Genomic DNA, 111733 nt, shown 5'->3' with positions numbered 1-111733 from the left:
GGGGTGCGGGCGATCCGAGCATCGCTGCCGATGCTGCGCGCCGCCGAATGGGCCCGCATCGTGACGTTTGCCGCACATTCAATCCAGCGCCAGAGCCCACGCATCGTCGCCTACACGGCATCGAAGGCAGCCCTGAGCAGCGTCACCAAGAACCTCTCGAAAAGCCTGGCCACCGACGGCATCCTGGTGAACTGCATCTGCCCCGGGACCATCGTGACCGCTAGCTTCACCGAAGCGCTCAAGGGCGTACTGGCCGCCGACGGACTCGACGCGGAGAATCCGAACGACGTAATGAAATGGATCGCCACCAATTTCCATCAGCCCTGCGACCTGGGTCGGGCGGGGCTCCCCGAGGAAGTCGCCTCGATCACGGCGTATCTGGCGTCCCGGCGCAACGGGTACGTCACCGGTGCGACGGTCAACGTCGACGGCGGCTCGGACTTCGTCTGATTGACTGTTAATTCTTAAAATAGTAAAAATAGAAGGCAAGAACGGAGAAGTCGTGACACAGACGGTTTCTGAGTCAGACCCCTCGGAGCGGGAATTCGGCCCGAGCGGCATCGGCCTGTCCCCGTACCGGTTCCCGACCGGATGGTTCATCGTCGGTTTTGCGTCGGACCTCAGTGCCGGCAGCGTCAAGCGCGTGCACTACTTCGGTGAGGAACTGGTGCTGTTCCGCACCGCCACCGGAGCCGTCCACGCACTGGACGCCTATTGCCAGCATCTGGGCGCCAACATGGGTGTCGGCGGCACCGTGGACGGCGAGAACATCGTGTGCCCGTGGCACGGTTGGCACTGGCGCGGTGACGGCACCAACGCGCTGATCCCATACAGCAAGATCGGCTGCAAACCCAACGTTCACATCCGCACCTACCCCTGCCTCCAGTGGTACGGCTTCATCCTGGTGTGGCATGAACGCCACGGCCGAGCGCCGTACTGGCAGCCGCCGGTCCTGCCGGAACTGGAGTCCGACGACTACTACCCGCTGCACCCGCACACCCGGATGGTCAACCGGGTCAAGGTGCATGCGCAGATGATCATCGAAAACGCCGCTGACCCCTATCACGTGCAGTACGTGCACAAGGCGGCCAATCCGGCCAACACCGCGTCCTTCGAAGTGGCCGGCTATCACCTGCACGCCACCGTGAGGGCCAACTTCGGTGGCGGACGCGCACAGACCTGGCTGACGCCCAACGGCGAGGTCGACGCCGAGATCATCTACGACAACTACTCGCTGGGGTTGGGGCTGGTGCGCTTCCCCAGCGATCTGGTGAACACCCTGCAGGTCACCGGGCAGACGCCGGTGGACGAGGATTACACCGATTACTTCTATACCCAGGCGTCGATCCGGGAACCCGGCGATGACGGTGACGCCCCGACCGGGCGGGCCGCCCGATTCCTGGCGTTGCAGCAGGAGGTCATCAAGCAGGACTTCTTCACTTGGGAGAACATGAAGTACCTGGAGAAGCCGAACCTGGCGCCGGAGGAGGCCCGCGACTACGCCGCATTGCGGCGGTGGGCGCACCGCTTCTATCCGGGCGAGCAGCCCGCATCCGACGACTTCGGCTACACCCCCGACGGTCAGCCGGATCCGGCGGCCGCGGGCGCCTGATGCTCGCCGGCCCCGCTGAGTTCGGAGTCGAGGATTTCACCGTGCCGGCGGTACTCGACCGCCGCGCCGCGCAATACGGCGACCGGGTGATGATGTCGGTCGCCGGTGAGCAGGTGTCCTTCGAACAAATGCGGCAGCGCTCCTGTGCGGCGGCCAGCGCGTTGCAGGAGCTGGGAATCGGCCGCGGCGACTGTGTGGCGCTGTTCACCGCGACCCGCCCGGAGTGGATCTACTTCTGGCTGGGAGCTGCGCGAATCGGGGCGGTCAGCGCTGCGGTGAACGCCGCCAACAGGGGCGAATTCCTGCAGCGTGCGCTCACCCTGTCCCGGGCCAAGGTCGTCATCACCGACGCGCAACGGTTGCCGCGCGTTCAGGAGATCCGGGACCCAATGGCCGTTGATGTGGTGACCTACGACGCCGCCCTGGCCCGTGGAGCCGGCCGGACGGTCGCCGATGCCCCGGCAGCGGGCGGCGATCTGGGTGCGATCTTCTTCACCTCGGGCACCACCGGGGCCTCGAAAGCCGTTGCCACCAGCTGGCATTATTTGTTTTCGGCGGCGGCGACCGTTGCCGCGGCGTGGGAATTCTCGGCCGGTGAGACGGTGTGGACCGCGATGCCGCTGTTTCACCTCAGCGCCGCACCCAGCGTGCTGGCGCCGATGCTGGTCGGCGGGACCACGGTGCTCGCGGAGGCGTTTCACCCCAGCACCGCCTGGGATGAGATGCGGGCCTGCGGTGCGGTCGGTTTCGCCGGCGCCGGCGCGATGGTGTCGATGCTGGCCAATCTGCCCGCCGCTGCGGGCGACGGTCAGCTCGGGTTGCGGTTCATCTCCGCCGCGCCGATCGCCGCCGGTGACTACCGCGCCATCGAAGAACGCTACCGCTGCCGAGTTGTCACCATGTACGGACTGACCGAGGCCTTTCCGATCACCACCAAACGGGTCTCGGATGCCGGCGTGCCCGGCACCTCGGGAACCCCCACCGACAACTTCGAGGTCCGTATCGTCGATGCGGACGGCAATCCGATGCCGGACGGAATGGTTGGCGAAATCGCCTGTCGTCCCAGGCATCCGCACGTGATGAGCGAAGGCTATCTGAACGCGCACGGCGACGTCGTCGCACATCCCGAGTGGTATCGCACCGGCGACCTCGGGGCCCTGGACGCGGCGCGGAACCTGACCTATCTCGACCGGCTCAAGGATTCGCTGCGACGGCGCGGCGAGAACATCTCCTCGATCGAAGTGGAAACCGCGGTGCTGGCTCATCCCGATGTCACCGAAGCCGCCGTGGTCGGGGTACCCAGCGATCTGGGTGAGGACGACATCCTGGTGGTCGTCACGGCCGCAGCGGACCTGGATCACACTGAACTGCTGGACTTCTGCGCGCAGCGCATGCCGTATTTCTGCGTCCCGCGCTACATCGAGATCGTCGATGAGATCCCGAAGACGATCATCGGACGGATCCGCAAGGATGTGCTGCGGGCCCGCGGCGTCGGCCCGCAAACCTGGGATCGAGAACAGCATGGATATCACCTCAGGCGCGATGGGAGACAGACCGGATGACGCTGACCTACCAGCAGCAGTACTTGCTCGACGCGGCAACGGGACGCGATGCGATCCTGAACCTCACCGCCCGCTACAACCGCTGCTATTCCGACGGCGACCGTGACGGCTGGGTCGGGTGCTTCAAGCACAGCGGTGCCCGCTTCAGCCGTGACGGGGAGGAATTCACCGACCTGAGGGCGGCATTCGACGGCGGTGGGGGACAGCGCCTGGCCACCGTCGACCACGACATCGCCGTCGACGGCGTCAACGCCACCCAGTTGTGCGTTGCGGTGCTCTACGCGGTCGGCGACCGCGGGGCGTCCACGTTGCGTGCCACCGGAACCTACCGTGACGAACTCGTCTACGAGCGGGGCGCATGGTATTTCGCGTCCCGTGAGCTGCGATGGAGTTAGTGTTCGGCAGCTACGACGACGCGCTGCGCATGGTCGGCACCCGCAGTGATCCGCGCACCGCTTCGGCACCGGTCAGCGCCGCGCGTATCCAGCTGTTCGCCGCGCTGGTCCGAGACGAAAACCCCGCGTACTGGGATCCCCGGTTCGCCGACGACACCTGGGGTGGGCTGTTGGCGCCGCCGGGATTGCTGATGGGTTGGCTGATCCCGCCGCCGTGGCTGCCCGGCGGTGCGCCGCGGGTGTCCTCGATCGCGGTGCGGGTACCGCTGCCGGGCACCACGATCGTCAACGTCACCAACGAGGCGGAATTTCCGCTGCCGATCGTGGAGGGGGACCTGCTGACCGTGGTCGAGGAGCTGGTGGCAGTGTCCCCGGAGAAGCACACCCGGCTCGGGGTCGGGCACTTCGTCGAGACCCTGGACACGTTCACCCGCCAGGATGGTGCGGTGGTGGCCCGCAACCGAAACACGTTGTTCCGCTTCACTCCCGAGGCGGGTGCATGAGCGTGGACTGGCAGCGGCTGGAGGTTCCCGTCGAGTTGCCGGAGGTGATCGACGAGATCGACTACCAGCGCGTGGTTCTCAACGGGGCCGCCACGTGGGACTTCTTCGCCGGCCACATCGACCCCGAGTATGTCCAACGCCACGGCCATCCCGGCATTTTCGTCAACACCATGCACCTGGCCGGCTTCGTCGACCGGATCGCGACCGGGTGGGCCGGACCGTTCAGCCGGGTGGTGCGCCGCAAGATGACCCTGGCCGGATCCATCTACGCCGGTGACACCATGGTCGGCCGGGGACAGGTGGTCGCCAAACGGCGTGACGATTCCACAGACGCGCCACGTCATCTGGTGGATGTACAGATTCAGGTGTGCAACCAACGCGGCGAGTTGTGCTGTCCGGCCGAACTCACGTTGGAGATGCCGGGGTAGCGGCGATGGCCCATGCGGACGCGACGTTGCACCTGGCGGTCTGTCGACGATTCAGCCAGACGGTCCGTGCGGCCGAGGGACGGTGGGAGCGTCGCTCGCCATGCGATGCCTGGGACGCGCGGGGCGTCCTTGAACATGTCATCGGGTTCCATGACGTGCTGCTGCTGCGGCCGCTGGACCTCAAACCCGAGCGGCCGCGCGATGACCCGCAAGCCCGGTGGGTGCTGACCTATCAGGGGATCGGGCGAGCCTTCGAGATCGGTGTGCCATCGGATGTGGTCGCCCTGCTCCCCAAGCTGACCCGAGACGTGCTGGTGCACACCTGGGACCTGGCCCGTGCAGTGGACGCCGCTGATCGGCTGGAACCGCAATGGTGCGAACGCTTTTACACCGAGTCGCGCGCGGAGTCCGAAGTGCTCAGCGCATCGGGAATGTTCCGCCCGCCGGTCGCGGTCGCTGCACAGGCCGACGTGCAATCGAAACTGCTTGCGCTGCTTGGTCGCGATCCGCACTGGCGCTAGAAGGGGTTGGTTACGTTCGGCGTTGAGCGCGCTCGGCGTTGACGTGGTGACGACCGTCCCTATTGCAGGAATTCGGCAAGTAGCTTCGCCACGGTCTCGGGTTGGTCGGACAAGATCATGTGGTTGGCGTCGTCGATCAGTTCGATTCGCGCGCCGGGCAGTTTGTTGCGGAATTGGGTCGCTGCCTTCGACCCGTTATGGCATGAGTCGTCCCGGCCCATGATCGCCAGAACTGGAATCCGAGCCGCGGCGAGCCGTCGTAGATCGCATTCGGGCCGCATCGGCCACGGCTTCATCAGCGGCCTGCTGGCAGGTGCCTTGAAACCCACGATGCCATTGACGAACTGCTGCATGATCGGTCGCCAAGGCTCCTGACGCAGCGAGCTTCGGGTCCTCGGCATGACCATGGCATCAAGAAACGACCAGACTCGCTGTTCCGTGGGCCGAACGCTCATCGTGGCCAGTCCGCGCGTCAGAAATCTCAAACGCAGCCCAGTAGTGATCCCAACCGGGCACACAAGCGCCAAGCGCTCCACCCGCGCAGGAAACGCTGTCGCATATTGGGTGGCTATCCAGGCGCCGCGCGAAGCGGCAATCACGGCGGATCTCTGAATTTCGATCGCACGTAACGCCTCATCGAGCCACGCCACTAGATCGGCGCTCTTAGTGGTCGGCTCCGTGGCGATGCTCTTACCCACCTCGTCAACGGCATCGACCATCGTCACCCTGTACCGGGCAGCAAGGAGGGGCAGAAGCGGTAGCCACATCGTTGAACTGATCTCCAGCCCGTGGAGCGCCACAAGGGCAGGCCTGGACGGATCGCCCGCTTGAAGCACATGCGTGCGGCCGAACGATGTCTCTACGTCCGATTCCGTCACCGGAATTGCGCTGGTTGCGAGCGAGGCCTCGTAGAGTTGGACATACGCGGCTCGCGCCTCATCCGATCGAAATGTCGCAACCCGACCCATCCCGACTCCTCGTCCCTAGTACCACATCGATAACACGGTCCGCGCCGTCACGCAGGGTTTTCTCGTCGGCATAAGCATTTGAAGTTGGGTGACAGTTCCGTGTCAGACAACGGTGACGGTTGGTGTGTCAGGACGTGGGTGACGTTTCGTCGGTGTTGGGGGGCGTCCGTTACCGACGTATGTCACCCGGATGCCGGCCGTGTGTGCTCGATGAGGACCTCGCCGTCGATGACGACCAAAACCTGTTCGAGACCGCGCCGGCCGTTGCCATATCGCAGGACATCGATGACATGGCACCCTCGACGCGATCTGACATGAACTGGCCATCTCTCAGGGCATCTGACAATCTCGCCGACAACGACGGCGTGACAGGCGCTAAGACTCGGGCAACGGCGGCATGGCCCCCTTCGCCACCACCGCCTGCAGCTCGACGTACGCGCTCAGGCCCTCGGGCCCGAACTCGCGACCGATACCGGACTGCTTGAACCCGCCGAACGGGGTGCTGATGTCCAGGTTGTACATGTTGACGCCGTACGTGCCGGTCCGCACCGCCGAGGCGACCTCGAGGCCGTGCGCGACGTCGCCGGTCCACACCGACCCGGCCAGCCCGTAGTCGCTGTCGTTGGCGATGCGCACGGCGTCGGCCTCGTCGGTGTAGCGCAGCACGGTCAGCACCGGGCCGAAGATCTCCTCGCGGGCGATGCGCATGTCGTTGTGGGCGTTGGCGAACAGGGTGGGCTGCACGTACCAGCCGCGCTCGACCGGGGCATCGGCGCCACCGACCACCACCCGGGCGCCTTCATCCGCGCCGGAGTGAATGAAGTCCTGGACCCGGTGCTGTTGTCGCTGCGCGACCAGCGGACCGATGTCGGTCGCCTCGTCTTCGGGGTCGCCGACCTGCAAGCCCGACATCATCTCGGCCAGCGCGTCGACCACCTCGTCGTGCCGGCGTTCGCTGACCAGGATGCGGGTTTGTGCGACACAGGCCTGCCCGTTGTTCATCAGGCCGGCATTCTTGAGGCCCGAGACGGTGCGCGGCACGTCGGCATCATCGAGGATGATCGCCGCCGATTTCCCGCCCAGCTCCAGGCTGTAACGCTTGAGCTGCTCGCCGCAGATCGATGCGATCCGGCGTCCCGCCGCCGACGATCCGGTGAACGAGATCTTGTCCACGCCGGGATGACGCACTAGATGCTCGCCGACATCGCGACCCCCGGGCAGCACCGACACCACCCCCTCGGGCAGCTCGATCTCCTCCAGCATCTCGGCCAACCACAAGGCGTCCAACGGTGTTTCGGGTGCCGGCTTGAGGACGATGGTGCAGCCGGAGATCAGGGCGGGGATCAGTTTCGGCATGATCACGAACTGCGGCACGTTCCACGGCACGATTGCACCGACCACACCGACCGGGGCCCGTCGGACCTGCACCTCGCCGAGCACGCCCTGGCGTCGTTCGACCCAGGGGAACTCTCGGGCCACGCCCATCGTCAGGTGCATCATCGCGGCCGCGCCGTTGGCCTGCCCCTGACGCGAAAAACGCCGTGGCGAACCCATCTCGGCGGTGATCAGGTCCGCCATCTGCTCGACGTTGCGGGCGTAGACCGCCGCCAGCTGCTCCACTTTCGCGATGCGCTCGGCCGGGCTCAGCCGGGGCCACGGGCCGTGGTCGAAGGCTTCTCGCGCGGCGGCGACGGCCCGGTCGACATCGGCCTCCACCGCCTCCGGGACCTCGCCGATCCGCTGCTCGGTGTGTGGGGAGATCACCGGAATCCGCCGATCGGACGCCGGGCGTTGCCAGCGTCCGCCGATGAACAGGTCATCGTAGAAACGGTGGTCGAGGAGTTCCGTCATCGGGCACCAACCCTTGTGCACAGGTAACTTCGCTATTGACGCTAACATAGCAAAGAAACCAAGCAGGAAGGCCGGCGTTGAGCGACGAACTTCTGGTGGCCGGAGCCGACGGCGGTGTACGGATCGTGACGATCAATCGTCCGCAGGCCAAAAACGTCATCAACGCATCCCTGCACCACCAGTTGCTCGACGTGTGGCAGGACCTGGATCGCGACCCGGAAGCCCGCTGCGTCATCCTGACCGGCGCCGGTGAAATATTCAGTGGTGGCGGCGATTTCGCTTTCCTCAAAGCCCAGCACCGCTCATTGGACTTGCGTCATTCGGTGTCACAGCAAGCCGGGGCGATCCTGCAGGCGATGATCAACTTCCGGCTGCCGGTGGTGGCCGCCGTCAACGGCCCGGCCGTCGGGCTGGGGGCTTCGTTGGCGCTGTGCTGCGACCTGGTGTTGATGTCGCAGCGCAGTTACCTGTGCGATCCGCACGTCTCGATCGGCCTGACCGCCGGCGACGGCGGCGCGCTGCTGTGGCCGTACATGATGAGCATGATCCGGGCCAAGGAGTACATCTACACCGGCGAGCGGATTCCGGCCGAGCTAGCCGTGGATCTCGGCCTGGCCAATCGGGTGAGCAGTCCGGAGACACTGATGGACGACGCGCGGGCGTTGGCCGCCAAACTCGCTGCGCAACCCGCCCGGGCGTTGCAGACCACCAAGCGGGCGTTCTCCAAACACATCGCGCAGGCGGCCATCGCCATCGTCGACTACGGGTTGGCCGCCGAGACGGTGGAACTCGGTGCCGAGGAACACATCGACAAGGTCCGCGAATTCCTCGGTGCCGACAAGTACGACGCGATCGACGGATGAGGTGACCATGGACTGGCGGCGCTACCCGTTCCGGCTCGTTGCCGGCGACGATGCCCTGGAATTCCCCGCCGCCGAAGGCGATCACCCCGACCAGGAGTCCGACACCTGGTTTCTGGCCGGACAACTCCACTCGGCGAACCGCTCATTCGCCTTCCTGACCATCGTCAACAAGAATCGTCCCGGCAACGCGGTGGTGGCCGACTTCTACACGATGGCGCTTTTCGACCTGGACACCGGCGACTACGGGACCTACACCGACTACGACATGCCGCCGGCCAACCTCGGGGAACAGCCGAAACTATCCACGGCCGCCGGACACCTGGATCTGCGCTACCGCAGCGGCGCCGGCACCGCGTCATGGACCACCTGTCGCGACGGTGACGGAGATCTGCGGCCCTACACCTACCAGGTCGGCCTGGTCGGGCGCGATCACGCCGACCGGCCGATGCAGCTGGACCTCGACGTGTCAGCGACTCGCGCACCGGTGCCGCTGGGCGCCTCGGCCTACAACGGCCGGATCAGCTGTTTCGGACAGGACGACACCTACTCCTACTTCCACACCGGCATGGCGATGACCGGGACACTGCGCTGGGGGGACATCGACGAGCACGTCACCGGAACCGCCGGCCACGTCGACCGGCAGTGGTTCCCCCGCTACGCCGGCGGCGGCGGAACCGGGGGAGACCCGCGGGCCCGGTCGCACGAGTGGCGCACCATCAACCTGGACAACGGCGTCGACCTCAGCATCTGGCGGCAGTTCGATCGCACCCAGCGCAATGCGCTGACCCCGTTTTCCGGGGTGACCGTCAGCTACCCGGACGCCGAACCGGAATGTGTGGAGGACCTCGAGGTGACGGTGTCCAGCCACGTCCGGTGGCCGGAGACGGTACGTCCGCTGGTGCGGCCGTTGGCGGCTGCCCGCTATCTGCCGGACCGACACCGGATCACCTCCGCCGCACTGCAGTTGGATCTGACCGGTGAGCCGCTGGTGGCGGCACCGGCGCACGCCCTGCCGATCGAGTACATGGAAGGCCCGTACCGCTATACCGGGAGTCTGCGCGGTCGACCGGTCAGCGGTTTCGCGTTCTTCGAACGCTCCCTGACGCTGTACCGGGATTGGGAATTGGTCGAGGTGCTGGCGACCGCGGTTGCGGACACCGAGCTGGCCGCGCGGGTCCGAAACCTAGACCGGCTGCTGGACAGTGACCGGGGTCAGGCGCTGCGGGTATTGCAGACCGAGATCCGTGCGGCCGTCGACGCAGGAGCCGCCCAGATGCTCGACGACCTCATCGCGGCCGTCAAGGCGCAGTGAGCCTTACGCCCCGAGATCGACGCTAACGTGCTGCGCTCTCGGCGTTTTCCGCGTTGGTGTCGATCTCGGCGAGACAACGCGCCCATGCGATGTGGCGATGCTGCAGACCCGGCTCATTGCGGCCGAACACCAGCTGATCGCGGGCCCCGGATTCCAGATTGGTCTGCAACGAGGTGACCAGCCGATAGTCCTCGTCGCGCACGGTGGCGTGGGCGTAGTCGAACACGGCCTGGGCGCCGGCGGCCACCGATTCCTCGGAGATGTCCAGCGGTGTGGAGTTTTGGTGCACGGTGATCGAGCGCCCCGGGGCGTCGGACGGGTAGACCCGGAACAATTCGCCGTTGGCGATCGTCACCGACAACACGATGTTGGGGAACAGTGCATAGATCACCACCATGTACTTGAACGGGTCCCAGTCGTCCTCGGGAATGTCGTCGAGTTCCAGGATCCCGTTGAGCGGGAAGATCAACCGGTGATGCGGCCCGAACGAGTCGAACACCGTGCAGTTGCTGCGGGCGATCGTCGCGAACGTGTCGCGGTGCACGGTGGCGAAGTGATAGTTCTCGGCGAAGGTGTCCACCGCCAATTTCCAGTTGACCGCGGTGTCCAGCACCTTCTCGCCCAACGGAGACCAGCGCCCGATGCCCCAGGAATCCAACTCCTCGGCCAGCGGCCCCAGGTGCCCTGCGATATCCAGGTCGGCGGCCGGATCCAATGCCACCCAGAGGAACCCGGCGAACTCGACGGCCGGCAACTCGGTCAGCCCCGCCGATTTCACCTCGACTCCGGGAAAGCCCTCCCGGCCCGGCAGGCTCACCAGGCGCCCGGTGTTGTCGTAGGTCCAGGCGTGATACGGGCAGGTGAACCGTTTGGCGACACCGCATCCGCTGGCCACCGGGGACTGCCGGTGCAGGCAGACGTTGTCGAACGCCTTGACCGTGCCCTCGGCGGTGCGGGTCAGCAGGATCGAGCGGCCCAGCACCGTCTTGGTGCAGTAGGAGCCGGGCTGCGGCAGTTCGGAGACGTAACCGACCAGCTGAGGGCTGCCCATCAGCATGGCCCGGTCCTGCCGGTGCCGCTCGGCGGAGGTGTAAGCGTCGGCGCTGACCCTGTGCTCGGCGGGCGCCAGATCGGTGGTCTTGTCCCGTGCCAGCTTCAGCGCGCGCCGGGTCAGATCGATGAGTTGCTCACGGTCCATCCCTCCAGTACAGACCTTGGACCTGTCGTAAGGTCAAGGCGTGGCTGAACCGCTGCTGATCGGCGATGTCGCCGCCCTCACCGGGATCGCGTCGGGCCGGATCCGCCACTACGAGAAGATCGGGCTGTTGAACGCGACGCACCTGGCCAACGGCTACCGGGTGTTCGACGTCGACCAGGTTCTCGACCTGCTGCGCATCGATCTGTTGCGCAGCCTGGGTGTGGGTATCAAAGACATTCAGCGGTTGTTGGACGGACCGCCCAACACCCTGTCCGGTGTCCTCGATGACCACCGTGCCCTGTTGATCGCCGAACGTGACCGGTTGGATCGGCTGGTGGCTGCCATCGACGCAGCCACCGCCGCAGCCACCGCCACCACCCCCGATGAGCGGATTCTGCAGCGACTCGCCACCTCGCACCGCGACAGCATCGGGGTGATCGGGCGGCTCAGCGCGCCGCTGTCCCCGCCGGTCGCCGCCATGTACGCCAAACTGTTCGAGGCGTGGCAGCTGCCGGTGCCGGCATTGTTCGGGCAGATGGTGTTGCCGGCCGCAGCCAGCACCCTGCTGGCGGAGGTGGCCGAGGCTCCCGGGCGCGACGTGCTGTTCGACCGGTTGCGCGCCCTGGCGCACGATGTCGTCGCGTTGGGCGAAAACAGCTGCGCTGCGCAGGAGCTCGCACGCACCTGGATCGCACAACAGCTGGCGGATCCGCTTCCGGACGATGTGGTGGAGGTGTTGCGGCTGGTGCAGCCACAGTTGGAACGCGATCCGGTCATTGTGCAGGGCTTCCACACCTGGGCCGCCTCGATCACTCCGGCCGCAGCGGATTTCATCGACGCGGTAACAGCGGAGGTCGCCCGGCGGGGTCTGGCCGCGGTCAGCGTCATCGTGCTACCGGCCCAGCGGGCGCCGCGCGGATGACCGATCGGGCGCATCGGCTTCGCCGGATGTCGGGCCGCGACCCGCATCAAGACGATCGGGTGGCCACTCCGCTGGAGCTGCTCTTCGACCTCACCTTCGTCATCGCATTCGGTGTCGCCGCAGGCGAGTTCAGCCACGCGATGGCCGCCCACCACCTCGCCGCCGGCCTGGCCGGGTTCGGATTCGCCACCTTCGCGGTGTGCTGGGCGTGGATCAACTTCAGCTGGTTCGCGTCGGCCTACGACACCGACGACTGGGTGTATCGGCTGATGACGATGCTGCAGATGGTGGGCGTGCTGATCCTGGCCCTGGGCATCCCGCCGGTGTTCACCTCGATCGCCGAGGGACGCCACGTCGACAACCGGGTGCTGGTCGGGGGCTACGTCGTGATGCGGATCGCCCTGGTGGGCCAATGGTTACGCGCCGCCCGGCAGGACCCGGGCCGCCGTCGGGCCTGCCTGACGTACGCCGTGGCCATCACCATCGCCCAGATCGGGTGGATCGGCGTCATCGTCGCCGACACCCCGGTCGGCGTGACGTTCGGACTGTTCGCGGCGATGTTCGTGATCGAACTGACGGGTCCGGTGATTGCCGAGCGGTGGATGGGCGGCACCCCCTGGCATGCCCACCACATCGCCGAACGCTACGGGCTGCTGACCATCATCGCGCTCGGCGAGGGGGTGGTCGGGGCCGTGGCGTCGTTGTCGGCGGTGCTGAGCGAGCAGGGCTGGACACTGGACACGGTGCTGGTGGCCGTCGCCGGCACCGGCCTGACCTTCGGCATGTGGTGGCTGTATTTCGTGGTGCCGTTCGGTGATCTGCTGCACGCCCGCCGTGATCGGTCGTTCTGGTTCGGCTACGCGCACATCGTGGTGTTCGCCGCGATCGTGGCCACCGGCGCCGGGCTGCATGTGGCCGCATACGCCATCGAGGGGCACTCGCAGCTGAGTCCGGCGGCGTCGGTGCTGGCGGTGGCGCTGCCGGTCGGGTGGTACGTCGGGGCCATGTTCGGGGTGTACACCCTGGTCGCGGGTGGCGTCGACGGGTTCTACGCACTGCTGGCGGGGGTGGCCGGCCTGGTGCTGGCCGCGGCGGTGTGGCTGGCCGATGCGGGGGTATCGATGGGACTTTGTCTGGTGATCGTCGCGGGCGCACCGACGGTCATCGTGATCGGCTACGAACTCCACGGGCACTGGCGTACCGCGGCGGTGTTAGCCCGCAGCCTGGAACAGTGACGGTTCGACAACCTCTGTGCGGGCCGCCTTGCGGCCGTTGAGCACCACGCCGACCGCGGCCACCGCCCAGACGGCGTACTGGAGCGTCCACGCGGCCCGGAACGACTCGAACGAGTACACCCCGCCGATGACGATTCCCATGATCTGCATGACCAGCAGAGAGGCGATGAAACCGCCGGTGTTGACCATGCCCTGCGCGGTGCCCAGGCTGGTGTGCGGGTTGTAGGTGCGGGCGAAGTCGAAGGCGACCAGTGAGACCGTCTGGCTGACCGTGAGAACCACCACCAGCACCACCAGCAGCCACCCCGGCGCGCGGAACGGCAGGGCCAGCACCAGTGTCCAGACCAGGGCGCTGGCGATGATCGTCGACAACACCATCGGCGGGCGGGCCTGCGGGCGACGCCCGGAGACGATGCCCACCACCAGGCCGGCCACGGCGAACACCACCACCGACAGTGTCAGCAACCCGCCGGCCGCCTCGCGGGTCAGGCCCTGCGCGGTGGTCAGGTAGGGGACGCCCCACATCAGTGCGAACACCGTCATCGAGAACTGGGTGCCCATGTGGGAGAAGAAACCCAACCGGGTGCCCGGCCGCGACCACACCGCCTTGACGTCGGCCAGGGTGCCGCGCACGGTGCGCGGCTCGGGAATGATCCGGATCCCGTGCGGGGTGTCCCGCACCAGCGCGAGGGTCAGCACGATCGACAACACACCCAGCGCCGCGGCCGATGCGTAGGCCACCGTCCAGCCGTCGCGCAGCAGCAGGGCCAGAAACGGCACCGCCGAGAGCACCTGACCGAACTGGCCGCAGATTCCGGTCAGCTGGGTCAGCAACGGAACCCGCGGTGGCGCGAACCAGTTCGGGACCAGCCGGATCGCCGAGATGAAGATGAACGCATCACCGAGCCCCACCAGCGCGTAGGCGCCGATCGCCGTCGGCAGGGAGTGGGTCAGGCCCAGTGTCAGCTGCCCGGCCGAGATGATCGCGATTCCGGTGGCGATCATCGCCTTGGGGCCGAACCGGTCCAGCAGCACGCCGGCCGGGATCTGGGCGCCGGCGTAGACGATGATCTGCAACACCACGAACGACGACAGCACACTCGAACTCGCCCCGAAGCGTTGCGCGGCGTCGAGCCCGGACACTCCGAAGGTGGTCCGGTCCAGCACCGCCACGATGTAGGCGAGCAGCCCGGTGCACCACACGATCCAGGGACGCAACGCTGAACCGGCCTTTCGTCGAGGGCGCCGATCCAGTGCGCCCGCACCAGGGTATTACGCACAGCCCGACCGAGACCCCTATTGGTGTGTTACAGAAGTGGCTGATGTCGTTAGCGTTGCTGGTGGTGCAGGTGTCGTATGGTGTGACGCATGTCGATTTCGCGGCGCGACATGCTCAAGATCGCCGCTGCGGCGCCTGCCGCGGCGGGGCTGGGTGTTGCGGCGTCGTCGTTGTGGGCGCCGCCGGCCCCGGCGGCACCACTGGGCATCCTGCTGGACTACGCGGCCGGCGTCATTCCCGCCAACGAAATCAGGGCCGCCGGTGCGGCAGGGGCGATCCGCTACGTCTCGGACCCCCGGCCGGGCGGTGAGTGGATGAAGGGCAAGCCCATTCAGCTGGCCGAGGCGCGCGACCTCTACCAGAACGGTTTGAAGATCGTGTCGAACTACCAGTTCGGCAAGCAGGACACCGCGGACTGGCTGGGCGGGCAGAACGCCGGAATCCAGCATGCCAAGCGTGGATGGCAGCTCCACACCGCCGCCGGTGGCCCGGCGAACGCGCCGATCTACGTCTCGATCGACGACGACCCATCCCTCGAGCAGTACAAGCAGCAGGTCGCGCCGTACCTGCGGGCGTGGGAATCGGTGATCGGACATCAGCGGACCGGGGTGTACGCGAACTCCAAGACCATCGACTGGGCCTTGCAGGACGGCATCGGGTCCTACTTCTGGCAGCACAACTGGGGCTCTCCGCACGGCTACACCCATCCGGCCGCCAATCTGCACCAGGTCGAGATCGACAAGCGCAGCGTGGGCGGTGTCGGGGTCGACGTCAACGAGGTCCTCAAGCCCCAGTTCGGGCAGTGGGCCTGAGCGCCGACAAAGCTCGCTGACCTGCCTTTTCGGCAAACGCATTGCCGACCAAACGCTTGGTTGGACGCTCAGCGTCGCTCTTTGCGTTGACGCCGCTCCGCGGGTCCTGATTATTGGATAACGATTTGGTAACAGTACTGCGTTGATCTGCGGTGTTGTTGCTACTCGACCGTAACCACCTACATGCAGGACGTTTGTCCCGGATGCCGTCGGGCGTTGTTCGGCATCGTGTTACCCAGGGCACGGTTACCCATGCGTAGAACTCACCAGTAACCGATTTCTCGACGAATCGGCCCAGATTCTTATGACACGCTTAATGCAGCCGACGACGTCTGATGAGCCGTGGGGAGGCCCGGTCGGACATGGATCGGGCGGCTGATCTGGGAGTCGACGAGGACCCAACAGGACCTGGCAACACGCGACCGCAGGGCGCGGCTGCCGATACAAGCACTACGTAGGAGAAGCGCAACGTGACGATCCACGAGCACGACCGAGTGTCCGCTGACCGCAACGGGGCTGCTTCCGAGTCGACACACACCCATGCCCTGGTTGATCGCCTGAACGCCGGCGAACCCTATGCGGTGGCGTTCGGCGGGCAGGGCAGCACCTGGCTGGAGACCCTCGAGGAGTTGGTGTCCTCGGCGGGTATCGAGGCCGAGTTGGCGACCCTGGCCGGTGAGGCAGAGCTGTTGCTCGAGCCGGTCGCCAAGGAACTCGTCGTGGTTCGGCCCATCGGCTTCGAACCGCTGCAGTGGGTCCGGGCGTTGGCGGCCGAGGACCCGACCCCCTCGGACAAGCAGCTGACGTCGGCCGCCGTTTCGGTGCCCGGTGTGTTGCTCACCCAGATCGCGGCCATGCGGGCGCTGGCTCGCCAAGGCATGGACCTGACCGCCACACCGCCGGTCGCCGTCGCCGGGCACTCGCAGGGCGTGCTGGCGGTCGGGGCACTCAAAGCCGCGGGCACCGCTGACGTGTCGATGCTGGCGCTGGCCCAGTTGATCGGTGCCGCCGGGACTCTGGTGGCCCGCCGGCGTGGCATCGCGGTCCTGGGGGACCGCCCGCCGATGGTTTCGGTCACCAATGCCGACCCCGAACGGATCTACCAGCTGCTGGAGGAGTTCGCGCAGGACGTTCGCACCGTGCTGCCGCCGGTGCTCTCCATCCGCAACGGCCGCCGAGCGGTCGTCATCACCGGCACCCCCGAACAGCTGTCCCGCTTCGAGCTGTACTGCGAGCAGATCGCCGAGAAGGAGGCCGCCGACCGCAAGAACAAGCTGCGCGGTGGCGACGTGTTCGCGCCGGTCTTCGAGCCGGTCGCCGTCGAGGTGGGCTTCCACTCGCCGCGGCTGGCCGACGGCGTCGAACTCGTGGCGGGCTGGGCCGAGAAGGTGGGCCTGGACGCCGAGCTGGCGCGGGAGATGACCGAGGCCATCCTGGTGCGTCAGGTCGACTGGGTCGACGAGGTCACCGCCCTGGACAAGGCGGGCGCGCACTGGATTCTGGACCTGGGCCCCGGAGACATCCTGACCCGGCTGACCGCACCGGTGATCCGCGGCCTGGGCATCGGCATCGTGCCGGTCGCCACCCGCGGCGGCCAGCGCAACCTGTTCACCATCGGGGCGACCCCCGAGGTGGCGCGCCCCTGGACGAGCTACGCCCCGTCGGTGGTGACGCTGCCCGACGGGCGGGTCAAGCTGGCCACCAAGTTCACCAAGCTCACCGGCCGGTCCCCGATCCTGCTGGCCGGCATGACGCCGACCACCGTCGACGCCAAGATCGTCGCCGCAGCGGCCAACGCCGGGCACTGGGCCGAGCTGGCCGGTGGCGGGCAGGTCACCGAGGAGATCTTCGATGCCCGCATCGTCGAGCTGGAGGGCCTGCTCGAACCCGGGCGCACCGTTCAGTTCAACACCCTGTTCCTCGACCCCTACCTGTGGAAGCTGCAGGTGGGCGGCAAGCGGCTGGTGCAGAAGGCCCGCCAGTCCGGTGCCCCCATCGACGGGCTGGTGATCAGCGCCGGCATCCCCGACCTGGAGGAAGCCGTCGAGCTGATCGCGGAGCTCAACGACGTCGGCATCAGCCATGTCGTGTTCAAGCCGGGCACCATCGAACAGATCCGCTCGGTCATCCGGATCGCTGCGGAGGTGCCGACCAAACCGGTCATCATGCACATCGAGGGCGGCCGGGCCGGCGGCCACCACTCCTGGGAGGACCTCGACGACCTGCTGCTGGTCACCTACTCCGAGCTGCGGTCGCGGTCGAACATCACCGTCTGTGTCGGCGGTGGCATCGGTACCCCGGAGCGGGCCGCTGAGTACCTGTCCGGGCGGTGGGCGCAGAGCTACGGCTTCCCGCTGATGCCGGTCGACGGCATCCTGGTCGGCACTGCGGCGATGGCCGCCCTGGAGGCCACCACCTCGCCCTCGGTCAAGCAGATGCTGGTTGAGACGCAGGGCACCGATCAGTGGATCGGCGCCGGAAAAGCCCAGGGCGGCATGGCTTCCAGCCGCAGCCAGCTGGGTGCCGACATCCACGAGATCGACAACACCGCCTCGCGCTGCGGCCGCCTGCTCGACGAGGTCGCCGGTGACGCCGACGCCGTTGCGGAGCGCCGCGACGAGATCATTGCCGCGATGGCCGACACGGCCAAGCCCTACTTCGGTGACGTCGCGGAGATGACCTACGCCCAGTGGTTGAACCGCTACATCGAGCTGGCCATCGGCGACGGTGACTCCACCGCTATGTACCCAGCCACCGCCTCCTCGACTACCCCGTGGCTTGCCGACACCTGGCGCGACCGGTTCGCCGACATGCTGCAGCGCGCCGAATCCCGGCTGAACGCCAAGGATTTCGGCCCGATCGACACACTGTTCGCCGACTCCTCGCTGCTGGACCGCCCGGTTGAGGCGCTGGCCGCGCTGCTGGCCGGCTACCCCGATGCCGCGACGGTGCGACTGCACCCCGCCGACGTGCCGTTCTTCACCCAGCTCTGCAAGACGCCGGGCAAGCCGGTCAACTTCGTCCCGGTGATCGACAAGGATGTCCGCCGGTGGTGGCGCAGCGACTCGCTGTGGCAGGCCCACGACGCGCGCTACACCGCTGACCAGGTCTGCATCATCCCGGGCACCGCGGCCGTCGCCGGAATCACCCGGGTCGACGAACCGGTCGGCGAGTTGCTGGACCGCTTCGAGCAGGCCGCCATCGACGAGGTGCTGGCCACCGACGGTCGGCCGCAGCCGGTTTCGGCCCGTCGCCAGGGCCGCACCGACGTCACCGGCCCGCTGGCCGTCGTGCTGGACGCCCCCGACGTGTTGTGGGCGGGCCGCACCGCGACCAACCCGGTGCACCGCATCGGCGGCGCCGACGAGTGGCAGGTGCACGAAGGCCGCACCGCCACGCACCCGTCCACCGGCTCGCGACTCGAGGTCGACGGGGACGACCAGGTGGTGCTGCGGGTGCCGCTGTCAGGTGTATGGATCGACATCCGGCTGACCCTGCCGGCGATCACCGTCGACGGGGCCACCCCGGTGGTGTCCACCGAGGACGCGACCACCGCGATGCGCGCCGTGCTGGCGATCGCCGCCGGCGTCGACGGACCCGAATTGTTGCCGCCGGTGAACGGCGGCGTGGCCACCGTAACGGTTGACTGGAACCCCGAGCAGGCCGCCGACCACACCGGCGTCACCGCCACCTTCGGTGCGCCACTGGCCCCGGGCCTGTCCATCGTGCCCGACGCTCTGGTCGGCCGCTGCTGGCCAGCGGTGTTCGCCGCGATCGGCTCGGCCGTCACCGACACCGGATTCCCGGTGGTGGAAGGCCTGCTGTCGCTGGTCCACCTGGACCACGCGGCACGGCTGTCGTCGCCGCTGCCTGCCGAGACGGCCGAATTGACCGTTACCGCAACGGCATCGAAGGCTACCGACACCGAGGTGGGACGGGTGGTGCCGATCTCGGTCCGCGTCACCGACGCGGACGGTACCGAGTTGGCCACGCTGGAGGAGCGGTTCGCGATCCGCGGCCGCACCGGTGCCGCCGAACTCAGCGACCCGGTGCGGGCCGGTGGTGCGGTGTCCGACAACGCGACCGACACGCCGCGGCGCCGTCGCCGCGACGTCACCGAGACCGCGCCGGTCGACATGCGGCCGTTCGCCGTGGTCTCCGGTGACCACAACCCGATCCACACCGACCGCACCGCCGCGCTGCTGGCCGGTCTGCAATCCCCGATCGTGCACGGCATGTGGCTGTCGGCGGCCGCTCAGCACGTGGTCACCGCCACCGACGGCCAAGCCCGGCCGCCGGCCAAGCTGATCGGCTGGACGGCCCGCTTCCTGGGCATGGTGCTCCCCGGCGACGAGGTCGACTTCCGCGTCGACCGGGTCGGGATCGACTTGGGTGCTGAGGTTTTGGAGATCAGCGCACGGATCGGGTCGAATCTGGTGATGTCGGCGACGGCGCGGCTGGCCGCGCCCAAGACCGTCTACGCGTTCCCGGGCCAGGGCATCCAGCACAAGGGCATGGGCATGGATGTGCGTGCCCGGTCCAAGGCCGCCCGAAAGGTGTGGGACAAGGCGGACAAGTTCACCCGCCAGACGCTGGGCTTCTCGGTCCTGCACGTGGTGCGGGACAACCCGACCAGCCTGATCGCGTCCGGCGTGCACTACCACCACCCCGACGGTGTGCTGTACCTGACGCAGTTCACCCAGGTCTCGATGGCGACGGTGGCTGCGGCCCAGGTCGCCGAGATGCGTGAGCAGGGCGCCTTCGTGGAGGGCGCCATCACCTGCGGGCACTCCGTCGGCGAGTACACCGCGCTGGCCTGTGTCAGCGGTGTCTTCGAACTGGAGGCGTTGCTGGAAGCGGTGTTCCAGCGCGGCTCGAACATGCACGACATCGTTCCGCGCGACGAGCGGGGCCGCTCGAACTACCGGTTGGCCGCCATCCGGCCGTCGCAGATCGACCTCGACGACGCCGACGTGACCGCGTTCGTCGACGAGGTTGCCGAGCGCACCGGCGAGTTTCTCGAGATCGTCAACTTCAACCTGCGCGGCGCGCAATATGCGATCGCCGGCACGGTGCGCGGTCTGGAGGCGCTGGAGGAAGAGGTGGAGCGCCGCCGCGAGCTGTCCGGTGGCCGTCGTTCGTTCATCTACGTGCCCGGCATCGACGTCCCGTTCCACTCACGGGTGCTGCGGGTCGGCGTCGACGACTTCCGGCGCTCGCTGGACCGGGTCATGCCGCGCGACACCGACCCTGCCCTGATCGTCGGACGCTACATTCCGAACCTGGTGCCGCGGCCCTTCACGCTGGACCGCGACTTCATCCAGGAAGTCCGTGATCTGGTGCCGGCCGAGCCGCTCGACGACATCCTGGCCGACTACGACACCTGGCGTAACGAGAAGCCTCGTGAACTGTGCCGCAAGCTGGTCATCGAGTTGCTGGCCTGGCAGTTCGCCAGCCCGGTGCGCTGGATCGAGACCCAGGACCTGCTGTTCATCGAGGAGGCGGCCGGCGGTTTGGGCGTCGAGCGGTTCGTCGAGATCGGGGTGAAATCCGCTCCGACGGTCGCCGGGCTGGCCACCAACACCCTCAAGCTGCCCGAGTATGCGCACAGCACCGTCGAGGTGCTCAACTCCGAGCGGGATGCGGCGGTGCTGTTTGCCACCGACACCGACCCGGAGCCGGACGAAGAGGACGAGGCCCCGGTCGAGGCTTCGGCCGACGCCGCCCCGGCCGTCGACACCGCTGCGCCCGCCGCGCCGGCCGCCGCACCGGCGGCGCCGTCCGGTGGGCCCCGCCCCGACGACATCGGATTCGATGCCGCCGACGCCACCTGTGCGCTGATCGCGCTGTCGGCCAAGATGCGCATCGACCAGATCGAGGCGCTGGACTCCATCGAGTCGATCACCGACGGTGCGTCGTCACGACGCAACCAGCTGCTGGTCGACCTGGGCTCCGAACTGAACCTGGGCGCCATCGACGGTGCCGCCGAGGCCGACCTGACCGCGCTGCGTGCACAGGTCAGCAAGCTGGCCCGCACTTACAAGCCGTTCGGCCCGGTGCTGTCCGACGCGATCAACGACCAGCTTCGGACCGTGCTCGGGCCGTCCGGAAAGCGGCCCGCCGCGATCGCCGAACGTGTCACCAAGACATGGGAATTGGGCGCCGGCTGGGCGAAGCACGTCACCGTCGAGGTGGCGCTGGGCACCCGCGAGGGCAGCAGCGTCCGCGGCGGATCCCTGGGCGGGTTGCACGAAGGTGCACTGGCTGATGGCGCGGCCGTCGACAAGGTGATCGACGCCGCCGTCGCCGCGGTCGCCGCGCGCCAGGGTGTGGCCGTCGCGTTGCCGTCCGCCGGCGGTGGCGGTGGTGCGACCGTGGATGCCGCCGCACTGGGCGAGTTCACCGAACAGATCACCGGGCGCGACGGGGTGTTGGCCTCGGCGGCACGGCTGGTGCTTGACCAGCTGGGTCTCGACAGTGCGGTCAGCGCACCGGAGAGCGCCACCGACACCGAATTGATCGACCTGATCAGCGCCGAACTCGGTTCGGACTGGCCGCGTTTGGTCGCGCCGGCGTTCGATTCCCGCAAGGCGGTCGTGTTCGACGACCGCTGGGCCAGCGCCCGCGAGGACCTGGTCAAGCTGTGGCTGGCCGACGAGGGTGAGATCGACGCCGACTGGCTGGCGCTGTCCGAGCGCTTCGAGGGCGCTGGACACGTCGTTGCCACCCAGGCGAATTGGTGGCAGGGCAAGGCACTGAGCGCCGGGCGCACCATTCATGCGTCGTTGTTCGGCCGGATCGCGGCCGGCGCGGAGAACCCGGGCAAGGGCCGCTACAGCGACGAGGTCGCCGTGGTGACCGGGGCGTCCAAGGGATCGATCGCGGCATCGGTGGTCGGACAGCTGCTGGCCGGCGGTGCCACCGTCGTCGCCACCACGTCCCGGCTCGACGACGAGCGGCTGGCGTTCTACCGGACGCTGTACCGCGACCACGCCCGCTTCGGTGCCGCGCTGTGGGTGGTGCCCGCCAACATGGCCTCCTACACCGACATCGACGCGGTGGTGGACTGGGTTGGCAGTGATCAGTCCGAAAGCCTTGGGCCGCAGTCTATTCACATCAAGGATGCGCAAACGCCCACGCTGCTGTTCCCGTTCGCCGCACCGCGGGTGGCCGGCGACATGTCCGACGCCGGATCGCGGTCGGAGATGGAGATGAAGGTGCTGCTGTGGGCCGTGCAGCGGCTCATCGGTGGGCTGGCCCGGATCGGCGCCGAACGCGACATCGCATCGCGGTTGCACGTGGTGCTGCCCGGCTCGCCCAACCGCGGCATGTTCGGCGGCGACGGCGCCTACGGGGAGTCCAAGTCCGCGCTGGACGCGGTGGTGACCCGCTGGAAGGCCGAATCGTCGTGGTCGGAGCGGGTCAGCCTGGCGCACGCGCTGATCGGCTGGACCCGTGGCACCGGCCTGATGGGTCACAACGACGCCATCGTGGCGGGCGTCGAAGCGGCCGGGGTGACCACCTACTCCACCGAGCAGATGGCGGCGATGTTGTTGGGCCTGTGCGACATCGAGTCCAAGGTTGCCGCCGCGCGGGCGCCGATCACGGCGGACCTGACCGGGGGACTGGCCGACGTCGAGATCGATATGGCCGAACTGGCCGCCAAGGCGCGTGAGGAGGCGGCGGGGACCGTCGCCGATGACGCCGCCGACGAGCCGGCCGAGGGGATCATCGCGGCACTGCCGAGTCCGCCGCGCGGCTACACCCCGGCGCCGCCGCCGGTCTGGGACCAGCTCAACGTCGACCCCGCCGACCTGGTGGTGATCGTCGGTGGTGCCGAACTTGGGCCGTACGGTTCGTCGCGGACCCGCTTCGAGATGGAGGTCGACAACGAACTGTCGGCCGCCGGCGTACTCGAGCTGGCCTGGACCACCGGACTGATCAAGTGGGAGGACGACCCGCAGCCCGGTTGGTATGACACCGCGAGCGGGGATCTGGTCGACGAGTCCGAGCTGGTCGAGCGTTACCACGACACCGTGGTGGAGCGCACCGGGATTCGCTCGTTCGTCGACGACGGCGCGATCGATGCCGACCACACCTCGCCGCTGCTCGTCAGTGTGTTCCTGGACAAGGACTTCACCTTCGTGGTGTCCAGCGAGGCCGATGCGCGGGCGTTCGCCGAATTCGACCCCGAGCACACCGTCATCCGGCCGGTGCCGGATTCGGCTGACTGGCAGGTCATCCGCAAGGCCGGCACCGAGATCCGAGTACCGCGCAGTTCCAAGTTGTCCCGCACCGTCGGTGGTCAGATCCCGACCGGATTCGACCCGACGGTCTGGGGCATCACCCAGGACATGGCCAACTCGATCGACCGGGTGGCGCTGTGGAACATCGTCGCCACCGTCGACGCGTTCCTGTCCGCCGGGTTCACCCCGTCCGAACTGATGCGCTGGGTGCACCCCAGCCTGGTGGCCAGTACCCAGGGCACCGGGATGGGCGGCATGACCTCGATGCAGACCATGTATCACGGCAACCTGCTGGGGATGAACAAGCCGAACGACATCCTGCAGGAAGTGCTGCCGAATGTTGTTGCTGCGCACGTCATCCAGTCGTACGTCGGCAGCTACGGCGCGATGATCCACCCGGTCGGCGCGTGTGCGACCGCGGCGGTGTCCGTCGAGGAGGGCGTCGACAAGATCCGGCTCGGCAAGGCCGAATTGGTGGTCACCGGCGGATTCGACGACCTGACACTGGAAGCCATCATCGGCTTCGGTGACATGGCGGCGACCGCCGACACCGAGATGATGCGTGCCAAGGGCATCAGCGACCGCCGGCTGTCCCGCGCCAACGACCGGCGCCGGCTGGGCTTCGTGGAATCCCAGGGCGGCGGCACCATCCTGCTGGCCCGCGGCGATCTCGCCGCCAAGATGGGTCTGCCGGTGCTGGCGGTGGTCGCCTATGCACAGAGCTTCGCCGACGGTGTGCACACCTCGATCCCGGCCCCGGGCCTGGGCGCGCTGGGTGCCGGTCGCGGTGGCCGTGACTCGGTGCTGGCACGTTCACTGGCCAAACTGGGTGTCGGGCCCGATGACATCGCGGTCATCTCCAAGCACGACACCTCGACGCTGGCGAACGACCCGAACGAGACCGAGCTGCACGAGCGGCTCGCCGACTCGCTGGGTCGCTCCGAGGGCGCGCCGCTGTTCGTGGTCAGCCAGAAGAGCCTGACCGGCCACGCCAAGGGCGGTGCGGCGGTGTTCCAGATGCTGGGGCTGTGCCAGGTCCTGCGCGACGGGGTGATCCCGCCGAACCGCAGCCTGGACTGCGTCGACGACGAGCTGGCCTCCTCCGGACACTTCGTCTGGGTGCGCGACACGTTGCGGCTCGGGGAGAAGTTCCCGCTCAAGGCCGGGTTGGTGACCAGCCTCGGGTTCGGTCACGTGTCGGGCCTGATCGCCCTGGTGCACCCGGAGGCGTTCCTGGCGTCGCTGCAGCCGGAACAACGCGAGGCCTATGCCAAGCAGGCCGAGGCCAGGCTGTTGGACGGGCAGCGTCGCCTGGCCAGCGCGATCGCCGGCGGCCGGCCGATGTACGAACGGCCCGCCGGACGCCGCTTCGACCAGGAGACGTCGGAGAAGCGTCAGGAAGCGGCCATGTTGCTCGACCCGGCCTCGCGGCTGGGCGACGGCGACGTCTACATCCGCTAGCGTTACCGCGCGAGGAACGAGCGAGCGGGAGCCGATACATGAGCATCGTTGGGGTGGGGATCGATCTGGTGTCGATTCCCGACTTCGCCGACCAGGTCGACCAGCCCGGAACCGTGTTCGCCGAGACGTTCACGCCCGGTGAGCGCCGGGACGCCTCGGACAAGAGTTCGTCGGCGGCCCGGCACCTGGCGGCCCGGTGGGCGGCCAAGGAGGCGGTGATCAAGGCGTGGTCGGGATCGCGATTCGCCCAACGCCCGGTGCTGCCGGAGGGGATCCATCGCGACATCGAGGTCGTCACCGATATGTGGGGTCGGCCGAAGGTGCGGCTCACCGGTGCGATCGCCCAGCATCTGGCCGATGTGACGATCCACGTGTCGCTGACCCACGAGGCCGACACCGCCGCCGCCGTCGCGATACTGGAGACCACTTAGTGCCGAGCAGACACAAAAGTGCCCAAAACAGCGCGTTTGAGGGCACATTTGCGTGTGCTCGGCCTACTGATCTGACGCAGCGCGTGCGTGAGGTGCTGCCGTCGGTGCGGGCCGACCTGGAGAGCCTGGTGCGCATCGAATCGGTGTGGGCCGACCCGGATCGTCGCGCCGAGGTGCACCGCAGCGCGCAGGCGGTCGCGGACCTACTGACGCAGGCGGGTTTTCCGGAGGTGCGGATCGTCGCCGAAGGGGGTGCGCCCGCGGTGATCGCCCGCTACCCGGCGCCGCCCGGGGCTCCGACCGTCTTGCTGTACGCCCACCACGACGTGCAGCCCGAGGGCGACCGCGACCAGTGGGCGTCACCGCCGTTCGAACCGACCGAACGAGACGGCCGGCTCTACGGCCGCGGCAGCGCCGACGACAAGGCCGGTATCGCCACGCATTTGGCGGCGTTCCGGGCACACGGCGGGCAGCCGCCGTGCGGGGTGACGGTGTTCGTCGAGGGCGAGGAGGAGTCCGGCTCCCCGTCGCTGGGTGCGCTGCTGGCCGCGCATCGTGACGCGCTGGCCGCCGATGTGATCGTTATCGCCGACTCCGACAACTGGAGCGTCGACGTGCCGGCGCTGACGGTGTCGCTGCGCGGCCTGGTCGACTGCGTCGTCGAAGTCGCCACGCTGGATCACGGGCTGCACTCCGGGCTGTGGGGTGGGGTGGTGCCCGACGCGCTCAGTGCGCTGGTCCGGCTGCTGGCGAGCCTGCACGACGACGACGGCAACGTCGCGGTGCCCGGGCTGCACGTAGGTGAAGCGGCTGTTGTCGACTACCCGCCCGAGCGGGTGCGCGCCGATTCCGGCCTGCTCGACGGCGTGGCTGAGATCGGCTCGGGTTCGGTGCCGCAGCGGATGTGGGCCAAGCCGGCGATCACCGTGATCGGCATCGACACCACCTCGGTCGCGGCGTCGTCGAACACACTGATCCCGCGGGCCCGGGCCAAGATCAGCATGCGGGTCGCTCCCGGCGGGGACGCCGCAGCGCATCTGGAGGCGTTGACCCGGCACCTCGAGCACCACGCGCCGTGGGGCGCGCGGGTGACCGTCAGCCCGGGCGACATCGGGCAGCCGTATCGCATCGATGCCGGCGGCCCGGTGTACGACGCCGCGCGTGCCGCGTTCCGGGCGGCCTGGGGTGTGGAGCCGGTGGAGATGGGGATGGGCGGGTCGATCCCGTTCATCGCCGAGTTCGCGGACGCCTACCCGGCAGCGACGATCCTGGTCACCGGGGTCGAAGACCCCGCCACCCAGGCGCACAGCGTCAACGAGAGCCTGGACCTGGGTGTGCTGGAGCGGGCTGCCACCGCCGAGGCGCTGCTGCTGGGCAGCCTGGGCGCGCCTTAGGCGGAGAGGTCCCGGCGCAGCTTGGCGACATGCCCGGTGGCGCGGACGTTGTACTGCGCGACCGCGATCTTGCCCAACGCGTCGACGACGAACGTCGAGCGGATCACGCCCTGCACGGTCTTGCCGTACATCTTCTTCTCGCCGTAGGCGCCCCACGCACTCAAAACCACCCGTTCGGGATCCGAGAGCAGCGGAAACGTCAGCTTCTCGGTGTCGCGGAACTTGGCCAGCTTGGCCGGCTTGTCGGGGGAGATGCCGAGAACGTCCAGGCCGGCCTCGTTGAGCTCGGCCAGGCTGTCGCGGAAATCGCAGGCTTGTTTGGTGCAACCCGGCGTCGACGCCGCCGGGTAGAAGTACACGACGACCCGTCGTCCGCGGTAGTCGGACAGCGACACCGTGTTGCCGTCGGCGTCGGGGAGGCTGAACGCGGGGGCTTTGTCGCCAGGTTGCAGGCGTACGGCGTCGGTCACGGAAGGGCCCTTTCTGCTCACCGGGGCACCAGGTCGGGCCCCGGCTGCTCTAGGGTAGTGCGGCAGGGCAGCAACTCGACGACCGAGCCCAGGCGGCTGGTGCCCGAGGACAGGGAGGACGACAGTGGCGGACCGGGATCCCGACTCCATCAAGAAGGACATCGACGCGGCCCGCGACCGGTTGGCGTCCACCGTCGATTCGCTGGCGGAACGCGCCAACCCCCGCCGCCTCGCCGACGATGCGAAAGCTCGGGTGCTCGCGTTCGTCAAGACACCGGCAGTGGCGATGTCGCTGGCCGGGATCGGGGCACTCGGCGTGGTGCTGGTGATCCGCAAGATCCGCAACCGGTAGCGGCGCGCGTCACCCCAGCGTGTCGGGGCACAGCTCCTGTTGCGCGGCATCGACCAGCTCGCGCCACGGCATGTACATGCCCCACCCGACGTGGCTCATTTGGTCGACGACCTGCTGCGGCGAATCGCCGTCGCGCATCCGGCGGCACAGCGAATATCCGTTGGACAGCGTGGTTTGCGGGGACTGGTGCACCCAAAGCAGGCCGTCGGCCCTCGCGATGTAGGACTGGTCGTCGGCGTGCGCCGGGCCTGCGCCGAACACCCCGGCAGTGACAGCGGCGAAAACCGCCAACGCGGCAGCTGCGATCCTCATGGTTCGGATGGTAGAACGGCAGGTCAGCCGATGGTCACGGTTCGGCGCGGAAACTTCGCCGTGCCCGCATCGGCTTCAAAGCATCTTCATCGTCGACAATCGTGGCACGCAGCGTTGTCGCGGGCCACAATGTTGCGATGAGCGCGCAGCCTGACCGGCGTCTGAGGCCGGAGCCGATCGGGTACACGCTCAAGCGGCTGCTGTTGGGCAAGCCGCTGATCACCAACGAGCTCAGCACCGAACGTCTGTCGAATCCTGTTGCACTCGGTGTGCTTTCACCGGATGCCATCTCGTCGAACGCCTACGGTGTCGAAGAGATTCTGATCGAACTGCTGCCGTACGCCGGGCTGGCGGCGTTCACCCTGCTGTTGCCGATCACCGGGGTGGTCTTGCTGATCCTGGTTCTGGTCACCGCGTCGTATCGCCAGGTGGTGATGGCCTACACCCGTGCCGGCGGCTCCTACATCGTCGCGCGGGAGAACTTCGGGCCGCGGGTGGCGCAGGTGGCCGCCGCGGCGCTGCTGATCGACTACATCGTCACCGTCGCGGTCCAGGCCGCCGCCGGCACCGTCGCGGTGGTGTCGGCGATCCGTCCGTTGGGCCCGTTCAGCCTGGAGATCACCGTCGGGGTGGTGCTGGTGATGTGCTACGCCAACCTGCGTGGATTGCGCGAGGCGGGTCGGCGGTTCGCGATTCCCACCTACTTCTTCGCCGGCATGCTCGGCTTGATGATCGTGACCGGCGTTGTCCGGCACATCTTCTGGGGCCTGCCGCGGTACGACGCGGCGCACATCGCCGGTGCGATCCCGGTCCACCAGGGCAATGGGTTGGTGATGGGGGCGACGATCCTGGTGGTGTTGCGTGCCTTCGCCAACGGCGGGTCGTCGCTGACCGGTGTGGAGGCGATCTCCAACACCGTCAGCGTCTTTCGGAAGCCGCAGGGCCGCAACGCGCGCACTGTCCTCACGGTGATGGCGTGCGTCCTCGGCTTCCTGCTGGCCGGGGTCACCTACCTGGCCTACGTCACGCACACCCCGCCGTATCAGGCCGGCTATCCCTCGGTGCTGTCCGAGGTGGCGCGGGCGGTGTTCGGCAACGGCTGGCTGGGGCAGATCCTCTACGTTCTGGTCCAGGTGGCGACCGCCGCGATCCTGTTCACCGGCGCCAACACCAGTTTCAACGGGTTCCCGATGCTGGCCAGCTTCGTGGCCGAGGACCAATTCCTGCCCCGGCAGTTGGCCAAACGCGGTCAGCGGCTGGTGTTCTCCAACGGCATCATCGTGCTGACCGTAGCCGCCGTCGCCCTGCTGGTGATCACCGGCGGTTCGGTCAACGCACTGGTGCCGTTCTATGCGATCGGCGTATTCACCGGGTTCGCGATGGCCGGCTACGGGATGACCAAACACCATGTCGCGCATCGGGAACCGGGCTGGCGGCACCGCCTGGTGATCAACTTCTCCGCGGCTGTGCTGTCCACGGTGGTGGTCGGCATCTTCGCGGTCGCGAAATTCACCGAGGGCGCCTGGCTGGTGGTGGTGGTCTTCCCGCTGCTGGTGATCGTGTTGATGCGGTTGAACCGGGAGTACCGCGCCGAGGCCGCCATCCTGGAACGGTTCCGGGCCGACCGGCCCGAGATGGTCCGCTACGCGCGGCACCGGGTACTGGTCTTCGTCAACTCGCTCGATCTCGCGGTCATCGAGGCGCTGCGGTACGGCATCGGGTTGCGCGCCGACGATCTGACCGCCGTGCACCTGATGATCGACGCGGCGCACGCGGCCCGATTGGAGAAACGCTGGGAGTACTACGGGCTGGATACTCCGCTGCGGGTGGTCGACTGCCCCGACCGGCGGGTCACCCGAGCGGCGCAGGAGCTGGTCGAGAAGACCCGAAACGAGCACCGCGACACCAACGTCACGGTGTTGTTGCCGCGACGGACCTACGCCCCGCTGTTGGGGCGCCTGCTGCATGATCGCACCGCCGACAAGATCGCCCGGGCGGTGAGCCTGATGCCCGACGCCGCCGCGACCATCGTGCCCTACGACGTAGGGTCCCGGATTCGCCAGGCGTTCCCGGACATGTTCGAGGAGCGCATCGCCCGCGAAATCGCGAAGGTCCAGGTGCGGGTCGCCCAGGGCGACCAGCGGGGCATCGACCACTACCAGCATCCCGAGCCGCCGCCGACGGTCATCGCGGTAGACGATCTGATCAGCGGGCGGGTGGCCACCGTCGAGGGGCGCGTCAGCGAAGTCGACGACACCGGCGGGCACGGCCGGCCCGTTCGTGTCGTCGTCATCGGCGACGACAGCGGCGAACTGCGGGTCGGTTTCAGCCCCGGGCGCGGCACCGACATCCAGGTGGGGGACGTGGTTCAGCTGACCGGCAAGGCCCGCCAGAACGGCGCCCGCCCGATCACCATGTCCGATCCCCGCTATCGCATTCTCGACAGACCCGAGGACAGCAGCCCGTCGCGGTGAGGCCGCTACTGCGCGATCGGGTCGAACCGAAACACCGCGATCCGGCCGGCCAGCGCCTCGAACTCCTCGGGTGTCCCGTCGCGCACCATCCCGGAGCGCTTCGCGAACGTCACCCCGACCGGCACTTTGGTCGGAAACTCCCGCAGTACCGGGCGCGCCTGCGCGGCAGTCAATTCGACGATCGCGACGTGACGTGACCGGCGTCCCCGGCTCAATGTGCCGACACCGGCCGCGCGTGCATTGAGCGCCCAGTCCGCGCCCGGATACCCGGCGACGGCGTACAGGCTGCCCTGGAAGTCGAACGGCGTCATCGGCGTGCTGCGTAGTTGACCCGACTTGCGGCCCGGCACCGTCAACACCATCGCCGGGCCGGTCGGGATGCCGAGCTTCTGCACGGCCATCATGAATTTGTTCATCCGTTTGAGGTAGCGCGGCGGGCGCGGGTCGGACATGACGTGACTCCTTCTCTAGCCGAACAGTTCTGGGTGCTGAGCAACCCAGTGGGCGAATGTTTCGGCGGGACGGCCCAGGATCTTCTCCACCTCATGAGTCACCAGGGCCGGCGTGCCCACCGTCTCGGCGAGCAATGCGGTGTAGGCATCGGCGAATTGCGCGGGCAGACCGATGCCGATGAACCGCTGTCGCACCGCGTCGGCGGGCACCTCCTGGTAGCGCAACGGTCGGTTGAGTGCCTCGGCGATGGTCGCCAGCAGTTCGGTGTTGGTCAACGCCTGCGGACCGGTCAACGGAATCTTCTGCCCGACCAGGTCGTCGGACAGCAGCGCCCGGGCGGCCACCGCCGCGATGTCGCTCTCGATGATCGGAGCCGTCGATGCCGCCGCATAGGGGCCGCTGACGGTGTCGCCGTTGCGTATCTGGCCCGCCCACATGCCGACGAAATTGCTGGCGAACACCGATGGCCGCAGGCTCACCCACGCCAGACCCGAGTCGACGGCGAGTTGTTCGACCTCCCTGTTGCGGTCGCCGCGGAACCGGGACGGCTGGCGGGAGAAGTCGTCGTCGGCGTTGAGGGCCGACAGGGCGACCAGCTTGCTGACCCCGACTGCGGCAGCCCGATCCACGGTTTCGGGTAGCTCGCCGATCAGCGCCCGCGAGTTGAGGAACACCGCCGAGGCACCGGGCAGTGCTTCAGCGGTTGAGGGCACCACCGTGACCTGAGCAGGAAAGTCGGCGGTTGCCGGGTCGCGGGTGACGGCGCGCACCTGGGCTCCGGCGGCGACGAGTGAGCTGACCAGTGGACGACCGACATTGCCGGTCGCGCCGGTGACGACGATGATCATCGGATGACTCCTTCCGAGGGTTCTGCGGGTTCTGTCATCAAGGACGGGGTGGAAGCGCTAAAAGTTACCGCCGCGGGCGGTAACTTTTGGCACGGCTGAATCGTCGTCACCACATGAGCGAATCGCCGTCAGCCCAGTTCAGCGACCAGGTCACCGCGGCCTGGCGCAGCCACCGCCCGTATCTGGTGAATCTTGCGTATCAGATGCTCGGAGATATCGGCGATGCCGAAGATGTTGCCCAGGAAACATTTCTGCGGTTGGCGCGCACCGATATCGATGCGATCGATGACGTGCGGGGCTGGCTGACAGTGGTGGCCGGGCGGCTGTGCCTGGATCAGGTGCGCTCGGCCCGGGTGCGGCGTGAACGACCGGTGGACACCAACGAGGACGTCGCCGCGGATGTGCTGTCGCGAAGCCCGGTAGACCCAGCCGACCGGGTCACCCTCGATGATCAGGTCTCCGGTGCGCTGCTGGAAGTGTTGAGCCGGCTCAGCCCCGGTGAGCGGGTGGCGTTTGTGCTGCACGACGTGTTCGACGTTCCCTTCGACGCGATTGCGCAGACGGTGGGCCGGCCGGTGGGCACCTGCCGGCAGTTGGCGCGGCGGGCGCGGGCCAAGGTCGCCGGCGGGCAGCCGCGACTCAGCGAGGTACCGGCGGCCGAACATCAGCTCGTCACCGAGACATTCATCACCGCCTGCGCCAACGGCGACCTGGAGTCGCTGGCCGCGGTGCTGGATCCGACGGTGTGGGGGGTGGGGACGGTGTTGGCCGATCCCGCACCGCCGCAGCAGATCAATCACGGCCCGCACGACGTGGCCGTCAATCTGCTGCGCTATCTGGGCCCCGGTGCCACGTTGGTCGCCGGGCCGGTGGGGCAGCCGGTGGTACTGGCCTACGCGGAACGTCGGCTGTTCGCCATCGTCGTACTGACGATCCGCGGCGGCCTCATTGCCAAGATCGAGGCCACCGCAGATCCGGCGGCCCGCTTCGGGGTGTGACCCTGGCCGCGGCCCGACGCTGCGTCGTTGCGATCAGCTCTGTTCCACCACCATCAGGGTGTGTCCGCTCGGATCGCGGAACCAGCACAGTGGCGGGACCGGGCCACCCATCCGAGACACCTCGGCGTCGACGTCCACGCCGCGCGCTTTCAGTTCGGCGTGCGTGGCGTCGATGTCGGCCGTGCTGATCGTGATGCCGGTGACGGCCGGCGTGACGTCGGTGCCGGGTGGTGGGGGAGCCAGCGCGATGCCGGTGGTTCCCTCGGGCAGATACATCTCGATCCAGCGGCTGCCGTCGCCGAAGGGGGTGTCGGTTCGCTTTTCGAAGCCCAGCGATTCGTAGAACGCGACCGCGCGGTCTTGGTCCAGCGTGGGGACGCAGACCAAGGTGATGCGGGACAGTCCGGTGGTGGTAGGCATGGCGATCCCTTTAACTCGGTTGGCGATCATTACACCCGGTTATGACTGTCTGTGGGGCCGAAAGTCATCGTCGCGAAGAATCCGGACCGAAACGGTGGTGGAAATGCCTTTGAACCCGTAGGCGGGCCAAACCGTGTTCTGGGCGTGGCGGAAGTACCGATTACGACGACCCGGTCGCCGCCGAGCCGCGCCCGAGCACGACGGGCGTTGAAGCGTTGAGTGCGCCGTCAGGGTTTCGAACCCCGGACCCGCTGATTAAGAGTCAGGGGTTCTGATACCGTCGACATGGTGTTTCCTCCTATATCCCCAGGTCATAACAACCACTCGTCATCACGTCCTATCACACGATATCACAAGATAGGGTGAAGTATAGGGTGAAGCCAGGTGACGCGATAGGGTGAAGGTGTGAGTAGGCGAAGCAAAGGCGACGGCAGCCTATACAAACGCGCGGACGGCATGTGGATCGGTCGTGTGGAATTGCCCCCAGGTCCCGAAGGACGAAGGCACAAGTACGTCAGTTCCAAGAATCGCAATGTGGCGATGGGAAAGCTCAAGGAGCTGCGGGCCGAGATCGACGCGGGACGTATCCCGGTAACCGATAAGACGACCGTCGGGGACTGGTTGGACAAGTGGCTGGCCGTCAAGCACCGAAAGGTTTCGCAGAACACCTACGACTATTACGAGCAGGCGGTGCGGCTGCACATCAAGCCGCATATCGGCCGCGTGAAGCTCAAGGCGCTCACCGCGATGATGGTCCGCGAGGACATGCTGGCGAAGGCGGATACGACCGCGAACGAGCAGCGCGCCCACAAGGTCCTCAAACTCGCATTGAAGGCCGCGGTGACAGACGGTGTCTTGGCCCGCAACGTCGTGGAAGCAGTCGAGCCTCCCGGCCATACGAAACGGGTGCGGAGCGTTTTGGATTTCGACGATGCAACATTGGCGATCCGCGCCGCGATCGCACTCGATGAGTCACGTGACGAATCGGATGCCGCGCCGTTGCTTGCGACCCGGTGGGCGGCAGGAATGCTGACGGGTGCCCGACCGGCGGAACTGCGCGGCCTGGAGTGGACACGGGTCGACTTCGACAATGCGGCAATGGATTTGTCGTGGCAGCTCAAGCAGCTGCGGCAGGTCCACGGATGCTCGGATGACCCGGAGAATCCGACCTGCGGACGTCAGCGTCCGAGCTACTGCCCGAACGCTCGCTGGTACTTCGCCCCCGGCAAGGAATACCGAGAGTGCTACAAGTCGATGGTGTGGACGCGCACCAAGACCGAAAGCAGTCGCCGCGCAGTGCCGATCGTTGAACCCTTGTTGGAGATGCTGCGCATTCACGCCGAGCAGACCGCATCGCAACCCAACCCGCACGCGCTGGTGTGGCATCATCGCGACGGGCGTCCGATCAGCGAGACCGATGAGAACCGGCTGTGGCACGACTTCCTGCGTCAGGCCCAGCTGCCGCGCATCGAGCAGTACGCGGCGACCCGGCACACCGCCAGCACCTTGTTGCAGAAGCTCGGCATTCCCGATGAGGTGCGGATGAAGATCACCGGCCATTCGAGCCGGGCCGCCCATGAAGCCTACATTCACATCGACCAGACGCAACCACGCGAAGCGCTGGAGAAGCTGGCTCGGCGGCTGCTCAGCTGATGCGTCGTTTGCATGGGCATGGTCCGCAGCAGGACAAGGCTCGTTGTTTGGCACGCCAGGACAATGCGGCACCGACCGCGAATGTGGCGACGATGGAGCCGCACAGCACCCACATGATGCCACCGTGACCTAATGCCGGCACGCCGAGGACGATGCTTACCTGTCGTGCGCAGACGATGATTGCTGCGATCGAGGCGGCGATGTAGGTGTCGGCGAGTTTCCGTGAGCGCAGCCTTCGCAGGATGCGCAGCGCGGCGATGTGCAGGCAGAGCAGGTAGGCGATTGTCCCGCATATGATCAGCCAGTAGGCAACCGACCAGGCGTCGTTGTCGAGGTCGGTGACGTCGGGTCGGTATGGTCCGCGGCTGATGCGGCTGACGATCAGCAGCATGGCGGCGGCGGGGATGCAGATCATGAGGCAGGGGTTGACGTGGTCGCGGACCCAGTCGGCGGCGGGTCCTTGTTGTTCGAACTTGCTGAGGGCTGAGTCGACGAATGCTGCGCAGCCGAGGATGACGAGGATGTCGCCGACGAATGTGTCGATGTGCCAGAGCCCGGTTGCAGTGTGTAGCGCGGTTCCGATGGTGGCGGAGGCTGCCGGTGATGCGAGGGCCACGCCGAGGGTTGATAAGAGAATGCCTAGGTTTCGGGATCGTTCGGTTTTGGTGCGCCAGGCGTATCTGCGGCTCCAGACGCCGCAGGTTGAGCAGCTTATGAAACCGGTGAAGATGAGGGCTGCAACTGCTGGCATGACACGCCACCTTAGAGAAACTTAGGTTATGGTGACGGTAGCGTAAACCCGTTAGACGATCATGGCAAGACGTCTTTCTAGAACGCTTCCCGAGGATTCATGTCACGCAGGCGTGGGCGTTTCGTCGCGGGGCTCGCCTTGGTGACTGCGCGTCCTTTTGGGCCGCCCTTCTTGGGCTCCTCACCGTCGTCACCCAGGTAGGCGATTCTTAGCAGTTCTAGTTCGTCGGCTCCGTAGACTCGCGCGGCGGCGATCACCTGGTCTGGTTTGGGCGGCGTGCCGTTCTTCCACGCGGTGATCGTTGATTTGCTGACGCCGACCGTTGCGGCCACGTCTTTCTGCTCAACGTCACCGTGGAGTTCCGCCAACGCCATGAGGCGTCGGTACCACGGTGTCGGTGTCGATGACATGCGGGTCAGTTTAGTGAACTGAATGCGTCCACGCAAAAGTTATGCGCAACTTCACAGGTTGGTACACGAGTACCGGAAAATCATGTCAGTGCAGTTCATCGCACCGATACCCTTCAATCACAACGATTATCGAAGTAACAACACGTTGCATCAACGCAATTCGATATGGCACGGCACGCCGATTGCGCTTGCGCAGGCGTCAACAGTTCGGTACGGTGAACCGCATCACACCAAGTCCAAGCCTTCAGGAACCGAGGACATGGCATCACTCCAAATCAACCGAGACGCACTCGCACGCGAACGAATCCGCAAAGGCATCACCGACGACAAAGACCTCGCAGGCCGCATGGCAGTGGACCCAGCAACCGTCCATCGAGTCCTATCCGGCAAAAGCGAACCCGGCAACCGCTTCCTCGCCGGCGCCGCTTCAGTCTTCGGCAAACGCAAGTTCTTCGAAATCTTCGACTTCGACGGCGGTGCCTGATGGCCAAGTGGCACACCGTCAAGACCGGCGCCGAGCACGTCCAGGCCAGCGAAACGCTGGTCAGGGCCGCGATTAGGAGTGGTGATCTGCCTAGCAGTGTTCTGGGCCGGTCTGCGATCCGCATCAAGGAAGACGACCTGGACGCCTGGTTGGAAGCCCGGCCCTACGAGCCGAGGACCTCATGACTATTCCCGTTTCGGATCTGAGCGTTGCCGCGGATGCGCGGTCGATACGTCGGTTGATCCGCGACATGGCTGCGGACATGTCGGATGAGTCGACGCCGCGTGACATTGCCATCAAGGTTGCCGCTGCGGTTCCGTTGGGCCAGGTACGGTCGCTGTTCGCCGAGGTGTTGGTCGATTTAGTCCGCAATGTCGTTGGTGTCGATCGTCAGCGGTCGCTGACCAATGTTGTCAAGGGTGGTCGCGCTGCCCCGGCGAAGTCGGCGAAGGTTTCGCAGCGCCGGTCGTGGTGGCACGCGATGTGCGAGTCGCGGGTTCACATCGGAAAGGGCGACTGGAAGCTGGTCGGCGCGTGCACAGCCGATGACTTGCGGTTTTGCATCGAGGAACGTCAGCAGCAGATCGCGCAGCTGAACGGTCAGATCGTTAACTTCGCGGCGCTCCTGGACGCCTTGGAGCGCACTGGCGTCGACACCGTTTCGGAACTGAATGAGACGGACGTGGCCGCATGACCACCGTCATCAAGACTTCCCGGACGGCCAACCCAGCCGCGGCACCCACACGGTCCTCGCCGTCCGGGACCAAGGACGCCACCGACCAACCACCAAACGGTACCGATCCTATCGGCGTCGGTGGCGTTCAAACCTCCCCGAAGGCCAAACCAGCCGCGACACCCAAGGGTTCCTCGCCTTCGGGGACCAAACCAGCCGACAGCCAGAGTATAGCCGGCGCCCATCTTTGCCGCGCTGTCGGCCCAAACTTCACCGCCGGCCACGGTCTGAACGAAGCCCATATTTTACGCGTCGGTGGTGACCAAACTTCCGAAACGTCCAGTGGGACGCCGAACAACCAAGACCACGCCGACGTTTCGGATCAAACTCCCGGCAGCCAAGCTTCGCGCGACATCCAAATGGGCTCCGCTGCTGGGCCAATCCTCCGCGACCCCGTACTCGGTGTCCTCGCCGACGTGCTCGACGACCTGGAATCGGTGCGGATCGCCAACGAAAACCGTTTACGCACCCTCACCTCGACCGACGAGTACGGGCACGGACTCACCACCGCACACCCCGAAATCGCACGACTCGCCGCGATTGTCGAAGTCCTCAAAGACCAGGAGCATCAGGCGCAACTCAACCTGTGCCGCGTCATGCGCCGCCACCCGCTGTGGGAGTTCGCCAAACCCCTCAAGGGTGTGGGCGAAAAGCAGTTCGCCCGCCTGATCGCAGTCGTCGGCGACCCCTACTGGAACGACCTCCACGATCGTCCCCGCAGCGTCTCCGAACTCCGGTCCTACTGCGGGTTCGGCGACGCTGGCGCGCAACGTCGGCAGCGCGGCCAGAAAGCGAACTGGAACGCCACCGCCCGCAGCCGCGTCTGGCTCATCGCCGAATCCTGCATGAAGCAAAAAGAAGCGGGTCAATACCGCAAGGTCTACGACGCCGCCCGCGCCAAATACTCCGACGCCGTTCACGATGCTGAGTGCAAACGGTGCGGACCAGCCGGCAAACCCGCGCAACCCGGCAGTCCGCTATCCCTCGCGCACCAACACGCCCGCGGACTACGCGCCATAGCCAAGCAGCTGCTCAAAGACCTTTGGCTCGCGGCCGAAGCGCAACGACAGGAAGTGACGGCATGAAAAACATAAATCTCCGCAAGGCGGTGCAGCCATGACCGACGTAGCAAACTTCATGATCGCCTACGGAATCGGCTGCCTCATCGGCCTCATCATCCTCTGGCTGCGCGCGGAGATGCGGAAATGACCACATCCAGCCTCCTCAAACACACCGAAGCACGCTCCTGCTACAGCCTCACCCTCGCACCCCTATCAACCGTCGTCGCCCACACCGGCTTCGACCGCGAACACCAAATCGAAATCCGCTGGCAATGCACCGCCCTGGACATGAGCCGCGAATCAGCAATCGAACTCTGGCGCCGCCTCGGCCACGCCCTATCCATGGACGCCGAAGCCGTCACAAAACAACGCGACCAGCTACGCGAACGCGTCGCAGAACTCGAATCCGAACGAGACGCCAGGAAAGCATCATGAGCGACATCGAAGTCCCCGTCGGCGAATGGCCGGCCCTGGCATCCACCTACCGCAAGTTCGATGCGGCCGCGGAGGAAATCCGAGAGCTGCGCGCTGCGAACCGGATGCTGTCTCAACGTGAACACCTCGCACATCTCGATCTCGCGCGAATTACCGAGCAACGCGACGCCAAGACCATCGAAGTCAACCATCTGCGGGCTGAAAACATCAGCCTCATCAACGACCTGGCAGCGATCAACGCCAAGCTTGATGTCGCCCTGGCGCAGCGGGACACATCACGGGTGGCCGGACCATGAACCGAATACTAGGTTTGGCCGCTCTACCCGCCGTGTTCTTTTTCGGGTTCACCCGCGGCCTCGTCAGCGAACTGCTGAACAACCTGCGCGATGTCGAGTTCACGACTTCGAAGCCGCCCTAGCTGCCGCCGAGGCTGAGATCGACGTGTTTGAGCCGGACTCGTTGACCGATCCCGCTGAGGGGCGGGATAACGAGACGATCGCGCCAGGTGGGCTGCCTGCGGGCGCGAACCGGTCGCCGGAGGTTGAGCAATTGGCCGCTCCCTCCGGCGACCACCCAACCTGCCACGCCTGCGCCGCCCTGGCCGCATACGGGATCGATACCAGCACGTTCCACACCAAGTAAAACGGCCCGCACCGAATCCCTGCGGTGCGGGCCACGACACAGGAAACAGGAGGTTCCCATGTCAACACACGATGTTACCAAGCCGCTCACCCACGGACAGGTCGATGATCCTGGACCGATACAGACGGGTGACGGGTCCCTGGTCGGTGCTGACCGCATGATCAGCCAGATCGTCGCGGCCACACCGACAGCAGTGATTGAGCCGTCGCCCGTGCTGCACGGGCTGCACACCCTGCATGTCGACGGGCAGCCGGTCGCGATCGCGTTCCCGCACGACGGGAAATGGGTGGTGGATTTGTTCGACGGTCCGCCGACAGCGGAGGTTTTCGACACCGAAACCGCCGCCCTGGCACGCCTCGACGAACTCACGGAAGCAGCCACCGCATGACCCGCAAGAAAATCCTGACCGAACTCACCCACGAACAACGCGAAGCCATGGCCACCTACGCCGACCATTGGATCGAGCACGGCCTGCGCACCACACCACTCACCGAGCAAGAATGGGGGCACGTTGAGGACGGTTTCCGCCGCTGCTACGAGTTTGCCGGCATTGCGTGGCATGGCAACGTGATTCGAGTTCCGTCGCCGATCGTGGGCGCCTTCGCGGCACCAGCTGCGCAACTAGCAATCACGCTAATCCGCAGCATTCGTCCAGATGATGCCGTCCGTGGCGCCGTCGGTGGTGCCGTCGGTGGTGCCGTCGGTGATGCCGTCGGTGGTGCCGTCGATGCCGCCGTCCGTGATGCCGTCGATGCCGTCGGTGGCGCCGTCCGTGGTGCCGTCGGTGATGCCGTCGGTGGTGCCGTCGGTGGTGCCGTCGATGATGCCGTCCGTGGTGCCGTCGATGCCGTCGATGGTGCCGTCGATGATGCCGTCGGTCGTGCCGTCCGTGGTGCCGTCGATGGTGCCGTCCGTGATGCCGTCGGGAGACTTTGGTATTACCGATTGGGCGGTCGGTTCTGGTCCTACTGGAATGCGTACCTGTCGTTCTTTCGAGACGTAACGAAAATCGAACTCGATGTGTGGGACCGGCTGGATGCCTACAACACTGCGCAGTCGGCTGGTTGGTGGTGGCCTTTCCGTGACTTCGTCATGGTGTGCGATGTTCCGGCCGTGATTCGGCGCGAGCAGGTCGGTGCGCGCGGGTGGGGATCACATCGGTTGCATTGCGAGGACGGCCCGGCGATCGCGTGGCGAGACGGCTACAGCTTGTATTTCTGGCATGGCGTTCATGTTCCGGCGTGGGTTATTGAGGCGCCGAGTGTTGATCGGGCGATTGGCGAATCGAATACGGAGGTTCGGCGTGCGGCGATGGAAGCCGTGGGTTGGGACAAGTTCATTGATCGGCTTGGTGATCCGATCGATAGTTGTCCTGATCCTGCGAACGCACCGCACGATCTGAAGCTGTATCGGCTTCCCGACGCGCTGAATCCTTACGGGACAAAAGTCAATCTGCTGTTCATGACGAACGGCTCCCCTGATCGCAGCGGCGAACTGCGCTGCTACGGGGAGACCGTTCCATCGAGCATCAAAAGCGCTTTGGACGCCGCCGCATGGCAATACGGCGTGACATCTGACGTCTACCAACAGTTGGCTAGACGAACCTAGAAGAAGGGAAATTGGTTATGGCAACAACATTCGGGCAGGCGTTAGACAAGATCGGTGTCAGCATTCCAGCGCATCTGGTCGCGGAGGCTGAGGTTCCCGTCCTGACGGGCCCGCAGTGTCAGGGTGATCTGTTGATCGTGCCGGCCGACCTGGACCAGTTCGACACCAGCAGTGTCGAGTGGGAGCAGGTGCCGACCGCGGGCATTCAGGTGGTTACCGGTGAAGCGACGGGCAACACACACTGGCTGCATCGCGGCTTCGATTCTCCGGGTGTTCGGTGGGCGCGGCTAGATGCTGGTTTGCGTCTGGCGGTGGTGTCGGTGCCGGACGGCGAGTCTGCTGAGCTGATTCATTCCGATGAGCATGGCTGCAACGCGATGGGTGCAGGAACGTATGTGATTCGCGGGAAGCAGGAACTGGCCGACCAGATCAGGCGAGTCGCGGACTGATGAACACATGGTTCATTGGTGGGGTGGCCGGGCGTATTCCGGCCACCCCAAAGGTGGGGCGCCGCGCCTATATGCCGGTGATACGCCGTTCGTTGACGGACAGTGTTCCGTGGTGGGTGTGGCCGCCGATCCTATTCGCTGCCATCGTGATCGCCGGGTTGGCGAGCCCGTACGCGCACGCCACACCATCCACAGACACCTACACCGCCAGTCACATGTCCGCGGTGTGCCTCACCCTGGACACGTTCCCCACGGACATGGGCCTACTCGGGGTAGCCGCCGGAATCCAAGAAGATCAGCCAGTATTCAGTCTCGCTGATATCGCCCAGGTGATCACGGATTCGGTGATCGTGGCTTGTCCCCGGCATCTGCCGTTGCTGCGGGCGGCTGCGGAGCGTGCGAAAGCACAGGTGGTGTGATGCCTGATCTGTTCGTGGCTGTGGTTGTTCTGCTACTGGTGTCGTTGACTGGGCTGTTGGTGTGGTGGCAGCAATGAGCGCCCGCCTCGGGTATCGGCAACCCACGCCGTCACTGTCCATGGACTGGATGCTGCACGGGAACTGCCGAGACCGCGACCCCGACATCTTCTACTCCACCGTCACCGGACCGAAAGCGACGGTTGAGGCGAAGGTGGTGTGCCGCGACTGCCCCGTTCAGGCGCAATGTTTGGAACATGCTCTGTCGCGTCCCGAATCGCACGGGGTTTGGGGCGGTATGTCGGTGGATGAGCGGAAAGCGTTGCGGCGCGGGAGACGAAAGTGAGTGTCGCGCAGTGCCGGCGTTGTGGTGGCTGGTGGTCGTTCGCAGCGAACCCGTGCTTGTTTGAGGTGATCACGAAATGGTGCCCGGAATGTGTGGTCAAGGTATTTCCGAAGATGGGTGCGGCATGATCGGCAAAATCTACGTGTACGAGCTCGCTGACCGGGTTCTCGGCGATGGAGTCGAAACATGGTTGGACACACCGCGACTCGGGATAGGTGACACACCGAAGATTCCGGTAGCACCGCGCAAGCTGCTTGAGTCGGGCTGCCCGGCTTGTGTCGCCAGCGTCGCCGCAGTCCTTGAAGCGTCGGAGGCCGACCGGTGACCGGCGAACCGAAGTCCATCGAATTCGTCCGTGTCTTGATCAGTCTCGCTATCTCAACGCTGCACAACTACATCAAAGACGAACCAGACGGGGCTTCTGTCGCTTACCGCTGCCAGCAGGAACTTCGAAACACCCACAACCGATTGAGGGGATTACTTGATGAATGAGGGTATGCGTGACGCTGCGGCCAGGGCCGTGGTGTATCAGATCGTGGAGGCTGAGGCTAAGGCCCGCAAGGACGAAGCCAAAGCCCAGCTGACGGGACTGGAACCCGGCGACGGCATCTCGGCCCGTCTCGGAGCCCAGGTGATCGGGAAAGCCACGATGACGGCGGGACGGCAGAAGCTCACCGTCACCGACGAACACGCCCTACTTGAGTGGGTGCGCCGGAACCATCCCACCGAGATCGTGGAATCGGTGAACCCCGCCTACCTGAAAGCACTGGAAGCCACCGCGAAACAGGTCGGCGCGGTGATCGACGACCAAGGCGAGATCGTGCCCGGTCTGGAGATCACCTACGGCGACCCCTACGTATCCGTGCGCCGGGATAAGGATGCGGCGTTCGTGGTTGCAGAGCTTCTCACGACTGGGCGGTTGCAACTCGACGGCATCAAGGCCATCGAAGCATGAAGGTTCACGAAGCGCTGTCGAAAGTCATGGCCCAAGTCGGGGCCGTGAAGAAAACCGGGCTCAACAGCCAGTCCGGTTACAACTTCCGCGGCATCGATGCCGTCACCTCCGCGGTCTACCCGGCGCTGGTGGAGCACGGCGTGATCGTCGTCCCGAAAGTGACCGACTACCAGTACGGAACCGTGACTGTTGGGCGTAACCGAACCGAGATGAGTCACGTCAGGATCACCGTCGAATTCACCTGGTACGGGCCCGAAGGCGACCAGCTGTCATCCGTGGCGGCCGGGGAGGCGTTCGACTCGGGAGATAAAGCGACGGCGAAGGCGCATTCGGTGGCGTTCCGCACCGCCCTGCTGCAAACCCTGTGTTTGCCGACCGATGAACCCGACCCCGATTCACGCACCTACGAACGATCGGAAGCTGTTGATCCCGGTCTACATGAGGCCAACGAGGCGCGCGGCGAAATGCTGAACGTGTTGCAGCCTTTCGGTTGGACACCGGACAAGCTGATTCAACGGTTCAAAGACGACTACAGCACCGATCTTCTCCAGGCCGACGCCGACACCGTTAAAGCGTTCGCGACCGCGCTTAAGGACGAGGCTGAGCAACAGGAGAACGCGTCGTGAAAGCGACGGGGTTTCCGCCGGCGGTTCGGGACATCATCTTCGCCCGTTCTCGCGGGTATTGCGAACGGTGTGGTTACGGGTCGTCGGACATGCAAATTCACCATCGTCGTCCACGGGGTCTCGGCGGCTCCAAGCGTGAAGACACCAACACCGCCTCGAATGGAGTTGCGTTGTGTGCGGCGTGTCATCGTCAGGTCGAGGCGTATCGGTCGCAGGCGTTTGAGGATGGCTGGCTGGTCCATCAAGGGCATTCGCCGACGGCGGTTCCGGTGTGTCGGCGTGGGGTGTTCGTGTGGCTCAACGACGACGGGTCGTTTGATCCGGTGCAGAAAGTTCAACAGGGGGCGCCTGATGCCTAGCGGTTACAGTCCGCGCTGGTTGCGTGACCCGGATGATCCCAGGGTGATAGCAGCGCTGGAACGGAAATGCCCGGCGTGTTATTCCCGGCCTGGTCACAAGTGCGGGATGTGGCGGAATGGGCATCACTGGCCGACGCCCACCGGCTTAGTCCACGAAATCCGTGTCCCTCAAAAGCTTCTGCACCGAAGGGCTGCGTCGTGAAATGGCGGCGCAGTGCGGACAGCGGTGTCCCGGTGTGGTGGGCGCGCGGGCAGCGTGCCACATACCGGATCGAGTGCCGAGACGGCCGGTGGTGGCTGACCGGCAAAGACCACGACGGCCTGGGCCTCTTGTGTTTCCCGCTGGATGGCAAACCCTTCCGGTTGGTGGCGGATGCGCAACGGACAGCAGAGAAAGCAGACCGGGACACACGACTGGTAGGGGAGATGAGCGCAACATGAGTACGTTCTTGGAAGCGTTACATCGCGTCGATGAACGCATGGAGCTGGCTGACCGGCACGCCCGGGCGCTCGCCGAAATCGCCGAATACCACGGCAAGATGCCGATCTACCCGCTGGCGACACTGGCGTGCTACGACCGTGACCACGACTGGCTGGAGACTGCCGACGGTGACGTGTGCACCTGCGCGCCACCCGACCGCGAAGTGTGCGAAACCTGCCGGGATGTCGACGGCGACTACCTCGACTGGCCGTGTCCGACCATAGCCATCCTGCAACGGGCCGGGCTCGCATGACCGCCGTCAGTCCCCAGGTCGGGGAATGGATCGGTGGCCGGCTGCGCGCCATCCTGCACGACGAGGCGGTGGCATCGTGACCGCCCCCGTGGAGTTGCGTCGTCTGGTCGCGCCCCGTGGCGACGGCCAGGTGTTGGAGACCCGTGCCCGCTGCCAGGACGACGGGCACCCGGTCGGGTGTGTGCACCCGTCCTGGTTCGGGCACGGCCAGCCTGGGTCGGTGTGTCACTGCGGCAGGGTCGTGCGGGCCGGGGTGTGTCCGGTCGTGGAATGGCCGCGGCCCGAGCCGGTGCGCCGGCAGCCGATGTGGTGCAACAACAACCAGGAGGGCCGATGACTGACACACTGCCGCAACGTATGCGGGAAGCCGCGAAGGTGCTTCGGGAGGCGACCAGACGCATCGCTGACATAACGGGACATTGGCATCCGCGCGACCTGGAAAGGATGGCCGACTACTGGGAAGCCGAGGATCGTGCCGCCGCCGAAAAGGACGCTGCGGCCGAAGAACTGGCCCAAGCGCTGTACTGCTTGCGGTATGAGCCAGAGACGTGGGATTTAGCCAAACAGGAAGGCTGGAGACACTCGGCTCGCAAGCTCATCGACGCGGGATGGACCAAGACAGCGGTGACCACCGATGACTGATCTCACCGCCCGCACGCACTCCACCGAAGGTGGATGCTCCCGCGCTCCGTCTCTGACGGATCGCATCACCGAGATACTGCGTAAAAAGACTGTTCTGCGCCCTGAGTGGATCGCGCTTCTCGCTGCCGACCTCGCTGCTGCCGCCGAGGAACACTACCGGCCACGCATCGAAACGGTGGAACAGCTTGACGCGCTGCCGATGGGGACAGTTGTCCGAACAGTCGAACATGAGCGTGTTGCTGTGAAAACTGGCGAACGTTGGGGTAACGCAACCGGATACAGCTCGTGGTGGGAAGAATCTGGCAGGTCGGACTACGACCATATTGCAAGCGATGACCTTGACCTCCCCGCCGTCCTGCTGTGGTCGCCACGGGCTGACGAATGAATCTTCTCTACTGGTTTGCCGAGGCGGGGTGGTTCCAGCTGGAATACCCGACATCCCCGCCGCCGTGCTGCGCTCCAGGGGTGGGCGAATGAGCTTCAACTACCACCGCTACTCCCGTCCCGGCTCGGGGTGTCCGTGTTGCGGGCGACGGTTCTGGCCATCACCAACCCAGCCGCCCAAACGCATCGTTCCAATCCACGACAGCCCTGGCGGCGTTTGTGATGGGTCTCTTGAGCCAACGGAGGATTTCAATGACTGATCCAGCAGTAGAAGCCGCGAAAAAGGCGTGGGTGGAACGTTACGGAGTGGAACAGCTTCCTCGATTCTTCGATGATGTTGACGACGACGAGCATGTTGCCGCGTTCATCGCCGCCGCTGCCCGTGAAGCGTTGAAACCGATACGTGCACGACACAAGCCGGTTTCAAGATATGCGCACCCCGACGCCGGAAAGGATTGCTTAACCTGCGACAAACCGTGGCCATGCCCAGATGCGCTGGACTCCTACAGCAGTGAGGAGCTGGAGCGGTGAGCCTGCATTTCACGTTGGCGATCAACGGGCGCAGCATCCGCCACACGGTGGCGATTCAGCGAATCACGCCGAAGAAACCCATACCGGCGGACTCCACGATCTGCACCTACCAGGTCGACCTGTTCACACCAGACGACCCGGACAGCTACCGCCGGTCACGCCGCAGCGTGGTCGGCGTGAAGCACCGGTATGGAGACGGACCCATGGAGCTGGTGCGAAAGGCGCTCAACGCATTACACAACGAGGAGACCGACCGTGACTGACGACATCGTGGCCCGCGCGAAGGCGGCACTGGAAGGCGTCAAGGGACCGTGGGTGGTGGACCCCGATGCCTATTTCCTAACCGATGACGATGGCGTCGACAACGGAAGATATTGGGACGTGGACGGCCCAAACGGAGGCTGGATCGCCCACTGTGAAGATCTCCCCACCGCCCAGTTCGTCGCCGCATCATCCACGCTGGTGCCGGAGCTGGCCGCTGAGGTTGAGCGGTTGAGGGGTGCGCTCGACGATCTCTGCGGGCAATGGTCGGCATGGCTAGCGGTGGATGACACCAACGGCTTCGGCGAAGGCGTCAGGGACTGCCTGGCCGGACTCCGCGACGCGCTGCGGGGTGAGGGTTGATGGCAATCTCCCTCAAGTCGTGGCCGCAACCCTGCCCAGGCTCGTACGCAAGGGGGAAATGGACCCTCAACCGCGGCGACGGCAAGCCACGCGCGATCTGCCCGCAATGCGGCCGCGACTACAAACCCAACCACGACGGCACCGTCCGATTCCACAGGCTCCCCGCATGACTGCCGACCACTGCCCGCTGACGGCCCGCGAAGGCCCCTACTTCTTGACGTGCTGCCTGACAGCCGGCCACGACGGGCTGTGCATGTGCGACAACATCACCGACGTACGCGAGGAGGCCCGGTGACGGTCACAATCCGCAAAGAAGGCGACTATCTCGCCTGTGACTGGGGACGCATAGAACACGGCGACCCGCGACCCGACCGCGGCGAAGTCGGACATCTGATGATCGTCACCCGCGAGTATTTCTCGCAGCTATTCCATCAAGGACCGCGCAGCCGTGCGAACGGTGCCATCGACAGCGTGTCGATCATCGAGGCTGACCCCGCCGCGACGTTGATGGAATCGAGCGAGCTGCGCCTGTTCGCGCACATCGACTACGCAGGCCGACGCTGGACGTGGGAATTGTTCCCGGCCGAATGGTGGGACGGCTCCGATCCGTCGATCTACGTCGGAAGATGGCCCGACTGATGACCACTGATTGCACGCTGTGCGACCACCCACCCCACACCGGCCAATGCGAGGCCCTCGTGTGGGGGCCAGGACAGCGCTCACAACCCTGCGACTGCCCGGCATACGAACCACCCCCGCCGTGTGACTGCGGACGCTGGCAACCCTGCCGACACTGCGAGGAGGACTGATGGACGAGCCCATCAGGTGTCATCACTGCCGGGAAGTGATCCAACCCAACCAGACCGGCGGCTGGTACCACGTCGAAACCCCGGCGCACAGGTCTGGTCAACGCTGCTTTCTCTACGCAACCCCAGCAGGACGCCCCCATGCCTGACGCCCTGTTCGACGTTCCCGAACCCCCGACCCTCACCTTGGCTGAGCGCCGCATCGCCCGCGGTGAGCGTGTGGTGGTGATCTACTGATGCTCCCCACCGATGAGGGCTTCCGCGTCCTGGTTGACCTCGACAACGACCGAATCACATGCCAGGCGGCAACGCCCGTCGCATGGTTTCCCGAACATGAAATGCACCGGTACGCGCCGGGTCAACACCTTTTCCTGTTCTTCGACGGCGAATGCGTGAAGCTCAAGGCTGACAACGGTACGTGGGTTTGGCAGCTCACTGGACGAAAGCATGTCCACCATTACGCCGCATCGGGAGCTCGGCCCTGCGTTCTCCTTGAAGGGAGGTGGCCCGACTAATGGCGCGTTGCATTGTGTGTAAACGCCGAACCATCCACGCCCGGATCTGGGAGGTACGAACCACGTCCGGAGTCTTGGCCGCAGCCTTCGAGTCATTCAACGAAGCCATCAAATGGGCAACCGACACGAAAAACGTGGACCTGATTGACATCGAAAGCATCAGATTCCCGCCTCTAGACCTCAACAGTCTCTTCGAATCCGGGTTCTATGACGCCATCTTCGAGCATCGAAACAGCACACCGAAAGACGAAACGGAGGCTAACTGATGGGACTTCCCTGGGTACGACTAGACACCCAGTTCCCCTCCAATCCAAAGGTTCTAGAACTCGTCGCTGCGAAGAAATGGCGTGCTCTGTTCGTCTACATGAGTTCCCTCGCCTACTGCGGGCAACACGGCACCGACGGTTACATACCAGCCGGCGCACTGCCGTTCATCCACGCCACAAACACCGAGGCCAGCGCCCTGACAAGCGCTGGAATGTGGAAGGCGGCGCCCGGCGGGTGGGACGTCAATGGATGGGACGAATTCCAGGTGTCCGACGAGTCGGCTAAGCGCAGGCGTGAACGTGCCCAGAAGGGTGCCCAGAAACGTTGGGAGAACGCCAGAAGGGCTGGGTTGCACGGTGTCTAAGCAATGCTTACAAGCAATGCTTACAAGCAATGCTCAGTGGTGTAACACCAAGCATGTGCACGTACGTACGTACGTACTAACGAAGAAGCTACTTACGTTACGTAGCTACCTCACGTTGAGTAACGCGCGCAGGGGGGCTGACCGATTCGTCCCAAACGAGGATGAAAACCAGCAGGAATCCGCCGCTGCGCGCGGACTCCAGGCGGTGACACATGCATGACCGGACCGGCGACGAGTACACCGAATTCGACCGCGACGAACTCTGGGCTGCACGCCGCCGACGCGACATCGCCGCCTGCTACCTCTGCGACACAGACGGGCTACGCGACGGATTTCAATGCGACCACACCGACTGGGCACAAATAACCAAACGCGGAATCGAAAAAGTTCAAGCCGCCATCAACGAAGCCAACAAAACTCACGTTCGGCAGGAGAACCGATGATAAACCTCACCCCAGCCCAGATAGCCGAAACAGACCAATGGCTCGCATCACTGCCTCAACAAGTCCAAGACGCAATCGATGAATTCGCGCAGACACTCGACGAAAACCCGTGCCAAGACGTGCAGATCCTCACCGAATCGATAACTCAGCTGTCGACGTTCGCGGCGATGCTGCCGACGGTGCGGGATGCCCTCGCATCCGGCTACATCGCCCTGTTGTGGTGGTGCGCCAGAAACCGGCACGCGATTGCGGCCGCCCAGCAGCCGCACACAGCGACAAAAACCGGTCCCAGACAGTCACGGACGGGCGACGGGGCCGGCGACGCCACAGAACGGCTCGCATGATGACGGTAGAACCCACCCACATCACCGACCGTCAACCATGGATGGCCGAAGCCCTCTGCGCACAAATCGACCCTGAACTATTTTTCCCAGAAAAAAGCAAAAACGCACAAACAGCAAAAAGGATCTGCCGTGAATGCCCAGTCAGAACAAACTGCCTCGAATACGCGATACAAAACAGTCCGCTCGACGGGATATGGGGCGGCACCTCACCAAGAGAACGACACGCGTTAACCCTGCTCCACACGGGCCGCTGCCCCAAATGTAAAAACACGCTTGCCGAAGCCGGAACCATCAAAGGTGTCCACGGCTTCACCGTCTGCGCTTACTGCTCCAACACCAACCGGAAGGCAACGGCATGAAATATCCGCTCAAACACGTCCGGATCTGCGAGCGCTGCGACAAAGTCCGCTGGGCGCCATGCAGCAAGGGCTGCGCCCTCCCAGAAGACCGCGACGGCTGGCAACCCAACATCCAATACATCGAACGAAAGACCAACCAATGACTGTCACACTCATCGTCCTCGCCGCACTGCAACTACTCATACTCACCTCCATCAACGGCAACATCACCCTCCTACGCCGAGACCTCGCCAAACAACAACACCCATCCACATGGAAGCTCGGCGAATGAACGAAAACCGCTGCCTCATCTGCTCAGCAACAACACAGTTCTACGCCTGCACCGGCTGCCTCGACGACATCAAATCCATGCTCACAGGCTTCATACGCGGCCCACAACTCGACACTGGCCAATACGGGCCTGGCTGGCTCGAATTCCTCCACGACGCCGCCCACGGCAACACACGACTCGGCCAATCCGCCCGCCGCAGCACAGACAAAGGCTCACCCATGCTGTGCAACCTCAACGCCTCAACACTGCTTAGCATGGTCACCGACATGCTCGACGCCTGGGTGCACGACCTCTGCCAAACACGCGGAATCGACCCGCCAGACTTCGGACCGCCGGCACAGGAAGAAAAGCCGACCATCGCCGGATCTGCGCCGTGGTTCGACGCAACAGAGTTCTACATCGAACCATCACGAAGACTCGGCCCACTATGCACTGAATGCTTCTGCCACCACCAAGGAGAATGCGCGTGAACCCCGCCAAGCTCGCAAAATGGCTGCTTCAACACGCCGACAACCTCGCACTGCACCCGGCGGTAGACGAGTTCTTCGATGAACTCAAACAACGCGCCGGCGAAATCGACCGTATGATCAACCGGCCGACACCACCGGTCGAACTTGGCAGATGCCCAACAACCCTCACCGACAACTACGGCAAGCGCAGGTGCAACACCGAACTATCAGCCAAGCGCGGGCAGATCGAAATGCAATGCCCAGGCTGCAACGCCACCCACAACATCGAGAAGCTGATACAACAACAACTCAACGATGTGCCCAACCGACTGTTCACCGCCCCGCAGGTGTTCAAGATCATGGAACGGCTACAGGAGCCCGTAGGCGAAAGCACCTGGCGGCGCTGGCGGGCCACCGGGAAAATCAAGCCAGCCGGTGAACTCTACGGCGAACCGGCCTACCGCCTGGACGACGTTCGCAACCTGCGACAAGAACGACGCGCCCACATGGCCGGATAACTTACATACGTGTAATTCGAGTGCTATCCTGAGCGGTAACCCGCAGTAGCACAACTGTGTCCGCTGCAAGAAAAGGCCCCTGCGACGGCTGTCACCGCCCAGGGGTTTGGCCGATCTGGTTAGGAGATCGACATGGGGAATTCTAGCGCACGGAATGCGTTCGGCGGATCAGCCAACGGCTTTTACCGGCGAGCTACATGCGCGTGGGATCACTGCTACAACGACAGGTTCCTTGGGATACCAGTCTGCTGCTACCACGCCGTCATGATCCATGGTGCGATAGCCGATGCTTCATCGCCAGGACCAATGACCCCGCCGATTGGGTGCGAGCGGCAGACCAGGCCAGACGCGGTCCATGTCGTGTACTACCTGATGCGAAGCCCCACCGTCGTGAAGATCGGAACCACGCGTCGCCTGCGCGAGCGAATCCGCGGCATGTACAGCGAGCTGCAATACGTCGTAGCCCTTGAGTGCGGAGACAAGAGCCTTGAACGTCAGCGTCACCAAGACTTCGCGGATGAGCGGATCGCCAAGAACCGCGAAGATTTCTACCTGTCAGACCGTCTTAAAGCGCACATCGAATCACTGATGCCTGAGCGTGATCAACTGATCGAACTCGCGACGGCGTAATCCATATCCCCACGTCGAGGGGAGCCGCCATGTCGGCACCGACACAAAAACTCACCCATCAGCAGATGCTTGAACAAGCCCGCCAATTCTGGCAAGCAGCACGCCAAGAGGAACGCTGGGCCGACGAAGCACGCTGGGCAGAAGCCCTCGACGTCCTACTCGACCGAATGCCACGGAGGCCAGCCGCGTGAAGATGCCCAGCACCATCGGCGTCAACTGCCCGCGCTGCACCGGTCGCATCGAATGCACGTTGCGCGTCGAAGAAATCCCCGGCGACCGACGCGGATTCACCGAACTAGAACTGCATGTACCCGACCTCGCCGAACGCATGGCGCAGCACTACGCCGAGAAACACTGATGGTTGCAGGACGTGAGGCCAGCCCTGGTGACGTAGCCGCCACGGAACGCCTCATGACCTACTGGTCGCACGGAAAAGGCGCAGCACTCATCAACTGGGGTGTTCCCGGCGACTACGACCGCTGCATCACCCAGCTCGGCAAGTACGTGCACGGCGACCAACTGCACGGCCTGTGCGCCAACCTCCACCACCGCGCAACCGGCGCATGGCCAGGACACGCAGCCGGCGAACACCACTGATGCCGCGCGCACACCGACGCTGCCCAGGCGACGACTACACATGCACAAACCTGATCGCGGCCAACTCGACCTACTGCGATGAGCACACGGTTGCCTGGCACGGCGAACGAACGGCAAGCAGCCGAATCACGATGGGCGCGCAATGGCGCGCCTTCCGCACAAACATCCTCGCCCGCGACGACCATCAATGCCAGATCCGCTACGACGGCATCTGCACCGGACACGCCACCGTCGTCGACAAGATCATCCCCGCCGCACGACACCCCGAACTGGCACTAGACCCCGCCAACGCACGCGCCGCGTGCGCGCCATGCAACGGCCACAAAGCACGCACACACGACCGCCGTTAACCAACGCTGCCCAGATCAGTTTGCTGAACGTCATCGGCGCACGACATCCGCGACCGAAACACGAATGGTTGCCGTCCCGCCATAACCCCAGGTCAATGGCCTGGCGAGCGTTGCCAACCTGGGCGGGAGCCCCTCCCGCCGCAAGGGCAACAGCCGCTAAGTTCTGCGGATTTTGACGTGCCCAGAACCGAGAGATTTCGCTATGTGAACGGCAAAAGTTTGCTGTCCAGCCATTTTGGCAGATCAGGGAGTGCCGATATGCCGCCAACACCCAAGCCCGCTGGCCTTCGCCGCGGCCACCGTAACCACAACCCGCGTCGGCTGCTTGCCGCCGTCGAGAATCCTAAGATTCCGCCGCTACCTGACTACGCCGAGTGGCATCCGGCGGTGCTGGACTTCTGGACTTCGGCCTGGTCTTCGCCGATGCCGCAGGAGTGGGACGAGTCCGATCGTCACAACGTGTTGATGGCGGCGTTGGCTATGCAGACGATCTGGAATCCGGCTACTACGCCGACGGCCCGCTCTGCCGCGATGGCCGAGTGTCGGCTGATTCTGCGTGAATGTGGTCTGACGCCGATGTCGCGGCGGTCGTTGCAGATTGAGATTGAGCGCGCCGATGAGGCTGTTGATCGCGGTGATTCGCGGCGCGCTTCGAAGTCGGTGAAGGCATCATCGCGGCCCGACCCGCGCCTCAATGTCGTCTCTTGAGGTACCGGCCCGCGATTCCGTAGCGTTTCCGAGCCTCGGTGATCAAGTCGTCGCGTTCATCGAGGATCGGTGCGTCTTTGGGCCCGGTTCCCTTAAGGGTCAGCCTGCCAAGGTCAATGACGACCAGGCGTTGATCCTTTACCGCGCCTACGAGCTGTATCCGAAGGCGCACGACCGCGCTGGAATGCGGCGTTTCAACCGGGTCGGTTGGTCGACCAGGAAGGGCTGCGGGAAAACGGAGTTCATGGCGTGGGTCGCCTACGCCGAACTTCATCCAGAATCTCCGGTGCGGTTCGCCGGGTTCAATAACGACGGCAGCCTTAAACAGGGTCGTCCGGTCTCTGATCCGTACATTCCGCTGCTGGCCAACACTCAGGAGCAGGTGGCCGAGCTGGCGTACGGCGCGCTCATGGTGATGTGCGAATACGGCGATCCAGAATTCTTCGACATCGGCCTCGACCGCATCGTCCGCATCGGGGTTGGCGGTGATGCCGACGGCAAAGCAGTGCCGATTTCGGGCGCCCCGAACGCCCGAGACGGCGCCCGAACCACGTTTCAGGGCTTCGACGAAGTCCACCGGCTCTACCTGCCGAATCACAAGGCCGCGGTGGAAACAATGCTGGCGAACCTGCCGAAACGCCCCCTTGAAGATCCGTGGGTGCTGTCCACAACTACGGCTGGCGAACCGGGCCAGAGCTCTGTGGCCGAGGACGAGTTCATCGAGGCGCAAGCGATTGCGCGCGGTGAGATCGAACGTCCGACGTTCTTTTTCTTCCACCGCCAGGCTTCGGACGGCTACGACCTTGAGGTGTACGAGGATCGCGTGAAGGCGATCACGGAAGCCTCCGGGTCGGATGTGGCCGAATGGTCGGATATCGACCGGATCGCCTCACAGTGGGACCGGCCGAAGGTCGACAAGACCTATTTGGAACGGGTGTGGACGAACCGTTGGACGGCACAGTCCGCGCAGGCGTTCAACCTGGCTCGCTGGAAAGCGCTGGAATTGCCGGGCGACGAGATTCCACGCCGCGCCCAGGTGACGTTGGGCTTCGACGGTGCCCGGATGCGGGACGCGACCGCCGTTGTGATGACCGACGTCCGCACGGGGCTCCAGCAGCTAGAGGGGCTGTGGGAACGACCGTTGAACGCTGAGGACGACTGGGAAGTGGACGAGTCCGAGGTAAACGACAAGGTCGCCGAGCTGTTCTCGCGCTATCGGGTGGTGAAGTTCTACGCCGACCCACCTCACTGGAACTACACCGTTGGTGCCTGGGCGGCCAAGTGGCCCGATGTGGTCGAGGAGTTCTGGACCAACCAGAAGCGACGCATCATCAAGGCGATTCAGGCGTTCGATGACGCGATCATCTCAGGCAGCATCTCGCACAACTGCTCTGATGACGGCGACCTCACCCGCCATATCGGTAATGCGGGAAAGCATTTGACGAACCTGGTCGATGAGGACACCGGGGAACGGCTGTGGATTCTCGGAAAGCTGCACCAGGACCGCAAGTTTGATGCCGCGATGGCCGCTGTGCTGTCTTGGCAAGCCCGCATGGACATGCTCGGCACCGTGAAGCGCAAGAAACGAGTCATTTCCCGGATCAGATAGGAGTGCGCGTTGACTGCTCCTGCCGGGAATCTGACGCCTCGTGACTGGTTTGACCGATTGTCGGGGATGATTTACGCCCCGACGCGTCCACCGTGGGCTGATCGACTGTCGCGGCCGGCGACATACTCGGATCTTCGTGGTTCTGCGCATGGCGCGGCTGGTGTGTCGCGATATTGGACGCCGCGAAACGAGTTCCTGGACACCTTGTGGTCCTACAACGTCGGTGATGCCCCCCTGCCGCAGATAGACCCCGAATACCACGATGTGTTCCGGCATGTGATGCGCAAGGCCCGCTCGAATTATGCCCAGATGTGCATTGCGGCGATGCGTGACCGGCTGGAGCTGCAAGCCGTGTCGACGTTGGATGATTCCGACACCAACGGCGATGATGTTGTTGCCGACATCATGGACGAGACCGGGTTTCAGGCCATCTTCAAAGAGCTTCTGGACTTCGCGTTCTCGATGGGTGAGGGCTATCTGATGGCCGTTCCCGGCGCTGTCGGCGATGTGACATTGTCGAACGGCAACACGTCGCCGTCCGCGCACGCGATCGACCCGCGGCGCTGTATCGGGGTACCGGATTGGCGCAACCCGAACCGGCTGGCCGCCGCGCTGGTGTACCAGTACCACCCGGTGACGTTTGAGTATGTGGCGAATCTGTTTCTGCCTGGCCAGAAGTTCACCATACCGTTCGATAGTGGGCGTCAGGCATGGGATCACAACGGTGTCACCAGTGAACCTGTCTTGGGCCTGGATCATCTGGGTGGCATCCCGATTGTTCGCCTGGACAACCTGCACGGTTTGGGTGAATATGAGCCTCATATTGACCTGTTGGACCGCATCAACGATGTGACATTACAACGCATCATCGGATTCTGGTACCAGGCGTTGCGGCAACGCGCACTGGTCGGCGATGAGGATGAAGGCGACGAGGACTCTCCCGATTCGGCCGGCCCGATCGACTTCAATGGCCTGTTCAAGGCCGGTCCCGGTGCGCTGTGGCGAATCCCGAAAGACTTCAGCATCTGGGAATCGGCGGCCACGGATTTTGGGCCGATGCTCAACGGTAAGCGTGACGATGTAAAGGAATTCGCAGCCGTCACCGCGACACCGTTACATCTGATCACCCCGGACGCCGCCGATGGTAGTGCCGAGGGTGCGGGTCTGATGCGTGAGTCGCTGACGTCGAAGTGCCTGGACCGCCGCTCAAGGTTCACGCCGCGGATGAAGCTGTTCTGGCGCATCATGCTCGCAATGGCCGGGGAACCCGACCGTGGACGCCGGATGCGGCTGCATTGGGGTCCGATCGAGTTCCGAACGCTGGCTGAGATGGGTTCTGCCGCAGCTCAGGCCGCTGGTTCGTTGTCGACTGAGGATATCTGTGAGCGGATTTGGCAGATGTCGCCGGATGAGACGGCCCGCAACATGGTTCGTCTGGATGCCGAACGGCTCCTGAATCAGCAACCGCCAGCGGCGACCCCGCCGCCGGCGCCCCCGGAAACGCCGCAGCCGGTGACCGATGACGTCACCGAGTAGGCCCACTACGTACGCCGAGGCATTGGCGCGCGCGGCGGCCATCAGGGGTGCATCAACGTCGGTTGATCCGGTTACGGTCACCCGCCGTACGTCGGCGCAGATCATCGACGCACGGGATCGCGGTGCCGCGTACGCAAAGAACGCGATCCGCGAGTTGTGGCGGACGGTGAACCCGTACGACGCCGCCCAGGTGGACCAGTTCGCGCAGCAGGCCGCCAGGATCATGGCTGTCGCGCAGACGAGCGCGGCCCGTGTTGCAGCGGCCGGGCAGGTGCAGCAACTCGCATCGGTGGGCGTCAAGGCATCCCCAGCGCCGTCCAACCCGGTCGATGTGCGCGGCATCGTCTCGCGCGGTCAGGGCAAGCTACAGGTGCGTCAGCGACCCGTCACGATCGACTACCAGGGCGACAAGGCACATGTCACCGCCGCGGACATGACCACCCAGGCTGTGTTTCGGCGCCCCGCAGAAGCCTACCGGTACGCGCAATCGCAGGGCCATGACGCAAACGCTGCGGCACTGAACCGCATTGACTCGCTGGTCGACAACAACCTGATGTTGGCGCAGCGTCTCGCGCAGCAGGACGTGTTGACTCAAGCGGTCGACCTGGACACGCCCGGACCGAAGATCATCGGCTATCGGCGTGTGATCCACCCGGAGATGTCCAAGGGTGGCACCTGCGGCATGTGTATCGCGGCATCGCAGCGGCTCTATCACGTCTTCGAGCTGATGCCGATACACGACCATTGCGCCTGCACAGTCGCCGCAGTCACTAAGGATCACGATCCGGCCGACGACGCCAACGGCGCCGACCTCAAAGACTTGTACGGTCATGCTGGCGGCAACACCGTTGCACATCTCAAACGCACACGGTACAAGCTCGATGAGCACGGCGAACTCGGTCCAGTCTTGGTGCCCAAGAATCCGTACCGCGGCGCGGGATACCGCAAGAAGGCCGAGCGTCAAACCCTAGCCGACGTCGCGGCCCGCAACATCGAACCGTTACAGAAGAAACTGGATGAGCTGCGCGCCCAGGGTATGCCCGAAAAGTCATCCAAGGTGCAGTACCTCAAACGCACCATCAATCGGTTGAAGCGTGAAACCGAGACTGTCAAACCGCAGCGTTCCAAACCTCCGCTTTCGGAAGCGGATGCTCTTGCCAAGAAGGCGAAGTTGGCGAAAATGCTCGACGAAATCGACCTCAACGGCGGCATCGAGCCATAGCTTCCCGTCACAGGTGACGGGCCGACACCGCGAGCACGTGGTGTTCCCATCGAATCTCAGGAGATTCGCATTTCCATGTCCGAACCTGACACGCAAACCCAAACCGACGCCAATCCCGGTGATCAGGCCGCCGCTGAGACCAAACCCCCCTGGGGTGACGAATTCGATGCCCAGCGGGCATGGGATCTCGTCCAGAACCTTCGCGGCGACAAAGACAAGCTGAAAGCTGATCTCGCTCAGGCTGCCGCGGATCGAGAAGAACTCGCAACGCTGCGCAACGAGAAGCTCAGCGCCGACGAAAAGGCGCTCAAGGACGCGACCGACAAGGCCGCCCTGGATGCTCGCACCGCCGCGGAATCCGAATGGCGACCTAAGTACCTGACCGCACAGCTCAAGTCGACTGCGGCGCAGGTACTCACTGACGGCGAACAGCTCACAGCGTTCATGGCCATGACCGACCCGGCGCGTTTCGCCGGCGAGGACGGCGAGATCGATGAGCAGAAGGTGATGGGACACCTCACCGCATTCCTGGGCGCGCGGCAACCCAACCCGGCGCCCGTCAACTGGGGTCAATCGAGTGCAGGACATGGAGATCCGACCCGCAAGCCCGGCGCAGCCGGCGCCGCCGAAGCCGCAAGACGCTTCGGCACGAAAACCACCTAACACCAGTAAGGAGCTGCTGTTATGTCGACTGACATTTCGATGCAGACCACCAACTATCAGGTTGGTGACCGGTCCTGGCTGCTGGCCGAACCGGACGTGAAACTGAACGTTACCTTGGACATCTCCAAGTTCACCAAGTCCACCCACTACCCGAATGGCTACATTCCGTCAGGGACCGCGATTTTCGCGCAGGGTGACGGCACTTTCGGTCCGTATGACGGGTCGAAGACCGACGCCGACGCGCAGACCTGCTACGGACTGACCTACGGCGACGTGCGCGCGATCCGGCAGGACGGCTCAACCGCCACCAAGGTTGGTACCGGCGCTGTCGTCAACCAGGCAATCGTGTCCGCAGCCAAGCTGCCATTCCAGTCCGGTGTTGGCTCCGTCGATGCGGCTGCCAAGACCGATCTCGCCCAGATTCGTTGGGAGGCCTAGCTCATGGCTCTGTTCCTGAACGGCCCCGTGCCGCTTGAAGACACCATCACGTTCACGCAGCAGGTTCCACTGCCGTCGAACAACCAGCTGACGGCGATGTTCCCGGAGCGTCACTACGGCACCGACGAGATCGACTTCGCTGAGATCACCCAGACCAACCGGACCGCGGAATTCCGCAACTGGGACGGCAACTTCTGGACCGCGCCGCGTGACACCGGCCTGGAAAAGCGCGTTCGGCTGCTGCCGCTGGGTGGCCAGTTGGGCGTCGGCGAGTACGAGCGACGCCAGATCGAATACGCCCGAATCGGCGGCACCATTCAGTCGATCCTGGTGGACGCCATCTACAACGATCTCGCGAACCTGACCCGCTACGTTCAGAACCGCGTGGAGTTGGCCTGGGGTGACGTGCTGGCCGACGGTGTGCTGACCATCAACGAGAACGGCGTGCAACAGCAGGTCGACTACGGAATCCCGTCCACTCAGAAGGTGACCGCGGCGACTTTGTGGGACGCCGGCAGCGGTTCGCCTGACCCACTGTCGGACCTGATCACCTGGTACGACGTGTGGGTCGCGCAGAACGGGTCTGGCCCGGGCCGGTTCCTGACGTCGCTCAAGGTGGTCCGCAAGTTGCAGACCAACTCGAACCTGATCGCGGCTATCAAGGGCACTCAGACCGGGGCGACGCACGTCACCCTGGAGGAGATCAGCGGCCTGTTCGCCTCGTACGGGCTGCCGCCGATTTCGATGGCGTCGGTGTACAACTCCAAGATGGATGTCGCCGGGGTGACCACGAACGTGTTGGCTGACAACAAGTTCCTGTTCCTGCCCGATGACCTGTCTACGTTGGGGTTCACCGCCTGGGGCACGCCGACCACGGTCATGGAACTGGGCGCCAACAACGTCCAGGTGTCTCAAGGGTCGGGCATCATCGGCATCCTGGTGCGTGAGGATCAGCCGCCGTTCCAGAAGCGCACCTTCGTGGATGCGGTCGCACTGCCGGTGCTGGCCGACCCGCGCAAGATTCTGGTTGCGACGGTCGGTTCGTAGCCGATGCCGAAAATTGGCGCATTCGCGGTTCATCTCCGCGACCAGTCGGGCACGCTGCACTCGTTCAATCCGGGTGACAGCGTGCCCGACTGGGCCGCCAGCCGGATGGGTTCGCATTGCTTCGCCGCCGAAGCCGTCGCCAAACCCGAATCGGCCGCGACAAGTGTCGATGACAACACGGATGGACCGCCTCCGCAAGCTGGTGCTGGTGCTGGCCGTGACGCGTGGTCGCAATACGCGTCAGACAACGGTGTCGCGGTGCCCGACGGCTGGAAACGCGGAGATATCATCACCGCTTGCCGAAACGCGGGCGTGGCGGTCGAATGACCGAACCGAAGTTCGTCACCACCGACGACGTGACGAGCCGTTATGAGTCGGCGTTTCCCGACTCAATGCTCAACTGGCTTAGCCTTCGCATCGTTGATGTGGAGAACGCCCTGATGGGTCAGGTGCCGTCGTTGCGTAAACCACTGGGCGACATCGTGGCCGACTCGATCGCCGCCGGCGACCCCGGCCGGCCGGACCGTGTCACAACACTGGTGTGCGAGAAGGTTCTCGACCTGTTCCGCAACCCCAAGGGTGCCAGTCAGCAGTCCGTCACCACACCTGACATCACGGTGATGAACACGCTCGGCGTGCGCGATAACACGCGCGGCCGGATCGCCTTCACCTCCGACGAGCTGGATCAGGTGCGGTTGCACACCAAACGGTCGAACTTCGGGACGGTCACGGTCACACCGTGGCGCCCCGGATGCGCCTAGGAGGGTCTGATGGCGATACCCGCCGATTTGATGACCCCCGACGCGGTCGCCGCGTACACGGAGCTGCTGCGCCTACGCGGCCAGCCGATCGCGCTGATTCCCGCCGCCGCACCCGTCGAGACACCCAGCGGTGGCTACGACTACACCCCGGCCGCTGCGCTACCCGCGCAGGTGTTCGCCAAGTTCAACACCCGCGGATACGACGGTCGCGAAGATTCCCAAACCGACCAGGGCCTGTCGCGCAAGTTCCAGTTCGATCTGATCGGCGCCTACGGGGCTGATGTGCAGGTCGGCTACCAGTGGGAAGACGACGCCGCCAAATACGTCATTGAGAGTGTTGACCGCACCACCCCATACATGGTTAAGGCTCTGGTGACGGGTTTCCTGAAAGAGCCGGGTCATGGCTTCGGGTAGCTTCCGGATCACCGAGGGCATCGCTCGTCTACGTGAGAACGTCAAAGCGTTCGACGCCAAGTATGAAGGCGACCTCGATGACCGCATGATCGCCGCTGCCATCGACGGCGAAGCGTTCATGAAGGTCAACGCGCCCTGGAAAGACAACGACGGCAACCGCAAACGAACGCCAGGAGAAGCGCGGAACTCACTGTTCACCGTCCCGGATATCGGCGGCGACCACAAAGAGATCCTGTTCAGCCACGGCGTCGACTACGGCGTGTGGCTGGAGGTCAACTACTCGGGCCGCTACGAGATCATCATGCCCGCAGTGTTGGCGATCGGTAAGCAGCTGATGGCCAGCATGGAGGGCTCACTGAATGCGGGTGGCAACACCAAGTTCAGCCGTCGCGTCGGGCAAGCCCTTGCTGATCAGCGTGACGAGGATGCCGCCTGATGGCCCGCGCCGCTGTGCTGTCCCTGCTGCGCAACGATTCCCAGCTGACAGTCCTCGGCGGTACAGGTTGGGTTGTTGAACCGAACTTCGCGGGAGACCAACGCCCGAACGGTTCGGGTGCGTTCGCGATCCTGCGATGGGGTGTCGACGACTTCGACCGCGGGTTGAGCGGCCCGCGTCACTTCGACGTCTGGGTGCATATCCCTGTCGCGGTGTCCACCGATTATGACCGCATCGACAGCATCATCAATCGCATCGACGCGATCTTTGAGGCCGCGAACGACGTCAGCACGGTTGGCGGCGACGGCGTAACCCTCAACGGCGTCGACAAAGAAGGCCGCAGCCCTGACCTCAAAGACCAGGGCTATCAGACGATCTGCCGCCGCGCCTCCTACGCGGCCTACTACAACGCTTAACCGAAAGGGATGGGTTGATGGCATCTGAAATCGCTTCGACCGATGACGCGAAACCTGCGGTGTCCGATGAGGACAAAGTCAAGGCCGAAGCTGAAGTGGTTGTTCGTCCCGTCGCCACGGGTGTGCGATTCGTGCGTTACACCGGAGCCCGCGAGGAACACGCCACCATCCGCCGCATCGACCCTGCCGGTTGGGCCAACGTCGGCGTAACCACCAGCAGGACCGACGTTTGGCAGCTGGGCAACGATTGGCGTCTGCCGGCCGCGCAGTTCTCCCAGCCGCAGCTGGACTACCTGCTGCACACCGATGGCCGGTTCGAGTTGGTGGACGGCGACGGCAAGATCGTCAACAGCTGACCATGACAGTCGATCCGCGCGTCACGGATGCGCGGTGCCCATCTGGGTTGCAGTTCAAAGTGATCGACGGCAACCGCATAGAAGTGAAATGCCGTTCACGGGTTTGCACATGCGGCGACTCCGTGGTCCTGCACCGCTTCTCGTTTGACGGCGAACTGCTGGAAACACTCACGTTCAAAGATCCCATTCGAGGCCGAGGAGCCCAACCGCACCTTGAAAGGAAACGGCGAAGATGACTTCTCCGATGCCCGACGCAAAGCCCTTCGGTCTGCACCGGCTGTGGATCACCCCCTACACCGACACCAATGGCACCATCTTGTCCGACACCTCGTATCGACTGCCGATCGCCCGCACCTTGGCGTTCAAGGTTCAAGAGGACCGGGAAACCCTTGACGGTGACGACAAGGCCGCCGTCGCCTCGCAGGGCAAGGGTAAGACCGTTCAGGGGTCGATTGAGGCTGGTGGATTCAACATGATGGCGTGGTCGCTGATCACTGGCGCCCAGATCATCGAGGAAGGCACCGCACCGAACCGGACCACACGCCTGTTGCAGAAGGGCTCCGACATCAGCCCCCACTTCCGGGTTGACGGTCAGGCCATTTCGAACAGTGGCGGCGACTACATCGGCCGCATCTACCGCTGCCAGTCCAGCGGCAACGTCACTTTCGATCTGGGTTACGGCAAGTTCCAGATTCCGACGACGGACTTCCTGGGCACCCCGATGCCCGGTGATGACGACGACTACCTGTTCGAGATCATCCGCAACGAGTCGAAGACCACTCTGGGCTCGACTCCGTCGCCGAACCCGCTGCCCGTCCCGTCGAATCTGACGCTGGGCACCGTGACCGCGACGTCGGTGGTGTTGAGCTGGAATGAGTTGCCGACCGCGGACAGCTACAAGGTGCAGCAGTCCAGTGACAGCGGCGCCACGTGGACTGCTGTGTCCGGTGCGGCCGGCACGCCGACGACGGCGACGACGACGGTTACCACGACCGCGTCGACAAGCTACCAGTTCCGGGTTGCGGCAGTGTTCGGTTCGTCCACCGGCGATTACAGCTCCCCGGTTTCGGTGACCACCCCGGCAAGCTAGTTCGTTTCGTTGAGCCCTAGGAGGCCGAGATGACAGAAACCCAGACGACCCCCGGCGGCGGTGTGTGCTCCATGCCGCCGCCGGGCTGGCAATGCTCCCGCGATGCGGGACACGAAGGTCCATGTGCGGCGCGACCAGTGGAAGCGGCACCCGCGCCAGAACCTGCGGCGGTGCGGTCCTACGGGTTCCGTAAAGCCGACGAGGTCGACAAAGAACTCCCCAGCGGTGCGTTCGTGCGCATCCGCAAACTGAACATGAATCACGTGTTTCAGCTGCGCATCCTGGAGCTGAAAGACGTGTTCAGCGCGGAACTCCTCAAAGACACACCCGCCGACGAGGTTGAGTCGAAGATGCGCGAACAGCTCACCGAAGCCCTGTCTGACCCCGAACGCGCGGTGAAATTCTTCGAACCCATCGACCGCGTGTGTGTCGCCGCAGTCGTATGCCCGACCGTTGTCGCCTCCGGTGACACGACCGATGAGCAGATCAACGTGAACGAGATAGACGCCGCCGACAAGTTCACCATCTTCATGGTCGCTGTCGGCGAGCAGCTCGCTGCCCTGGAGGAGCAGCAGGACAGCTACAAAAGTCTACGCACAGAATAGACCACTCGCCTACGAAATCTATCGTCAGGCAAAAGCATTCAACCAACGTCCAAGCAGCATCGCCTACCTAGATGACAGCGTCGGCGCGGCGGCCCGCTATTACTTCGACCGTGGCATCTGGATGTTCGGTGAATACGTCAACAACCGGCTCGACGAGGTCAGCGCCAACACCAAAGATGCGGGGTTGGCGAAATCACAACGCTTACGTGAGTTCCAACGACTGATGGGTGGTGACATGGACGCTTCGACCGGGTTCGCTGATCCTGCCGCCACCACATCATCTGACTCACCGGACTTGGTCTTGTCGAGCGGCTACTGATGGCCGATTACAACCTGGGCCGGGCCCACGGCAAAATAGAAATCGACTACGACGGCTCGGGTGCTGATAAGGCTGCCCGTGACCTGGAGCGCACCGCTGCGTCGTCGGAGAAGCTTGATTCGTCGCTGACGAAAACCCAGCGCACCCTGAAGGACACTGAGGGTGAGTTTGATCGGGCGGCGGATTCGACTCGCAAGCTGGATACGTCGTTGGGTAGAACCCAGTCGTCGCTGCGGGACACCGAACGTGAGTTCAGCCGGGCCGGGGATTCTGCGGACCACTACAGTCGCCGTGTTCATGACGTGGACGAGGCGCACACCCGTCTGCACACGTCGCATCATCGCAGTGTCGGTGATCTGGAGGATTTCGCGGAGGGCGCCGATAAGGCTGAAGACGCCGCGCACGGTTTGGGCCGGTCGTTGGATGTTGTCAATGGTGTGCTCACGGTGTTTGCGCCGGAGGCGGGCGGTGCCGCGCATCTTGTGGAGGGTTTGGCCGGGAAGTTTCTGAATCTTGGTGGTGCGGCCCAGTCGGGCGGCCAGCATGTCCGTGATTTTGTGAAGCGGTTGGCGGGGTTTGAGGCGATCGTCGGGAAGATCAGCGGCCTCACGTTGGGCGGTTTGTCGCTGGGCGGTTTGGCCGGCCTGGGTGGTGCCGGCGCCCTGCAAGGACTCACGCAGGTGGCGGGTGCGGTGCGTCAGTTGTCGGGGGCGTTGGGTTTGCTGCCGGGAATTGTGTCTGCGGCGGCGTTTTCGATGGGAACGTTGAAGATCGCGTTCCACGGTGTCGGGGATGCTCTCAAGGACATGATGGCCGATGATCCGAAGAAGTTCCTGGAAGATTTGCAGCATATGGCTCCGGTTGCTGCGCAGGCGATGTTGCAGGTGGCCGGTTTCCGTGACATGTTCAAACTGTCCGGGGCGGCGATTCAGTCCTCGTTCTTCTCGCAGATCATCAACGATATTCGTCCCCTGATCCAAACATGGTTGCCTGCGTTGACTCAGGGCATGTCAACTATCTCGGGACTGTTCGGTCAGGCGGCACACCAGTTCGCCCAAATCTTGCAGCAGCCGCAGACCATGCAGGCGTTTCAGATGTTCATCAAGAACATCGCGGCCGGGATGCAGGCCATGATGCCCGCAATGCAGCCCCTGATCGCGATCTTCACACAGTTGACCGTGGTTGGGACAGGGTTTTTCCAGCAGATCGGTGGTGTCGCTACCCAGATACTGTCGTTCTTCAACCAGGTGGTTCAGAAGGCGGCCGCATCGGGTGGTTTGCAGCGTTGGATTCAGTCTGGCATCACCGCGTTCGAGCATCTGATCAACATTTTCTACAGTGTGGGTGCCGCGTTCAACCATGTGATGGACATCGCCGAAAAGTTCGGTGGTGGTGGTTTGCTGGCGTTCCTGGACAAGATCACCGCCCAGTTCAATGCGTGGACGCAGTCCGCCGAAGGCCAGAAGACGCTCACGAGTTTCTTCTCCACGTTGAAGACGGCCAGTGATGCGCTGATTCCGATGTTGCCGCCGATCGTGTCGGGGTTTGTGTCGTTGGCGAAAGCGTTCACCCAGTTGGGGATTGGGATTGCGCCGGGCTGGCAGGCGTTGTTTGATCAGTTCGCGAAGTCGATGGCCGGGTTGGGGCCGACGATTGTTGGTTTGGCGCCGCAACTCAACGGGTTCCTGAAGGGCATCGCCGCGGCGATGGCTGATCTGGGGCAGAAGCTTGGCCCGCAGATTCCGGGGATCATCAAGGCGATGGCGAACGCGTTCATTTCGCTGCTGCCGCAAATCCCGCAGTTGTTGAGTCTGTTCGGTCAGTTGATCACGACGGTGGGGCCGCAGTTGCCGGTGATATTCACCGCGGTTACCAGGGCGATAACACAGTTGGCGCCGTATATTCCGACGATCTCCGCGCTGCTGGTCGGGTTCGTGAAGATTCTCGGTGGTTTGATCAGTGACGGCGCGAAAGCGATCGGCATGTTCACCGGGTTCCTGTCCGCGGTGCGGAACTTCGCGACCCAGATCCCCGGCGCGCTCGGCAAGGTGTGGGACACCATCAAGAACTTCTTCGGCGGTCTGCCTGACAAGGCGAAGAAGTGGGGCGGCGAACTGATCGACGGCCTGGTGGACGGCATCAAAGGTGCCGCCGCCAAGGTGGTCAATCCGGTCAAGAACATCGTGTCGAAGATCGCCGGGTTCTTCCCGCACTCACCGGCCAAGGAAGGCCCGTTCTCCGGTACCGGTTACACGTTCGACCGCGGCCAGATCATGATGGCCGACTTCGCGAAGGGCATGTCTGCGGCCACACCCGCATTGGCGGCGGCTGCTACGTCGACGATGAGCACCGTATCCAAGGGTCTCGGCCGCGGCGGTGCGCCGGCTGCCGGCGGTGCGGGCACCGAGGGCGGCGCGTTGCTGCCGAACAACATTCTGGGTGCGAACGTCGGCATCCTCGACACCTATCTGAATCATCAGTTCAACTCCGAATCCCACGGTTTGGGTTTGATGGCTAAGCAGTTCGGCCAGATGCTGTCGATGTGGCAAGAGGGCGTTCAGCTGATGCAGAACTACGTCTTGAACCCGTTCACCCAGATTTTGGGGTTGATGACGGGAAGTGTGAAGGGCGGCGGCGGGGCGCAGAAGTGGACGAAAACGATCTCGGATGCGGACCTGGCGAAGCAGCAGCAGCAGGAAGCCGCTCGCAAAGCCTTGGAAGACCAGAACCAGCAGGGTCCGTCGTGGGCCGATCTCGGTTTGGGTACGCAGGGCCAGCAGATCGCCGTTCCCGGCACGGGCGCCTATCCTCAGGGCTCCGACACGGCGCTCGCGGCGGCCCTCGCGGCGCGCGGGGTTGGGCCGGAGCAGAGCCGGCTCATACAGGCATTCAGCAGTGTTGAGGGTAGAAATCCGGCAGGAAACCCGACGCTCGGATTCACCGATGCGCAGCTAGGCGGTGCGACAGATTTGCAGTCGCATGTGAATGCGCTGCTCAAGCAGTTCAAGGATCGGGAGGGTGTCGCGGGGGCGTTCCCGGCGGGTGGCACTGATCAGCAGATGGCGCAGTGGATCGCCAACGTTGTCGGCCAAGCGGGACTGTCGAGCGACTGGCAGGGCAACGCGCAACCGGCAGACTATGTGCAGCGGGTCGTCGCCGCTATGCAAGGCATTTCGGCGCAGCCGCAATCATGGACCGACGTGTTGGGCTCGCAGCCCGCGATCCCTGGTGGTGGAATTCTTGGCCCGACACCGTCCGGGGGCCAACAGATCGTGGTTCCTGGCACAGGTGTCACACGTGCGGCGCCGACGTTGCCGGAGGCGTTCACCGCGGAGCCGACGATCGGTTCGGGTCCGCAGGTGACGGAGAATCCGCAGTCGCGGGCCTCGCTGGTTCCGAACGCCCCGAATGTGGAGGCAGGTATCCGTCAGGTCGGCGGGTTGCCGACTTTGTATCCGACGAGCGGTCCGGGCGCGTATCAGGTGCCGGAGTGGGCGAATCAGCTCGCGAAGATGTTCAACCTGACCGCATCCACCTACAGCAACGGCGGCAGCCTGCATCAGATGGGTTTCGGCCTGGACTTCAACGGTGCCCCCGCGGATCGGGAAGCGTTCGCCAAGTTCATCTCCCAGAATCTCGCCCAGCAGACGTTGCAGCTGATCTACGCCGGCAGCCGAAACTACGGCATCGCATCCGGCCAGGATGTGTCCAACACCGGCTATTTCGCCGGTGACTACCCGCAGCACGGCGATCATGTGCATTGGGCAACCGATGTGCCGCCGATCATCATGGCCAACGGGCAGGCGATCACCGTTCCCGGCGTGCAAACCCCAGGCCCCGGCAACTTCGGCGTGTTCCCCACATCGTTCGGGAACTCCCAGACCCCGACGCCGACGATCGACCAGCAGCTACTGAATGCGTATTTGCAGGGCAATCCGGCGTTGGCGCAGCAGATCGGTGCGGCCTCGGTTCCGGGTGCATCGGATGCGACCGTGCAGACCGCCCTGGACAACATCTCATCCACTATCGGCACTTTGAAGTCGGATGAGTACGGCAACAAGAACGCCATCGACGCCCTCACCAGTAAGCAGAACGAGATCGCGCAAACGCACGGTTTCACCCAGGGTGCGGCGGGTAACTCGGGGATCTCCCAGATTCAAGGCTTCGCCGCGGCTGCCGCGAACATCGCCACCTCGATCTTCCAGTCGATCCAGGGTGGTCTGGATGCGGCGGCGGCGACGCAGGATATCGCGGACCACATGGTGTACGGGCTGCGGAACATGGAAGACGTCAACAAGATGATCGACGACGTCCAAAAATATATTGCGTTCGCCGCCGATATCGCGAACACGACCGGCAACATTCTGCAAACCATCGGATCACTCGCCGCCGCCGCCCCCACCGGACCTGGCGGGGAGAATCCCGGTGAGGCGATCAACGCGGCAGGCACCATCGCCCAACTGGTCGCAGGCGCCCTACAAGGCGTCAACGCGGCCATCGACTTCGGCCAGGAAATCTATCACTGGGTCGGCCAATACGTCGGACGATTCGAAGGCTACCTAGCCGGGTTCGGCGGCGGCGCCTTGACCGGCAACGTGCGGTACCTGTTGAACACCAACACCAACCAGCTCGAAGCGTTCAGCCAGGACAACCCCGGCGACAAACGGTTCGGGAATGTTCCCTCCTACATGCAGGGCTGGTATCAGGCCGGGAACGGCACCAACCCCAACCCGACCGTCAACCAGAACCTCACCATCTACGCGGGACCGGGCCAATCGCCGTCGGCAATGATGGGTGAAACCATGTGGCTGGTCAACACCGGCTCGGTGGGTGCGATGGCCCCGGTGAACTTCTGATGGCCAACAACCTGCGTCCCCATCAGTTCCAAATAGGTGACGTCGTGTTCGGACGCGGCACAGAATACCCGGTGCTCGGTGTGGCGGTGCAAACCTACAACGTCAACAATCAGGACTCGCAGCTGGCACGGTCGAACGAAACCCGGATGGGCATCGACACCGATCAGGCCGGTCCGGTCACGTTCACTATCGGTGTCATCGACAACGCCCCGGTCGCACACATCCCCAACACGTTGCCCAGTGATCTGGTGGCTAAGTCGTCGCGTCTGCTCACTGCTTTACAGAAGGAATGGAAGGCCGACGATGTTAAGCAACAGTGGGGTGCACTCAAGCCGATCACATTCTGCAACGGCTACGGTTCGACACGACGAATATACGGTCGTCCTCGAAAGTTCCAGTACAGCTCCAAAACCGTGAAGTCGCAGTTCTACAAGGTGTCTGCCGAGTATGCGCGCATCGACACCTACGCCTACGACGACACCGAAACCCTTGCCGGAACGGTTCGCGGCGACGGCTCTTACTCCCTGGTCAACGGTGCCGACCCGGTCACCTACACCCGCCTGTATGGGGACGCCGATTCGTGGTTCCGTGTCCTGTTCACCGGGCCGCAAGACAACCCGCGGCTGGATATCGGCGATGACACGGTGATTCAACTGCAAACCAGCATCGCCGCAGGTGTTGTGGTCGAGGTCAACTCGTATCCGTGGTCGCGGCGCATCATCGACTCCAACGGCGGCAACCGTCGCAGCGCGCTGGTTGGGAACACCAAGTATCTGGACCAGTTGAAGCTTCCCCCGGCCACACCGCTGCCGATGTCGTGGACGGCTACCGGCACTACTTCGGCGTCGGCCTGCCTGGTGGCGTGGCGCGACGCCTACAACACCCTGTTCTGAGAGGACATCATGGCTGGATTGAGTAACGCCGCGATGGTGGTGGCCGCCAACGCTTTGCGTGGCGTATTGAAGTACGGGCAGCTGCATGCCGATGACCCGGGCGACGGCGGTGCGGCGAACAAGTCCAGCGCACCGATGCAGCAGCTCAGTTGGGCGGTACCGACCGCTGACGGTGATTTCGCGCTCGCCAACCCGATCCCGTTCACAGGCGGGGCATCGAACGGACCGGTCAAGTATCTATCGGTGTGGTCGGCGGCCGCATCCGGCACCTGGTACGGCAACTACCTGTTGTCGGGTGATCTGACGTTCGACGCCAACGGCAACTATACCCTGGAAACGTTCGCCCTCAACGGGAGTTCCAGCTAACCCATGCCAACGGGCACCGCCGCCGCAACCTATACCTGGTCTGCGGAGGCTACCGGCGCGCACGCCTACATGGGCCACAGCACGGGAACCTACGGCTGGGCTGCGACTGCGACGGGAGCCAAGTCGGCCACCGGCCACGTCACAGGCGGTTATGGCTGGGAACTGTTGCGGGCCATCGGCGACAACGGCGAATACCTGCCCGATGACCGATTTCGCATCATCGTCCAGGCCACCCGCGGCGTCGGCGGCGCACCGGGAGAAATCCTGGCCCGAGACCTGGTGGTCAACAACCTGCAAGTGCAGCGGGCCCTGTCGGGGCCGTGCGTCATCGAATGCGACATCGACTTTCACGACCCATCGGCGCAAGGCCTGTACTTCAAGCCGTGGGCGCAATACATCCACGTCGAGAAGGTGATCCTCGGCAAGCGGCGCATCTGGTGCACCGGCATCGTCCAACCCGGCGACGTCGACCCCTCTAGCGGCATTCTGCACCTGAAAGCGCAAGGGTTCGCGGGCTATCCGAAGGGAATGCCGTGGCTTGAAGACCTGCAATGGGGCGTCAACGACGCTTTCCGACCAGTGGTCGAGATCTGGGACTATTTGCAGGGATACCCGAACGGTGACCTCGGCGTGACGGTATTCCCGACCACCTCGGGTGTCGAGATGCTGCCCGGCTACTCCTATGACGGCTCGCTGTGGAACCCCGACTTCTACGCCACTTTCGTGCGAGCCACCGACAAGATGGATTGCGGCGACTACATCGACGCCCTCGCCAAAGACATTCCGTTCGACTTCGCCGAACGCCAGGAATGGAACGCCGACAAGACCGACGTCGTCAAGAAGATCGAACTCGGCTACCCGCGCCTCGGCGCGATTCAAGAGACGCTGATGTTCGTCCTGAACGAGAACGTGCTCGAAGCCCAGCCGCACACCGAATCGCAGATCGATTGGGTATCTGACATCGGGGTCACCGGCTACTATCCCGGCCGCGAATCATCCTACGAGCTATCCAACGCCGACCCTGACCGTCTGCGCCGCTACCTCAATGAGCAGGACGCCGGCATCGACTCAAACGAACGCGCGAAAGCCTGGGCCGAACGCAAACTGGCACGCCGCCAAACCCCGGCGTACTGGGAAAACATCACCATCGACATGAACCACCCGAACGCACCGTTCGGAACTTACGACATCGGCGACACCATCATCGTCTCCGGCTACATGCCGTGGGTCGGCTACATCACCCAAGAACACAAGATCATGGCTATCAGCGTGCAGGAGTCGAAAGGGTTGTGTCAGTTGGCGTTGAAGGCTGAGGGTGAGTTCAACTACGACCCGATTTTCTTCCCCGATGGCACCACCAACATTCTCGATAACGCCACCTTTGACAACAACCTGAACGACTGGACCCCGACCGGTACGTGGGCGTGGGACGGCAGCCAGGGCCATGATGCGCTCGGTTCGGCCAAGGTGGTTGCTGACGGGACACAGCACGATCTGTTGTCCAAGCAGTACGGGTATTCGCAGGGTTCAACGGCTATCCCGTTCTCGGTGTTCGTCAAAGGCGTCAATCTCGCCTCTGCGACTGGTGATGTCGGGGTGCAGTTGATCGCCCAGTTCTACGACGACTTGCTGACGCCGACGCAGGCCATCGTCATTGACCATCTCACCGCGCCGACAGGAACATTGCCGTGGCTGAAAATGGCTGGACAGGTGCTTGTGGCACCCACGGGTTCAACGCATGTCGCGTTGCGGGTGACGGTGACCGCTGACGTGTCGACGGGCATGTTGTGGTTCGATGACGCGAGTTTGACGCTGTGAGTACCGGTGATGTTGTCGGGCAGAACCCGAGCCAGGACACCAGGGCGCTTCGGTCGATCGCCGAATCAGCCTATCCTGACGCCAATCAGCAGAACATGGCCAAGCTGCTCACCGAGCATGGGGCGCAGATCAAGTATCTTGCCTCGCAGCAGGAGAAGACGGCCAAGGCTGCTGATCAGGCCAACGAGAACGTCATTCAGCAGTTGCAGGATTTCATCTCTGATCTGGTGATTTTGTTCGGCGGCGGCGACGTCAAAACTGATCTGAACTTCGGTGACCTGAAATACATTCTGGCCGCGCAGGGTGCCCTGTTCGGGTATACCGACGGCGGCTATCCGGTGAACCTGTTCCAGGCGGCCCAGAAGTTCTTCATGGGTTATGTGGTTCCGTCGCAGCAGTACACGGAAGTGTGGGATCAGAACTTTCAGGTGCAGATGGGCAACCTGGGTATCGATCCGAAGTTCATTTCCGACATGATCGCGTTGAACGATGCGTTCGGCAGCGTGTGGGGCAGCGTAAACAACGCGTTCGGGGCGATCAACCAACTGTTCCAGGCGTTGGGTGTCGAGTCGGGCGACCTGGGCTGGCTGGGCCAGCTGCTCAAGCCGATCATCGACCTGTTCAACGGCCTGGACTTGTCGCATTTCGGTGATGCTATCGAGTTCATCACCGACGCGATGGACCCGTGGATCAACCAGCTGACCGACCAGGTCAACTCGTTCGACCGGATGGTTGAAGCCTTCACGGGTGGCGTCAAGAATCTGGACGGGGTGACGAACCTCGCGCAGCTGTTCACCGGCTTCACGAATCTGTTGAAGATTCCTTTCAGTCCCGAGTCGGCGTGGAACGACATCGTCAACAACATGCTGATCCCGCAGACTGCGTTGTTGGGTGAGTGGTCGCCGGTCAACGCCGCGAACCTGTACGGCCAATTGGATGATTGGCTGTTCGGAAATGTGCCGTCGGCAGCCATCTCGTCCGGTTTGCGTCCGAACCTGCTCGCCAATCCGCACTTCACAGGTGCGATCTCGGTCGGAGCGGGTGCGGGCTGGTCCTGGGACGGTGTGGTTCATTACGGGAAGGACACCGATGACGGGGCGGGCTCGGCGAAAGCGGTCGCGGATGGTACGGCCCGGTTCATGGATTCCAACGCGATCGGTGTCACTGCGGGCGATCAGAAAACACTGCATTTCTCGGTGCAGGTGTTGGCGTATCAGCTTGCGGGGTCTGGTGATGCGCTGATCCGGTTGAATGCGTTGCCCTACAAGGGTGACGTGGTTCAGCCGGCGGTGCAGGTCGCGGCATGCGGTATCCCCACCGATGATCCGTCCACCAACACGTTCGGCTGGCAGCACTTCTTTGAAGGCTCGGTGTCGACCACTCTGACTGGTGATTATCTGGTCGATGACGGTGTGACGTCGGTGAAGATGCAGCTGGAGGTTTCCGACGCTGCGACTGCGGGTCAGGTTTGGTTCGATGAGGCGTCGGCAACAGTGTCGGGTGGGCCGTTTGAACAGTTGGAGTTCGACTTCAACGCCAACAACACGGCGTTCTCAACGTTTTTGCAAGCGTGTTGGGTGGCGTTGACGTCTGGTGACGACTTCGGAACCGTGCTTGCGGCGTTGCAGTCGGCGTGGGACACGTATGCGGCTGCTGTCGCCAACATTCAAGCCGATGAGACGCTGACCCTGCAAAAGATTCTGAACCGGGTGTTTCATATCGATGAGGCCGGGAAGATCGATATTTCCTGGTTGGCGGGGTTGTTGCCGCCGGAGCAGGTTGACGGGTTGCAGGATGATCTGAATACGATCACGCAGGCCCAGTTCGACGCCAACCAGGGGTTTCAGCAGTTGTTGAATGGTTGGTGGGAGGCGTTGACCGGTCAGGATTCCAACGGTGATCAGACGGTTGAGACTTGGCAGTCGGCGTGGGCTCAGTTCACGGGTGTGTTGGCGGGAACGCAGCAGGATCAGAACAACGCTTGGTTGGATATTTGGAATCGTCTGTCCGGGTTGGGGTCTGACGGGTCGGTGTCGGCTAGCAAGCTGCCCGCCGCGTGGGCTGCGGTGATCGCGGACATTCAGACATTCCTGACCACCTGGAATTGGGCCGATCTTACGCACGCCTGGACTGACCTCAATACCGCGCTGTGGGGTGGCACGTCGGGCGCTGTGGGCACGAACATTCAGCATTCCGCGTTGCCGTCGTCGTATTCGAATGTGAATCAGGACTTACTCAACCTGTTCAACGATGTGATCTTCGCCGAAGGCCGCACCTGGGACGACATCGGCCCCGACCTTAACGCACTGATTAACGACCTAGTGGGCGGATCGTCATCCCACACGGTAACGCCTGGGCAAATCCCGCCAACACACGTCGGGTCGACCGGCTCTGGCGCATCACTGGGTGCGGATGTGTCGAATGCGATGGGTGCCGCAACGAGTGCTGGGTCTGATGCTGCGGCGATTGCATCCCAGATTTCCGGTGTTGTGTCGCCGTCACTGCCGTTACCGCCGTCGTGGGTGTGGGCATCTGAATTGGTTGTTCCGTCCGGGCATCCGGGAGTTGGTGCAGCAGGCGACGACATTTGGTATCGAGTGACTGCGACGAACGCATCGGGGGAGTCGATTGGTTCGAATGCTGTGTATGCGCATGCGTGGTTTGGGCCGGTTGGGGTGAAGTTGACGTGGCCCGCCGTGTCGGGTGCGACGGGCTACAACGTGTATCGGGGTGTTGCGTCTGATCCGTTGGTGATTTTCCCGTCGGAGCCTGCATTAACGCATTACACGGTGGTGGGGAATGTGACGTCTTGGACTGATTATGGAGACTGAATGACGACGTGGGTTGAAACGTCGGGGCCGCCGACCGCGGCGACCGCAGCTGCGGACGCGATTTCCGCGGTGCATGGAACGGCGCAGTCGGCTAGCGACACCACACAGGCCGTCATCGACAATATCGTCATCTCAGCGGGGGGCGCTGCGGGGGCTGGCGCTAGCGACGTGGCTGGCGCGTTGCAGAATATCCCGCCCAGCAATATAGCGGTGCCGAATCCAACCACATCGGATACCTCAAGCACTTACCCCGGACTGGATTCGGCGACTGAATTCATCAGCAGGTCGGACGAATACGCCATAAATTTGACCCACACTACGGTGGATAACTATGTGTACATGGTGGTATTCGCGGCGTTCGAAACGCTGATGACTCAAAATAATTATAATCCGCAACCGCCTGATATAAGTATTACGGTTGATAGCAAATCCTTGGCATTATTGGGCACCATCGAATCATTCACATGGGGGTCATCCTCGACCACGCCAGGACACTGCTTGACGAGCGTCGCGTACGGCGGCTATATACAAGGGTCCGGAGATCACGCCGTACAAGTGTGGGGTCAACCTCAGAGTAGCTATTATCCGCAACATGTAGTCGCTTCTGCGGCAGAGGTCAGGGCTTACACCAACGTCTTTAGAATATACAGCGACGGAGCCGCAGGTAAAAGTAGCAGTGGCATTACGTCTGTAACACTTTATCATTCAGACTCGACCTCCCACGAAGTATGTTGCGCCTGGTTTTCAGGAGGCACTGGGGCGGCTGGACTGACCGGCACCGTCGTTGATTCAGCAGACGTCTCGCTCGGAGCTGGAATAGTGTCATCGGCCGACGGTTACGTAAATAGTTTTACCGGGACATTGCCATCCGGATGTAACGGCGCCTCGTTTAACGCAGTCACGTTCTTGCCCCCCGTTATAGGTCATCGGGTCGGTTCTGGGGCCGAGATAACTAGCACTTCGATATACAAGTCCGACGACATTGAGGTAGACGAATCATCTAAGGCGTACACGGTGTCGCTCACTGGATGGTATGTCGTCCAAAGCAGCAGCGGTAACGTGGGAATACAGTACCTGGTCAATGGTTCCACTGTTGCCGGGGGTGTGGGTTCGAAGATCGCATTAGCTAACCGAAGTCTGCTGTGACCACAGTTGTTCTGCTGAATCCGATGGGTGTTGATGTCACCCACAACGTGGACGGCACCGCCGGGTATCCGCAGCTACTCAAGGGCACGATCATGCAGCCCGGCGACACCCTCTATCGGCTGCCTTACACCAACGAGCCGGGCATCGACAACATCGATCACGGCGTCGACCTCCTAGACACTCAACTCACTTCCACGATCGGCAAAATCCTGGTATTCGCCTACAGCGAGGGCTGCCAGGTCGTCGACAAATGGCTGACCGTGAACGGGCCAACATCGTCGGTTGATCCCGCCGATGTGTCGTTCCTGGAGATCGGCAACGCGAACCGCAAATACGGTGGGTTCACGTACGGGCACAGCATTTTCGACAGTCTCGGCTACACGGGCGGCAAACCGGTCGACACCCCATACACCGTCGTCGACTTCGCTCGTCAATATGACGGGGTGGCTGATTTCCCGACCGCGCAACCAATCCAAGATGCGCTGGTTGATTTACAGACTGTCGGATCGGATCAGAACGCGCTGACCGGCGCCATGCAGGCCGTATCAACCGTTCTGGCGAACGGTGTGTATGCGAACGCAGCCCTCAACGCGGTCGCCGGGGCGGTTCTGGTTCACAACTTCTACGAGAACGTCACCGTCGACGACGAACACAACGTGAAACTGATTGAAGGCAACATCACCTGGATCTGGTCCCCAACCTATCCGGTCCCGTTGCTTGGTACTGGGACGACGATCCCGCAATCCGATCAACAACTCCGCACCCAGATTGAGCAAGCCTACACACGTCCGGTGACGATCGCGATGCCCGACTATGCGGGCTCAACAGCCTGGTCCACCGCCGCCTTCCCCATCACCGCACCCAAAGCACCCGTCACCGGCTGGTGGGCCGAGATCCGTATCGGATTCGCGTTGGATTTGACGCCGTCGTTGGGGATGTCGACTCAGGCGGCGGGATCGTTCGCCCTCACCCTGTCGGCGACGCTGACGATGGCCGGTGCAGGTCGTGCAGGCAGCAGCACCGCCGATTTCACCCTCGACCTCACTGCGGGAATGCAGATGGCCGCTGTCGGGGTTGGCGGCAGCTTCACACGCGACTTCTCCATGTCCCTCACCGCATCCATGACCATGCAAGGTTTAGCGGTCACCGAGGCAGCATTCCAACTGGCTGCTACACCATCCCTGTCGATGACCGCCGAAGGTGTGTCGACGGCAGTGTTTGCGCTCGCCTTGACACCCGTACTGGAGATGATCGGCAACGCCGTCGCCCAGGCAGCATTCCAACTGGCTGCCACACCATCCCTGTCGATGACGGCAGCGGGCACATCCGGATACTCGACAGCAGCATTCGGACTGTCACTGACAACCAACCTGGGCATGTCGACCACATACGAAGGCGCATTCGACCTCGCCCTAACACCAAGCATCGCGATGGACGGCCACCCAGTCGCGGCGGCCGACTTCACCCTCGACACAACCCCCTCCATGTCGATGACAGTTCGGGGCGCGTCGACAGGATCATTCGGCCTAACACTCACCCCAACCATGTCCATGGTGGGCAGCGGGCAAGCAGGCGTATCCACCGCAGCATTCGGACTCAACCTCACACCATCCATGCAGATGCTTGGAACCGGTGTCGGCGGTACGTTCACGCGCACGATCGCCCTCGAGCTCACCCCGTCCATGCAGATGTCAGCTGTCGGGGTTGGCGGCAGCTTCACACGCACGTTCGGACTCGCACTACACGCGTCGATGAGCATGGCCGGGACTGGTGTCGGAGGATCATTCACCCGCTCTGTCATCCTGTCTCTGACACCCAGCATGAGCATGACCGGAACAGGCGTCAACGGAAACACCTTCACCCCATACAACGACGTCAACAAGAACTACACCAACCACGCCGTCCCCACCGGATGCACAGGCGTCTACGTCACCCTGGCCGGAGCAGCCGGCCCCGGCGGAAAGGGTGCCACCAGCGCCTTCTCTGGACGTCAAGGCGGCTCTGGCGGCGGCGGTGGTTCATTCGTCACCAGGATCTTCATCCCCGTGGCCAGCCTCGGGGCGACCTATTCGGTCACCACGGGTGTCGGCGGCACGTACGGAAGCAACGGCGGCGCATCGGTCTTCAGCTCTGGTGGAATCACCATCACTGCGGGCGGTGGCGCGAAGGGGATAGACGGCAGCACGTCGACAAGTAACTCATCTGGCGGTGCGGGTGGAACTGCGAACGCCACCGGCATCTCCGTCACCGGTTACGCCGGAGCTGCTGGCGGTCAAGGCGGCGGCAGCAACCCCAATTCGGGTGGTGACGGCTCGAATGGGACAGGTGGCACCACCGGCTGCGGCGGCGCTGGCGGCGGCGGCGGCTGCGGCCTGGGCTCACTCGGCAATGTGGCGCCCGCCGGCGGCGCCGGCGGACATACCCGTTGGAGTTCCACCGAAGCGCAAGGCGGCGCCTCGGCGCAGTCACCCCCCACCTGTGACGGCAAGGACGCCACCACATCCGGTGGCGGCGGCGGCGGCGGCGGTGACGCGAATGGATACGCCTCGGGTCTCGGCGGTGACGGCGGGAACGCCGAAATAACCCCCGGCGGCACCCTCGTCGGCGCAGGCGGCGGCGGCGGTTCATCGGGAACCAACAGCACACAAGGCGCGCCTGGATCAGGTGGCAATGGCGCCACCCTCCTCGAATGGGTTTAACAGCCCAACCCCTCTACCAACCATTAGGAGAAAACCATGGATAACGAAGGCCCCGGCACTGGCGGCGCCGGCCCCGACAGCGGCATGATTCAACAGTTCCTCAACGCCCTCCCCGCGAGTGTCCGGCAAACCGTAGCCGCCTTCCTCGCATCCGCGGGCGGCTACCAACTCGTCGAACTCATCACCACCTACGGTCCCGTCACCGCCGCGCAACTCCTCGTCCAACTGTTCGGCGGCGCCGCCGCTGTTGTCGGTGGCCTGTTCGGCTGGCACGCAACCAAAAAGTAACCCACCCCAAACACATAAGCGGACAACCAATCGGGGTTGCCCGCCGAACAGTCACACCCAAAAACCGGAAGGAACATCGTGGCCGCAATACCCACCACCGTGAAAAACACGCTTGCCGACACCTGGGCAACCGCATACAAATACGTTGCCGTGTTCACCGCCGCATCAACCACCGGCACCAACGAAGCCACCGGAGGCGGATACGCACGACAACTGTCCACCTTCCCCGCGTCGTCGAACGGCAGCACAACCGGCTCCGAAGTCACCGTGCCCGTAGCCGCAGGAAGCTACGTCGAAGGAGGCTTATTCTCCGCGGCCAGCTCCGGAAACTACGGCGGCTCCGCAGCCTTCAGCGGCGGCACCGTCACCGTCAGCGGCACCGGAGCCTCCATCAAAGTCACACCGACCCTGAACCTCAACTGATGTTCGACGTACAAACCGACCATCAGATCGTCGCCTTCGACACAGACCGCATGGTGCTGTTCAGCTCATCCACCGGGGCGAGCATCGTCACCGCGACACGCGAATCCGACACCTGGACTGTGCACGCCGACGGCATAACCGACACAACCGCCGCAACACGCGCTGACGCCATCAACGCCATGTGTCAGCACGCATTCGACAAACTAGGGCCGTCCGGCGACAACGGCGAAGGATACTCGACGATGATCCCGCACGGGCTGCCCGATCTGCCATGACCTGCACGCACTGCGGACAACCACCACCGTACCGGTGGATTGGTGGCTGGTGTCACTGCAAACAGGACGCCAACATTCACGCCACCCAACCCTACTATGTGCCGCCGAACTGGCCCGTCGCATGAAACCCGTCACGGCCATCTCCGGCGCTGTCACCGCAACACTCGCGGTTCTGGGTGCGTGGGCTGACGCATCAATGGCCGCACTTGTGTTCACAGCCATGCTGATTCAAGTGTGGCGCCACAGATGAAGTACGCATTCGCAGCAGGGCTGCTGTTGGGCTGGCCGACGCTGATCATCACCCGATATGTGTGGCGCTGCATGACGGAGGACACGCTATGGCACTTCCCCCCGGACTGACCGAACAGTCCAAAGCTGAGTTAGCCGCTGTGTTCGCCGACATGCGACGCAGATTCGACTACAACCCGCCTAAGCCGAGGGCGAAACGTCAACGCCCACAAATCTGGAACATGAGGTAACCAGTGATCAAATGGATTGAACGGCAACTGGAAATGTTCGCCGACAAGATCGCAGAGCGGGTAGCGAAGGCTGTCGCCGAGCAGCTGGCCGACTCACTCCCGGCGATGGGAGAACGAACCGTCAAGGCCGCTATCCACGAAGCCACAGGAACCGTGCAGGCGGGGATGGTGGACTTTGGTGCCGCACTGTCTGGAGACGTTGAACACGCGGGAGGGTTCAAGCCGATCGCCGAGCTCATGAAGTTGCTCGGCCTATGACGCTGCTGCGCAGCAGCATCGAACTCGCCAAAGCCATCTTCAACGACCGGCTCGGCGACCCCTACATCTACGGCGGAACATACGCGTCAGACCCATCAGTAGGTGCCGACTGCTCCGGCGCGGTTGGGGTGTTCATCGATGCCGCGCTGAACGGACATCAACTGAACTGGGTTCGCCGGTTCACCACCGAAACATTCCCAGGCCCATTCCAAGGCTTCCGGCAGGTATCACGTGACGAATTGCTGGCCAGTGATAGCCCGATCAAGGTGTGCATCATGCACGGCGGCGGCGGCCCTGACTCCCACATGGCGTGCTCCATCGACGGAATCGTCATGGAATCCAACGGCTCCCACGGCACCTGCACACTCGGCACCGGAGCCTACGGCGACGCAGCATCACTGTGGAACGACTGGTGGGTTTACGACGGCACGATCAGCGAGGACACAACCATGATTCGAGGACTCGACTATGCAGGCGGACGACCCTCCGGGGCCGCATTGAAAGCAGCCGGCATCGACTTCGTGTGCCGATACCTGTCCGACGGCGGCCCGAGCCTGCCCGGCAAACAGCTTCTTCCAGACGAGGCTGCGGACCTGCGCGCCAACGGTATTGCCATCGTCTCCAACTGGGAGACCACCGCAGAACGAATGCTCGGCGGCTACAACGCTGGGGTAGAGGACGCACACGACGCCCTACAACAAGTGCTCGCATGCGGCGGCAGCCCGGATCGCCCCATCTACTTCTCTGCCGACTGGGACGCCACACCATCACAACAAACACAGATCGACAACTATCTGCGCGGCGCCGCATCAATCCTCGGCCCCGAACATATCGGCATCTACGGCGGATATTGGCCGCTGTCCCGCGCACTCAACAACGGAACCGCGGCCTGGGCATGGCAGACCGAAGCATGGTCTGGCGGCAACCTCGACAGCCGCGTCAACATCGTGCAGCGCAACAGCCTCGGCTACCAGTACGTCGGCGGCGTGCAGTGCGACGTCAACGAAGCCCACACCACCGACTACGGCCAATGGGGCATACCCGTCCAAACACCGGAGGAACCGATGTCCAATCCGCCCGCCATCCCAAAACCCGCCGACCAAGCCACCGTGATCGGCCAGGTGTGGGACCAGCTGCTTATCCGATGGGACATGCTCGGCGGTCGCACAGCCATCGAGGCACTCGCCGCCGTCGGACAGAAGCTCGGCATCGACGGATTCAACCCACCGAAAGGCAACTGACATGGCTGACGCCAACAGCATTCAACAGGACGTGTCCGGACTGCAAGGCAACGGCGATCCGGAGATGTGGCGGCTCGTCAAGGCCCGTCATAACCGTGAGGTCGGCGACGTGGTCAACGATCCGACTCGCGGCGAATGGAACTCCACTCACAACGGAAAGCAGTATGTCGGCACGTTCGACGCTTTCGAGCAGATCGTCGTCACTGCCGAACAGCTCGCCTGGACCCACGTCTTTTCCGACGGAGTGAAACGTGATGCGGGCGACGTGCTGATCGGACTGGGCGAGTGGCTGGTCAAGCAAGGCGCATTCGAGTGAAGCCATTGCTTTTGACGGTGAATGGGACAGGTGTCGCGGACCCTTTCGGTCCCGGCTTTTCGTCGGATATCGGCCGCGCGCTCGGCTACAACCCTTGGGATGCGCTGTCCGCGAACGTCGGCGGCGTCCGCTACGACAGCCCGGTCGAATGGCAGCCCATCGGATACCCGGCGTCGATGTTTCCGATGGGACCGTCAGTGCAGGCCGGCCGCGCTGAGGTGAACCGGCAGATCAGCAGGCGGCCGGTCGGCACACCACTATTCCTGTCCGGGTACAGCCAGGGGGCGATGGTCACCGCCCAAGTCTGGGCGCACGACATCCTCGACGCGAACGGGATGCACCACAACCGGATCGACGACGTTCGAGGCATCATCCAGTTCGGCGACCCGATGCGCTGCCCCGGCATCGCCAACGGCAACAAGGCCGCCGGATTGCCGATGCCCACCAAACACGACCGGTACACCACAGGCGGGATCGGCGGCCCGTTGTGTCTCACTCCTGAACAAACCCCCGACTTCTACCTTTCCTGCGCGCTCGACGGCGATCTCTATGCCTGCGCGCCGGTCGGTGACGATCCGTGGAAGCATGAGTCCCCGGTGGGATGTGTCGAAACCCGCATCTTCAACGTTGTGCAACAAGCAACAGTCATCGACGTACTCCAGGTAGCGGAATCCCTTCTCACCCCCGTGGCGATGGTTGAAGCCATCATCAACGGCATCACGTTCGCCGCGGCCGGAATGAACGCACCCCACTGGCAGTACGGGCCGCTTGTGCCCGCAATGGTCGATTGGGTGCTGCAACGCGCATCCCAGCCGCGGGCCGCATGAGCGGGCAAACCACCTACAGGCCGGCCTGCGACTCGATCCACGTCACGCCCGTCGCCGACCTGATCGAACACGACCTGAACGCCGACTGCGCCTGTGTCCCGAGCTGCGAACCGGTTGAGCGCGACGACGGCACGATCGGCTGGCTCTACACCCATCACAGCCTTGATGGCCGTGAGAAGGCCGAATAACCCACCGCTGAAAGGAAACCCCGTCATGGCCCTGGAAAACCTCACCCTCGATGAGATCAAGAACGACGTCACCGCCGCAGTTAACGCGTTGCAGGCCATCGCCACATTCGTGGAGAAATTCGAGTCCGTGCTCCCGGCCAACGTGCGCACCGTGGTCGATGACCTTCAAACCGCGCTCACCTTCACCGAAGCGGTACTCGCCAAGGTTTGACTGACCACACCAACAGAAAGCGGTGATGACATGAACACCGACTGGCTCAAATACACCGGTCTGCAAGCTTTGCAGAACTTCGCGCACGCGCTGCTGGCTGTGTTCGGCGGCAACGCCGTCAACGTGCTGCATGTCGACTGGGCTGACACGCTGTCGATCGGCGCGGGCGCGGCGATGATTTCGGTGCTTACGTCGGTGGTATCGATGAAGATCGAAGCCAACAAGGCCGCAGGAAGTCCATCGTGACGTTGCCCGAGCTGCCCGTCACGCTCGTGCAGCTCGGCGGCCTCGCGCTCATCCTGATCTATCTGTGGCTGCGAGACCGCAAACGCGACAACACTCTGACCGAGGTTCACGACCAGGTCACCAACGGCGGGTCGAATCTACGCGAGGAGCTCACCGAGAAATTCGGTGTGCTCAACGGGAAGATCGACCTGGTGTCAGACGCGATAGGAGACATCAGGAAAGACGTCGGCGCACTCACCAATCGCGTCGACAAAATCGACCGGCCGCACCGCCGCGGCTGGTAACCCTTGAGGAGCGGTGATGTCGTTAGCGGATGAACTGGACCGGGAACCCAACGCCTACCTCAAAGGCTGCGGCACATGCAGATGGCTGGATACGCTGGACGACGCCGACCGGGAAACATTCAACACACGCATCCTGGAACCAAACATGGGCGCACGACTGTTCCGAGTCATCAAACGCCGCGGATACAGCATGTCTTACGCAGCATTCCTGAACCACATGAACAGCTGCTATGACCCTAGCTGACGAACTCGCCGCCGAATGCACCAAAATCACAGCCGGGGTTCGTAACCGAATCCTCATCCTCGACGTCGAACGCCTCTGCGGGATCAGCCGGCAATACTGGTGGAATCGCGGCGACCTCAAAAACCGGTACATTCATTATGAGACCGTAGAACGCGAACCACGCACCACCATCGTCTGCGCCAAATGGTACGACCGCCCTGATCTCATCGAACTCGCCGAGTGGGACAAGGGTGGCCGTAAAGCGTTCCTGCGCAAGGTACACGGGCTGATCGCGCAGGCTGACATCGTCGTCGGGCACAACGTCGACAAAGCCGACATTCCCTGGCTCAAAGGTGATCTGCACATAGAGGCGAAGCTGCCGCCTCTGCCGCCGTTCAAGACGGTGGACACATTGAAGGTGTTGCGGCGCGAGTTCGGCGACGGTGCACCGTTCAAGTCGCTGGATGCGTTCTGCAAGGTGGTCGGAATCGCCGCCAAAACCGACAAATACGATCCACAGGCGATGGAACGCGCCGTCACCGGGAAGTCCACTGAGGACCGCAAACGCCTAACTTCTTATTGCTCTGGAGACGTGGTCGCGACCCAGGGGTTATACGACTGGCTACGCCCACACATTAAAAACCATCCGGCGCTGTTCATTGACGGCCGCGACAAACTCACCGTCTGCAATCGCTGCGGTTCGCAAACCGAACCGATTACACGCCGTTATGTGGCGCAAGTCCTCACCTACTCGATGCGCAAATGTCCTTCGTGCGGCGGCCATTCCCGCATCAGCATCGAACCTGAACGCATGAGCATTGTGAGGGGCGTATGAGCATCGAGCCCGATCTGATCCGCGAAGCCCTGCAAGTCCGCATCAACGACGGCGGCGAGGGCATCGACAACACCGGGTACATGGTTGTGCATTACGTCGCCATTGTCGGCCTCTACCGCGCTAACCCGGACGGCACCGTCGAAACCAGCGTGATCGTCGCCAAGCCGAGCGAACAGGCTGACTACATCACCGAGGGACTACTGGCCCAGGCTCCCATCGTGCTGGAGGAGTTCGAGGTCGAAGACGTAGAAGCGGACGACGAATGAAACCGTCGGATTGGGCGTGGCTGGCGTTGGCGGCCGGAGTCATCGGCTACGACCTTGCAGCACCACCTGGTGAAACGTTGAGTGAAGGCGCCGACCGATACATGTTGACGCATCCGTGGATCACGCGCGCTGTGGCAGCCTCTGTCGCGTTGCACGTCTGCAACGCGGTCCCCGTCAAGTTCGACGCCGTGCATTGGTTGTTCGCTGGTGCGCGCACACTATGCGGCAACTCCTAAATGCCAGCCCCTCTGACGCTGTCGAGCCCCACCCCCGCCACGGGTTCCGGCGTCAGAGGGGCGCTCAATCCTCATGCTTGAGTTCGTCTAACAGCTTCTCTGCCATCACGCGATCCTTGGCGTATCGGCGTCGTTGCCTGCGGCGCCCATCCGATGCGTGTGTTTCGATGCAGGCCACCCACATACCGTCAGCGCGTTGAAATACGCTCCCACGGCCACGTGCCCGGCGTGCAGGACGACGCTTCACCGACGGCATGTATCGGGGCTGTTCGCTGTCGATCGCGTCGCGTTCCCTGCGCCGCAACTCTTTCAGCTCACCGACGCGTTCCAAATGAACCTGGGCGGCAGCCTGCCACCACGGCTTACCGCCATCGTGATGATTGAACTTCAGGGCCGGGTTCGTTGTTGAACCGATGAACAGCAGGATGCCCGCGTCGTCGTAGATCCGGTACAGGACGTAGTCGATGGATGTTGTCACAAATCCCCTCGGCGTCTTTCCTAGGCGTAGCCGATGGTCGCACCGTCAAGTCGGTACAGTCGGTCCCCGGATTGCGGTGTGTGGTTATGACAGACCTCTGCATCTGTGCAATCGTCATCGTCGCAGTTGACTATCTGGCAGCGTCCTGCTTCGCCGATGCGCGGACAACACATGTGTGAGCCGTCGTGTCCGATCGGCAAACCGCAGCCGTGCGTGCGCCAGTAGGTATCGCATTCACTCACGACTTCCCTCCGCACCCGCCAGCTGGCGCAGGTTCTCCCGCTTCCGTCACGCACTGCGGCGACCTGTCCACCCCGAACCCCGTGCCGATGTAGATGCGCCAGAATGTGCCGTCAGGGTAGTGTTCACCCTCGCAAAACTTGAAGCCGTACGGACCGGTGACGCCGCCCGCACAGTTCGACGGGTAGATCGGGGTATGCGGGTCAAGTCCCGGCGGTTCGGCGCTGGCAACAGGGGCGGTGAGCAGTGCGACAAAGGACAAGGCCGCGAGTACGCGCTTCACCGGTCAACCTCCTTGATTGCGTTGTCAATCGAATCGGCCATCATGAATGCCAGGGCAATCAACGGTGCCATCCACGTCGCAATCGACAAGACATACAGGCAATACGACCATTCATCGTCGCCGAAGTTCTCCCGAAACTTCGACTCATACCACGACATATCACTCATTGCCCGTGCCCCGACGTCGGCCCAGGCATCATCGGCGAACCACCCGCCGGCGGATTGCCCACCGTCCCGTACGGTAGCCACGGCTGATACTCGTCGCACGGGTAGTAGATCGGGTACGACGCCCCGAGGAACTGGCACATGCCGGGACCGGGGCCAGGGTCAGCGCTGGCGGCGGGTGCAACGGCCAGCCCCAGGCCGAGCATTGCGACCAGCCCAACCAGATAGATGCAGCGTTTCATCGTGCAACCTTCCTCATCGGTGTTGTGGAGGCGAAGTGTGACGCCCCGCGCGGGCGTCGTGGTGGCGCGCTCGGCAGGCGCACGGGTGGAAGTGCCATCAGCTGGTGGTGTTCCCAGTCGGCGCGTGCAGCCAGGGCGGCACGGCGTTGACGTTCGCGATCGAACCGCACCCAGCCGTAGCTGGCGATGCAGACGGCGATCACCGACCAACCGGCGGCGGAATACACGCTCAGCATCATCGACATGAACACCAGGGCCGTCAGTGCACCAACTGTCACGCAGATCGGGTGCCGATCCGGCCAAGTGCCGTGGGTGCATGTCGACTCCAAGCCGCAGCGGGGGCAGGCGTGGTTAGACATTCTTTGTAGCCTCTTCTCGCGCCCAATCCAGACGCATGTCCATCAGTGAATGAATCGCCCAATTACAGTGGGCGCCAGGATTGTCATCGCAATACTCGGCCCACCATTGCGCCTCGCGAGCGGTGGGCAAATTCTGTCCATTGCCGAGGTGGCCGGTACGGACGAAGCGAGGCCGCGCAAACCACGTGCCGTCGCCGTTCGAACCCCACTCCCAGCGCTCGTCCTTGGTCATGGTGACGAACCCCGCCCTGCCGCGCCAGACGCGGACCGTCGGGGGACTGTCGACAACGGTCACATCGACCTGGCTAGACATGGGACACCTCCGGGATATTGAGCCACGTGCGAACGAAGTTGTATGCGGCGGCGTCGCGCTGGCCCGGCGACAGCCACCGTTGCCGCGGTTCGCACACGTAGGCTTCGGCTTCCGTGAACGCGGCCAGCAGCTCGGCGCGGGTGATAGACGCGTCCATGTCGCGAGCGTAGTCCTGGGAGCCGACGCGGAAAGGCGTCTTGTCGGGAATCGCATCAACGCGATAGGGAGAAGTTTGGGGTGAAGTGGTTTTCGAAAACCCGTCCTGACCTGTGCGCCGTGAGGGCTTCGAACCCCCGACCCGCTGATTAAGAGTCAGCTGCTCTACCAACTGAGCTAACGGCGCGGTGCGGCCTAAACCGCGAGTGCGAGAATAACAGGCGCGGCAGCGGGTGGCGAATTCCCGGTGCCAGGCCAGGTCGGAGGGCATGGCGTTCGTCAGCGGTCGCAGCATGCCGCAACGGCCTTTAGACTATTGCCAGAAATCATGCCGAGTGCGAGGTGGGGAAGAATGTCGCAGGTTGGATCGATGGCCCCGCGGGGTGGGCGTCGACCCTGGTGGGCGCTGGTTGCGGTGCCCGCGCTGGTACTCGGCCTGAGCGCCTGCAGCCACGACGAGGCGCCCGCGCCGGCGCAGGTCATCACCGACAAGGGCACTCCGTTCGCTGACCTGCTGGTCCCCAAGCTGACCGCCTCAGTCACTGATGGCGCCGTTGACGTGGGGGTGGATGCGCCGGTGACGGTGACCGCCGAAGACGGTGTGCTGGGCGCGGTCACCATGGTCAACGAGAGCGGCAGGGCGGTCAGTGGTCAGCTCAGCCCGGACGGGCTGACCTGGCAGACCAACGAACCGCTCGGCTTCAACAAGCACTACACACTCAACGCGCAATCGTTGGGGCTCGGCGGCGCGACCAGCAAGCAGATCTCGTTTCGGACTCAGTCGCCGGCCAACCTCACCATGCCCTACGTGATGCCTCAGGACGGCGAGGTCGTGGGTGTGGGTCAGCCGGTGGCGATCCGGTTCGACGAGAGCATCACCGACCGCCTGGCGGCTCAGAAGGCCATCAAGATCACGGCCAATCCGCCCGTTGACGGAGCGTTCTACTGGCTGAACAACCGCGAAGTACGTTGGCGGCCGCAGAGTTTCTGGAAGCCGGGCACGACGGTGGAGGTAGCGGTCAACGCGTACGGGGTCGATCTGGGTGACGGAGTCTTCGGCCAGGACAACGTGGTTCAGCACTTCAGCATCGGCGACGAGGTGATCGCGACCGCCGACGACACCACCAAGATGATCACCGTGCGGATCAACGGCGAGGTCGCCAAGGTGATGCCGACTTCGATGGGCAAGGACAGTACGCCGACCGACAACGGCACCTACCTGGTCGGTGAGCGGTTCAAGCACATCATCATGGACTCGTCGACCTACGGCGTTCCGGTGAACTCGCCCAACGGATATCGTACCGATGTGGACTGGGCGACGCAGATCTCCTACAGCGGGATTTTCGTGCACGCCGCGCCGTGGTCGGTCGGCGCCCAAGGACACAGCAACACCAGCCACGGCTGCCTCAACGTCAGCAACTCGAACGCGGAGTGGTTCTACGACCACGTCAAGCGCGGTGATGTCGTGCAGATCGTCAACACGGTGGGTCCGACATTGCCGGGCACCGAGGGGCTCGGCGACTGGAATATCCCCTGGGATCAGTGGAAGGCCGGCAACGCCAACGACTGAGCCTGCGGCTATCTCGCAGTCAGTTTCAGCACGCTGGCGCCCATGGCGTCGGCGACGTAGACGTTGCCGGCGGCGTCGACCGCGAGGCCCTCGGGGGAGTTGACACCGCCGAACGGCAACTCGCTCTGGGTGGTTGCGCCGGGTGGCACCGCCAGCACTTTGCGGGTGTTGCCGTCGGTGATGTAGACGGTGCCGTCGCGTCCGACCGCGACACCGTAGGGCTGGCTGAGGCCGGTGAAGGGCAGCACGGTCTGGCTGGTGGACCCGGCCGTCATCTTGGCCACCGTGTTGTCCGGGGCTCCGGAGTCGGTGACATAGACGTTGCCGGCAGCGTCGACCGCCACGCCCCCCGGAAAACTGAGTCCGGTGAACGGCACATCGGTTTGGCTGCCGGTCTCGATGGCCAGCATGACCACGGAATGCTTGCGTCGGTCGGCGACGTAGACGTTTCCTGTCGTGTCCACCGCGACCCCGCGGGGGTCGACCAGTCCGGTGAACGGTAGCTCGGTCTGCTTGGTGGAGCCGGCAGCCAACATCACCACTTTCCCGACGCCGGGGTAGCCGTCGGTGAAATGGGTGACGTAGATGTTGTCGGCGGCGTCGACCGCCAAACCGGTGAGGTTTTCCAGCCCGCGGAACGGCAACTCGGTCTGCTGGGTCGATCCGGCCGCAAGCCTCAGCACCCGGTGGTTGCCGGCGTCTGCGACGTAGACGTTGCCAGCGCCGTCGACCGCCACGCCGGTCGGGCGTTTGAGGCCGGTGAGCGGCAATTCGGTTGGTCCCGAGAACTGGACGGGCCGACCGGTTGTTGCGGTCACCGGTCCTGGCGTGGCCGGACCGCATCCCACCAGCGTCACGAGCACCGAGGCGATGGCGACGCAGAGGGAGGTGTGGACCCGGTGGCGCCGGCTTGTTGCCATACCAGTGCTCCTTTATCGGCCCTGCGATGAAGGAGACTATCCGGTGGCAGCCGTCGCGGAGGCCATTCGGTAGGGCGAGCGCAATCCGAGCAGCAGCCGGACGAGATCGGCCTGGCGATGGGTGCCGGTCTTGTCGAAGATGTGCTGCAGGTGCGTCTTGACGGTGGCCGGTGACAACGACAGCCGCTCGGCGATGTCTTTGATGCCGCCATACTGCAGCACCATCAGTGCGATGTCGGTTTCGCCGGCGGTGAGACCGTAGTGGCGGCGCAACAGCACTGCGGGTGTTTCGGATTCATGATCCGGATCGACGATGACGACCATCGCGCGTCTGGCGCAGTACGGGTCGGAGACCGGCTCGATCGGCAGGACCTCGACGACATAGGGGCGCAGGTCCGAGGGCCGGGTGCACAACAGCGAATTTCCGTGGGGCTGAGCGTCTTTGGGTGCCGCCGCGGCTTGAATATTGTGCTGGAGTGCGGTGTCGGTGCTGGCCGCCACCGCTTCGAGTCGTCGATCGCGCATCCGGAGCCCGTCGGCGCGGCGCAGAACATCCTCGGCGGCGGCGTTGGCGTACACGACGTGGGATTCGGCGTCGACCACGATGATCGCTTGGCGCAACGCCTGGGTGACGGTGCCGAGATACTCGGTGCGCCGGCGTAGGTCCTCGAGGTGCGCCTGGCTGCGCAGCGCCTGCTGCAGATGCGGCACCAGGGCACCGAACAGCGGAACGAACGGCTTCGGGGGCCGCGACCCGGCGGCCAGGAGCAGCAGCGGCGCCGGGCCGTTGGTGAGTCGCACGAACAAGCCGTCCGTCATTTCCAGGGGGCGCAACCAGTCCAGGTGGAACTCCGATTTGGCCTGCAACGCCACCAGCGATTGTCCGTCCCGGAGCACGCCGAGTGGGCTGTGCTCGACCGCCTCGAGCACATAGTCGATCTGGTGGTAGTACTGCTCGTAGTCGGCGCGCACCTCCGCTGGCAGGTCCGCGGCCTGGACCGAGCGGCCCGTCTCGCCGGCCTGTATCAGCGCGCAGGTCTTGGCGTCGAGGGTGCGGCGAAGATCGCCCAGCGCCGTCGCCCAGTTCTCGGGCGTCGTCACCGCACTGTAGACGGCCGCGGTGATCCGCGAGAAGTCGTCGAGCGTGGCCATCGCCGGCATTCCAGGACTCCCATCTAAGGGATAGCTCTCCCACGATAGGGAAATTGTGCACCCAACCGTCTCTTGTTCACAATGATCCCGCATACTCCAAATCTCAACCGTTTGGATGACGCGACACGGGATCGGGCCTGGTTGGCTGACCGCCATGACCGTGGACGACGTCAACGTTGGCGCTCTGCCGTTGGCGCCGCGGAATCCGTTGCCCTATTGGCAGCAGGTGCGGCAGGTGCGGCAGATGCACACCGGGGTCGAGAAACTGCGCGATGCCGGCGGCCCGGTGACCCGACTGATGCTGGCCCCGCGCTGGCTGACGCCGCCGATGGTGCTGGTGACGTCGCCGCAGGGGGCGCACGATGTGCTCAGCAGCGGTGACGTCGACCGGGCGCCCGCGCACGACGAGATCCGCCACCTGCTCGGGCCCAACCTGTTCGATCTCCGCAACGAGCAATGGCTGCCGCGACGCCGCACATTACAGCCGTTGTTCACCAAGCAACGGGTCCGCGGCTTCGGCGGGCACATGGCGCAGGCCGCGGAGGTCGTCGTGGCCGGGTGGCGCGATGGCACGATGGTCGATCTGGACGCCGAGTCCCGCAAGCTGACGTTGCGGGCGCTTGGGCGCTCGGTGCTCGGCGTCGACCTCGACGACTGCGCCGCAGCGCTGGCTGAACCGATGCGGGTGGCGCAGGAGTACGTCACCGATCGCGCGTTTGCCCCGGTGCGGGCCCCGCGTTGGCTACCTACCCCGGCGCGTCACCGTGCACGGGTTGCCAGTGCACGCCTGCACCGGGTGGCCGAGGACATCCTGAACACCTGCCGTGCCGAACCCGAGCGGGATGCACCGCTGGTGCGCGGGTTGATGGAAGCTCGCGACCCCGATACCGGTCGCGGGTTGACCGACCGCGAGATCTGCGACGAGCTCATCGTTTTCATGCTGGCCGGCCATGACACCACCGCAACGACGTTGGCCTACGCGCTATGGGCGCTGGGTAATCATCCCGGCATCCAACAACGGGTCGCGGCTGAGGTCGCCGAGCTTTCCAGCGCCGAACTGACACCCGACGATGTGGCCCGATTGCCCTACACCGTGCAGGTGCTGCACGAAGCGCTGCGGTTGTGCCCGCCCGGCGCGCTGAACGGGCGAACGGTGGTGCGCGACATCGCCGTCGACGGCTACCGGGTGCCCGCCGGGTCGCTGGTGGGTGTCGGCATCTACGCGCTGCACCGTGATCCGGCGTTGTGGGAGCGCCCCGAGGAGTTCGACCCGGACCGGTTCAGCCCGCAGAACTCCGCCGGCCGCAGCCGATGGCAGTATCTGCCGTTCGGCGGGGGACCGCGCAAGTGTGTCGGCGATCATTTCGCCATGCTGGAGGCCACCCTTGCGCTGGCCACCTGTGTGCGGCATTGCGAATTCGACTCGGTGAGCGAGGAATTCCCGGTGGCGGTACCCTTCACGACCGTCGCCGCTGAGCCGATCTACGCCCGTGTCACGCAACGTCAGGGTGCACTGCTGTGACGGCGCAGCCCGCACCGCAGGATCTACCGGAGCGCTCTGCGGCCGATCGGCTGGAAGTCCTCGACGTCGGGGTCAGTACCGACGCCCACGCCGCGCCGCTGCTTTTTGTGCACGGCGCCTGGCACGGTGCGTGGTGCTGGGCTGAACACTTCCTGGAATTCTTCGCCGACAAGGGGTACCGCGCGATCGCGGTAAGCCTGCGTGGTCACGGGAAGAGCCCGTTACGGCAGCGGCTGCGTGGCTGCTCGGGTGCCGACTACGTCCAGGACGTCCGATCGGTGGCCGACACCCTGTCCACTTTGCCTGTGCTGGTCGGCCACTCGATGGGCGGCTATGTGGTGCAGAAGTACTTGGAGTCCACGCCGGCGTCCGCGGCGGTGCTGCTGGCGTCGATGTCGGCTCGGGGGGCGTTGGGCGCAGCGCGCCGCCTCAACTTCCGACATCCCTGGCTGGCGCTGAGATTTCATGTCACCGGCAGATCGCTGCACCTGTTCACCACGCCGGAACAGGTCCGGGAAATGCTCTACTCGCCGACGACCCCCGACGCCGACATCATGCGCTACAAAGCATTGCTGCAGGAGGAAAGTCAGCGAGCGATCCTCGATGCACTGATGCTGAATCCCGTCAGAACCAAGCAGGTAACCACGCCGCTGTTGGTTCTGGGTGCAGAACACGATGGCGCATTCACCGTCTCCGAGGAACGCGCCCTGGCACGCAGCTATGGCACCGACGCCGAGATCTTCCCCGGTATGGGGCACAACATGATGCTCGAACCCGGCTGGGAAGCGGTGGCCGAGCGCATCGACAACTGGCTGGGTGCACGCGGCCTCTAGCCGTGCACGCACTCAGCGCAACCGGCCCAGGATCCGGTCGGCCTCGGCGACGATGTCGCGCACGATGTCGGCGGCGGGACGCACATCGTGGATCAGGCCGGCGGATTCGCCGATATGCACACTGGCGGTGCGGAAATCGTCGTGTTCCACCGCGTCTTTGAGGCTGTCGCGGAGTGTGGGCAGCCGCGCGGCCAGGCGGTCCTCCGCGCCGTGCCACGCATCTATGAAGGCGTTGCGCACCAGTCGGCCGGTGTACTCCGGTGGCCAGGTGAGTCCACGCGCCACGTCGTACACGTGGGTGCGCACGGTGTCGTCGCCGGTGGTGCTCAGCACGAGTTCGTGTGCCGCAGTGGAGACCAGGGCTTCTCGGCTGGCGACGAATCGGCTGCCGATCACCACTCCGTCGGCGCCGAGTGCGAGTGCCGCGGCCAGCCCTCGCCCGTCCGCCACCCCGCCGGCGGCCAGCACCGGCACCCCGGTTCCCGCCGCGAGGTCCACCACCTCGGGAACCAGCGTGAACGTCGAACGCGAATTACCGCCGTGCCCGCCGGCTTCGGTTCCCTGGGCGACGAGCACGTCGGCGCCCGCATCGAGGGCGGCACGGGCATCCCCGAGGGTCTGGACCTGACAGATGAGCCGGGCGCCCGCGGCGCGGATGGCCGGGATGTACGGTGCGGGGTCACCGAAGGACAGCCACACCGCCACCGGACGGTGTTCCAGCGCGGCCTGCAGCCGGCCGGGATCGGCGGCCAGCGTCCAGGTGATGAAACCGACACCCACCGCGGTGCCGGCGGCCAGGTCCAATTCGCGTTTCAGCTCGTCCACCCCGTCGTACCCGGCGCCGACCAGGCCCAGCCCGCCGGCATCGGAGACCGCCTTGGCCAGCCGGCCGCCGGCAGCACCTGCCATCGGGGCCAGCACCATCGGGTGCTCGATCCCGAACATCGCGGTCAGTGATGTGGCGTGCACCATGGTGGCGCTCCTTTGTCGGATCAGGCATCAGGCTGTCAGAATCACACCATGATTCTGGTCGGGGCGATTCCGCTCGGGGCAGATGCGTGACCGATCCCATTGACCTGTCCGGCTTTTCCGGCTGGGTCACCTTTGCGCAGCTGCCGATCGCCGAGGTACCGACGGGTCCCGGTGTGTATGTCGTCGCGCGACCAAGCGATGCGAACCCCATCTTCCTCGACGTTTCTCCCGCTGGGTATTTCAAAGGCAAACACCCGACGGTTCCGGTGACACAGCTGAATGAGCTGTGGGTACCGGGCGCCCGGATCGTCTATATCGGCAAGGCAAATCTGGGCGGCACCGGCCGACGTGGGCTGCGCAAGCGGCTCGACGAGTTTCGGCGGTTCGGTGCCGGCGAACCAGTTGGACACTCTGGCGGCAGGCGAATCTGGCAGTTGGCCGATCACCGCGACCTCTTGATCGGCTGGTATGTGACCGATGACATCGATGCCAGCAGGACGGAGACCGAACTGATTGCGCAGTTCCGTGCGCACTACGGATCTCTGCCATTCGCCAACATGCGCGGCTAACGAACACCGCCTCACCTACGTATCCGCAGGTGAGGCGGTGTGTCTGGTCGGGGTGGCTGACGGGGCTCGAACCCGCGACATCCAGGATCACAACCTGGTGCTCTACCAACTGAACTACAGCCACCATCGCCGCGAGCCGCAAACCGACGCACAGCGACGTCGATACTAGCCGCTTGGGTGCTCGGCGGCCGAATCGCTTTCCTCCGGCGCGGCGTCCGGGGGACCCAGTTCCGCCGCGATCGCGGCGATGTCGCTGGTAGACGGGCCGGGCTGGGGGACGAACGCGGTACCGCGGTAGTACTTGAGCTCGCGGATGGACTCGTGAATATCGGCCAGGGCGCGGTGCGCTAGACCCTTCTCGGGCTGGCCGAAGTAGATCCGCGGATACCAACGCCGACACAGCTCTTTGATCGAGCTGACGTCGACCATCCGGTAGTGCAGGAAGGCGTCCAGGGCCGGCATGTCACGGGCGATGAAGCCCCGGTCGGTGGCGATCGAGTTGCCGGCCAGCGGCACCACCTTGGCCTGCTTGACGTGGCTGCGGACGTAGTCCAGGACGGTTGCCTCGGCGGCGGCGACGTCGACGGTCGACGCCCGCACCTCCTCGATCAGCCCCGAGCGGGTGTGCATCGCGGTGACGATGTCGATCATCGAGTCCAGGGCGGCGTCGTCGGCGTGGATCACCACGTCGACGCCGTCGCCGAGAATGTTCAGGTCAGAGTCGGTGACCAGGGCCGCGATCTCGATCAGTTTGTCCGAGCCCAGGTCCAGCCCGGTCATCTCGCAGTCGATCCAGACCAGTTCGTCTCGTGCAGCGCTCACAGTTAGCCCACGTTAGCTGCTGGCCGAGCCGCCGCGCCCTCGTGGTGGCCCCAAGGCAAGTAATGTCGTGGGTTGTGACTTCCTCCGCTGACCCGGCGTCGACTCCCGCACAGCAGATCGCGGGCGGCTACGCCGTTGCAGGCCAGGCCCTCGAGCTGGGCACCGTCGTGGTGGACGGCAGCGTCGATCCGACCGCCCAGATCCGCATCCCGCTGGCCACCATCAACCGGCACGGTCTGGTCGCCGGCGCGACCGGCACCGGCAAGACCAAGACGTTGCAGGTGATCGCCGAGCAGCTGGCCGCGGCCGGGGTCCCGGTGCTGATGGCCGACGTCAAAGGCGACCTGTCCGGGCTGGCCCGGGCCGGGGAGGCCGGCGGAAAGGCCGCCGAGCGGGCCACCGACACCGGCGACGACTGGACGCCCACCGCTTTCCCAGTGGAGTTCTTGTCGCTGGGAGCCGACGGAATCGGGGTGCCGGTCCGGGCCACCATTTCCAGCTTCGGTCCGATCCTGCTGTCAAAGGTGTTGGGGCTCAACGCCACCCAAGAATCCACCCTCGGGCTGATCTTCCACTGGGCGGACCAGCAGGGTCTGGCGCTGCTGGACCTGAAAGACCTGCGGTCGGTGATCACCCACCTCACCAGCCCGGAGGGCAAGGCCGAGCTCAAGTCGATCGGTGGTGTCTCGCCGGCGACCGCGGGTGTCATCCTGCGCGCGCTGATCAACCTGGAGGCCGAGGGCGCCGACACGTTCTTCGGCGAGCCGGAGCTGGACCCCAAGGACCTGATCCGGCTCGACGAGAAGGGCCGCGGCATCATCACGCTGCTGGAACTCGGCGATCAGGCCGCACGCCCGGTGCTGTTCTCGACGTTCTTGATGTGGGTGCTGGCCGATCTGTTCACCCTGTTGCCCGAGGTCGGCGACGTGGACAAGCCCAAGCTGGTGTTCTTCTTCGACGAAGCTCACCTGCTGTTCACCGACGCCTCCAAGGCGTTCCTCGAACAGGTCCAGCAGACCGTGAAGCTGATCCGTTCCAAGGGTGTCGGGGTGTTCTTCTGCACCCAGTTGCCGACCGACGTACCCAACGAGGTGCTGTCGCAGCTGGGTGCCCGCATTCAGCACGCCATCCGCGCGTTCACTCCCGACGATCAGAAGGCGCTCACCAAGACGGTGCGCACCTACCCGAAGACCGCGGTCTACGACCTGGAGTCGGCGCTGACCTCGCTGGGTATCGGGGAGGCCGTCGTCACGGTGCTTTCCGAGCGCGGCGCACCGACGCCGGTGGCCTGGACCCGGCTGCGGGCGCCGCGGTCGTTGATGGCGGCCATCGGTTCGGACGCGATCACCGCATCGGCCAAAGCCAGCCCGCTGTACGCCCAATACGGTCAGACCATCGACCGCGAGTCGGCCTACGAGATCCTGTCCGCCAAGCTCGCGCCGGCCGACGCGCCGCCGGCGCCGCGGACCGGCAAGGATGCGCCGCCGCCGGCCGCCGAACCCAAGAAGCTGCGTTGGTGGACGCGATTGGGCCGCTGGTTCAAGGGGATCTTCACCAGTTCCACCGCCAAGAGCTTCGCGCGCTCGGCGGGCACCGCGATGGGCCGCGAAATCACCCGCGGCATGATGGGCACCGGTCGCCGCCGGCGCTGAGTCCGGTCTGCCGAATGTCGGGTTATGTCACGCATTCGACGCGCGAGCGTACACTAACCCGACACTCGGCGCGAAGGGCCTTAGCCGCCGCCCAGCTTCTTGTAGACCACGCCCACAATCGGGGTGACGATCGCACGCGGCGTGTAGCCCGCCGCGACCGACATCGCCTTGGATGTCACCCCGGGCACGACACGCATCTTGTTGCGGCCCAACCCATCCAGCGACAGCTTCGCCGTGTGTTGCGTCGAGATCCACAGGAAGTCCGGGATCAGCTTGTCGATCAGCGAGGCCTCGGCGGGATCGGGCGCGTCGGCGCGCACCGGGCCGGGCGCCAGCAGCGTGACGTGCACCCCGGTGCCGCGCAGTTCGCCGCGCAGCGATTCGCTGAAGGTGTTCACGAATGCCTTGGTGGAGGCGTAGGTGGCGTTGTTGGGAATCGGTGAGTTCCCGGCGGCCGAGCCGGAAATCAGGATGCCACCGGCGCCGCGTGCGATCATGCCCGGCAGCACCGCCAGCGCCAGATCGTGCACGGCGTTGACGTTGAGCTGAACCTGGGCGCGCTCGACCTCTGCATCGAGTTCTGCCACCGGGCCGAAGGTGCCGGTGCCGGCGTTGGCGCACAGAATCGAGACGTTGCGCCCGGCCAACTCCTCGACCAGTGGGCCGCGCGCTACCGGGTCGGCCAGGTCGACCGCGCGCACCTCGACGGTCACCTGGTACTTCTCGGTCAACCGTGCGGCCAGGTTGGTGAGCACCTCTTCGCGCCGCGCGGTGACGATCAGGTGGTGGCCGCGGGCGGCCAACTCGGTCGCCAGCGCCTCACCGATGCCCTGGGAGGCTCCGGTGACGACGGCACGGGCATCGGGGCTGGGAGCGGGGATCGGCATGGCGCAATCGTAGAGTGCCAGCCATGAGTGACGCGGGGTCGGGTTCGCGCACTTTTCTGCGTTCACCGGCGCTGGCGTGGGCATTGTGGGACTGCGGTGCGGCCGGCCTTGGCGCCGTGGTGGTGACGTTCGTGTTCTCGGTGTACCTGACGTCGGTGGGCCGGGGCATGCCCGGCGGCGCGTCGGCGGCCAGTTGGTTGGGCCGCGCCCTGGCGGTCGCCGGATTCACCGTCGCGGTGCTGGCACCGCTGATCGGGGAGTGGGTGGCGGCACCGTCGCGCCGACGGCTGGCGTTGGCCACCTTCACCGGTCTGGCGGTGGTGCTGACCTGCGCGATGAGCCTGATCCGCGACCAGCCGAGCTACCTGTGGGCGGGGCTGGCGCTGTTGGCGGCGACCGCGGCCTGCGGTGATCTGGCCACCGTCCCCTACAACGCGATGCTGCGGCAGGTTTCGACGCCGGCCAACGCCGGGCGGGTCTCCGGGTTCGGCTATGCATCCGGCTACGCGGGCAACGTGGCGTTGCTGCTGCTGGTCTACCTGGGCTTCATGGCCGGAACCGGGGCGCAGCGCGGATTCCTCGACCTGCCCACCCACGAAGGGCTCAACGTGCGGCTTTCGATGCTGCTGACCGCGGCCTGGCTGACGTTGTTCGCGCTGCCGCTGCTGCTGATCGCGCATCGGCTGCCGGCACCCGCTCACGAGCTGCGCCCGCGGGGCGGCTACCGGCAGCTGTGGGCGGACATCACCGCCGAATGGCGCCGCGACCGCAACCTGGTCTACTACCTGCTGGCCAGCGCCGTCTTCCGGGACGGGCTGACCGGGGTATTCACCTTCGGTGCGGTGCTCGGCGTCACTGTCTACGGGGTCGCCAAGGCCGATGTGCTGATCTTCGGGATGGCCGCCTGCGTGGTTGCCGCGCTCGGCGCGGTGGCAGGCGGCCTGCTCGATCACCGCATCGGGTCCAAGCCCGTGATCGTCGGGTCGCTGACGGCGATCCTGTCGGCCGGACTCGTCCTGCTGACGCTGCACGGTCCGACCGCATTCTGGGTGTGCGGCCTGGTGCTGTGCCTGTTCATCGGCCCGGCGCAGTCCTCGGCGCGCACCCTGGTGCTGCAGATGGTGCCCGACGGCAAGGAAGGCGTGGCCTTCGGCCTGTACACCATGACCGGACGCGCGGTGTCATTCCTGGCGCCGTGGCTGTTCTCGCTGTTCGTCGACGTGTTCCACGCCGACCGTGCCGGCATGGGCGGGTTGTGCACGGTACTGGCGCTGGGCTTGGCGGCGATGCTGGCGGTCCGCGTTCCGCCGCGCCGAGCATCCCGTCCGGACCGGTAGCGTTTCAACCGTGATCGGTCTCAGGTGGATGATGCTCGGGCTGTGCCCGCTGCTGGCCACCGCCTGCGGCACCGTCGTGGCCGGCACCCCACACGCCGAGCAGCGCAGCGACCCGTCGCGCGGCGTCCTGCGGCCGGCGCAACTCGAGGACCTGCTGACGCCATCGGGGTCGCTGGAGGTGACTCCGGGCAGCCCGCTGGTCGAGACCGACATGCAGGCGGCGATGTTCATCGGCGCCGACCCGGCCGCCTGTCACGGGGTAGCGGCGTTCGGCAGGTTCCCGCTTCTCCCGACGGACTACACCGGGCGTGAAGCCCGCACCCAGGTCGACCACGCCAACGAGCACCACCTGTTGGAGGTCGCGGCCAGCTACCCGGACTCCTTCGACGCGGCCGCGTTTCTGACGTCGGTGCGCGGCACGGTCACCGGCTGCCAGCGCCCGGTGCGCGCCTGGGGCGATGACCGCAAGCGGTACACGGTGGACCCGTCACCGCTGGTGGCCGCCGCACCGGAGGTGGCCCGCTGGTCGACGACCCTGAGCGGTGACCGGTGGATCTGCGATTTCTCCGTCATCGCGATCGCGAACGTGATCTCGGAAATCGTCACCTGTTCGCCGGATCGGAGCATCGACAACGCCGCGCTGAGCACCGCCCGGATTGAGAAGATCGGGCAGTTGCTGCACTCCACCGCCTAGGGCGGCTACCCGTTCGAGGTGCAGACCGTCAGCATCGACCCGGTGCGCTGAGCCACCTGCTCGCCGTTCACCGTGACGGTGCAGGTGATCTCCTCGCCGAAGTTCGCGACCGTCAAGGTGGCCGGCGTCGATGAGGACAGGGTGACTTCTTTGCTCCACGGCAACGGAACGTTGAACGCGGTCTGCACCACGCCGTCGGATTCGGTGTACATGATGCTGATCGCCTTGCCGGTCCCGGTGACGTTGTAGGCGACCGTCTCCTCGGTGCCCGGTTCGCTGCTGGCGCTCGGCGAGGTGCTGGTCGTCGACGGCGTGCTCGACGGCCGTTTCGTCGTCGTCGGAACGCGGGTGGTGGTGCCGCCCGCCCTGGTGCTGGGCGCCGCGGAAACGGTTGGGCCGCTGGCGGTCTTGTCGCTCGAACCGTTGGCGAGGAACAACGCGATGACCATGCCCACCACCAACAGGACCGCTACAGCGGCCAGAACCCACAGCCATTTCGGTGATTTCGGCGGCTCCGGCGGAGGCGGTTCGCTGCCGGTCGACGGGGGCTCCATCCCGGACGGCGAGCCGTAGCCGGACCCGTATGGCTGTTGATACCCGGAGCCGTACCCCGGACCTTGGCTCGCATACGCCGGATCGGGGTACTGGTATGTCGGCGGCTCGGAGTCCGGGCCTTCCCAGCCCGACCGCCCGGGTTCATACGGATTGCTCATGCCCACCTCATGAGTTGCAGGGTACCTGCGTGCCGGACGGGTTGGGATCGTCTCGGTGCACCGTCAGCGCGGCAACGGTCATCGCCCGCATGATCGCCCGCGAACGGGTGGTTTCCGTCGGCCTGCCTTCGGCGGCCTTCACACTGTGCGGCGTCGAGTTCAGCAGCCCGAACACCGCGTGCGCCATCAGCCGGGCGTCGGTCTCGGCGAGCCCGGAGTTCCGCTCGCGCAGCACGCCCACCCAGATCTCCACGTACTGGCGTTGCGCGCGGCGTACCTGCCGCAGCGCCGCGGCGGGCAGATGCGCCAGGTCGCGGTCCTGGATGCGGATCAGATCCGGCTCGCCCAACACGAAGTCGAGGTGAAAGTCGATCAGACCGCCCAGCACGGCATCCGGTTCGGATTGGCGTGACCGCACATCGCGCGCGCCGGTGAACAACCGGGTGCTGATCCCGACCAGCAACTCGACCAGGAGCGATTCCTTGTTGGGGAAATGGCGGTAGATCGCCGGACCGCTGACACCGGCCGCCGCCCCGATGTCCTCGAGTCGCACCGCCAGGAACCCGCGCTCGGCGAAAAGCCTTTCGGCGGCCGACAACAGCTGGGTTCGGCGGTCTGATTTCAGCTGACTGCGACGGCTCGGGGTTTCCGCGTCGCCACTGCGGTCCGCTGGGGCAGACGTCGCCATAACGTCTCCTAGACAGTTCGGTTAATCGTTACTAACCTAACATGGGTTAGTCGTGATTAACCCGAGCGGGAGTGAAGTGGCTGCGGATTCTTACGCCCGCGGGGAGTTCGACCCTCCGCTGCTGGAGACGACGATCGGCGCCAATCTGGCCGCTACCGTCGCGCGGGTCCCGAACTGTGATGCGCTGGTCGATGTCGCGGCGGGCCGGCGATGGACCTACGCGGAGCTGGCGGTCTCCGTGCAGCAGCTGGCGACCGGATTGCTGCATGCGGGAATCGGTCCGGGCGATCGTCTGGCCATCTGGTCGCCGAATTGCGTGGAATGGGTGCTGGTGCAGTACGCCGCCGCCGAAGTCGGGGCGCTGCTGGTCAACCTCAACCCCGCCTACCGCGCCCACGAACTGCAGTTCGCGCTGCAGCAGTCCACCCCGGCGATGGTGATCGCGGCCCCCAGCTTCAAAACCTCCGATTACGCCGCAATGTTGGCCGAGGTGGCGCCGCAGTGCCCGGACCTGCGTGAGGTGGTGCTGTTGGACAGCGCGCGCTGGGATGCGTTGGCCGGCACACCCGCCGACCCGCCCGCGCTCGCGGCGATCGCGGCGACGCTGAGCGCTCGCGACCCGATCAACATCCAGTACACCTCGGGTACGACCGGCCATCCCAAGGGCGCCACCCTGACACACCGCAACATCCTCAACAACGGCTACCTGGTGGGGGAGCTGCTGGGATACACCGAGGCGGACCGGATCTGCATCCCGGTGCCCTTCTATCACTGCTTCGGGATGGTGATGGGAAACCTCGCCGCCACCAGCCACGGCGCCGCCATGGTGATCCCGGGACCCGGCTTCGATCCGGTGGCCACGCTGGGCGCCGTGCGCGACGAGGCCTGCACCAGCCTGTACGGGGTGCCCACCATGTTCATCGCCGAGCTGGAGGCCCCGGAGTTCGCCGAGTTCGACCTGAGCAGTCTGCGCACCGGGATCATGGCGGGTTCGACCTGCCCGGAGACGGTGATGCGGGCGGTGATCGAGCGGATGCACATGGCCGGGGTGGCCATCTGCTACGGAATGACCGAGACATCGCCGGTATCCACCCAGACCCGCGCCGGCGACTCGCTGGCGCGCCGGGTGGGCACCGTGGGCCGGGTGGGGCCACAGCTGGAGATCAAGGTGATCGACCCGGCCACCGGCGCGACCGTGCCGCGGGAGGCGACCGGGGAACTGTGCACCCGCGGTTACTCGGTGATGTCGGGGTACTGGAACCAGCCGGACAAAACCGCTGAAGTCCTCGACGCCGACGGCTGGATGCACACCGGGGATCTCGCGGTGATGGACGACGACGGCTACGTCCGGATCACCGGGCGGATCAAGGACATGGTCATCCGCGGCGGGGAGAACGTCTACCCGCGGGAGATCGAGGAGTTCCTCTACGGCCATCCCGACATCGTCGATGTTCAGGTCATCGGGGTCCCCGATAAAACGTACGGCGAAGAGCTGATGGCGGTGATCACCCTGCGTGACGGCGCGGTGCCGCTGACCATCGAGGCGCTGCGTGAGTTCTGCAGCGGGCGCATCGCGCATTTCAAGATCCCGCGGTACCTGCGCATCGTCGACGAGTTCCCGATGACGGTCACCGGCAAGGTCCGCAAGGACGTCATGCGCAGTCAGGCGATCGAGCATTTGGATGGCGGCTGACAGCGGCGGGCGAGAATGGTATTCTCTCACCTCAGTTAATCGATATTAACTGAAAACCGAGGAGGCTCGAGTGGCGATGGACAAGGTCGTGGCGACGGCGGCAGAGGCCGTGGCCGACGTGACCGACGGGTCGTCGCTGGCGGTCGGAGGGTTCGGGCTGTGCGGGATTCCCGAAACGCTGATCGAGGCGCTGCTCGAGTTGGGCGTACGTGATCTGGAGACCGTCTCCAACAACTGCGGCGTCGATGGAATCGGGCTGGGCGTATTGCTGCAGCAGGGGCGCATCCGGCGCACCGTCAGCTCCTACGTCGGCGAGAACAAGGAATTCGCTCGTCAGTTCCTCGGTGGTGAACTCGAGGTCGAGCTCACCCCGCAGGGCACCCTGGCCGAGCGGTTGCGCGCCGGTGGGGCCGGGATCCCGGCGTTCTACACCCCCAGCGGCGTGGGCACCCAGGTCGCCGACGGCGGGCTGCCGTGGCGCTACGGCCCGTCCGGCGACATCGCCGTCGCGTCCCCGCCCAAGGAGACCCGCGAATTCGACGGCCGCACTTACGTTCTGGAGCGGGCCATCCGCACCGATTTCGCGCTGGTGCACGCCTGGAAGGGCGACCGGCACGGAAATCTGGTCTACCGCGCGGCAGCCGCGAACTTCAACCCGGACTGCGCCGCGGCGGGCCGGATCACCATCGCGGAGGTCGAGCATCTGGTCGAGCCCGGCGAGATCGACCCCGCGCAGGTGCACACGCCGGGCATCCACGTGCATCGGGTGGTGCACGTGCCCGACGCGGTCAAGCGAATCGAGAAGGAGACGGTGCGATGAGCCCCGGCGGTTGGAGTCGCGATGAGCTGGCCGCCCGGGTGGCCGCCGAGTTGCAGGACGGTCAGTACGTCAACCTCGGCATCGGGCTGCCCACCCTGATCCCCAACCACATCCCCGAGGGTGTGACGGTGGTCCTGCATTCCGAAAACGGAATCCTCGGCGTCGGCCCCTACCCGCAACGTGACGCCATCGACGCCGACCTGATCAACGCCGGAAAAGAAACGGTGACCACATTGGCGGGGGCGTCGTTCTTCTCGTCGTCGGCATCGTTCGGCGTTATCCGCGGCGGACACCTGGACGTCGCGGTGCTGGGCGCCATGCAGGTCTCGGCTGTCGGTGATCTGGCGAACTGGATGATCCCCGGCAAGATGATCAAGGGCATGGGCGGCGCGATGGACCTCGTGCACGGAGCACGTCGGGTGATCGTGATGATGGAACACACCGCCAAGGACGGCACCGCCAAGATCGTCGAGACCTGCACCCTGCCGCTGACCGGGGCACGCTGCGTCAACCGCATCATCACCGACCTGGCCGTCATCGACGTCACCGACGAGGGGCTGCGCCTGGTGGAAACCGCGCCCGGCGTCACCACCGACGAGGTCGTCGCCAAAACCGAGCCGCCGCTGCTGCTTCCGGTTGCATCGTGAGCGCTCCGACCGCGGCGACCTTCGCCGACGAACACACCCGCCTGGTGGCCGAACTGCACACCAAGCTGGCCGCTGCCGCACGCGGCGGCAACGACCGCGCCCGGCAACGGCACGTCGACCGCGGCAAGCTGCTGCCCCGCGACCGGGTGGACCGGCTGCTGGATCCCGGTAGTGCGTTCTTGGAGCTGTCTCCACTGGCCGCCGACGGCATGTACGACGACGAATGCCCGGGCGCCAGCATCATCACCGGGATCGGGCGGGTATCGGGTCGCGAATGCGTGATCGTGGCCAACGACGCCACCGTCAAAGGCGGTACCTATTACCCGATGACGGTGAAAAAGCACCTGCGCGCCCAGGAAGTGGCGCTGGGCAACCGGCTGCCGTGTCTGTATCTGGTCGACTCCGGCGGCGCGTTCCTGCCCCGCCAGGACGAGGTGTTCCCCGACCGGGAACATTTCGGCCGGATCTTCTACAACCAGGCGACGATGAGCGCCCAGGGCATCCCGCAGATCGCGGCGGTGCTCGGATCCTGCACGGCCGGTGGTGCCTACGTGCCGGCGATGAGCGATGAAGCCGTCATCGTCCGCGATCAGGGCACCATCTTTCTGGGTGGCCCGCCGCTGGTCAAAGCCGCCACCGGGGAGATCGTCACCGCCGAGGAACTCGGTGGCGGGGAACTGCACTCGCGCATCTCCGGGGTCACCGACCACCTCGCCGACGACGACGAACACGCGCTGCGGATCGTGCGGCGCATCGTGTCCAGCTTCGGCCCGCGCCAACCCAGCCCGTGGGAGATCACCCGCACCGTCGACCCCAAGTACCCCCAGACCGACCTCTACGCGGTGGTGCCACCGGACCCACGAGTTCCCTACGACGTTCACGAGGTGATCACCCGCCTGGTCGACGGCAGCGAATTCGCGGAGTTCAAAGCCGAATACGGCAAGACGCTGGTGACCGGGTTCGCCCGCATCCACGGCCACCCGGTTGGCATCATCGCCAACAACGGCGTCCTGTTCGGCGAATCCGCCGTCAAGGGAGCGCACTTCATCGAACTGTGCGACAAGCGCAATACGCCGCTGCTGTTCTTGCAGAACATCGCCGGGTTCATGGTGGGCCGCGATTACGAGGCCGGCGGCATCGCCAAGCACGGCGCCAAGATGGTCACCGCGGTGGCCTGCGCGCGGGTGCCGAAACTGACCGTGGTGATCGGCGGGTCCTACGGCGCCGGGAACTATTCGATGTGCGGGCGGGCGTATTCGCCGCGGTTCTTGTGGATGTGGCCCAACGCGCGGATCTCGGTGATGGGCGGCGAGCAGGCCGCCTCGGTGCTGGCGACCGTGCGCGGCGAACAGCTCGAGGCGGCAGGCAAACCGTGGAGCGCCGACGACGAAGAAACCTTCAAGAGTCCGATCCGGGATCAGTATGAGGCGCAGGGTAATCCGTACTACTCGACGGCGCGGCTCTGGGATGACGGCATCATCGACCCGGCCGAGACCAGAACGGTCCTGGGTCTGGCGCTGGCGGTGTGCGCGAACGCACCGCTGGAGCCGATTTCCTACGGCGTATTCCGGATGTGAGCGGCATGTTCAATACCGTGCTGGTGGCCAATCGCGGCGAGATCGCGGTGCGGGTGATCCGTACCCTGCGTCGGCTGGGGATCCGATCGGTCGCGGTGTACAGCGACGCCGACGCCGGCGCTCACCATGTGCGTGAGGCCGACACCGCGGTGCGCCTGGGTGCGGCGCCGGCGCGGGACAGTTACCTCGACGCGGACAAGGTGCTGGCGGCCGCCGCGGCCACCGGCGCCCAGGCGATTCACCCCGGATACGGGTTCCTTTCGGAGAACGCCGCTTTCGCGGCGGCCTGTGAGCGCGCCGGTGTCGTGTTCGTGGGGCCGCCGGCGCGGGCCATCGAGGTGATGGGCGACAAGATCGCCGCCAAGAACGCCGTCTCCGCCTTTGACGTACCGGTCGTGCCGGGCCTGGCCCGACCCGGCCTGAGCGATGACGAACTGGTCGGGGCCGCGGACGACGTCGGCTATCCGGTGCTGGTGAAGCCGTCGGCGGGCGGCGGCGGCAAGGGCATGCACATGGTCGACGATCCGGCCCGGCTGCGCGACGCGCTGGTGACCGCGCGCCGCGAGGCGGCGTCGGCGTTCGGCGACGACACCCTATTCCTGGAGCGGTTCGTGCTGCGCCCCAGGCACATCGAGGTGCAGATCCTGGCCGACACCCAGGGCAACGTGGTGCACCTGGGTGAGCGGGAATGCAGCCTGCAGCGCCGCCACCAGAAGGTCATCGAGGAAGCACCGTCACCGCTGCTGGACCCGCAGACGCGGGCACGGATCGGCGCCGCGGCCTGCGATACCGCCCGCAGCGTCGACTACGTCGGCGCCGGCACCGTCGAGTTCATCGTCTCCGCCGAGCGCCCCGACGAGTTCTTCTTCATGGAGATGAACACCCGGCTGCAGGTGGAACACCCGGTCACCGAGGCGATCACCGGCCTGGACCTGGTGGAGTGGCAACTGCGGGTGGCCGCCGGAGAGAAGCTCACGCTGGCGCAGGACGACATCGAGCTGCACGGACACGCCATCGAAGCCCGCATCTACGCCGAGGACCCGGCGCGTGAATTCCTGCCCACCGGCGGGACGGTGCTCGACCTGTCCGAACCCGACGGGCCCGGTGTGCGGGTGGATTCCTCGCTGCAGCCGGGCACGGTGGTGGGCAGCGACTACGACCCGATGCTTTCCAAGGTGATCGCTCATGGCGGCGACCGCGCGGAAGCCCTGGTGCGTTTGGATCAGGCGTTGGCGCGCACCGCGGTGCTGGGGGTGCAGACCAACATCGAGTTCCTGCGCTTCCTGCTGGCCGACCAGCGGGTGATCGATGGCGACCTAGACACCGCGCTGCTCGACCACCGGGTGGCGGATTTCGCGCCGATGCCCGCGCCTGACGATGTGCTGGCCGCGGCCGGGCTGTACCGCCAGTGCGCGCTGGCATCCCAGGCCCGCCGCACCCGGGGCGGTCTGTGGGCCGCACCGAGCGGATGGCGGATGGGGGGCGGCGCACCGGTCCGCACCGAGATGCAGACCCCGCTGCGCGCGGAGACCGTGTCGGTGTGGGGGTTGGCGGCGTCGGCCCGCGTGCAGGTCGGTGACGGCGAGATCTGGAGCGCGCAAGCCGAACTGAGCCAGGGTGCGCTGACGGTGACCGTGGACGGGGTGCGGCGACGGTACGGTGTGGCCGAGGCGAACAGCCAACTGTGGATCACCGACGAACGGGGCACCTGGCACATTCGGGAGGCCGATGAAGTCAGGGTGCACCGGACCACAGGCCCCCGTCAGGCCGAGATCCTCAGCCCGATGCCGGGCAGCGTCATCGCGGTGCACGTCACCAGCGGCGATCAGGTCAGTGAAGGGGCCGCCGTCGTGGTGGTCGAGGCGATGAAGATGGAACACACGCTGAGCGCGCCGATCTCGGGCCGCGCGGACGTGCTGGTGTCGGTCGGCGATCAGGTCGCCGTCGATCAGGTGCTGGCCCGGCTGGTTCCCGAGCAACAGGAGGAGAAGTCATGACAACGACGATGACGGCCGGTGTGCTGCCGAAGGAATACCAGGAACTGCGCGACACGGTGGCCGACTTCGCGCGCACTGTGGTCGCGCCGGTGTCCGCCAAACACGATGAGGAACACAGCTTCCCCTACGAGGTGATCGCCAAGATGGGGGAGATGGGCCTGTTCGGCCTGCCGTTCCCCGAGCAGTACGGCGGCATGGGCGGCGACTACTTCGCGCTGGCGCTCGCGTTGGAGGAACTCGGCAAGGTCGACCAGTCGGTCGCGATGACCCTGGAGGCCGGGGTCGGCTTGGGTGCCATGCCGATCTACCGGTTCGGCAACGAGGAACAAAAGCAGACCTGGCTGCCGGATCTGGTTGCCGGTCGCGCGCTGGCCGGCTTCGGGCTGACCGAGCCGGGCGCGGGCTCCGATGCCGGGGGCACCCGCACCACCGCGCGCCTCGACGGCGATTCCTGGGTGATCAACGGGACCAAGCAGTTCATCACCAACTCCGGCACCGACATCACCTCGCTGGTGACCGTCACCGCCGTCACCGGAACCCGGCCGGACGGGAAGAAAGAGATCTCCACGATCATCGTCCCCGCCGGCACACCGGGTTTCACCGTGGAGCCGGCCTACAACAAGGTGGGCTGGAACGCCTCGGACACCCACCCGCTGTCGTTTGACGACGCCCGCGTCCCGCACGGCAATCTGCTCGGTGAACAAGGCCGGGGTTACGCGAATTTCCTGTCCATCCTCGACGAGGGCCGGATCGCGATCGCCGCGGTGGCCACCGGGGTGGCGCAGGGCTGCGTCGACGAAAGCGTCAAGTACGCCGGCGAGCGGGAGTCGTTCGGCCAGACCATCGGCTCCTATCAGGCCATCAGCTTCAAGATCGCCCGGATGGAGGCGCGCGCTCACGTCGCGCGCACCGCCTACTACGACGCCGCCGCGAAGATGTTGGCGGGCAAGCCGTTCAAGAAGGAGGCGGCGATCGCCAAGATGATCTCCTCGGAGGCGGCGATGGACAACGCCCGCGACGCCACCCAGATCCACGGCGGCTACGGGTTCATCAACGAATACCCGGTGGCCCGCCATTATCGGGATTCCAAGATCCTCGAGATCGGCGAGGGCACAACCGAAGTACAGCTGATGCTGATCGCGCGATCGCTGGGCCTGGCATGAGTAGGACCGTTGACCCGGAACCCTGCGACGCGTCGTCGGCGTGTCGCGTCGCGGAATTCCGTCTCGACGGGGGGAGTGGGCATGAGTAAGACCGTCGAGCAGCGCGGGCTGTGGTTCGAGGAGTACGAGATCGGAACCACCTACGCGCACCGGCCCGGACGCACCCTGACCGAAGCCGACAACGTGCTGTTCACCACGCTGACGATGAACACCCAATCGTTGCATCTGGATGCGGCGTGGGCGGCAGAGCAGCCCGGGTTTCGCGGTGAGCGGCTGGTGAACTCGATGCTGACGCTGTCCACCCTGGTCGGGCTGTCGGTCGCGCAGCTGACCCTGGGCACCATCGTGGCCAACCTGGGCTTCTCCGAGGTGAGCTTCCCCAAACCGGTGTTTCACGGCGACACCCTGTACGCCGAGACGGTGTGCACCGACAAGCGGGAGTCCAAGAGCCGTCCCGGGGAGGGCATCGTCACCCTCGAGCACCTCGGACGCAATCAGCACGGCGACGTGGTGGCCCGCGCGGTGCGCACCACCCTGGTCCGCAAGAACCCGACCGGGGCCGGCGCATGAATCTGGCTGCCGCGGGCCCGGCCTGGCTGTTCTGCCCGGCCGATCGCCCGGAACGCTTCGCCAAGGCTGCTGCCGCCGCCGACGTGGTGATCCTGGATCTGGAGGACGGCGTCGCCGCCGCGGATCGGCCGGCGGCGCGGCAGGCGCTGCTGGACACTCCGCTGGATCCGGCACGCACCGTGGTGCGGGTCAACCCGGCCGGCACCGACGACCAGGCCCGTGACCTGCAAGCGCTGGCCGGCACCGCCTACACCACGGTGATGCTGGCCAAGACCGAGTCGGCGGTGCAGGTCACCGCGCTGGCGCCGCGCGCGGTGATCGCGTTGATCGAGACGCCGCGCGCGGCGGTATTCGTCACCGAGATCGCCGCTGCCGACAACACCGTCGCGCTGATGTGGGGCGCCGAGGACCTGGTCGCCGCCCTCGGCGGCGGGTCCAGTCGGCGCGCCGACGGCGGGTATCGCGACGTGGCCCGGCATGTGCGCTCCACCGCGCTGCTGGCGGCATCCACGTTCGGGCGGGCCGCGCTGGATGCCGTGCACCTGGATATCGGCGACCTGGCGGGGCTGGAGGCCGAGGCCCTCGACGGTGCCGCGGTCGGCTTCGACGCCACCGTGTGCATCCATCCGACCCAGATCCCGGTGGTACGCAACGCCTACCGCCCGGTGCCGGACAAGGTCGACTGGGCGCGCCGGGTGCTGGAGGCCGCGAAGACCGAGCGCGGCGTGTTCGCGTTCGAAGGCCAGATGGTGGACTCCCCGGTGCTGCGGCACGCCGAGGCCATTCTGCGGCGCGCGGA

Annotated in this window: 128 protein-coding genes, 2 tRNA genes and 1 pseudogene (1 of these 131 cut by a window edge); 105 read left to right on the top strand and 26 right to left on the bottom strand. The window is 64.8% G+C overall.

Going from position 1 to position 111733, the window contains the following annotated elements; all coding sequences use genetic code 11:
- The 7 genes in view from AC5Y36_RS05615 to AC5Y36_RS05585 are tightly spaced (at most 52 nt apart) and all read left to right on the top strand, a layout consistent with a single transcriptional unit that may run on beyond the window.
- A protein-coding gene (locus AC5Y36_RS05615) for an SDR family NAD(P)-dependent oxidoreductase (RefSeq protein WP_500039878.1) crosses the window boundary here: on the top strand, window positions 1-450 show its 3' portion. 354 nt of this gene lie to the left of the window's left edge; 450 of the gene's 804 nt are visible here — the last part of the coding sequence; its start codon lies off the left edge, out of view; its stop codon occupies window positions 448-450.
- Between the two features lie 52 nt (window positions 451-502).
- The gene (locus AC5Y36_RS05610) at window positions 503-1612 is read left to right on the top strand and encodes an aromatic ring-hydroxylating oxygenase subunit alpha (protein ID WP_500039877.1); all 1110 of its coding nucleotides are present in this window, start codon (window positions 503-505) and stop codon (window positions 1610-1612) included.
- Entirely contained in the window at window positions 1612-3174 is a 1563-nt protein-coding gene (locus AC5Y36_RS05605) for an AMP-binding protein (protein ID WP_500039876.1), read from the top strand. The genes AC5Y36_RS05610 and AC5Y36_RS05605 overlap by 1 nt, the downstream gene beginning before the upstream one ends.
- Entirely contained in the window at window positions 3171-3569 is a 399-nt protein-coding gene (locus tag AC5Y36_RS05600; protein WP_500039875.1) for a nuclear transport factor 2 family protein, read from the top strand. Before AC5Y36_RS05605 ends, AC5Y36_RS05600 begins: the two co-directional genes overlap by 4 nt.
- On the top strand, window positions 3560-4072 hold the full coding sequence (locus tag AC5Y36_RS05595) for an FAS1-like dehydratase domain-containing protein (protein WP_500039874.1): 513 nt from the start codon (window positions 3560-3562) through the stop codon (window positions 4070-4072). The genes AC5Y36_RS05600 and AC5Y36_RS05595 overlap by 10 nt, the downstream gene beginning before the upstream one ends.
- The gene (locus tag AC5Y36_RS05590) at window positions 4069-4500 is read left to right on the top strand and encodes a hotdog family protein (RefSeq protein WP_500039873.1); all 432 of its coding nucleotides are present in this window, start codon (window positions 4069-4071) and stop codon (window positions 4498-4500) included. Before AC5Y36_RS05595 ends, AC5Y36_RS05590 begins: the two co-directional genes overlap by 4 nt.
- A 5-nt stretch (window positions 4501-4505) precedes the next feature.
- Window positions 4506-5021, top strand: coding sequence for a DinB family protein (locus tag AC5Y36_RS05585; protein ID WP_500039872.1), 516 nt, complete (start codon window positions 4506-4508; stop codon window positions 5019-5021).
- Between the two features lie 59 nt (window positions 5022-5080).
- On the opposite strand, the gene AC5Y36_RS05580 is transcribed toward AC5Y36_RS05585, so the two are convergent.
- Together AC5Y36_RS05580 and AC5Y36_RS05575 are read right to left on the bottom strand one after the other, a co-directional pair.
- A complete protein-coding gene (locus tag AC5Y36_RS05580) occupies window positions 5081-5989 on the bottom strand; it encodes an alpha/beta fold hydrolase (RefSeq protein ID WP_500039871.1) in 909 nt (302 codons plus the stop codon).
- 375 nt (window positions 5990-6364) lie between these two features.
- Window positions 6365-7840 carry an aldehyde dehydrogenase gene (locus tag AC5Y36_RS05575; protein WP_500039870.1) on the bottom strand — a complete coding sequence of 492 codons (1476 nt, stop codon included), beginning with the start codon at window positions 7838-7840 and terminating at the stop codon, window positions 6365-6367.
- A gap of 77 nt (window positions 7841-7917) precedes the next feature.
- Here AC5Y36_RS05575 and AC5Y36_RS05570 point away from each other — a divergent pair, with 77 nt between their 5' ends.
- Together AC5Y36_RS05570 and AC5Y36_RS05565 are read left to right on the top strand one after the other, a co-directional pair.
- On the top strand, window positions 7918-8703 hold the full coding sequence (locus tag AC5Y36_RS05570; RefSeq protein WP_500039869.1) for an enoyl-CoA hydratase/isomerase family protein: 786 nt from the start codon (window positions 7918-7920) through the stop codon (window positions 8701-8703).
- 1 nt (window position 8704) lies between these two features.
- Window positions 8705-10015 (top strand): lipocalin-like domain-containing protein, encoded by a 1311-nt coding sequence (locus AC5Y36_RS05565; protein WP_500039868.1) that lies wholly within the window; start codon window positions 8705-8707, stop codon window positions 10013-10015.
- A 22-nt stretch (window positions 10016-10037) separates the two neighbouring features.
- On the opposite strand, the gene AC5Y36_RS05560 is transcribed toward AC5Y36_RS05565, so the two are convergent.
- Entirely contained in the window at window positions 10038-11213 is a 1176-nt protein-coding gene (locus AC5Y36_RS05560; protein WP_500039867.1) for an aromatic ring-hydroxylating oxygenase subunit alpha, read from the bottom strand.
- A 40-nt stretch (window positions 11214-11253) separates the two neighbouring features.
- Between AC5Y36_RS05560 and AC5Y36_RS05555 the strand changes: the two genes are divergently transcribed.
- Window positions 11254-12135, top strand: a complete 882-nt coding sequence (locus AC5Y36_RS05555) for a MerR family transcriptional regulator (protein ID WP_500039866.1) — start codon at window positions 11254-11256, stop codon at window positions 12133-12135.
- Window positions 12132-13370: a low temperature requirement protein A gene (locus AC5Y36_RS05550; protein WP_500039865.1), complete on the top strand. Its 1239-nt coding sequence runs from the start codon at window positions 12132-12134 to the stop codon at window positions 13368-13370. Before AC5Y36_RS05555 ends, AC5Y36_RS05550 begins: the two co-directional genes overlap by 4 nt.
- Here the strand turns inward: AC5Y36_RS05550 and AC5Y36_RS05545 are convergent.
- On the bottom strand, window positions 13347-14588 hold the full coding sequence (locus AC5Y36_RS05545; protein WP_500039864.1) for an MFS transporter: 1242 nt from the start codon (window positions 14586-14588) through the stop codon (window positions 13347-13349). The genes AC5Y36_RS05550 and AC5Y36_RS05545 overlap by 24 nt on opposite strands.
- A 150-nt stretch (window positions 14589-14738) precedes the next feature.
- Here AC5Y36_RS05545 and AC5Y36_RS05540 point away from each other — a divergent pair, with 150 nt between their 5' ends.
- The 4 genes from AC5Y36_RS05540 (at window position 14739) to AC5Y36_RS05525 (ending at window position 26993) form a co-directional block, all read left to right on the top strand.
- Complete coding sequence (locus AC5Y36_RS05540; RefSeq protein ID WP_500039863.1) at window positions 14739-15461, top strand: DUF1906 domain-containing protein; 723 nt, start codon at window positions 14739-14741, stop codon at window positions 15459-15461.
- 470 nt (window positions 15462-15931) lie between these two features.
- On the top strand, window positions 15932-25168 hold the full coding sequence (locus AC5Y36_RS05535; RefSeq protein WP_500039862.1) for a fatty acid synthase subunit beta domain-containing protein: 9237 nt from the start codon (window positions 15932-15934) through the stop codon (window positions 25166-25168).
- 38 nt (window positions 25169-25206) lie between these two features.
- Window positions 25207-25599: a holo-ACP synthase AcpS gene (acpS, locus tag AC5Y36_RS05530; protein ID WP_500039861.1), complete on the top strand. Its 393-nt coding sequence runs from the start codon at window positions 25207-25209 to the stop codon at window positions 25597-25599.
- Window positions 25599-26993, top strand: coding sequence for a dipeptidase (locus AC5Y36_RS05525; RefSeq protein WP_500039860.1), 1395 nt, complete (start codon window positions 25599-25601; stop codon window positions 26991-26993). Before acpS ends, AC5Y36_RS05525 begins: the two co-directional genes overlap by 1 nt.
- On the opposite strand, the gene bcp is transcribed toward AC5Y36_RS05525, so the two are convergent.
- Complete coding sequence (gene bcp / locus AC5Y36_RS05520; RefSeq protein ID WP_500039859.1) at window positions 26990-27463, bottom strand: thioredoxin-dependent thiol peroxidase; 474 nt, start codon at window positions 27461-27463, stop codon at window positions 26990-26992. The two genes, AC5Y36_RS05525 and bcp, sit on opposite strands and share 4 nt — an antisense overlap.
- A gap of 124 nt (window positions 27464-27587) precedes the next feature.
- Here bcp and AC5Y36_RS05515 point away from each other — a divergent pair, with 124 nt between their 5' ends.
- Window positions 27588-27815, top strand: a complete 228-nt coding sequence (locus AC5Y36_RS05515) for a DUF3618 domain-containing protein (protein ID WP_500039858.1) — start codon at window positions 27588-27590, stop codon at window positions 27813-27815.
- Window positions 27816-27824: 9 nt separating this feature from the next.
- On the opposite strand, the gene AC5Y36_RS05510 is transcribed toward AC5Y36_RS05515, so the two are convergent.
- Window positions 27825-28127, bottom strand: a complete 303-nt coding sequence (locus AC5Y36_RS05510; protein ID WP_500039857.1) for a DUF732 domain-containing protein — start codon at window positions 28125-28127, stop codon at window positions 27825-27827.
- A gap of 137 nt (window positions 28128-28264) precedes the next feature.
- On the opposite strand from AC5Y36_RS05510, the gene AC5Y36_RS05505 reads away from it, so the two are divergent.
- Window positions 28265-30601 (top strand): APC family permease, encoded by a 2337-nt coding sequence (locus tag AC5Y36_RS05505; protein WP_500039856.1) that lies wholly within the window; start codon window positions 28265-28267, stop codon window positions 30599-30601.
- 5 nt (window positions 30602-30606) lie between these two features.
- Here AC5Y36_RS05505 and AC5Y36_RS05500 read toward each other — a convergent pair whose 3' ends face one another.
- Entirely contained in the window at window positions 30607-31053 is a 447-nt protein-coding gene (locus tag AC5Y36_RS05500) for a nitroreductase/quinone reductase family protein (RefSeq protein WP_500039855.1), read from the bottom strand.
- A 15-nt stretch (window positions 31054-31068) separates the two neighbouring features.
- Window positions 31069-31902: an NmrA family NAD(P)-binding protein gene (locus AC5Y36_RS05495; protein WP_500039854.1), complete on the bottom strand. Its 834-nt coding sequence runs from the start codon at window positions 31900-31902 to the stop codon at window positions 31069-31071.
- Window positions 31903-32015: 113 nt separating this feature from the next.
- Between AC5Y36_RS05495 and sigI the strand changes: the two genes are divergently transcribed.
- Window positions 32016-32900: an RNA polymerase sigma factor SigI gene (gene sigI, locus AC5Y36_RS05490; RefSeq protein WP_500039853.1), complete on the top strand. Its 885-nt coding sequence runs from the start codon at window positions 32016-32018 to the stop codon at window positions 32898-32900.
- Window positions 32901-32933: 33 nt separating this feature from the next.
- Here the strand turns inward: sigI and AC5Y36_RS05485 are convergent, their stop codons facing one another.
- Entirely contained in the window at window positions 32934-33320 is a 387-nt protein-coding gene (locus AC5Y36_RS05485; protein WP_500039852.1) for a VOC family protein, read from the bottom strand.
- A gap of 540 nt (window positions 33321-33860) precedes the next feature.
- On the opposite strand from AC5Y36_RS05485, the gene AC5Y36_RS05480 reads away from it, so the two are divergent.
- Entirely contained in the window at window positions 33861-34973 is a 1113-nt protein-coding gene (locus AC5Y36_RS05480) for a tyrosine-type recombinase/integrase (protein WP_500039951.1), read from the top strand.
- Here AC5Y36_RS05480 and AC5Y36_RS05475 read toward each other — a convergent pair.
- Together AC5Y36_RS05475 and AC5Y36_RS05470 are read right to left on the bottom strand one after the other, a co-directional pair.
- Window positions 34966-35589, bottom strand: coding sequence for a hypothetical protein (locus AC5Y36_RS05475; RefSeq protein WP_500039851.1), 624 nt, complete (start codon window positions 35587-35589; stop codon window positions 34966-34968). The two genes, AC5Y36_RS05480 and AC5Y36_RS05475, sit on opposite strands and share 8 nt — an antisense overlap.
- A gap of 212 nt (window positions 35590-35801) precedes the next feature.
- Entirely contained in the window at window positions 35802-36134 is a 333-nt protein-coding gene (locus AC5Y36_RS05470; RefSeq protein WP_500039850.1) for a helix-turn-helix domain-containing protein, read from the bottom strand.
- A gap of 88 nt (window positions 36135-36222) precedes the next feature.
- Between AC5Y36_RS05470 and AC5Y36_RS05465 the strand changes: the two genes are divergently transcribed.
- The 71 genes from AC5Y36_RS05465 (at window position 36223) to AC5Y36_RS05115 (ending at window position 85901) form a co-directional block, all read left to right on the top strand.
- Window positions 36223-36618: a helix-turn-helix domain-containing protein gene (locus AC5Y36_RS05465; protein WP_500039849.1), complete on the top strand. Its 396-nt coding sequence runs from the start codon at window positions 36223-36225 to the stop codon at window positions 36616-36618.
- A complete protein-coding gene (locus AC5Y36_RS05460) occupies window positions 36618-36803 on the top strand; it encodes a helix-turn-helix domain-containing protein (RefSeq protein ID WP_500039848.1) in 186 nt (61 codons plus the stop codon). Before AC5Y36_RS05465 ends, AC5Y36_RS05460 begins: the two co-directional genes overlap by 1 nt.
- Window positions 36804-36868: 65 nt before the next feature.
- On the top strand, window positions 36869-37312 hold the full coding sequence (locus tag AC5Y36_RS05455) for a hypothetical protein (RefSeq protein WP_500039847.1): 444 nt from the start codon (window positions 36869-36871) through the stop codon (window positions 37310-37312).
- On the top strand, window positions 37309-38436 hold the full coding sequence (gene tas, locus AC5Y36_RS05450) for a TIGR-Tas system RNA-guided endonuclease (protein ID WP_500039846.1): 1128 nt from the start codon (window positions 37309-37311) through the stop codon (window positions 38434-38436). Before AC5Y36_RS05455 ends, tas begins: the two co-directional genes overlap by 4 nt.
- Window positions 38437-38556: 120 nt before the next feature.
- Window positions 38557-38847, top strand: a complete 291-nt coding sequence (locus AC5Y36_RS05445) for a hypothetical protein (protein ID WP_500039845.1) — start codon at window positions 38557-38559, stop codon at window positions 38845-38847.
- Complete coding sequence (locus AC5Y36_RS05440; protein WP_500039844.1) at window positions 38844-39143, top strand: hypothetical protein; 300 nt, start codon at window positions 38844-38846, stop codon at window positions 39141-39143. Before AC5Y36_RS05445 ends, AC5Y36_RS05440 begins: the two co-directional genes overlap by 4 nt.
- 404 nt (window positions 39144-39547) lie before the next feature.
- On the top strand, window positions 39548-39877 hold the full coding sequence (locus tag AC5Y36_RS05435) for a hypothetical protein (protein WP_500039843.1): 330 nt from the start codon (window positions 39548-39550) through the stop codon (window positions 39875-39877).
- Window positions 39874-41097, top strand: coding sequence for a DUF6745 domain-containing protein (locus AC5Y36_RS05430; RefSeq protein WP_500039842.1), 1224 nt, complete (start codon window positions 39874-39876; stop codon window positions 41095-41097). Before AC5Y36_RS05435 ends, AC5Y36_RS05430 begins: the two co-directional genes overlap by 4 nt.
- Window positions 41098-41228: 131 nt before the next feature.
- The gene (locus tag AC5Y36_RS05425; RefSeq protein WP_500039841.1) at window positions 41229-41546 is read left to right on the top strand and encodes a DUF8820 family protein; all 318 of its coding nucleotides are present in this window, start codon (window positions 41229-41231) and stop codon (window positions 41544-41546) included.
- On the top strand, window positions 41546-41965 hold the full coding sequence (locus AC5Y36_RS05420) for a hypothetical protein (protein ID WP_500039840.1): 420 nt from the start codon (window positions 41546-41548) through the stop codon (window positions 41963-41965). Before AC5Y36_RS05425 ends, AC5Y36_RS05420 begins: the two co-directional genes overlap by 1 nt.
- Window positions 41966-42083: 118 nt before the next feature.
- Window positions 42084-42308: a WhiB family transcriptional regulator gene (locus AC5Y36_RS05415; protein WP_500039950.1), complete on the top strand. Its 225-nt coding sequence runs from the start codon at window positions 42084-42086 to the stop codon at window positions 42306-42308.
- 484 nt (window positions 42309-42792) lie between these two features.
- Window positions 42793-43263, top strand: a complete 471-nt coding sequence (locus tag AC5Y36_RS05410; protein ID WP_500039839.1) for a hypothetical protein — start codon at window positions 42793-42795, stop codon at window positions 43261-43263.
- The gene (locus AC5Y36_RS05405) at window positions 43260-43889 is read left to right on the top strand and encodes an ERF family protein (protein WP_500039838.1); all 630 of its coding nucleotides are present in this window, start codon (window positions 43260-43262) and stop codon (window positions 43887-43889) included. The genes AC5Y36_RS05410 and AC5Y36_RS05405 overlap by 4 nt, the downstream gene beginning before the upstream one ends.
- Window positions 43886-44248 (top strand): HNH endonuclease, encoded by a 363-nt coding sequence (locus AC5Y36_RS05400; RefSeq protein ID WP_500039837.1) that lies wholly within the window; start codon window positions 43886-43888, stop codon window positions 44246-44248. Before AC5Y36_RS05405 ends, AC5Y36_RS05400 begins: the two co-directional genes overlap by 4 nt.
- 437 nt (window positions 44249-44685) lie before the next feature.
- On the top strand, window positions 44686-44982 hold the full coding sequence (locus AC5Y36_RS05395; RefSeq protein WP_500039836.1) for a hypothetical protein: 297 nt from the start codon (window positions 44686-44688) through the stop codon (window positions 44980-44982).
- Window positions 44983-45058: 76 nt separating this feature from the next.
- Entirely contained in the window at window positions 45059-45319 is a 261-nt protein-coding gene (locus tag AC5Y36_RS05390; RefSeq protein WP_500039835.1) for a hypothetical protein, read from the top strand.
- Complete coding sequence (locus AC5Y36_RS05385; protein ID WP_500039834.1) at window positions 45316-45624, top strand: hypothetical protein; 309 nt, start codon at window positions 45316-45318, stop codon at window positions 45622-45624. Before AC5Y36_RS05390 ends, AC5Y36_RS05385 begins: the two co-directional genes overlap by 4 nt.
- Window positions 45617-46009, top strand: coding sequence for a hypothetical protein (locus AC5Y36_RS05380; protein WP_500039833.1), 393 nt, complete (start codon window positions 45617-45619; stop codon window positions 46007-46009). Before AC5Y36_RS05385 ends, AC5Y36_RS05380 begins: the two co-directional genes overlap by 8 nt.
- A 251-nt stretch (window positions 46010-46260) precedes the next feature.
- Complete coding sequence (locus AC5Y36_RS05375) at window positions 46261-46539, top strand: hypothetical protein (protein ID WP_500039832.1); 279 nt, start codon at window positions 46261-46263, stop codon at window positions 46537-46539.
- Complete coding sequence (locus tag AC5Y36_RS05370; protein WP_500039831.1) at window positions 46536-46802, top strand: hypothetical protein; 267 nt, start codon at window positions 46536-46538, stop codon at window positions 46800-46802. The genes AC5Y36_RS05375 and AC5Y36_RS05370 overlap by 4 nt, the downstream gene beginning before the upstream one ends.
- A complete protein-coding gene (locus AC5Y36_RS05365; protein ID WP_500039830.1) occupies window positions 46795-47163 on the top strand; it encodes a hypothetical protein in 369 nt (122 codons plus the stop codon). The genes AC5Y36_RS05370 and AC5Y36_RS05365 overlap by 8 nt, the downstream gene beginning before the upstream one ends.
- A 166-nt stretch (window positions 47164-47329) precedes the next feature.
- Window positions 47330-47458 (top strand): hypothetical protein, encoded by a 129-nt coding sequence (locus AC5Y36_RS05360; RefSeq protein WP_500039829.1) that lies wholly within the window; start codon window positions 47330-47332, stop codon window positions 47456-47458.
- Entirely contained in the window at window positions 47455-47802 is a 348-nt protein-coding gene (locus AC5Y36_RS05355; protein ID WP_500039828.1) for a hypothetical protein, read from the top strand. The genes AC5Y36_RS05360 and AC5Y36_RS05355 overlap by 4 nt, the downstream gene beginning before the upstream one ends.
- Window positions 47803-48848: 1046 nt before the next feature.
- Entirely contained in the window at window positions 48849-49115 is a 267-nt protein-coding gene (locus AC5Y36_RS05350) for a hypothetical protein (RefSeq protein WP_500039827.1), read from the top strand.
- 212 nt (window positions 49116-49327) lie between these two features.
- Window positions 49328-49558, top strand: a complete 231-nt coding sequence (locus AC5Y36_RS05345) for a hypothetical protein (RefSeq protein ID WP_500039826.1) — start codon at window positions 49328-49330, stop codon at window positions 49556-49558.
- Window positions 49555-49902: a hypothetical protein gene (locus AC5Y36_RS05340; protein WP_500039825.1), complete on the top strand. Its 348-nt coding sequence runs from the start codon at window positions 49555-49557 to the stop codon at window positions 49900-49902. Before AC5Y36_RS05345 ends, AC5Y36_RS05340 begins: the two co-directional genes overlap by 4 nt.
- Window positions 49899-50261 (top strand): WhiB family transcriptional regulator, encoded by a 363-nt coding sequence (locus AC5Y36_RS05335; RefSeq protein ID WP_500039824.1) that lies wholly within the window; start codon window positions 49899-49901, stop codon window positions 50259-50261. Before AC5Y36_RS05340 ends, AC5Y36_RS05335 begins: the two co-directional genes overlap by 4 nt.
- 139 nt (window positions 50262-50400) lie before the next feature.
- Entirely contained in the window at window positions 50401-50532 is a 132-nt protein-coding gene (locus AC5Y36_RS05330) for a hypothetical protein (protein WP_500039823.1), read from the top strand.
- Window positions 50529-51002: a hypothetical protein gene (locus tag AC5Y36_RS05325; RefSeq protein ID WP_500039822.1), complete on the top strand. Its 474-nt coding sequence runs from the start codon at window positions 50529-50531 to the stop codon at window positions 51000-51002. The genes AC5Y36_RS05330 and AC5Y36_RS05325 overlap by 4 nt, the downstream gene beginning before the upstream one ends.
- The gene (locus AC5Y36_RS05320) at window positions 50999-51499 is read left to right on the top strand and encodes a hypothetical protein (protein WP_500039821.1); all 501 of its coding nucleotides are present in this window, start codon (window positions 50999-51001) and stop codon (window positions 51497-51499) included. Before AC5Y36_RS05325 ends, AC5Y36_RS05320 begins: the two co-directional genes overlap by 4 nt.
- 360 nt (window positions 51500-51859) lie before the next feature.
- Window positions 51860-52129: a GIY-YIG nuclease family protein gene (locus AC5Y36_RS05315; RefSeq protein WP_500039820.1), complete on the top strand. Its 270-nt coding sequence runs from the start codon at window positions 51860-51862 to the stop codon at window positions 52127-52129.
- Window positions 52130-52316: 187 nt separating this feature from the next.
- Window positions 52317-52487 (top strand): hypothetical protein, encoded by a 171-nt coding sequence (locus AC5Y36_RS05310; RefSeq protein WP_500039819.1) that lies wholly within the window; start codon window positions 52317-52319, stop codon window positions 52485-52487.
- Window positions 52488-52540: 53 nt separating this feature from the next.
- A complete protein-coding gene (locus tag AC5Y36_RS05305; RefSeq protein ID WP_500039818.1) occupies window positions 52541-52726 on the top strand; it encodes a hypothetical protein in 186 nt (61 codons plus the stop codon).
- Between the two features lie 131 nt (window positions 52727-52857).
- Complete coding sequence (locus tag AC5Y36_RS05300) at window positions 52858-53076, top strand: HNH endonuclease (RefSeq protein WP_500039817.1); 219 nt, start codon at window positions 52858-52860, stop codon at window positions 53074-53076.
- A 177-nt stretch (window positions 53077-53253) separates the two neighbouring features.
- Window positions 53254-53784, top strand: a complete 531-nt coding sequence (locus AC5Y36_RS05295) for a phage terminase small subunit (protein ID WP_500039816.1) — start codon at window positions 53254-53256, stop codon at window positions 53782-53784.
- On the top strand, window positions 53771-55393 hold the full coding sequence (locus tag AC5Y36_RS05290) for a terminase large subunit domain-containing protein (RefSeq protein WP_500039815.1): 1623 nt from the start codon (window positions 53771-53773) through the stop codon (window positions 55391-55393). The genes AC5Y36_RS05295 and AC5Y36_RS05290 overlap by 14 nt, the downstream gene beginning before the upstream one ends.
- A gap of 162 nt (window positions 55394-55555) precedes the next feature.
- A complete protein-coding gene (locus AC5Y36_RS05285; RefSeq protein ID WP_500039814.1) occupies window positions 55556-56929 on the top strand; it encodes a phage portal protein in 1374 nt (457 codons plus the stop codon).
- A gap of 22 nt (window positions 56930-56951) precedes the next feature.
- Entirely contained in the window at window positions 56952-58151 is a 1200-nt protein-coding gene (locus tag AC5Y36_RS05280) for a hypothetical protein (RefSeq protein ID WP_500039813.1), read from the top strand.
- A gap of 75 nt (window positions 58152-58226) precedes the next feature.
- Window positions 58227-58814 carry a hypothetical protein gene (locus tag AC5Y36_RS05275; protein ID WP_500039812.1) on the top strand — a complete coding sequence of 196 codons (588 nt, stop codon included), beginning with the start codon at window positions 58227-58229 and terminating at the stop codon, window positions 58812-58814.
- Between the two features lie 21 nt (window positions 58815-58835).
- On the top strand, window positions 58836-59252 hold the full coding sequence (locus AC5Y36_RS05270) for a head decoration protein (RefSeq protein ID WP_500039811.1): 417 nt from the start codon (window positions 58836-58838) through the stop codon (window positions 59250-59252).
- Between the two features lie 3 nt (window positions 59253-59255).
- Window positions 59256-60299, top strand: a complete 1044-nt coding sequence (locus AC5Y36_RS05265) for a major capsid protein (protein ID WP_500039810.1) — start codon at window positions 59256-59258, stop codon at window positions 60297-60299.
- A gap of 323 nt (window positions 60300-60622) precedes the next feature.
- Window positions 60623-61060: a hypothetical protein gene (locus tag AC5Y36_RS05260; RefSeq protein WP_500039809.1), complete on the top strand. Its 438-nt coding sequence runs from the start codon at window positions 60623-60625 to the stop codon at window positions 61058-61060.
- A gap of 9 nt (window positions 61061-61069) precedes the next feature.
- Complete coding sequence (locus tag AC5Y36_RS05255) at window positions 61070-61474, top strand: hypothetical protein (RefSeq protein WP_500039808.1); 405 nt, start codon at window positions 61070-61072, stop codon at window positions 61472-61474.
- On the top strand, window positions 61461-61910 hold the full coding sequence (locus tag AC5Y36_RS05250) for a hypothetical protein (RefSeq protein WP_500039807.1): 450 nt from the start codon (window positions 61461-61463) through the stop codon (window positions 61908-61910). Before AC5Y36_RS05255 ends, AC5Y36_RS05250 begins: the two co-directional genes overlap by 14 nt.
- Window positions 61910-62326: a hypothetical protein gene (locus AC5Y36_RS05245; RefSeq protein WP_500039806.1), complete on the top strand. Its 417-nt coding sequence runs from the start codon at window positions 61910-61912 to the stop codon at window positions 62324-62326. Before AC5Y36_RS05250 ends, AC5Y36_RS05245 begins: the two co-directional genes overlap by 1 nt.
- A gap of 17 nt (window positions 62327-62343) precedes the next feature.
- The gene (locus AC5Y36_RS05240) at window positions 62344-62682 is read left to right on the top strand and encodes a hypothetical protein (RefSeq protein WP_500039805.1); all 339 of its coding nucleotides are present in this window, start codon (window positions 62344-62346) and stop codon (window positions 62680-62682) included.
- A 232-nt stretch (window positions 62683-62914) separates the two neighbouring features.
- Entirely contained in the window at window positions 62915-63772 is an 858-nt protein-coding gene (locus AC5Y36_RS05235; RefSeq protein WP_500039804.1) for a fibronectin type III domain-containing protein, read from the top strand.
- Window positions 63773-63843: 71 nt separating this feature from the next.
- Window positions 63844-64377, top strand: coding sequence for a DUF7391 family protein (locus AC5Y36_RS05230; protein WP_500039803.1), 534 nt, complete (start codon window positions 63844-63846; stop codon window positions 64375-64377).
- Between the two features lie 121 nt (window positions 64378-64498).
- A complete protein-coding gene (locus AC5Y36_RS05225; RefSeq protein ID WP_500039802.1) occupies window positions 64499-64696 on the top strand; it encodes a hypothetical protein in 198 nt (65 codons plus the stop codon).
- Window positions 64696-69552: a phage tail protein gene (locus AC5Y36_RS05220; protein WP_500039801.1), complete on the top strand. Its 4857-nt coding sequence runs from the start codon at window positions 64696-64698 to the stop codon at window positions 69550-69552. The genes AC5Y36_RS05225 and AC5Y36_RS05220 overlap by 1 nt, the downstream gene beginning before the upstream one ends.
- Window positions 69552-70445, top strand: coding sequence for a hypothetical protein (locus AC5Y36_RS05215; RefSeq protein ID WP_500039800.1), 894 nt, complete (start codon window positions 69552-69554; stop codon window positions 70443-70445). Before AC5Y36_RS05220 ends, AC5Y36_RS05215 begins: the two co-directional genes overlap by 1 nt.
- A 9-nt stretch (window positions 70446-70454) precedes the next feature.
- Window positions 70455-70811, top strand: a complete 357-nt coding sequence (locus AC5Y36_RS05210) for a hypothetical protein (RefSeq protein WP_500039799.1) — start codon at window positions 70455-70457, stop codon at window positions 70809-70811.
- A 279-nt stretch (window positions 70812-71090) separates the two neighbouring features.
- Window positions 71091-72629: a hypothetical protein gene (locus AC5Y36_RS05205; protein WP_500039798.1), complete on the top strand. Its 1539-nt coding sequence runs from the start codon at window positions 71091-71093 to the stop codon at window positions 72627-72629.
- Window positions 72626-75460 carry a fibronectin type III domain-containing protein gene (locus AC5Y36_RS05200; protein ID WP_500039797.1) on the top strand — a complete coding sequence of 945 codons (2835 nt, stop codon included), beginning with the start codon at window positions 72626-72628 and terminating at the stop codon, window positions 75458-75460. The genes AC5Y36_RS05205 and AC5Y36_RS05200 overlap by 4 nt, the downstream gene beginning before the upstream one ends.
- Window positions 75461-76606 carry a hypothetical protein gene (locus AC5Y36_RS05195; protein WP_500039796.1) on the top strand — a complete coding sequence of 382 codons (1146 nt, stop codon included), beginning with the start codon at window positions 75461-75463 and terminating at the stop codon, window positions 76604-76606.
- Window positions 76603-79305: a PE-PPE domain-containing protein gene (locus AC5Y36_RS05190; RefSeq protein WP_500039795.1), complete on the top strand. Its 2703-nt coding sequence runs from the start codon at window positions 76603-76605 to the stop codon at window positions 79303-79305. Before AC5Y36_RS05195 ends, AC5Y36_RS05190 begins: the two co-directional genes overlap by 4 nt.
- A gap of 36 nt (window positions 79306-79341) precedes the next feature.
- On the top strand, window positions 79342-79593 hold the full coding sequence (locus AC5Y36_RS05185; RefSeq protein ID WP_500039794.1) for a hypothetical protein: 252 nt from the start codon (window positions 79342-79344) through the stop codon (window positions 79591-79593).
- A 99-nt stretch (window positions 79594-79692) separates the two neighbouring features.
- Window positions 79693-80016 (top strand): hypothetical protein, encoded by a 324-nt coding sequence (locus AC5Y36_RS05180; protein ID WP_500039793.1) that lies wholly within the window; start codon window positions 79693-79695, stop codon window positions 80014-80016.
- Window positions 80016-80291: a hypothetical protein gene (locus AC5Y36_RS05175; RefSeq protein ID WP_500039792.1), complete on the top strand. Its 276-nt coding sequence runs from the start codon at window positions 80016-80018 to the stop codon at window positions 80289-80291. Before AC5Y36_RS05180 ends, AC5Y36_RS05175 begins: the two co-directional genes overlap by 1 nt.
- Before the next feature lie 482 nt (window positions 80292-80773).
- The gene (locus AC5Y36_RS05170) at window positions 80774-81028 is read left to right on the top strand and encodes a hypothetical protein (RefSeq protein ID WP_500039791.1); all 255 of its coding nucleotides are present in this window, start codon (window positions 80774-80776) and stop codon (window positions 81026-81028) included.
- Window positions 81025-82269, top strand: coding sequence for a DUF1906 domain-containing protein (locus tag AC5Y36_RS05165; protein ID WP_500039790.1), 1245 nt, complete (start codon window positions 81025-81027; stop codon window positions 82267-82269). Before AC5Y36_RS05170 ends, AC5Y36_RS05165 begins: the two co-directional genes overlap by 4 nt.
- Before the next feature lies 1 nt (window position 82270).
- Window positions 82271-82585 carry a hypothetical protein gene (locus AC5Y36_RS05160; protein WP_500039789.1) on the top strand — a complete coding sequence of 105 codons (315 nt, stop codon included), beginning with the start codon at window positions 82271-82273 and terminating at the stop codon, window positions 82583-82585.
- Window positions 82555-83412 (top strand): cutinase family protein, encoded by an 858-nt coding sequence (locus AC5Y36_RS05155; protein WP_500039788.1) that lies wholly within the window; start codon window positions 82555-82557, stop codon window positions 83410-83412. Before AC5Y36_RS05160 ends, AC5Y36_RS05155 begins: the two co-directional genes overlap by 31 nt.
- Window positions 83409-83600: a hypothetical protein gene (locus tag AC5Y36_RS05150; protein ID WP_500039787.1), complete on the top strand. Its 192-nt coding sequence runs from the start codon at window positions 83409-83411 to the stop codon at window positions 83598-83600. The genes AC5Y36_RS05155 and AC5Y36_RS05150 overlap by 4 nt, the downstream gene beginning before the upstream one ends.
- A 25-nt stretch (window positions 83601-83625) precedes the next feature.
- The gene (locus tag AC5Y36_RS05145) at window positions 83626-83811 is read left to right on the top strand and encodes a hypothetical protein (protein ID WP_500039786.1); all 186 of its coding nucleotides are present in this window, start codon (window positions 83626-83628) and stop codon (window positions 83809-83811) included.
- Window positions 83812-83841: 30 nt separating this feature from the next.
- The gene (locus AC5Y36_RS05140; RefSeq protein ID WP_500039785.1) at window positions 83842-84057 is read left to right on the top strand and encodes a holin; all 216 of its coding nucleotides are present in this window, start codon (window positions 83842-83844) and stop codon (window positions 84055-84057) included.
- Window positions 84054-84341: a hypothetical protein gene (locus AC5Y36_RS05135; RefSeq protein ID WP_500039784.1), complete on the top strand. Its 288-nt coding sequence runs from the start codon at window positions 84054-84056 to the stop codon at window positions 84339-84341. The genes AC5Y36_RS05140 and AC5Y36_RS05135 overlap by 4 nt, the downstream gene beginning before the upstream one ends.
- Before the next feature lie 16 nt (window positions 84342-84357).
- Entirely contained in the window at window positions 84358-84585 is a 228-nt protein-coding gene (locus tag AC5Y36_RS05130; protein WP_500039783.1) for a hypothetical protein, read from the top strand.
- Complete coding sequence (locus tag AC5Y36_RS05125; RefSeq protein WP_500039782.1) at window positions 84572-85399, top strand: 3'-5' exonuclease family protein; 828 nt, start codon at window positions 84572-84574, stop codon at window positions 85397-85399. The genes AC5Y36_RS05130 and AC5Y36_RS05125 overlap by 14 nt, the downstream gene beginning before the upstream one ends.
- A complete protein-coding gene (locus AC5Y36_RS05120) occupies window positions 85396-85665 on the top strand; it encodes a DUF7213 family protein (protein ID WP_500039781.1) in 270 nt (89 codons plus the stop codon). Before AC5Y36_RS05125 ends, AC5Y36_RS05120 begins: the two co-directional genes overlap by 4 nt.
- A complete protein-coding gene (locus tag AC5Y36_RS05115; protein WP_500039780.1) occupies window positions 85662-85901 on the top strand; it encodes a DUF7427 family protein in 240 nt (79 codons plus the stop codon). Before AC5Y36_RS05120 ends, AC5Y36_RS05115 begins: the two co-directional genes overlap by 4 nt.
- A 64-nt stretch (window positions 85902-85965) precedes the next feature.
- Here the strand turns inward: AC5Y36_RS05115 and AC5Y36_RS05110 are convergent, their stop codons facing one another.
- The 7 genes from AC5Y36_RS05110 to AC5Y36_RS05080 all read right to left on the bottom strand — a co-directional run bounded on the left by AC5Y36_RS05110 (window position 85966) and on the right by AC5Y36_RS05080 (window position 88323).
- Window positions 85966-86379 (bottom strand): hypothetical protein, encoded by a 414-nt coding sequence (locus AC5Y36_RS05110; RefSeq protein WP_500039779.1) that lies wholly within the window; start codon window positions 86377-86379, stop codon window positions 85966-85968.
- 519 nt (window positions 86380-86898) lie between these two features.
- Window positions 86899-87069, bottom strand: a complete 171-nt coding sequence (locus AC5Y36_RS05105; protein WP_500039778.1) for a hypothetical protein — start codon at window positions 87067-87069, stop codon at window positions 86899-86901.
- Window positions 87066-87308 (bottom strand): hypothetical protein, encoded by a 243-nt coding sequence (locus tag AC5Y36_RS05100; RefSeq protein ID WP_500039777.1) that lies wholly within the window; start codon window positions 87306-87308, stop codon window positions 87066-87068. Before AC5Y36_RS05100 ends, AC5Y36_RS05105 begins: the two co-directional genes overlap by 4 nt.
- On the bottom strand, window positions 87305-87586 hold the full coding sequence (locus tag AC5Y36_RS05095; RefSeq protein WP_500039776.1) for a hypothetical protein: 282 nt from the start codon (window positions 87584-87586) through the stop codon (window positions 87305-87307). Before AC5Y36_RS05095 ends, AC5Y36_RS05100 begins: the two co-directional genes overlap by 4 nt.
- 73 nt (window positions 87587-87659) lie before the next feature.
- The gene (locus tag AC5Y36_RS05090) at window positions 87660-87899 is read right to left on the bottom strand and encodes a hypothetical protein (protein ID WP_500039775.1); all 240 of its coding nucleotides are present in this window, start codon (window positions 87897-87899) and stop codon (window positions 87660-87662) included.
- A gap of 73 nt (window positions 87900-87972) precedes the next feature.
- Complete coding sequence (locus AC5Y36_RS05085; protein ID WP_500039774.1) at window positions 87973-88137, bottom strand: hypothetical protein; 165 nt, start codon at window positions 88135-88137, stop codon at window positions 87973-87975.
- Window positions 88138-88250: 113 nt separating this feature from the next.
- Window positions 88251-88323: transfer RNA gene (locus tag AC5Y36_RS05080), tRNA-Lys, on the bottom strand.
- A gap of 165 nt (window positions 88324-88488) precedes the next feature.
- On the opposite strand from AC5Y36_RS05080, the gene AC5Y36_RS05075 reads away from it, so the two are divergent.
- The gene (locus tag AC5Y36_RS05075; RefSeq protein ID WP_500039773.1) at window positions 88489-89706 is read left to right on the top strand and encodes a L,D-transpeptidase; all 1218 of its coding nucleotides are present in this window, start codon (window positions 88489-88491) and stop codon (window positions 89704-89706) included.
- 8 nt (window positions 89707-89714) lie between these two features.
- Here AC5Y36_RS05075 and AC5Y36_RS05070 read toward each other — a convergent pair whose 3' ends face one another.
- Window positions 89715-90626 carry an NHL repeat-containing protein gene (locus AC5Y36_RS05070; RefSeq protein ID WP_500039772.1) on the bottom strand — a complete coding sequence of 304 codons (912 nt, stop codon included), beginning with the start codon at window positions 90624-90626 and terminating at the stop codon, window positions 89715-89717.
- Window positions 90627-90662: 36 nt separating this feature from the next.
- Entirely contained in the window at window positions 90663-91778 is a 1116-nt protein-coding gene (locus AC5Y36_RS05065; protein ID WP_500039771.1) for a helix-turn-helix transcriptional regulator, read from the bottom strand.
- Window positions 91779-91932: 154 nt separating this feature from the next.
- Between AC5Y36_RS05065 and AC5Y36_RS05060 the strand changes: the two genes are divergently transcribed.
- Both AC5Y36_RS05060 and AC5Y36_RS05055 read left to right on the top strand, forming a co-directional pair.
- Window positions 91933-93300, top strand: a complete 1368-nt coding sequence (locus AC5Y36_RS05060) for a cytochrome P450 (protein ID WP_500039770.1) — start codon at window positions 91933-91935, stop codon at window positions 93298-93300.
- Window positions 93297-94133: an alpha/beta hydrolase gene (locus AC5Y36_RS05055; protein ID WP_500039769.1), complete on the top strand. Its 837-nt coding sequence runs from the start codon at window positions 93297-93299 to the stop codon at window positions 94131-94133. Before AC5Y36_RS05060 ends, AC5Y36_RS05055 begins: the two co-directional genes overlap by 4 nt.
- A gap of 12 nt (window positions 94134-94145) precedes the next feature.
- On the opposite strand, the gene AC5Y36_RS05050 is transcribed toward AC5Y36_RS05055, so the two are convergent.
- Entirely contained in the window at window positions 94146-95105 is a 960-nt protein-coding gene (locus tag AC5Y36_RS05050) for an NAD(P)H-dependent flavin oxidoreductase (RefSeq protein WP_500039768.1), read from the bottom strand.
- 86 nt (window positions 95106-95191) lie between these two features.
- Between AC5Y36_RS05050 and AC5Y36_RS05045 the strand changes: the two genes are divergently transcribed.
- Window positions 95192-95674, top strand: a complete 483-nt coding sequence (locus AC5Y36_RS05045) for a hypothetical protein (RefSeq protein WP_500039767.1) — start codon at window positions 95192-95194, stop codon at window positions 95672-95674.
- Window positions 95675-95725: 51 nt separating this feature from the next.
- Here AC5Y36_RS05045 and AC5Y36_RS05040 read toward each other — a convergent pair.
- A tRNA-His gene (locus AC5Y36_RS05040) sits at window positions 95726-95798 on the bottom strand.
- A gap of 41 nt (window positions 95799-95839) precedes the next feature.
- Window positions 95840-96496: an oligoribonuclease gene (orn, locus tag AC5Y36_RS05035; protein ID WP_500039766.1), complete on the bottom strand. Its 657-nt coding sequence runs from the start codon at window positions 96494-96496 to the stop codon at window positions 95840-95842.
- A gap of 74 nt (window positions 96497-96570) precedes the next feature.
- Here orn and AC5Y36_RS05030 point away from each other — a divergent pair, with 74 nt between their 5' ends.
- Window positions 96571-98148: a helicase HerA-like domain-containing protein gene (locus AC5Y36_RS05030; RefSeq protein WP_500039765.1), complete on the top strand. Its 1578-nt coding sequence runs from the start codon at window positions 96571-96573 to the stop codon at window positions 98146-98148.
- A gap of 80 nt (window positions 98149-98228) precedes the next feature.
- On the opposite strand, the gene cmrA is transcribed toward AC5Y36_RS05030, so the two are convergent.
- Window positions 98229-99035: a mycolate reductase gene (gene cmrA / locus AC5Y36_RS05025; protein WP_500039764.1), complete on the bottom strand. Its 807-nt coding sequence runs from the start codon at window positions 99033-99035 to the stop codon at window positions 98229-98231.
- A gap of 23 nt (window positions 99036-99058) precedes the next feature.
- Here cmrA and AC5Y36_RS05020 point away from each other — a divergent pair, with 23 nt between their 5' ends.
- Complete coding sequence (locus AC5Y36_RS05020) at window positions 99059-100372, top strand: MFS transporter (RefSeq protein WP_500039763.1); 1314 nt, start codon at window positions 99059-99061, stop codon at window positions 100370-100372.
- A gap of 10 nt (window positions 100373-100382) precedes the next feature.
- Window positions 100383-101066 carry a sensor domain-containing protein gene (locus tag AC5Y36_RS05015; RefSeq protein WP_500039762.1) on the top strand — a complete coding sequence of 228 codons (684 nt, stop codon included), beginning with the start codon at window positions 100383-100385 and terminating at the stop codon, window positions 101064-101066.
- A 5-nt stretch (window positions 101067-101071) separates the two neighbouring features.
- On the opposite strand, the gene AC5Y36_RS05010 is transcribed toward AC5Y36_RS05015, so the two are convergent.
- Both AC5Y36_RS05010 and AC5Y36_RS05005 read right to left on the bottom strand, forming a co-directional pair.
- Window positions 101072-101779, bottom strand: a complete 708-nt coding sequence (locus tag AC5Y36_RS05010; protein ID WP_500039761.1) for an MmpS family transport accessory protein — start codon at window positions 101777-101779, stop codon at window positions 101072-101074.
- Window positions 101780-101786: 7 nt separating this feature from the next.
- Entirely contained in the window at window positions 101787-102467 is a 681-nt protein-coding gene (locus AC5Y36_RS05005; RefSeq protein WP_500039760.1) for an SACE_7040 family transcriptional regulator, read from the bottom strand.
- 76 nt (window positions 102468-102543) lie between these two features.
- On the opposite strand from AC5Y36_RS05005, the gene AC5Y36_RS05000 reads away from it, so the two are divergent.
- The 8 genes and pseudogenes from AC5Y36_RS05000 to AC5Y36_RS04965 form a co-directional block, all read left to right on the top strand.
- Window positions 102544-104160, top strand: a complete 1617-nt coding sequence (locus tag AC5Y36_RS05000; RefSeq protein ID WP_500039759.1) for an AMP-binding protein — start codon at window positions 102544-102546, stop codon at window positions 104158-104160.
- 76 nt (window positions 104161-104236) lie between these two features.
- Entirely contained in the window at window positions 104237-104980 is a 744-nt protein-coding gene (locus tag AC5Y36_RS04995; RefSeq protein ID WP_500039949.1) for a CoA transferase subunit A, read from the top strand.
- Window positions 104977-105627 (top strand): 3-oxoacid CoA-transferase subunit B, encoded by a 651-nt coding sequence (locus AC5Y36_RS04990; RefSeq protein WP_500039758.1) that lies wholly within the window; start codon window positions 104977-104979, stop codon window positions 105625-105627. The genes AC5Y36_RS04995 and AC5Y36_RS04990 overlap by 4 nt, the downstream gene beginning before the upstream one ends.
- A complete protein-coding gene (locus AC5Y36_RS04985) occupies window positions 105621-107204 on the top strand; it encodes a carboxyl transferase domain-containing protein (RefSeq protein ID WP_500039948.1) in 1584 nt (527 codons plus the stop codon). The genes AC5Y36_RS04990 and AC5Y36_RS04985 overlap by 7 nt, the downstream gene beginning before the upstream one ends.
- Window positions 107205-107209: 5 nt before the next feature.
- Window positions 107210-109201, top strand: coding sequence for an acetyl/propionyl/methylcrotonyl-CoA carboxylase subunit alpha (locus tag AC5Y36_RS04980; protein ID WP_500039757.1), 1992 nt, complete (start codon window positions 107210-107212; stop codon window positions 109199-109201).
- On the top strand, window positions 109198-110364 hold the full coding sequence (locus tag AC5Y36_RS04975) for an acyl-CoA dehydrogenase family protein (protein ID WP_500039756.1): 1167 nt from the start codon (window positions 109198-109200) through the stop codon (window positions 110362-110364). Before AC5Y36_RS04980 ends, AC5Y36_RS04975 begins: the two co-directional genes overlap by 4 nt.
- A pseudogene (locus tag AC5Y36_RS04970) lies at window positions 110361-110934 on the top strand (MaoC family dehydratase). The gene AC5Y36_RS04975 and the pseudogene AC5Y36_RS04970 overlap by 4 nt, the downstream one beginning before the upstream one ends.
- A partial coding sequence (locus tag AC5Y36_RS04965) for an HpcH/HpaI aldolase/citrate lyase family protein (RefSeq protein WP_500039755.1) occupies window positions 110931-111733 on the top strand: 803 nt, incomplete at its 3' end. The pseudogene AC5Y36_RS04970 and the gene AC5Y36_RS04965, both read left to right, overlap by 4 nt.

The organism is Mycobacterium sp. NGS50, from assembly GCF_059812545.1.
The sequence above is the reverse complement of the archived record's forward strand: the minus strand, read 5'-3'. Positions and strand labels throughout refer to the sequence as shown.

Bases quoted from the DNA above. Each gene is read 5' to 3' on its own strand.
- AC5Y36_RS05245 (WP_500039806.1), top strand. From the start codon at position 61,910: ATGGCCCGCGCCGCTGTGCTGTCCCTGCTGCGCAACGATTCCCAGCTG.
- AC5Y36_RS05360 (WP_500039829.1), top strand. From the start codon at position 47,330: ATGACTGCCGACCACTGCCCGCTGACGGCCCGCGAAGGCCCCTACTTC.
- AC5Y36_RS05600 (WP_500039875.1), top strand. From the start codon at position 3,171: ATGACGCTGACCTACCAGCAGCAGTACTTGCTCGACGCGGCAACGGGA.
- AC5Y36_RS05560 (WP_500039867.1), bottom strand. From the start codon at position 11,213: ATGGACCGTGAGCAACTCATCGATCTGACCCGGCGCGCGCTGAAGCTG.
- AC5Y36_RS05540 (WP_500039863.1), top strand. From the start codon at position 14,739: ATGTCGATTTCGCGGCGCGACATGCTCAAGATCGCCGCTGCGGCGCCT.
- AC5Y36_RS05140 (WP_500039785.1), top strand. From the start codon at position 83,842: ATGAACACCGACTGGCTCAAATACACCGGTCTGCAAGCTTTGCAGAAC.
- AC5Y36_RS05100 (WP_500039777.1), bottom strand. From the start codon at position 87,308: ATGAAACGCTGCATCTATCTGGTTGGGCTGGTCGCAATGCTCGGCCTG.
- AC5Y36_RS05175 (WP_500039792.1), top strand. From the start codon at position 80,016: ATGTTCGACGTACAAACCGACCATCAGATCGTCGCCTTCGACACAGAC.
- AC5Y36_RS05010 (WP_500039761.1), bottom strand. From the start codon at position 101,779: ATGAGCAATCCGTATGAACCCGGGCGGTCGGGCTGGGAAGGCCCGGAC.
- AC5Y36_RS05105 (WP_500039778.1), bottom strand. From the start codon at position 87,069: ATGAGTGATATGTCGTGGTATGAGTCGAAGTTTCGGGAGAACTTCGGC.
- AC5Y36_RS05420 (WP_500039840.1), top strand. From the start codon at position 41,546: ATGAACACATGGTTCATTGGTGGGGTGGCCGGGCGTATTCCGGCCACC.
- AC5Y36_RS05065 (WP_500039771.1), bottom strand. From the start codon at position 91,778: ATGGCCACGCTCGACGACTTCTCGCGGATCACCGCGGCCGTCTACAGT.
- AC5Y36_RS05470 (WP_500039850.1), bottom strand. From the start codon at position 36,134: ATGTCATCGACACCGACACCGTGGTACCGACGCCTCATGGCGTTGGCG.
- AC5Y36_RS04995 (WP_500039949.1), top strand. From the start codon at position 104,237: ATGGACAAGGTCGTGGCGACGGCGGCAGAGGCCGTGGCCGACGTGACC.
- AC5Y36_RS05345 (WP_500039826.1), top strand. From the start codon at position 49,328: ATGCATGACCGGACCGGCGACGAGTACACCGAATTCGACCGCGACGAA.
- AC5Y36_RS05480 (WP_500039951.1), top strand. From the start codon at position 33,861: ATGGGAAAGCTCAAGGAGCTGCGGGCCGAGATCGACGCGGGACGTATC.
- AC5Y36_RS05485 (WP_500039852.1), bottom strand. From the start codon at position 33,320: ATGCCTACCACCACCGGACTGTCCCGCATCACCTTGGTCTGCGTCCCC.
- AC5Y36_RS05430 (WP_500039842.1), top strand. From the start codon at position 39,874: ATGACCCGCAAGAAAATCCTGACCGAACTCACCCACGAACAACGCGAA.
- AC5Y36_RS05460 (WP_500039848.1), top strand. From the start codon at position 36,618: ATGGCCAAGTGGCACACCGTCAAGACCGGCGCCGAGCACGTCCAGGCC.
- AC5Y36_RS05575 (WP_500039870.1), bottom strand. From the start codon at position 7,840: ATGACGGAACTCCTCGACCACCGTTTCTACGATGACCTGTTCATCGGC.
- AC5Y36_RS05590 (WP_500039873.1), top strand. From the start codon at position 4,069: ATGAGCGTGGACTGGCAGCGGCTGGAGGTTCCCGTCGAGTTGCCGGAG.
- AC5Y36_RS05195 (WP_500039796.1), top strand. From the start codon at position 75,461: ATGACGACGTGGGTTGAAACGTCGGGGCCGCCGACCGCGGCGACCGCA.
- AC5Y36_RS05290 (WP_500039815.1), top strand. From the start codon at position 53,771: ATGTCGTCTCTTGAGGTACCGGCCCGCGATTCCGTAGCGTTTCCGAGC.
- AC5Y36_RS05340 (WP_500039825.1), top strand. From the start codon at position 49,555: ATGATAAACCTCACCCCAGCCCAGATAGCCGAAACAGACCAATGGCTC.
- AC5Y36_RS05385 (WP_500039834.1), top strand. From the start codon at position 45,316: ATGACTGACACACTGCCGCAACGTATGCGGGAAGCCGCGAAGGTGCTT.
- AC5Y36_RS05150 (WP_500039787.1), top strand. From the start codon at position 83,409: ATGAGCGGGCAAACCACCTACAGGCCGGCCTGCGACTCGATCCACGTC.
- AC5Y36_RS05125 (WP_500039782.1), top strand. From the start codon at position 84,572: ATGACCCTAGCTGACGAACTCGCCGCCGAATGCACCAAAATCACAGCC.
- AC5Y36_RS05500 (WP_500039855.1), bottom strand. From the start codon at position 31,053: ATGTCCGACCCGCGCCCGCCGCGCTACCTCAAACGGATGAACAAATTC.
- AC5Y36_RS05410 (WP_500039839.1), top strand. From the start codon at position 42,793: ATGAATGAGGGTATGCGTGACGCTGCGGCCAGGGCCGTGGTGTATCAG.
- AC5Y36_RS04975 (WP_500039756.1), top strand. From the start codon at position 109,198: ATGACAACGACGATGACGGCCGGTGTGCTGCCGAAGGAATACCAGGAA.
- AC5Y36_RS05090 (WP_500039775.1), bottom strand. From the start codon at position 87,899: ATGACCAAGGACGAGCGCTGGGAGTGGGGTTCGAACGGCGACGGCACG.
- AC5Y36_RS05120 (WP_500039781.1), top strand. From the start codon at position 85,396: ATGAGCATCGAGCCCGATCTGATCCGCGAAGCCCTGCAAGTCCGCATC.
- AC5Y36_RS05595 (WP_500039874.1), top strand. From the start codon at position 3,560: ATGGAGTTAGTGTTCGGCAGCTACGACGACGCGCTGCGCATGGTCGGC.
- AC5Y36_RS05230 (WP_500039803.1), top strand. From the start codon at position 63,844: ATGCCGCCGCCGGGCTGGCAATGCTCCCGCGATGCGGGACACGAAGGT.
- AC5Y36_RS05130 (WP_500039783.1), top strand. From the start codon at position 84,358: ATGTCGTTAGCGGATGAACTGGACCGGGAACCCAACGCCTACCTCAAA.
- AC5Y36_RS05415 (WP_500039950.1), top strand. From the start codon at position 42,084: ATGGACTGGATGCTGCACGGGAACTGCCGAGACCGCGACCCCGACATC.
- AC5Y36_RS05440 (WP_500039844.1), top strand. From the start codon at position 38,844: ATGAGCGACATCGAAGTCCCCGTCGGCGAATGGCCGGCCCTGGCATCC.
- AC5Y36_RS05300 (WP_500039817.1), top strand. From the start codon at position 52,858: ATGGGCGCGCAATGGCGCGCCTTCCGCACAAACATCCTCGCCCGCGAC.
- AC5Y36_RS05605 (WP_500039876.1), top strand. From the start codon at position 1,612: ATGCTCGCCGGCCCCGCTGAGTTCGGAGTCGAGGATTTCACCGTGCCG.
- AC5Y36_RS05435 (WP_500039843.1), top strand. From the start codon at position 39,548: ATGTCAACACACGATGTTACCAAGCCGCTCACCCACGGACAGGTCGAT.
- AC5Y36_RS05075 (WP_500039773.1), top strand. From the start codon at position 88,489: ATGTCGCAGGTTGGATCGATGGCCCCGCGGGGTGGGCGTCGACCCTGG.
- cmrA (WP_500039764.1), bottom strand. From the start codon at position 99,035: ATGCCGATCCCCGCTCCCAGCCCCGATGCCCGTGCCGTCGTCACCGGA.
- tas (WP_500039846.1), top strand. From the start codon at position 37,309: ATGACCACCGTCATCAAGACTTCCCGGACGGCCAACCCAGCCGCGGCA.
- AC5Y36_RS05165 (WP_500039790.1), top strand. From the start codon at position 81,025: ATGACGCTGCTGCGCAGCAGCATCGAACTCGCCAAAGCCATCTTCAAC.
- AC5Y36_RS05305 (WP_500039818.1), top strand. From the start codon at position 52,541: ATGACCTACTGGTCGCACGGAAAAGGCGCAGCACTCATCAACTGGGGT.
- sigI (WP_500039853.1), top strand. From the start codon at position 32,016: ATGAGCGAATCGCCGTCAGCCCAGTTCAGCGACCAGGTCACCGCGGCC.
- AC5Y36_RS05145 (WP_500039786.1), top strand. From the start codon at position 83,626: ATGGCCCTGGAAAACCTCACCCTCGATGAGATCAAGAACGACGTCACC.
- AC5Y36_RS05325 (WP_500039822.1), top strand. From the start codon at position 50,529: ATGAACGAAAACCGCTGCCTCATCTGCTCAGCAACAACACAGTTCTAC.
- AC5Y36_RS05455 (WP_500039847.1), top strand. From the start codon at position 36,869: ATGGCTGCGGACATGTCGGATGAGTCGACGCCGCGTGACATTGCCATC.
- AC5Y36_RS05060 (WP_500039770.1), top strand. From the start codon at position 91,933: ATGACCGTGGACGACGTCAACGTTGGCGCTCTGCCGTTGGCGCCGCGG.
- AC5Y36_RS05330 (WP_500039823.1), top strand. From the start codon at position 50,401: ATGACTGTCACACTCATCGTCCTCGCCGCACTGCAACTACTCATACTC.
- AC5Y36_RS05350 (WP_500039827.1), top strand. From the start codon at position 48,849: ATGAGTTCCCTCGCCTACTGCGGGCAACACGGCACCGACGGTTACATA.
- AC5Y36_RS05070 (WP_500039772.1), bottom strand. From the start codon at position 90,626: ATGGCAACAAGCCGGCGCCACCGGGTCCACACCTCCCTCTGCGTCGCC.
- AC5Y36_RS04990 (WP_500039758.1), top strand. From the start codon at position 104,977: ATGAGCCCCGGCGGTTGGAGTCGCGATGAGCTGGCCGCCCGGGTGGCC.
- AC5Y36_RS05495 (WP_500039854.1), bottom strand. From the start codon at position 31,902: ATGATCATCGTCGTCACCGGCGCGACCGGCAATGTCGGTCGTCCACTG.
- AC5Y36_RS05220 (WP_500039801.1), top strand. From the start codon at position 64,696: ATGGCCGATTACAACCTGGGCCGGGCCCACGGCAAAATAGAAATCGAC.
- AC5Y36_RS05445 (WP_500039845.1), top strand. From the start codon at position 38,557: ATGACCACATCCAGCCTCCTCAAACACACCGAAGCACGCTCCTGCTAC.
- AC5Y36_RS05510 (WP_500039857.1), bottom strand. From the start codon at position 28,127: ATGAGGATCGCAGCTGCCGCGTTGGCGGTTTTCGCCGCTGTCACTGCC.
- AC5Y36_RS05505 (WP_500039856.1), top strand. From the start codon at position 28,265: ATGAGCGCGCAGCCTGACCGGCGTCTGAGGCCGGAGCCGATCGGGTAC.
- AC5Y36_RS05335 (WP_500039824.1), top strand. From the start codon at position 49,899: ATGATGACGGTAGAACCCACCCACATCACCGACCGTCAACCATGGATG.
- AC5Y36_RS05265 (WP_500039810.1), top strand. From the start codon at position 59,256: ATGGCTCTGTTCCTGAACGGCCCCGTGCCGCTTGAAGACACCATCACG.
- acpS (WP_500039861.1), top strand. From the start codon at position 25,207: ATGAGCATCGTTGGGGTGGGGATCGATCTGGTGTCGATTCCCGACTTC.
- AC5Y36_RS05005 (WP_500039760.1), bottom strand. From the start codon at position 102,467: ATGGCGACGTCTGCCCCAGCGGACCGCAGTGGCGACGCGGAAACCCCG.
- AC5Y36_RS05375 (WP_500039832.1), top strand. From the start codon at position 46,261: ATGACTGATCCAGCAGTAGAAGCCGCGAAAAAGGCGTGGGTGGAACGT.
- AC5Y36_RS05050 (WP_500039768.1), bottom strand. From the start codon at position 95,105: ATGGTGCACGCCACATCACTGACCGCGATGTTCGGGATCGAGCACCCG.
- AC5Y36_RS05115 (WP_500039780.1), top strand. From the start codon at position 85,662: ATGAAACCGTCGGATTGGGCGTGGCTGGCGTTGGCGGCCGGAGTCATC.
- AC5Y36_RS05550 (WP_500039865.1), top strand. From the start codon at position 12,132: ATGACCGATCGGGCGCATCGGCTTCGCCGGATGTCGGGCCGCGACCCG.
- AC5Y36_RS05020 (WP_500039763.1), top strand. From the start codon at position 99,059: ATGAGTGACGCGGGGTCGGGTTCGCGCACTTTTCTGCGTTCACCGGCG.
- AC5Y36_RS05250 (WP_500039807.1), top strand. From the start codon at position 61,461: ATGGCTTCGGGTAGCTTCCGGATCACCGAGGGCATCGCTCGTCTACGT.
- AC5Y36_RS05085 (WP_500039774.1), bottom strand. From the start codon at position 88,137: ATGGACGCGTCTATCACCCGCGCCGAGCTGCTGGCCGCGTTCACGGAA.
- AC5Y36_RS05240 (WP_500039805.1), top strand. From the start codon at position 62,344: ATGGCATCTGAAATCGCTTCGACCGATGACGCGAAACCTGCGGTGTCC.
- AC5Y36_RS05215 (WP_500039800.1), top strand. From the start codon at position 69,552: ATGGCCAACAACCTGCGTCCCCATCAGTTCCAAATAGGTGACGTCGTG.
- AC5Y36_RS05210 (WP_500039799.1), top strand. From the start codon at position 70,455: ATGGCTGGATTGAGTAACGCCGCGATGGTGGTGGCCGCCAACGCTTTG.
- AC5Y36_RS05405 (WP_500039838.1), top strand. From the start codon at position 43,260: ATGAAGGTTCACGAAGCGCTGTCGAAAGTCATGGCCCAAGTCGGGGCC.
- AC5Y36_RS05585 (WP_500039872.1), top strand. From the start codon at position 4,506: ATGGCCCATGCGGACGCGACGTTGCACCTGGCGGTCTGTCGACGATTC.
- AC5Y36_RS05260 (WP_500039809.1), top strand. From the start codon at position 60,623: ATGACCGAACCGAAGTTCGTCACCACCGACGACGTGACGAGCCGTTAT.
- AC5Y36_RS05235 (WP_500039804.1), top strand. From the start codon at position 62,915: ATGACTTCTCCGATGCCCGACGCAAAGCCCTTCGGTCTGCACCGGCTG.
- AC5Y36_RS05395 (WP_500039836.1), top strand. From the start codon at position 44,686: ATGAGTACGTTCTTGGAAGCGTTACATCGCGTCGATGAACGCATGGAG.
- AC5Y36_RS05185 (WP_500039794.1), top strand. From the start codon at position 79,342: ATGGATAACGAAGGCCCCGGCACTGGCGGCGCCGGCCCCGACAGCGGC.
- AC5Y36_RS05225 (WP_500039802.1), top strand. From the start codon at position 64,499: ATGTTCGGTGAATACGTCAACAACCGGCTCGACGAGGTCAGCGCCAAC.
- AC5Y36_RS05275 (WP_500039812.1), top strand. From the start codon at position 58,227: ATGTCCGAACCTGACACGCAAACCCAAACCGACGCCAATCCCGGTGAT.
- AC5Y36_RS05380 (WP_500039833.1), top strand. From the start codon at position 45,617: ATGACTGATCTCACCGCCCGCACGCACTCCACCGAAGGTGGATGCTCC.
- AC5Y36_RS04980 (WP_500039757.1), top strand. From the start codon at position 107,210: ATGTTCAATACCGTGCTGGTGGCCAATCGCGGCGAGATCGCGGTGCGG.
- AC5Y36_RS05580 (WP_500039871.1), bottom strand. From the start codon at position 5,989: ATGGGTCGGGTTGCGACATTTCGATCGGATGAGGCGCGAGCCGCGTAT.
- AC5Y36_RS05255 (WP_500039808.1), top strand. From the start codon at position 61,070: ATGGCGATACCCGCCGATTTGATGACCCCCGACGCGGTCGCCGCGTAC.
- AC5Y36_RS05270 (WP_500039811.1), top strand. From the start codon at position 58,836: ATGTCGACTGACATTTCGATGCAGACCACCAACTATCAGGTTGGTGAC.
- AC5Y36_RS05160 (WP_500039789.1), top strand. From the start codon at position 82,271: ATGGCTGACGCCAACAGCATTCAACAGGACGTGTCCGGACTGCAAGGC.